Source organism: Methylobacterium sp. 1030, assembly GCF_040544715.1.
GTDB lineage: Bacteria > Pseudomonadota > Alphaproteobacteria > Rhizobiales > Beijerinckiaceae > Methylobacterium.
This window is the reverse complement of sequence record NZ_JBEPKM010000001.1, coordinates 57,672-167,568: the sequence shown is the minus strand read 5'-3', so window position 1 is coordinate 167,568 and position 109,897 is coordinate 57,672. Positions and strand designations below refer to the sequence as shown.

Here is a 109,897-nt window from a genome sequence, read left to right as displayed (position 1 = left end):
CCATGGCCCGGCCAGTAGACCGTCTCGTCGCGCCCGCGCAGCTTGTCGAGGGAGTCCATGTAGGCCCGCATCGCGCCGTCGGGCGGCGCCACGATCGTGGTCGACCACGCCATGACGTGGTCGCCCGAGAACAGCACCCGCGCCTCCGGCAGCGCGAAGGCGAGATGGTTCATCGTGTGCCCGGGGGTCTCGACGGCCACGAGGGTCCAGCCCGGGCCGGACACGGCGTCGCCCTCCACCATGATCCGTTCCGGCGCGTGCGCCCGGTCGGCGCTCGCGTCGAGCATCGGGGTCTCCGCTTCCGACAGGGCCCGCGCGGCCCTGTGCGGCGCGCATCCGACGATCGGCGCGCCGGTGCGCGCGGCGAGCAGCCTTGCTCCGGGCGAGTGATCCCGATGGGTGTGGGTGACCACGATGGCCTCGACCCGCTCGGTGCCGAGATCCCGAAGCAGCGCCTCGACATGGGCCGGATCGTCCGGGCCCGGATCGATCACCGCGACGCGATCCTGGCCCACCACGTAGGTGCAGGTGCCGCTCGCCGTGAACGGGCCTCCGTTCGGCGCGACCCGCCGGCGGATCAGTGGCGCGACCCGGTCCAGCCGGCCGGCCGGAGGCATCGACGGATCGAAGGTCAGGGTGGTCTCGTCGGTGTCCGCCATCGCGATCCCGTGCGATCGATACGGCGGTTCCTTGGACGGTTCGCGGCCGCGTGGCAATCGCCCTCAAGGCCTAGGGGATGCGAGGCCGCGGTGCGAGGCATTCTGGGGTGGCGGCAGGACCTGCCCGCTGTCCTGCCGGTGATCCTGACGCAGGGGTGATGCTGTCCGGCGCCTGTGAGGGACGCGGACGGGGTCGCGTCCGCTCCGGGGTCGCGCGCGTCCCGCGATCAGTCCTGCCGGCGCGGTCCGCGTGCGCGCACGCGGACCGGTACGGGCGCCGGTGCCGGCATGAGACCGAGCGCGGCCGCGCGCAGGGCGTCGCCGGCCCTGTCGACGATCTCGGTCACCCGCGCCGCCATCGCGGCGGCCTTCGATCGAACGGCACTCTTGGCAGATTGCAGCATCGCAAATCCCGGATCGAGCCTTAAGACCTATCTTCGAACGCTAGCGCCCCTGTCTCGTTCCGTCACCCCATGTCGCGGCCGGCGCTCGCGCCCGCGGGGACTCACAGGACTTCGCGATGGGGGGCGGAACCGGAGCGAAACCTTGGCGTTTTCGTGTTCAGAACGACGCGGCCCGCCCGCGTTGGTACTTTCTAAGGATACGAACCATGCTCGGTTGGGCCGTAACTTTTCTCGTCGTCGCTCTCGTGGCCGCTCTGCTTGGGTTCGGCGGCATCGCCGGCACCGCCATGGAGGCGGCCAAGCTGGTCTTCTTCGTAGCGATCGTCCTGTTCGCCATCTCGGCCGTCGTCGGCCTGATGCGGGGCCGTTCGCCGACACTTTGACCGAGGGCCGGAGCGGCCGGCCCCGTTCAGCGGGCCGGCGCACGGACCCACGGAAGAGCCGTCGCCGCAGGGCGGCGGCTTTTTCCATCGCGGCGCTGCCATCGCGCCGTTGCAGGGGTGGATTGTCCCGGTGACGGGACGAGCGGTTTCAGGCCTTGCGGTCGGCGCTGTCGAGCTTGGCGATCAGTTCGGCGAAGCGATCGGGTACGGGCTGCTGCGTGACCGTGTCGTACATCGCGCGCAGCTGCGCGGCGATGCGGTTCCGGGTCTGATCGCTGAGGCCGCCCTTGCTCCTGGAGCGGTCGGACGGGTCGGAAGCGGCCGTACCGCCGGAGCTGTTCTCGGACTCCGACAAGCGATCCGAAGCGGTCTCGACGTGCGGATCGCGCGCGCGAAGACCGGCCTCCTTTCCCTGGTCCACCATCAACACGCCCCTTGTTGCCGAAGTCGGCCCGGCCGCATTGTGCTGCGGCTCGACATACGCCATGGCTGCGCCGGCAACGCCTGCGCGCCGGCATCGGTTCCGCTGGGGGGTGGAACGGAGTGCGGGCCTCCGCGTTGGGCGGTAGGCTGCGCAGGACAGAAAGCCGGCCCCGGCAGGCCCTCGGTGACGGATCGAGGCGCTCGCGGCCGGGCAACACGGCGAGGCACAGGGGATCGAATGTCGACATCGCAACTCGTGGTACAGCACCTGCCGTACCTGCGCCGCTACGCGCGCGCGCTCACGGGTAGCCAAGTGGCGGGTGACGCGTACGTCGCCGCCACCCTGGAGACCCTCGTCAACGAGCCGGACACGCTCGGTCGCAGCACCAACATCAAGGCCGACCTGTTCCGCGTCTTCACGCGGATCTGGAACTCGCTCTCGGTCAACGGCCGCAGCGAGCAGGTCCAGCACGATCTGCCGGCGGAGGTCCGCCTCGGCCAGATCACCCCGCTGCCTCGCCAGGCCTTCCTGCTCTCCTGCCTCGAGGGCTTCTCCGAGGAGGACGCGGCGATCATTCTGGGCGTCGACGTGTCCGAGGTTCGCGACCTCGTGGACGAGGCTGGTCGCGAGCTCGCCGCCGACATGGCGACCGAGATCCTCATCATCGAGGACGAGCCCCTGATCGCGATGGATCTGGAGGCGCTGGTCGAGGGTCTCGGCCACAACGTCATCGGTGTCGCCCGCACCCGCACCGAAGCGATCAAGATCGCCGGCGAGGGCAAGCGCCCCGGCCTGATCCTGGCCGACATCCAGCTCGCCGACGGCTCCTCCGGCCTCGACGCCGTGAACGACCTCCTGAAATCCTTCGAGGTGCCGGTGATCTTCATCACCGCCTATCCCGAGCGCTTCCTCACCGGTGAGCGGCCCGAGCCGGCGTTCCTGATCGCCAAGCCGTTCCAGCCCGCCAACGTCTCGGCGGTGATCAGCCAGGCGCTGTTCTTCCAGCAGACCGCCCGTCGGCGGGAAGCCAAGACGGCCTGAGATCCGGCCTGAGGTCAGGCTTGGCGGTTCGCCCCCGGGAGTGACCCGGGGCGCCCGCGACCGAGAGTGACGACAACGAAAAAGCCCCGGCTCACGCCGGGGCTTTTTCGTTGTCGGTCCGCACGCCCTCGTCGGTCGCCGCGCACAAAAAAACGGGCCGGAGAGAGCTCCAGCCCGTCGCGAAGGTTCCGGCCGATGCACAAGGGGAATGCGGGGAGGACCAGGTGGCCGGGTGCACAGAGAACGGGTGCCGGCGCGGGAGGTTCCAGGAGGGGCGCTTTTTCGTGGGGCGTGCCTTTTGTGCAACGAGCCGGGGCTGTGGATAGCGGGCGTGCGCCGCCGCACCAACAGCCGGGCTGCGTTCGAATACTCAGGCTTCGTAGACGCGAGACAGTCTAGGAACCTGCGATTGCAGGGCGCGTTGTACGAACATCCTGTCAAGCTCTCGCAATGAGGTCGGGGCGATGCTGCGGTCTGGTTTCATCCTGGGCGTGAGTGCTCCTGCGGCTCTTCTCACCGTTCTGGTCCAGCCGGTGGTTCGCGACACGGCGGATCGGTGGACGATGCCGGTCCCGACCGCGCAGACCATTTCGGCGCCGCTGCCCGGGATGCGACCCGTGTCGCTGTCGATCAGCCCGACGCGGGTGGCGGGGGTGCAGCGCCTCGACAGCCGGAACGCCCCGGTGGCCGGTGAGGCGCAGGATCTGGAGATCAAGCCGATCCTGCGGCAGCCGCCGCGGCGCATGCGCGAGGGGTGCGAGGCGGCGCTGAGCTCCCTGGTCGGTCCCGAGGCGCGTCGCATGACCCCTGGCCGCTGCATTTCCTGATCGGCGCCGACAAGGACTGGAAAGCAGAAGGCCCCGCCGTCTCGGCGGGGCCTTCTGCTGTGTGGATCGGCCCTAGATCGCGATCCGCGGCCTAAACTTGAAACGAAAACGGCGCCCGTCCCGAGGGACGCGGCGCCGCTACGCGGTACGGAACGGCAGCGGCCTCACTCGGCCCGGCCGGTCCCCGTGGACTGACCGCCCTTGCGGCCGGCGGACGAGGCGAGCTCACGATCCTGCGAGAAGGAGCGCTTCTCGGCCGGAACGCTGCGGCCGCCCTTGCTGGCGATCTCGCGCTGCCGCTCCAGGTCCATCGAGGCAAAGCCTCGCTTCGAGGTCGAATTTCCGGACGCCATCAGTTCCTCCTCAGGCTTCGCTTCACCCCGCAACAACCTTCAGCAATAACCAAGGTTCCTGTCCCGAGACCTGCTCAAGCTTCCGACAGCTAAGCTTGGCAGCAACCCCGACTTGTGTGCCGCGTTGGTCGACATTCGACCTTGGTTGAAGTCCGCGTCGGGTCCGACAGGCCCGGAGGCCCGGCGACTCGTCCCGGGCGGACGGCGCGGCCTCACGGCACGAGAGAAGGGTTTTCGCGCATGACGAACCGCAACATGGTCAAGGATGCCGCTCCGGGGGCACAGGCCACGCAGCCCAACACGCCGCCGCTGCCGCCGATGCCCGCGCCGGAAGATTCCGCCACCCCGACCACCCGCGAGGAGCCGACGGATTCGCCGCACCTGAATGCCAGTCTCAAGCGCGACGCGCCCCCTCCCGGGGGACAGGGGCTCTCGACGAAGCGCTGAGCCGGGCGAGGGCGTTCTCAGGTCCGGCGCCGGTGCGCGAGGCGCGTCAGGCCCGCGACGAGAAGGGCGATCGCCAGGATCGTGACGATCCCGGCCACCGTCAGGATCCGCTGGATGAGGGGCGTGTAGACGCCGCGCGCGGCATCGTAGCCGTAGCAGAGCAGGGTGAGCCGGTCGGCGATGCTGCCGACCCGGCCCTCGCCGGCTTCCGTCAGGGCGAGGCGCAGGTCGCGCCCGGTCAGCGCCAGGGGCGACAGCGCACGGGCTACCCGGCCGTCGGCGGTGAGGAGAAGCGCCGCCGCGGGATGCGCGAAGCTGTCGGTCCCGGCATCGTAGACAGCTTCATAGCCCAGCGCGCCGGTGAGGCGCGCGAGCGCGGCGTCCGACACGATGAGCGCCCGGGGCCGGACGGATCCCGCCCGATCCCCGAGCGTCTCCGCCAGCATGCGCCGGGCGGCCGCGGCGTCGTCGCGGGGATCGATCCCGACCAGCACGAGGGCGTAGTCGTCGATCGGCAGGCCGGTGGCCGCCAGCGCCTCCACCGACAGGGACAGCATGGGGTCGCAGACATTCCCGCAGGTGTAATCCACCGGCAGCAGAAGGGCCGCGCGGCCGCCCAGGGCCTGCCCGAGGGTGGTCGGCCGGTCGGTGCGCGCGTCGGTGGCGGCGAGGTCGAGCGGGGCCCGGGCACCCGGGGGCGGCGCGACCGCGACGCGGGCGAGGTCGGCCTTGACGAGGCGGGCCGCTGCCGGCTCTGGCGACAGGACGAGGCACAGTGCCAGGAGGGCGCCAAGACCACACCGACAGGTTGCGTAAGGCGCGGGGCTGGACAAGTGCCTGACGAACCGCATGGATAAGCGGGCCCGTCCGGCCCCGCCGTCCTGGGCGTGAGACCCGTCGCGGAGCCCCCGAATGACCCTCGACACCGAGGTTTCCTCCCTGAAGCAGGTGCCGCTGTTCCGCGAGGTGGAACCGGCGCGCCTGAAGCTCCTGGCCTTCACCAGCGAGCGGGTGCATTTCGAGCCGGGGCAACGCTTCTTCGCCCGCGGCGACGTCGCGGATGCGGCCTACGTGATCCTCTCGGGTACGGCGGACGTCAGCATCGACGGTCCCGCCGGCCCGGTGCGGCTGGCGCTCCTCGGCCAGGACGCCCTCGTCGGTGAGATGGGCATCCTGGCCGAGCAGCCCCGCTCCGCCACCGTGACGGCGCAATCCGCGGTGACCGCCCTGCGTATCGACCGCGGGGTGTTCCTGGAACTGCTGGCCCAGTTTCCACAGATCAGCATCGCCCTGATGCGCGTGCTGGCGCTGCGGCTGGAGCAGACCAACCAGGCGCTGGCCGAGAGCCGGGGCTGATCATCCCGCGTAGGTGATGAATTCCAGGAGCGAGCCGTCGGGATCCCGGAAGTAGACGCTGATCCCAGCGCCCGCGGCGCCGTGCCGCTCCACCGGGCCGAGTTCCACCGGGACCCCGGCGGCCTCGAGATGCGCGATGGCGGTCTCGATCGCGCCCGACCAGCGGAAGCACAGGTCGCTGTTGCCCGGCTGGACGGGTTTCGCCGCGACCGGTACCGACTCGACGCCCGGCCCGTGGCAATTGAGCTGGACGCCGCCGAACCGGTAGGCGAAGCCGGGACCGCGCGCGAGGATCTCGGCACCCACCACGTCGCGGTAGAAGGCGTTCGAGCGTGCCCAGTCGCTCACGTGGATCACGCAGTGATCGAGGTGTATCGCCGGGCTGAGCGGGACATCGGGAGTGACCGTCGCCTCGGTGGGAAGAGTTTCGGTCTCGGCCATCGTTCACCTCCGCTCCGGGCGCAGTAGAGCACCGCTGCGATTCAGAATTAGGGCACAACCGTGGCCGTGGGAGCGGCCCGCGCACGGCCGGCTGCGGCGCAAAAGCTACATCGTCACAGGCGCAGAGGCGGTAGGCATGGCGCGACGACCGTATCCCGCACGACAGGACCTATGATCGCCACGCTTCCCTCGGCCTGGAGCCGCCTGCGCCGGATCGTTCTCTCGCGAATCCTCCTCGCCGTCGTGGCGATCGCGCCCCTCGCGGCCTGCCAGACCCGTCCGGTCCAGGTCGCCCAGGATGACGAGGCGGCGTGGTACGTCGGCAGCAAGCCCGACAAGCCCTTCGACATTCCGCTGGTCGACACCCAGCGCCTCGATCCGAAGTACCGCCGCCAGCAGGTGAGCTACAACGGCCCCGAGCAGCCGGGGACGATCGTGGTCGACATCGACAAGCGGCAGCTCGTCCTGGTCCAGGCCGACGGCACGGCGATGCAGTACGGTGTCGGCGTCGGCAAGGCCGGCTTCTCCTGGAAGGGCGAGGCGCGGGTCGGGCGCAAGGGCGTCTGGCCGGACTGGAGCCCGACCGTCACGATGGTCTCGCTGCATCCCGACCTGCCGCGCACCCGCAAGGGCGGCCTCGACAATCCCCTCGGCGCGCGCGCCCTCTACCTCTACCAGGGCAACCGCGACATCCTGTTCCGCATTCACGGCACCAACGAGCCCTGGAGCATCGGCGAGCAGATGTCGTCGGGCTGCGTTCGGATGCTGAACGAGGATATCGCCGACCTGTATGAGCGCGTGCCGGTGGGCACCCGCGTGCTCATCAAGCGCAACGGCAAGTACCGGACCTGAGCGGGCGAGGCGCGGATTCCTGACCGGTCAGCCGGCCGGCGTCCCCGCGGCGGACGCGTCGCGGACCTCGCCGGAGACCCGCTTTGCGAGCCGGTCCAGAGCCGCTCGATCCAGATCACCCCGATCCGGGCCGCCGGGGGCCGCGGCCGGCTCGCCCGGTCGACCGTCCGGCCCCATGCCGTCGCTGGCCAGCACCGCGGCGGTGGTCAGGCCCGGACTGGTCCGGTCCGTCGGCCGCTCCGGGCCGATCGAGAGGCCGGCCCAGACGAGGAGAGCCGCGCACAGGGCCAGGCTGGCCAGCAGGGTCTTGAGAAAGGTCATGTTTCATAACGAGCGGCTCCGGGCCGTCGTTCCGTTGCCAAGCTTCGCTCCGACGGGCGGAACGCTTTGGCAACCACGGCGGTCGAAACTCGGCATCGCGCTCGCGAGGCCGATTCGGTCACCCGGCAAATTCGCCACATTGGCCGGGCACCGTCGCGGCCTCGACGCCCCCGTCACCAGCTGACTCGCCACGCGCGTGGACATTCCCGCTATGATCAGACCGATGCTCGCCCTGCTCCTCCTCTGCGGCCCCGCGGCCGCGGCCGGGACGGTCAGCGGCCCCGCGACCGTGATCGACGGTGACACGATCGAGGTGCAGGGCACGCGTATCAACCTCTACGGTATCGACGCCCCCGAGACCGCGCAGCGCTGCGAGACCGCCAATGGCCAGGAGTATCGCTGCGGCAGCAAGGCCGCGCAGGCCCTGCGCGCGCGGATCGGCGGCGGCGCGGTCACGTGCGAGCGGCGGGAGGGCGGCGTGCCCGGTCGCGTCACCGGGATCTGCCACGTCCACGGTGAGGACCTGTCCGCCTGGATGGTCGGGCAGGGCCTGGCGCTGGCCAACCGTCAAGTGACGGCTCCCTATATCCGCCAGGAGGGCCACGCCTGGGCGACCCGCCGCGGCATCTGGGCCGGCACCTTCGAGAAGCCGGCCGACTGGCGCCAGGACCGGCGCCGAGTCGAGGCCGCGGCCGGCACGAGCGCGGCCGACTAGCCGCTCCGGCGGCTCAGGCCGTCGCGTCCTGTCCCTCGGTGAATTCCCGCCAGAGGAGGACCAGGGCGGCCATCACGGCCGGCCCTAGGAACAGGCCGAGGAGCCCGAAGGTCTCGACGCCGCCGAGGATGCCGAGGAGCACCCACAGGAAGGGCAGCTTGGTCGTGCCGCCGATCAGCGCCGGGCGAATGAAGTGGTCGGCCACGAAAGTCACGACGAGGCCCGCCGCCGCCACCACGAGAGCCGCCGTCACCGACCCGGCCGCCACCAGGAGGAGCGCCGCGATCGCGATGGCCACGGCGGCGCCGAACGGGATCATCGCCGCCACCGCCGTGAAGGCGCCGAGCAGGACCGGGTGGGGCACGCCCGCGAAGTGGTAGACGATCCCGAGCACGAAGCCCTCGCCGAGGCCGACCAGCACCAGCCCGTCGACCGTGCCGTGCACGGAGGCCACCATCTGGCGGGCGACGCGCTCGCCGCGCGGCCCGAACAGCCGGTGGCAGGCGGTGAGCGACTGGTCCCGCACCGTCCGCCAGTCGCGGAACAGGAAGAACAGCGCCACGAGGCTGAAGCCGAACAGGACGATGCGGTGCAGCACCTCGCGGCCGACATTGCGGGAGGCCCCGAGCACCGAGTGGTTCTCGAACCGGCGCAGCAGGTCGGAGCCCGCCTGCGCGTGGCCGAGATTGTCGTTCCACCACGCGGTCGCCTGCGCGGCGCCGTAGGGCAGGTGCTGCAGGAATTCCGGCGCCGGCACCCCGTTCGCCTCGGCGTTCCGAACGAACTCGGCCACGTCGTGGGCCTCGCGGGCGGCCTGGATGCCGAGGATCGCGAGCGGCGCCAGGAAGACCAGCGCCACGGCCGCGGTCATCAGCGTGGGCAGGAGGATGTTGTGCTTGCCCGGCGGGAAACGGTGCTCGAGCCGCTGGTAGACAGGCCAGAGGGCGATCGCCAGGACCACCGCCCAGGCGAGCGCCGGCAGGAACTCGTGCAGGATCCAGAGGCCGAGCGCCGTCAGGGTCAGGACCAGCAGGACCCGGGCCGCTCCCTGGGAGCGCGCGCGCTCCTGCGGCGGCAGGGGCGGCGTCTCGACGCGCGCCGGCGGGGCGGCGGGCTTGGTGATCGGTGGCATCCGTCTGGTCTCCTGAGGACGCGCCTCGTCTCGCCGTCAAGCTAGGGCCGGCGCGGCCGGAGCGTACGCGCGTCCCCGCACCCGGCGGCGCACGCCTGTGGACAGGCGCTGAAACGCCGGGGAAGCGCCGCGGTTGCCGCTTCTGACACCCTCGTGTAGAGGTCGCCGCCATTCGACCGGGCCGCGTTCCAGGCCCCGTCCACGCGTCGGGCGGCCGCCCGGGCGGCGAGGGGGCTCCCGCACGACCGATCCGGAACTCGAACAGCCCGCGAGAAGACATGTCCGACGAGCCCGCCCACGGCAGCGCCACCTTCGAGCGCGTGGCCGACATCATTGCCGAGACCGCCGACATCCCGCGGGACAAGATCACGCCCGAGAGTCACGCCATCGACGACCTCGGCATCGACAGCCTCGCCTTCCTCGACATCGCCTTCGCGGTCGACAAGGCCTTCGGGATCAAGCTGCCACTCGAGCGGTGGACCCAGGAGGTCAACGAGGGCAAGGTCCCGGCCGAGGAGTACTTCGTCCTCAAGAACCTGTGCGCGCGCATCGACGGCCTCGTGGCCGAGAAGGCCGCCAAGGTCTGAACCGAGGCCGATCCGACCCGTCATGCGCCTCGAATACTTCGAGATGATCGACTCCGTGCGGCTCCTCGACAGGGCCGCCGGCCGCATCGAGGCGCTCGCCCGGGTGCCGATGGCGAGCCCGGTCTTCGAGGGCCACTTCCCCGGCCACCCCCTCGTGCCGGGTGTGCTCCTGACCGAGACGATGGCCCAGGCCTCCGGGTACCTCGTGCTCGCCCATCTCGACTTCGCCCGGATGCCGTTCCTCACCGGGGTCGACAAGGCGCGCTTCCGGTCCTTCGTCGGGCCCGGCGCGGACCTCCTCGTCACGGCCACCCTCGAGCACGACGGCTCGGGCTACGCGGTGACCAAGGCGGCGATCAGCCACGACGGCAAGGCGCTGTGCGACGCGGAACTCCGCTTCCGCACCATGCCGTTCCCGGACGGACTCGACGCGCCGATGCGCGAGCGCGCGCGGACCATCGGCCTGTTCCCCGATCCGGCTCCGGCCGAACGCGAGCCCTGAGCCAGCCATGAGCCAGCCATGAGCCGCCCCGTCGTCGTCACCGGCCTCGGCCTCGTCTCCTGCGCGGGCGAGGGCATTGACGCCCACCTGGCCGCCCTCGCCGATGAGGCGGCCCCGCGCACCGACAGCGAGACCTTCGCGCCCTATCCGGTCCATCCGGCCCCGGCGATCGTCTGGGACGGCCAGATCCCCAAGCGCAGCGACCAGCGCCAGATGGAGGCGTGGCAGCGGCTCGGCGTCTACGCCGCCGGCCTCGCCCTCGACGCGGCGTGCGTGAAGGACGACGCCGCCTTCAAGCAGGCGCTCCACCTCGTCGTGGCCGCGGGCGGCGGCGAGCGCGACTACGCGGCGGACGGAGCGATCCTGACCGGCCTGCGCGACGCCGCCGATCCGGGCGCCTACCTGAACGAGCGGCTCCAGAACGATCTCCGCCCGACCCTGTTCCTCGCCCAGCTCTCGAACCTGCTCGCCGGCAACATCGCCATCGTGCACGGGGTGACGGGCGCCTCGCGCACGTTCATGGGCGAGGAATCCGCCGGGGTCGACGCCCTGCGGATCGCCCAGGCACGGGTGGCGTCGGGCCAGATCGACGCGATCCTGGTCGGCGGCTCCTACAGCGCCGAGCGGCCGGACGTTCTGGTGATCCACGAGATGGGCGGCTACCTCGCCCGCGACGCCTACCGCCCGGTCTTCGCGCGGGGCGAGTCCGGTGGCGGGGCGGGCGGGTTCATCCTCGGGAGTTGCGCGGCCTTCCTGATGCTCGAATCCGCCGCCCACGCCGCGGCGCGCGGCGCCCGCGCCCTGGCCCGGCTGGAGCCGGTGGCGAGCGATCGGACCCGGCGCGCGCCGGGCAGTGTCGCCGGCAGCCTCGAGACGCTCTGGCGACAGGCCGGCCTCTCGGCTCCCGACACCGTCCTCTCCGGCGCTACCGGGGTGGCCCCGATCACCGCGGAGGAGCGGGACGCGCTGGCGCGGCTCGCACCGGGCGCGCGCCGGCGCGCCCTCGGGGACGTGATCGGGCACGGACTCGAAGTGGCGGCGCCGTTCGGGGCGGCCCTCGCCGCCGCCCTCGTCGCCGCCGGCGGTGCGCGCGAGGTCGCCGTGACGGCCGTCGGCCACCGGCGCGGCGAAGGGATCCTGCGCCTCGTCCCGGCCTGAGCGAACCCGCGTCACGGGGCCCATGTCGGCCGCGTCCGATCGTCCGGTCGGCAGCACAGCTTTCGCGCGGACGCGCCGTATTGAAATCCCTTATCCCGTTGTTCAAGCGACCGTTCCGGCGCCGCTCAACCGGAATTTCCGGAAAGAGTTTCCCGCATCGCTCCGGCGCTGGCCGAGGGAAATATTTCTCTGCGCTTGCCAAAGAACCGCCGGCGGTCTACTTCTACCCCATCGGCACGTGTCCGGATATCTTGGACCGTTACGCCTTCGCAGGGCGGTTCTGACTTTCCTATCGCTATCGGTCGATGCCGGCGCCCCCTCGTTCGGGCGGGTGCCATCTCTCACTATGCCTGCGAAGATCAAGGACTTCCATGAGCACCGGAACCGTCAAGTGGTTCAACGAGACCAAGGGCTACGGCTTCATCCAGCCGGATGACGGCGGCAAGGACGTGTTCGTCCACATCTCGGCCGTCGAGCGCGCCGGCCTGCGCGGCCTGAACGAGGGCCAGAAGGTCACGTACGAGCTGGAGACCGACCGTCGCAGCGGCAAGCAGTCCGCCGGTCAGCTCCAGACGGCCTGATCGTCGTCCTCAGCGTTTCTCCGGAAGCCGCTCCTCTGGGAGCGGCTTCTTCGTATCTGCCATCGTGTTTCTAACCCCCCCCCTCTGCGGGTGACGGCCTTCGCCGCATCCGATCCAGGAGTGTCTGTGAGCTTTTTGAACAAGCAGGGTGTCGCCGATCGCCTCGAGACTGCCGCCAAGGCGCGCTCCGAGATGCTGGCCCGGTTCCGGGCCCGCCCGTCCGCCGACGACCCGGCCGTCCTCGCCCGCCAATCCGCCCGCCGCGCTGTGGTCGATGCCCGCGAAGTCCGCGCTGCCGAGCGCGCCGCCCAGCGTCAGGCCGAGATCGAGCGCGCCGCCGCCCTCGCCGAGGCGGAACGCCTCGCCGAGATCGAGCGCAAGCACGCCGAGCAGCTGGCCGCCCAGGAGCGCGCCAAGGCCCTGCAGGCCGAGCAGAAGGCCCAGCGCGACGCGCGCTATCTCGCCCGCAAGGCGAAGGCTCAGAAGAAGCGCTGAGGCGCGTTCCGCAGCGATGCCCGTCCAGGAGCTCGGCATGTCCCACAAGTTCAAGGTCGGCGAGCGCGTCTGCCGGTCCCGCCTGGGCATCCCGGGCGAGACGGGCGAGGCCGAGGTGTTCGAGATCCTGCGGCTGATGCCGGCGGATCAGACCGGCGAGCCGAGCTATCGGATCCGGACGAAGACCGGCGAGCGGGCGATCCGCGAGGGTGATCTCGTCGCCGCCCCGCAGGCCTGATCCGGACGCCTCAGAGCGTCCGGAACATCACCAGCGCGTCGACCGGCCCGAGCGTCGGGTGCCGGAAGGCGCCCGGCAGCCGGCCGACCACGTCGAAGCCGAAGCTCTCCCAGAGCCGGACGGCCCGGGCGTTGGTGCTCACCACGAAGTTGAACTGCATCGCCGCGAAGCCCCGCGCCCGCGCCCGATCGAGGGCGTGCGCGCACATGGCCCGCGCGACCCCGCGGCCGAGGGTGGCCGCTCCCGTCATGAAGCCGCAATTGGCGACATGGGCGCCCCCGCCAGCCTGGTTCGCGCGCAGGTAGTACGTGCCGAGCACCGTCCCTGCCTGCTCGGCCACGAAGGTCTCGCGGTCGGGGCCGGTCCAGTACGCGAGGGCCTCGGCCTCGCCGAGGTCGCGGTCCAGCGCGTAGGTCTCACCGGCCCGGATGGTCGGCACGATGATGCCGGTGATGGCCGCGTGGTCGGCCGCCTGCGCGGCCCGGATATGCAGACTCACCCGAATTGCTCCCGCAGGATGCGCTCGTCGAGGCTGTGGCCGGGATCGTGCAGCAGCACGAGCTCGGTGGCGCGGTCGAGGGACGTCTCCACCGTGCAGACCCGGCGGAACTCCGTGTGGTCGGCCACCGCCGCGACCGGGCGGTGCGGGGCGTCGAGGACGTCGATCCGGATCCGGGCGTAGTCCGGCAGAAGTGCGCCGCGCCAGCGCCGGGGGCGGAAGGCCGAGATCGGTGTCAGCGCCAGAAGCTTGGCGTCGAGCGGTAGGATCGGTCCCCCGACCGACAGGTTGTAGGCCGTGGAGCCCGCCGCGGTGGCGACGAGCACGCCGTCGGCGATCAGCAGGTCGAGCCGGACATTGCCGTCGACGGCGATCTTCAGCTTGGCGGTCTGGTGGGTCTGGCGCAGCAGGTAGACCTCGTTGATCGCCCGCGCCCGGTGGGATCGGCCCTCCGTGTCGAGCACGTCCATCACGAGCGGGTGGATGACGCTGCGCTGGGCGTTCTCCAGATGCTCCAGGAGGTCGTCGTCGCGGAACTCGTTCATCAGGAAGCCGACCGTGCCGCGGTTCATCCCGTAGATCGGCTTCGGGTGGTCCATGAAGCGGTGCAGCACCTGGAGCATCAGGCCGTCACCGCCCAGGGCCACGACGACGTCGGCCTCCTCGGGCGGGACGTGGTCGTAGCGCCGCATCAGGGCGGCCGCGGCCTCGCGGGCGTAGCCGGTCGGGCTCGCCACGAAGGCGATCTTCTGGAAACGCGGCATGGATCAGGCGCAGCCGCGCAGGCGCGTCGGGATCGCCTCAGGGTTCACGTCACGGCTCCAGTCTGACGAGCGAACCGCCCGGTTGACGTCCTTGCCCGGCATGCGCCTCACTCCGCGAGCACACGCGCAATTGGAGGCATAGCATGGAGCGTCCGCTCCTCGTCTACACCACCTTTCCCGACCTCGCCTCGGCGCTGAACATCGGCGAGGCGCTGGTCCGCGAGCGACTCATCGCCTGCATCAACGTGCTGCCGGGCATGCAGTCCGTCTACAGCTGGAAGGGTGCGGTGGAGCGCGGTGCCGAGGTCGCAGCCATCCTCAAGAGCCGCGAAGGTCTGGCCGACGCGCTGGCGGTCGCGCTGAAGGCCCGCCACCCCTACGACACGCCGATCATCCTGCATCTGCCGGTCGCCGGGGCGGACGCCGACACGGCCGCCTGGATCCTGGCGGAGACGCAGCCCGGTGAGCCGTTCGAGAACGGGACCCAGGCGGACTGATCCGGCAGACTGCGCCGCGCTGCTTCCCACCCTGACCCTTCCGGCCGGTTCCGGCAGTGTGCCGGACAGGGTCCAGACGGCTGTGGACAAGCGCGCTTTGCCGTCGGTGCGGGCGCCACAATGGCTCGTCAGACACTGGTGCCATTGGCGTAGTCGTGGAGTCGAATTAAAAAGACATAAATATACGAATCTATACGAAAGATATCCGATGTTGAATTATGGAACGAGAATTTATACTGAGCGATTGGAGTAGAAGATTGAATTCATCTGGTGTGCTTGGCTAGAAAACCTCCGTGCGTACACCGCACGCGATGCGACGCGGAGGAAAATCATGGGACGTTTCAGGAATGCAGGACGGTTGGGGTTGGTCCTGCTCGCCGCAGTCGCGGGCGCCGTGCATGCGCAAGCGGCCGGGGCGCCGAAGAGCGAGCCGCTGATGACCGTCGCGCCGGCGCCGTCCGGTCCCGCCGGCCTCGCATCGGCCGATCCGCCCGCCTTGCGGTACGGTGTCCTCTATGCCGACGACAAGGGCCACAGCCATGTCCAGTATTGCGACCTGAAGAACTTCATCTTCAAGAGCTACGCGCCTCCGGCAGCGCCGCAATATGTCGGCTTCCCGCCGGGTGAGGTGACGTCGATCAAGTACGCGGTCCTGCCGGTCGGCTATGTCGGTACGTGGCACACGGCGCCGGGTCTCCAATGGGTGATCACCCTGTCGGGCCGCTGGTCCGTGGAGGCTACGGACGGGTCGGTGCTGGAGCAGGGCCCCGGCGAGGTGGAATTCAACGCCGATATGGGATCGACACCGCAGGGGCCTGAGGGCCATGTCGGACACCTGACCCGGCAGGTCGGCGACGTGCCGAACGTGCAACTCATCGTCTCGCTGAAGCCGCAGGTCGGAAAGGCCCGCTCCACCGATCCGTGCCAGCCGTCCCAGCCGTGAAGCACGGCGCGGGCCGGCGACGCTCGTTCCGCCGGCCCGTGCGGGTCAGCCGCCGCTCACCGGATAGCTGCGGCCCTTCCAGGTCGCTGCGCCGGCCCGTTCACGGCGCAGGAGCACGTTCCACTGAATCGCCAGGGCCACCGCGACCGCCGCGGGATGGAGCGGGATCGTCGCCCACGGGGCCCGGACCGCGACGGTGACGGCCGTTCGGGTCGCCAGGGACAGGCCGAGTGCCAGGGCGGCCGGGGTCAGGGCGGAGGCCGGCAGCAGCCCGAGCAGACCGGCCAGGACGAGGAGCGGCGGCAGAATCTGACCGCAGCCGAGGAGCAAGGTCCAGATCGGAAGGGCGCGGGGCGTGGCCATGCCCTCGTGGGCGTTCTTGGAGAAGCCGGCCCAGGCCTGGGCGAAGCCGTCGTACATCCGGCAGGTGGCCAGCGCGGCGGCGGCCACGAGATCCGTCCGGTAGCCCGCGGCCCGGAACAAGCGGGGCAGGCGGACTCCGTCGTGCAGGGAGGTGCGGATCGCGCCGTGGCCACCGGTGGCCGCGTAGGCCCCCCGATCCATCAGGATCAGTTGACCGCAGGCCGCGCCGAGCGACGGGTCGGACAGGCGGCGCATCAGCGGCACGGGCAGGAAGCCGAGGAGCAGGAAGTCGATCATCGGCACCGTCAGCATCTCGCCGACCGTGTCGGTCCGCTGCCGGGGCACACCGCTGACGAGGGCCGCGCCGGTGCGGCGAGCCTGCGCCGCGAGGGCGGCGGCTGCCCCGGCCTCGAGGCGCACATCGGCGTCGATGAACAGCAGGTGGTCGCCGTGGGCGAGCCCGGCCATGTGGCTGCAGGCGTGGTTCTTGCCCGTCCATCCGTCGGGCAGGGCCGGCACCGGGACGAGACGCAGGCGCGGGTCGCCGACGGCGCGCACGATCTCGGCGGTCGCGTCGGTGGAATGGTCGTCGCCGACGATCACCTCCACCGGGACCGCGGCGCTGGCGAGCGCCGCCCGCACGGTGGCGTCGATGTTGCCGGCCTCATTGCGCGCCGGGATCAGGATCGAGACGAGACCGGCCCCAGTCTCCACCACGGGCCGGCGCAGGACCGCGAGATTCACCGCCGCCAGGATGGCCGGCAGGAGGGCGGTGGCGAGGCAGAGGTACGCCAGGGCCGTGAGGATCGAGTCGGTCATCGTCTGCGCCGGCAGGGGGGCGCGCCACGATAGGGGATCGGGCGGGATCTGGCGCGCGCGGGCGGTCTCATCCGGCGCGATCCTGACCGCCCGCGGCGCGGTGCGCCGGATCGAACCGGCGGCCGGAGAGGCGGGCCGACAGGCGCCGCCACAGGTCGTAGAGGCCGCCGACGCCCTTCCGGCCGGAAAGCAGGGTGCGGAAGCGTCCGGGCTCCCGGCTGATCACGTCGGCGCTCAGGCGGTCGAGGGTTCGGGTCAGTTCGGATTCCAGGCGCGCGAGGCGCTGATCGCGCGGGAGCGCGGCGAGTTCGGATCCGGCGATCCCCGGCCCGAAGGCCGCGAAGGCTCCCGCGCCGCGCTCGTCCCAGAAGGTGTACTCGACGGCGAGCGGGACGAAGAGCGCGTCGGGGGCGATCTCGGCGAGCCGCGCGACGCCGGGACGCAGGGCCAGCGGCCGCGCGCGGGCGTCGGCGAAGCGGCCCTGCGCGGTGATCCAGAGCATGCCGTCGCGGGCTCCGAGGATCGACCGAGCGGCTGCCAGGAACTGCGCCGCCCCGCGCGGGCTGTCGAGGTCGACGCCGAAGGCCCCGATCCGCTCGAAGATGCGGTAGCGCGCCAGCATCGCGGCGTCGAACGGCGCGCGGCTCGCCCGCTCCGGATAGAGCCGGCCGCCCAGCACGATGATCAGCGCGGCGTCCCACCAAGCCGGATGGTTGCAGTAGACCACGATCGCGCCGGGATGGTTCGCGTCAGGTGGCGTGCTCCAGAGGGGCAGCCGCAGGGCGTCGAGGTGGCGGTGCAGGTATCGCTCGAACCACGCCACCATAAAGGCGCGGATCCGGGGCGAGACCGAGGGCAGGGGGGCGCCGTGCGCGCCTCTCGCGCCCCCCGCACCGGGGGGCGGAGATGGCGGCGTCGCGGTCACGCCGAGGCGCGCAGGGCGCCGCGCGCGTCCTGGTCATGCGCGTCGGCGGCGATCCAGCCCGACATCATCACCATCGGCATGCCGGGCCCCGGATGGGCGGCGCCGCCCGCGAGGTAGAGGCCGCGCACCTGCCGCGACCGGTTGCCGGGCTTGAACGCCCCCATCACGCGCCCGTGGGAGGCTAGGCCGTAGATCGCGCCGTTCAGGACCTTGTAGCGCTCGTGGATGTCCTGCGGCGTGAGGTGGCGCTCGACGACGATACGCTCTTCGAGGTCCGGCATGCCGGCGGTGCGCTTGAGCTTGTCGAGGATCGTGCGGCGGTAGTTCTGGAACAGCGGCCCGTCCGGACGCCAGTCGTGGTGCGGCCGCAGATACGGCGTGTGCACGAGGACGTAGAGCGCCTCGCCGCCCTCGGGCGCCACGCTCGGATCGGTGGAGGAGGGAGCTGCCAGATAGGCGGTGGGGTCCGGGGCAGGCTCGCCCTTGTTGTAGATGTAGTCGAACTCCTCCTCCGGGTCGCGGGAGAAGACGAAGTCGTGGTGGTTGAGGTGCTCGTAGCGCTTGTTCAGGCCGAGATAGAGCACCACGCCCGAGCAGGCCGGTTCGGGGTTCTTCTTGGCGTAGGCCTTGGCGGCCTCGCCGCCCACGAGCTCGCGGTAGGTGCGGACCGAGTCCATGTTGGAGATCACGGCGTCGTAGGGCGTGACCCCCGCGGCCGTCCGCACGCCCCGGACCGCGCCGTTGGCGGTCTCGATCCCGGTCACCTCGGTGTCGGTCTTGCACGTGGCGCCGAGTTCCTGGGCAAGCTTCGCCAGCCCCTCGGCGACGGCGCGGGTGCCGCCCATCGGGTACCAGACGCCGTCGGCCGTCTGCATGTGGGCGATGGCGCAGAGCACCGCCGGCGCGCCGTAGGGCGAGGAGCCGACATACTGCACGAAGTGGTCGAGCATCTGCGCGAGCCGCGCGTCCTTGACCTTGCCGCGGATCGTCGAGGCCACCGAGGCGTGCATGCGGAGTGACAGTACGTCGCGCAGCGTGCCCGGGTTCATGTTGGCGCGGATGTTGATCGTGTCGAACAGGTCCTCGACCGGCTTCCAGAAGAAGAATTTCTCGGACACGCCGTGAAGATGCTCGGAGATGGTGATGAACTTCTTGTAGCCCTCGCCGGTGCCGGGGGCGAAGCGCTCCATGTCGCCGGCCATCCGCTCGACGTCCTGCATCAGGTCGATATGCGTGCCGTCGTCGAAGAAGCAGCGCCACTGCGGGTCCAGGCGGCGCAGGTCCATGTAGTCGTGGACCGAGCGGCCGGACTCCGCGAAGATCCGCTCCAGCACCCGGGGCACGGTCAGGATCGTCGGCCCCATGTCGAAGCGGAAGCCGCCCTCGTGGAGCACCGCCGCCTTTCCGCCGAGCCAGCCGTTCTTGTCGTAGACCGTCACGCGGTGGCCCCGCGCGGCGGCGACGCACGCGGCGGCGAGTCCGCCGAGCCCGCTGCCGATGACGGCGACCGTGGAATCCTGGCTCATCCTGCTGGCTGGCTCCCCGGGCCGAGGAAGGCGTGGCCCGCAGAGCGAAGCTAGACCTGGGGCCGGGCGGGTCAACGCGCCACCCGGTCGCGGTCGCCTAGTGGCGGCGCTCGCCTGTGGACAGGCGCGCCAGGAAGTTCCCGATCTCCCGCCGGCGGAGCCCGGCCTCCAGCACTTCGGGCCCGACGCCGTGACGCCAGGCCAGGCGGCGCGCGGTCTCCGGGTCGTGGCCCTGGAGCGTCGCGACTTCGTCGGCATAGGCGGCCACGGCCCGCGAGTTCTCGGCGAGTCCCGCCTCGACAATGGCGGTGTCGCAGAGGCGCAGCATCGCGGCCAGCTCGTCGAGGTCGAGCTCGGGATGATACTGCGTTCCCCAGAACCAGCCGCGATCCCGGCGGATCTCGAGGGCCTGGATGCCGAGAACGCGGTTGCCGGCGAGTACGCGGGCGCCCAGGGGCGGCTCTAGGACGGCGTCGGAGTGGATCGCCGGGGCATCCCAGGTCGCCGGACGGCCGGCCAGCAGAGCGTGAGTCCGGCCCTCCTCGGTCGGGGTGATCGCCCGGGCGAAGCCGTATTCCGGCCCGCGGGGATTCTCGGCGGCGCGCCCGCCCGCCACCGTGGCGGCGACCTGCACTCCCCAGCACGAGCCGAAGACCGCGCGCCCGGCCTCGAAGGCCGCGCGCATCAGGTCGAGCTGCCGGTTCACGGCCGGCGTGCCCTCCGAGACCTTGAGGGTCGAGCCGGTGAAGATCAGGCCATCGAACTCCGCGAGACCCGCCGGCAGGGCCGCGTCGGCGTCGGCGGCGTTGACGTGCCGGCAGACGGAGCCCGGCGCGAGGTCCCGCACCACCGCCGCGTAGGACTCGGCCGAGGTTCGTCCGGTGGCCGCGACGTGGCGGTCGCGGGCAGCGCGATCGTTGCCGTCGGCGATGAGCAGGCGGAGCATGCGGGATACCGGGGAGCGCGGCCGTAGCGGAGGCGCCTCTATGTCGGTGCACACCGCGTCGCAGGAACGGCGCGGATCGTCGCGGGAGGCGGCCGCTGAAATCTGGCCCGACTCCTCCAAACGGGTGATGCGCCCCGCGAGGCCGGGTTTACCCCTGCCGTCTCGGACTCCGAGGAACGATCAGCGCGGAGGACAGGATGCCAGATCTCGCCGAGGTGGAGCTCTACTGCGCGGAAGCCCGGGATATCCTCGCTCACGCGGAGAACATCGTTGCCGACCTGGACCGGAGAGGTGCCTGCGAGGGGCACTGCCTGATGGCGAACCAGGGCCTCGCGGCGCTGCGGAACCTCGACCGCATCATCGAGCGGCACCGCAGGCGGCTGGCGTTCCTGGCCCTGCCCAACGCGGTCGGCCCGTCCCCACCTCCGTCCCCTCCGCGGAAGCGGAACTGGCTGCTCTTCCTCCGGCGGCGCGGCGGGTACGCGGGCCATGGCATCGAGGCGCATTCCTAAGGCTTCCCCGGAGGATCGGGCGAGCCACGCGAGGCGCGCAGATCCCCGCCTGCCGGTGACGCGGCGGTGCGACGGCCTGTCGAGAACCCTGCTGGTCGGGATCGTGCTGCTCGTCCTGGGGTTGGCCATCCCGGCCACCGCCCGGCGAGCACCCCCGCCGTTGCACCAGGCGGCCGAGATCGAGGCCCTGGTCAACAGGGCGGCCGACATGCTGGAGGCCGAGGGCGCGCGAGCGTTCGACGCGTTCCGGCGCAAGGGGAGCACCTGGCGATACGGGGACGTCTACCTGTTCGTCGTCGACCTGCGGGGGATCGTCCTCTTCAACGCCGCCCATCCGAATCGCGAGGGCCACGACCTGCTCCACGAGCGCGACGCCGACGGGAAGCAGTTCCACCACGATTTCATCGACGCCGTCACGCGGTTCGGGGCCGGATGGGTCGACTACATGTTCCCGAAGCCCGGCCAGTCGGCGCCGAGCGTGAAATGGAGCTACGTCTGCGCGACGCGCGTGGCCGGCGTGGAGGCGCTGGTCGGTGCCGGCGTCTACGTGGAGTAGCGCCGTCCGGGTCGGGACGCCGGGACCTAGGCCGTCCGCCGCGCCGCCAACGCGAGGGCGAACGCGAGACCGGCCAGGGTCAGCGCCGCCAGGACGCCCAGGGCCGGGGCCGCGGCGGAGAAGCCCTCGCCCAGGGCGCTCTGGTAGGCCTCGATCGCCCAGGCGTTCGGGGTGAGCCATCCGGCCTGCTGCAGCCAGGGCGGCATCAGGAACCGCGGGACCATCGAGCCTCCGACCGCCGAGAGCAGCAGCACCCCGAAGGTCGAGGCGAGATGCGCCTGCTGGCGCGAGGCCGCGAGCGCGCAGGCCGCGAGCGCCAGACCGGCCGCCATCGCGGAGACCAGCAGGCAGGCGGCCAGGAAGGCCGGCCAGTGCGGACCGATCTCGACGCCGTAGAGAAGCGCAGCGGCCAGGAAGATCAGTCCGGCCTGGACGAGCCCCTGCAGCGTCAGGAAGGCGAACTTTCCGAGCACCACGACGGGCAATCCACCCGGCCCGGCCATCAGCCGCTCGGTGAGGCCCGTCTCGCGCTCCTCGACCAGGGACATGGCGCCCTGCATGGCGGCGAAGAGCAGGAACACCGCGGTGATCGCGCCGGCGTAGTAGCTCACCCGGGCATTGGCGGTCCCGGACGCGGTGCTGCGGCGCTCCACCAGGGAGGCGAAGCTGAACGGTTCCTTCTTGGCACGCTGCTCGGCGAAGGCCTCGTCGAGGAACCGGCGCTCGTCTGGACCGATCTTGCCCGTGCGCTCGACGTCGGCGACGACCCGCGACAGGACCACGTCGGGCAGCGCCTCGTTCAGGACCCGCTGGAGCTGGCCGAGGGCGATCGGTGTCGCCAGCGCCTTGGCGGGGTTCTCGACCAGCACCACCGGCTGGTCCGCGGAACCGGGCGCGGCCTCAGCAGGGGCGGCGATCAGGTCTCCACGCAGGACCAGCGCCACGTCGACCTCGCCGGCCCGCACCGCCTGCGCCACGGCGTCGATGTCGGGCGCGGGCAGCCGCGTCACCCGGAGCGAGGGATCGGCCGCGAGCGCGTCGGCGAGGCGCTGTGTTGCCGCGGTGTGGACGAGGTCGGCCAAGCCGAGATGGATGCGGATCCGGTCGCCGATCGCACCGGAGAAGATCGCCGCGAAGATCGAGAAGATCACGGTCGGCAGCACGAAAGCCATCACCAGCGCGGCCCGGTCGCGCAGGAGGGTCAGGAGCATCACCCGGAAGGCGGCAGCGATCATCCGGCGGCCCCGACCCGGAGCGGGGTGGCTTCGGGATCCGTCAGTTCCCGCGGGCGGAGGGCGTCGAGATAGAGCGTCTCCAGCCGCGGCGCCCGCACCCGGATCTCGGCCACCGGCACGTTCTGGGCGCGCAGGGCGCCGAGCAGCGCCGCGCCGTCGAGGCCGGCCCGTTCGACCGACCGCCAGACGAGGCCGCCAGCCTCGGCGGGCACGAAGCCGGCCCGGCGCAGCACGCCCTCGGCCTGTCCCGTCACCGGGCCGGTGAGGCTCAGCTCCCGCTCGGGCGCGCCCGTGCGCAACTGCGCGAGCAGGTCGGCGAGACGGCCGGCACGCACGACCCGGCCCTGGGCCAGGAACGCGACCCGGGAGGCGAGGCGTTCCGCCTCGGCGAAATCGTGGGTGGCAATCAGGATCGCGGTGCCGGCGGCCTTCAGGCGATCGAGCACCGCGTGGATCGCGGCCCGCGCGGCGAGGTCGACGCCGCTGGTCGGCTCGTCGAGGAGCACCAGCCGGGGCCGGTTCATCAGGCTCGCGGCGATGTTCACCCGGCGCCGGTACCCGCCCGACAGGACGCCGACCGGGCGCCGAGCCACGTCGCCGATGTCGGCCATGGCCAGGGCGGCCTCCACGGCCGCCTTCCGGTCGCGGCGGGAAACCCCCGCCAGCTGCCCGAACACGCCGAGATTCTCCGATACGGTCAGCCGCGGATAGAGGGCGATCTCCTGCGGCACCCATCCGATGGCGCGGCGGGCCTGTCCCGCGCGGTACGGGTCCGCTCCGGCCACGCGCACCGAGCCCGCACTGGGCGCGAGCCGCCCCGCCACGAGGCGCATCAGCGAGGACTTACCGGCCCCGTTCGGTCCAAGCAGCGCCAAGGTGTCGCCAGTGCCGAGGTCGAGATCGACCTGATCCAGCACCCGTCGGCCGCGGAGGTCGAGGCCGACGCCCGCGAGCCGGACGAGGGGGGCGTCCATCGGTTCACCGACCCGGCAGGGCACGGCCGAGGCGCACCCGTACGGCGGCGCCGGGCTCCCGGAGGGCGAAGGCCGCCTCGGCGAAGTCGGGTCGCGCTCGCCGCCCGACGGCCCCCGAGAAGCCGTAGGGCTCGAGCGGCAGGCCGAGGCCGGTGCGGTCGAGGCGCCCGTTGCCGTTGGCGTCCTGGTAGGCTGCCACCGCGTAGGTTCCCGGCGGGACATCCCGGAAGGTGAACCGCGCCCGGTCAGTGGTGGCCGGCGCGTCGTCCCCCCTGAGACACGACGTCTCCGAGAGACCGCCCTGACAGAGCGCGACGCGCACCTGGCCGCCCCCGGGCTCGATGCCGTCGACCTCGACCTGGACGGCGGCGGCCCATGCCGGCACGGCCGCGGCGCAGAACCAGGCCGCCACGGCAACCGTCACGCGTCCTCTCGGCCTCCGGAGAAGGCTCCGGTCGGTCGCCGCGCTCACGAGGCCTCGCTGGAGGTGGCCAGCGGGGCGGTGTCGGGGATGCCGGCCGCGGCGGCGGCGCGGGCACCGGCAAGCTCCTCGATCAGCAGCCGGGCCGATATGCGGGCTCCTTCGTAGATCACCGGCAGGCCCGAGCCCGGATGGGTGCCGCCACCGACGATGTAGAGCCCCGGTCCGAAACGATTGTGCGGCCGGAAATACAGCATCTGCATCAGGTCGTGGGCGAGGTTGAAGGTGGCGCCCTCGTGGACGGCGAAATCCTCCTCCCACTGGGTCGGGTCGATGATCCGCTCGTAGCGGATGCGGGACTCGAGATCGTCGATTCCGAGGAGCTTCAGCCGTTCCAGGACCAGGGCGCGGTAGGTCTCCCGCATCGCCGCCCAGTCGATCCCCGCCTTCAGGTTGGGCACCGGCACCAGCACGTAGAGGGCTGTGTGTCCGGGCGGCGCCATGCCGCCATCCGTGTAGCCCGCGTGCTGCACGTACAGGGACGGCTGCATCGGCAGCGTGCCCTCCGTGATCTCGCGGATGTTCTTCTCGTAGCCGTCGGCCAAGAGGATCGTGTGATGCCCGAGGCTGTCGGGCATTTTCCCCTCGAGGCCGAGATATAGCATGAAGGTCGAGCAGGAGAGCCGAGCCTTCCGGATCTTGGCGTCGCGCCAGCGCGGCCGGTGCCGCTCCGGGACGAGGGCGCGCACGACCTTCGCGAAGTCACCGTTGATCAGCACCGCGTCGGCGTTGAAAGTCTCGCCGTCCGCCACCAATCCAGTGGCGCGCTTGCCGTCGAACAGCACCTCCTCGACGTTGCTGTTGAGCCGGAGGTCCACGCCCATGCGGCCGGCCAAGCCCGCCATCGCCTCGGAGACGGCGCCGCAGCCGCCCACCGGGTGATAGACCCCGTGCTCGTATTCGAGGAACGACAGGATGGTGAACAGGCTCGGGCACCGGAACGGCGACATGCCGAGGTACTTGGTCTGAAACGAGAAGGCGAGGCGCACCCGCGGGTCGGCGAAGTGGCGCTTGAGGTCTCGGTCCACGCTCCGGCCCGGATGCAGGTAGGGCAGGGCGGCCAGCATGGCCGGGCTCGCCATGCTGCGCAGGGTGTGGAAGGCCTGTTCCAGGACCGGCTTGAAGTAGTTCAGCTTGGTCCGGTTCTCGGAGAAGAAGGCCTTGACGTTCTTGGCGTCGTCCGGCGCGAGGCGGGCGACCTCGCGCTCCAGGCGCTCGACGTCGCCGGTCGCGCGGATCGTTCCCGAGATCCCCTCCGCGCCCTCGAACACGAGGTGGTACTGCGGGTCGAGCCGCTCGAGCTTGACGTGGTCTTCCAGCCGTTCGCCGCAGCTCGCGAAAATATCCGCAAGAATCTGTGGATAGAGGAAGAACGTCGGGCCGATATCGAACCGGTAACCGCCGGGAGCCTCGACGGTCTTCGTCCGACCCCCGACCTGCGGGTCCTTCTCGAAGATGGTGACGTGGATCCCGGCCCGCGCGAGCAGTAGGGCGGCGGCCAGTCCGCCCGGTCCGGCCCCGACCACGGCCACCCGGCGTCCGGTCAGCGCCCGCAACCCATCCCCAGACTGAAGCAACGTCCCCGACTCCTCACAGAATCCCGATACCCCGTCCAGCCAAGCTAGCTTCGCATCATCGCGCGGCAATTGCAGCCGTTTGTCGCGCGCACAACGCTGTATACGATCATACGGTGGATACACATCCGCAAGGTTTCTCGACGCGAGCCGCGTCGCGGACCGCCCGTGGCCTCACCGGCGGCCTCGCCAGCGCCGGATCGCGTGTCGGGCCGTCCTCGGTGGAGCGGGCGCGTCAGCGCTGGCCCAGACGCTCGTACCAGGCGTGGGCCTGGGCGGGCGTCCGCTCGAACGTCCGGGTGCCGTGGGGCCTCCGCGTCTGGCGCCATTCCCGCGGCGTCACCCCGAATCGAGCGCGGAAGGCGCGGCTCAGGTGGGCGGGATCCTTGAAGCCGTGCTCGCTCGCCAGGCGCACGAGCGCCCGCGTCTCGAGCGGATCCTCCAGGGCGATCCGGATCGCCTCCAACCGCTTCTCCCAGACGCGGTGCATGACGCCGCCGACGTTCTGGAAGGCGCGGTACAGCACGGTCCGCGAGACGCCCACCCCGTCGGCGAGGCGGTCCGGCGATAGGTCGGGCGAGGCCAGGTGGAGATCCATCAGGCGCTCGACGAGGGCGACGAAGCCGGCATCCAATTCCGGGCCCTGCAGCACGTCCGAGGCCGCGGACGGATCAAACAGGCGGCGGACGAAACCGGTCAACTCACCCGCGATCGCCGGCTCGTCGTCGGCGGTGGCCGTCGGCAGCCGGCGGTACAGGGCGTGCAGCCGGGCGACGAGCAGACGGTTCCGCTCCCTGTCGAGGAAGATCGGGATCCGCTCGACCGCGCAGTCGGCTAGCAGGCGTCGCGGGATGGTCAGCCCGATCGCGCTGGAGCTCACCCCGCGGGCATCGAGTTCCCGGCCCATATTGGCGGCCATAATCCGGTTGCGCTGCTGCACCACCGGGCTGCCCGCGACGTCCCCGGACAGGCCACCCGACACCTAGAGCATGAACGTGAAGTGATCCGGCGTCGCCGCGGCGTGGCGGCGATCGCGGACCATGTGCTGGGCCGAGAAGACCATCCGGCTGGCGAGGATGTCCCCCAGGACCGTGCAGGACGGGTTCCCGCGCGGCACCGGAGCCCCTTTGATCTGCTCGATCCGAACGATGGGTGCCATCAGATCGCGCCAGGCGGCGAAGGCCTGCGCGGGTTCGAGGGGATCGGTGTTGAAGTGAAGCGTCGGGAGACTCGACATGCGATCCGGCGCGGCGTCGTGACGGTCTTGAGATCTCAGCTTGCGCACACCCGCGCGCGGCGTCGAGATGTCCATGTGTTGCAGGCGGACGATTGTGTGCCGGCCCTATTTGGCGGCGTCCGCGCGGAGAATACTGAGTTCAGGAAACGGCCGGCCTGGGCGAAGGGAGCTGTCGTCGCGGCGCGTTCACGTCCTGCCGAGGCGCCCCTGGCCGTGCGCGATGGTGTAGAGGGCGACGCCCGCCGCGGTGGCGACGTTGAGCGAGTCGAAGCCGGCGGCCATCGGGATCCGGATCGGACGCGACCGGGCCAGCGTCGCCGCATCGAGGCCGGGTCCCTCGGTGCCGAGGATCAGGAGCGCGCGCGCCGGGACGTCGAGCGTGTCCAGAGTTTCGGTCGCCCCCGGGCTGAAGGCCAGCGGCTGGAGATCGAGGGTTTCGGCGAGCCGCAGCCAGTCCTGCCCTTCCGGCAGCCGCGCGAAAGGCTGGATCAGGGCGGCCCCTGCGGAGACGCGGATGCTCTTGCGGTAGAGCGGGTCGCAGCTCGCCCGGTCGAGGAGCACGGCGTCGGCCCCGAAGGCCGCCGCGTTGCGGAAGGCGGCGCCGACATTGTCGTGATTGGTCAGGCCCGCGAGGCCGACCACGAGGGCGGGGGCGGGCGGCGGCGGTACGAGGTCGGCCGCGCCGGGCTCCGGCCCGCGCAGGCCGACCGCGAGGACCCCGCGGTGGATCGGGAAGCCCGTCACGGCGCTCATCACCGCCTTCGAGGCGCCGAACACGGGCGGCGGCTCCGCGGCGGCGGCGACGTCGGCGGCGAGTCCGGGCCAGCGCTCAGGCGCGAGGAGGATCGATTCGGCGCGGAAGCGGCTGCGGCGCCCGAGGAGCAGCCGCAGGGTCACCTCGCCCTCGACGATGAAGCGCCCGGCGCGGCCCACGAGGTCGCGCTCGCGCATCCGGGTGTAGGGCTCGAGGCGGGGATCGTCCGGGTCGGCGAGGAGCTCCGGGACCGGAGTCACCTCAGCCCTGGGACCGGTCGGAGCGGTTCGCCAGCGGGTCGGCCTCGGCCTTGGTCGGCACCTTCACCAGGGCCTCGCCGTCGAGGACTGTCTCACCGCCCACCGAGCACTTGCAGGCGAGGCGCGCGCGCCGCCGCTCAGGCATGAGTTCGGCCACCGTCACGGTGACGTCGACGACGTCGCCGATCCGCACCGGGGCGCGGAAGTTCAGGGTCTGGGAGATGTAGACGGCGCCGGGCCCCGGCAGGCGGGTGCCGAGCACCGCCGAGATCAGCCCGGCCGTGTAGAGGCCGTGGGCGATGCGTGTGCCGAACGGCGTGCGCGCGGCGAAGTGCTCGGACAGGTGGATCGGGTTGCGGTCGCCGGTGATCTCGGCGAAGCCCACCACGTCCGAGGAGGCGATGGTCTTCGAGAGGGTCTCCGACAGGCCGACCTCGAGATCCTCGAAATAGAGCACGCGCAGTTCGGGCAGCATGACGCGGCAGACCTCCGGTTCCGGCCGGTCATTCGTCTCGTGCAGCCGGCTCCGGCAACGGCGTCGCACGATCCCGGCGGCGAATCCACCCGGACAAAGGCGTAACGGCGTCGAACTTTCTTGAGCCGCGGACAGGCTTTTCTCAACGGCCGCTCGACAGCGCCGCGCGCGTCGGCGAAGAGGCGTCCCGTGATCGCCGATGATGCGCCCCGGCCCGCGCCGCCCGCCCTCCGCCCGATCGTCGCCCGCGTGGCGGCGCTCAACCTCGGCTATTTCGGCATCGAGATCGCGGTGGCGCTCGCCATCGGCTCGGTGGCGCTGATCGCCGACAGCCTCGATTTCCTCGAGGACGCGGCGATCAACCTGCTGATCTTCGCGGGTCTCGGCTGGAGCGCGCGCAACCGCGCCCGCCTCGGGACCGCCATGGCGGGGATCCTGCTCCTGCCGGCGCTGGCGGGGGCCTGGGCGGCCTACGGCAAGATCGCTGACTTCACCGCCCCCGCGGCACTGCCCCTGACCCTCGCGGGGCTCGGGGCGCTCGCCGTGAACCTCACCTGCGCGCTCATGCTCGCCCGGCACCGCTCCGGCTCGGGCAGCCTGACCCGGGCGGCCTACCTCTCGGCGCGCAACGACGCCGTCGCCAACCTGGCGATCATCGCCGCCGGTCTGGTGACGGCCCTCCACCCGTCCCCCTGGCCCGACCTCGTGGTGGCGGCCGGGATCGTGATCCTCAACGCCGACTCGGCCGCCGACATCCTCAAGGCAGCCGCGGCCGAGCGCAGAGCCGCGCGGTAGCGGTCCCGAGCGGCGACACGGCAGCGACCATCATGCGCATCTTCCCCATCTCGGACCTGCACCTGGAGCGGCGTCCCCTCGACCGGATCGCGCCGCCCGCGGAGCCGTTCGACCTGCTCGCCTGCCCAGGCGACCTCCACGAGGGACATCCCGAGCGGGGGCTCGCGGCGCTGCTGCACCTCGCGCAGGGACGGCCGATCGTGCTGGTGCCGGGCAACCATGAGCGCTACGCGCCGACCGGGGACCGGCGGACCGCGCCGGAGCTGATCGCCGCCCTCGAGGCCGAGGTCGGCCGCCTCAACGGGCTCGGCGCGCGGATCCATCTGCTCCAGCACGCGCGGAGCTGCGTCATCGACGGTGTCCGCTTCGTCGGCACCACCCTGTGGAGCGACTGGACCCTCGCGGGGCGCTGGCTCGCACCGGACGCGCCGAACCGGCCCGACGATCCGGTGGCCTACGCGGCGTCGCGCATGACCGACCCAGTGACGGGCTCGCGGGAGTATCTCGGATCGATCCGCAAGGCCGACGGCAGCCCCTGGCAGCCGGCGGACGCGATGGCGGAACACCGGATCGAGCGGGCGGCCCTGCACGCGGCGCTCCGGACCCCGCACGACGGACCGACCGTGGTGGTGACCCATCACCCGGCGAGCCCGCTCGCGGCCGACCGCTTCCAGGACGCGCCCGGCGTCCCCTGGTGGGTGCCGGCCTTCTACGCCAGCACGGCCCTCGACGACCTCGCGGAGGCCGAGCGGCCGGAGCTGTGGATCTCCGGGCATTTCCACGCCGGCCACGACCTGCGGATCGGCCGTTGCCGCTGGATCTCGAACCCGGTGGAGGGCACGACCTACCGCGGCGACTTCGTCGTCGAAGTCGAGGGGCGGTGATTTAGTCCCCTCGCCAAGAGAACGGTCTGTCGACGCCGTGCGATCGCGCACAGCTTGGCCGTAACGGCGGGATGCTGTCGGAGTGAACGCCCGTCAAACCCTGATCGGCCCCGAATGACGGGGCTCAGGTTCGGGGTTTTCATGGCCGGATTTAGCCTGACGTCACGTTGGGTCGCGGCGGCGGCTCTTGCCGTCTCGGCCCCGATCGCCGCCGCGTCGACGGCCACGACCGCGCGGGCGGCGTCCGCGGCGCAGCCGGGACAGACGGTCGGCCTGCCGGTGGGCGACCAGCTGCCGGTCGGCCTGTATTTCGTGAACCTGTCGAGCTTCGGCGTGCGCGGCACGCTCCCGCGCGACTCGTCGACCAACGTCAACCTGCCGACCTTCGCGTGGGCGACGCCCTGGGATGTTGCCGGTGCGCGCCTGCAGTTCTTCTTCACCCAGCCGGTCGCGGCGGCGAGCAGCCAGGGCGCGCCCTATCAGAGCGGCGTCGGGCAGCAGCTGCTGGCGGCCCAGCTCGCCTGGGACCTCGGCGGCGACGTCGGCTTCAGCTACCTGTTCGGCGGCTACCTGCCGATCCAGACGCGGTTCCTGACGCAGTCGGCCTCGCTGACCCACCGCTTCGCGCTGAGCTACACCGGCCAGGGCTGGAACCTCACGGCGAACCTGCTCTACGGCGTCTTCCTCGACACGCGCTCGCCCAGCGGCACCCTCTACCCGGACTACATGAACCTCGACCTGACCATGACGAAGAAATTCGGCTCCTGGCAGATCGGCGCGGTGGCCTTCGGGTCGACGGACCTTCCTACCGGCGTGGCGAGCTACCGTCCGCAGGGCCAGATCGCGGTGGGCGGTCTCGTCGGCTACAATTTCGGGCCCGTGAACCTGCAGGCCTACCTCACGCACGACGTGGTCGAGCGCAATTACGGCGGCCGCGAGGTCCGCGGCTGGCTGCGCGCGATCGTGCCGCTGTATCAGGACAAGAACGAGGTCGAGCCGGGCCGCACTCTCGTGACGCGGCGGCAGGCCGAGTAGCCGAGCCGGCTGAAACTGTCCGGGCCGGTGTCATCCCTGGCATAGGCCGCGGGGCCGGGCGGGGGGCCGTACGAACGGGGCCTCCGAGATCGTCGCATCTCGGAGGCCCCTTCGTGCGTCCAGGACGGCGCCGCCGATCCGGCGCGGATTCGCGCCCCGACTGACGGGGCGCGGCGGAAGCCTCAGCCGTGCACCAGCACGTTGCGGAACTGCCAGGGATCGCTGGTGTCGATGTCCTCCGGGAACAGGCCCGGGCGGTCGGTGAGCGGCGTCCAGTCCGTGTACACGCCCACGACTGGGCCGAGATACGGGGTCTGGACCTCCAGGCAGCGGCGGAAGTCCATCTCGTCGGCCTCGACGATGCCGGCCTCCGGATTCTCCAGGGCCCAGACCATGCCGGCGAGCACCGCCGAGGTCACCTGCAGGCCGGTGGCGTTCTGGTACGGGGCAACCCGGCGGGTCTCCTCGATGGAGAGCTGCGAGCCGTACCAGTAGGCGTTCTTCGCGTGGCCGTAGACGAGCACGCCGAGCTCGTCGATGCCGTCGACGATCTCGGTCTCGTCGAGGATGTGGTGCTGCTCCTGCACCTGCGCCGCCTTGCCGAACATCTCGTGGAGCGACAGCACGGCGTCGTCGGCCGGGTGGTAGGCGTAGTGGCAGGTCGGCCGGAAGACCGGCTTATCGCCCTCGCGCACCGTGTAGTAGTCGGAGATGGAGATCGCCTCGTTGTGGGTGACGAGGAAGCCGAACTGCGACCCGGCGGTCGGCACCCAGGTGCGCACCCGCGTGTCGGCGCCCGGCTGCAGCAGGTAGATCGCGCAGCGCGACCCCTTCTCCTGCTCGCGGGCGTTGGCGGGCTTCCAGGTCTCGTGCGTCCCCCAGCCCAGCTCGGCCGGCTGGTTGCCCTCGGAGACGAAGCCCTCGACCGACCACGTGTTCACGAAGACGCCCCGCGGCTTCGGATTCTTGGCGCGCTGCGTGTCCCGCTCGGCGATGTGGACGCCCTTCACGCCCAGATCCTTCATCAGGGCGGCCCACTCGGCCTTGGTCTTCGGCTCGGGCCGCTGCAGGCCGGTATCCTGGGCGATGTTCAGGAGCGCCTGCTTGACGAACCACGAGACCATGCCGGGATTGGCGCCGCAGCACGACACGGCCGTGGTGCCACCGGGCTTCTGCGCGCGGGCGTCGAGGATGTTCTCGCGGAGCGCGTAGTTGGTGCGGTCGCCCTGGCTCTTGGTCTTGTCGAAGTAGAAGCCCGGCCAGGGCTCGGCCACGGTGTCGATGTAGAGGGCGCCGAGTTCGCGGCAGAGCTCCATGATGGCGCGCGAGGAGGTGTCGACCGACAGGTTGACGCAGAAGCCCTGGCCGCCGCCCTCGGTGAGGAGCGGGGTGAGCACGTCGCGGTAGTTCTCCGGCGTCAGGGCCACCTTCTCGAAGCGCAGTCCGTGCTTCTCGGCGAGCGGCCGGTGCGTGTCGACCGGGTCGATCACGGTGAAGCGGGCGCGGTCGTACTCGAAATGGCGCTCGATGAGCGGCAGGGTGCCCCGGCCGATCGAGCCGAAGCCGATCATCACGATGGGGCCGGTGATGCGGCCATGGATCGGGTGACGCGTCGGCTGGTCGGTCATGCGGGATATCCTCGTCTGGCGGACGCCGGGCGCGTCCGCTCATCTGGCTCGCGGGCGGGTTATGGCGCGCGTGTGACAGTGCGGCGACAGGCCCGCGCCGCCGGAGCGGTGCCGGAGCGGTCCAGGGTCCGAGTCGCCGGAAACGCGCTCAATGGCGGCTTGCCCGTCGCCGGTCAACCGCGCCCGCGGAACCCTTCGTTAACGTCCCCTTACCCGAAAGTCGCGCGGAGTATGAACTCAGCGCATGCGTCCCCCATCATCTGTCCAGTGGCAAGCTCGGGACGCGGGCCTCATATTGCGATGCAGCAAGGTCGCGCAGAGGGCCGCAGAAACTTGGGGAGCTTGGAAACGCCCGGGACCTCGCACCTGGAGTCCGTCATGCTCGCGCTCATCACCGCCCGGATCCCCGGCCCTGCCGTCGAGACCGCCGATCGCGATCCCGGCTTCCTGACCCTCGTCTTCGCGGTCGCCCGCACGCTGCGCGTCGGCGCGGAGAGTGCCTTCGCCCGCCGCTGCGCGCTCGCGCGCTCGATCGGTGGCCCGAATCCTCTCTGAGACGCGCGCAACCCACCGGCGCCGCCTCCGGCGATTGCGTCGCCCCGGCTTGGGCATTAGGCGGCACTGCCGCCCAATGGCTCTCCGGGGGATCGTGATTCCATGTCGACATTTCGTGCGCTTCTGCGTCTCAGCCTGATCGCGACGTCGCTTGCGGCGGTCCCGAACCTGGCGGCGCGCGCGCAGGATGCCGAACCCGACGCCGCTCCGGCCGCCGAGGCGCCCGCGAAGCCGAAGCCCAAGCCGCGGCCGAAGCCGGCTCCCCACAAGGCGGCCAAGCCTGCCGAGGCGGCGAAGCCCGAGGAGGCCGCCACGCCGGCGGCCGCTGCGGCGCACGCCGTGTGGCCCGCCGGCGCCAGCACCGTCAGCGAGAGCTACGGCGACTGGACGATGACCTGCACGCGCCCGAGCGACAAGGTCACCTGCATCGTGGCCCAGTCCCAGGGCGATTCGCGGACCGGCCGGCGCAAGTTCGGCTTCGAACTGCAGACGCCCGCGAACGGCCGGGCCGAGGGGATCGTGCTGATGCCCTTCGGGCTCGCCATCGAGCCGGGCGTGACCTTCAAGCTCGACGAGCAGACCCTCGGCAAGGGCGCCCCCTACACGACCTGCAGCGCCGAGGGCTGCATCGTGGCGATCAGCTTCCCGACGCTCGCCCTCGACGGCATGCGCACCGCCAAGGCCCTCACCGTGACCGGCGAGAAGGCGGGCGGGACCGAGCCGGCCACCGTCACGGTGCCCCTGACGGGCTTCTCGCAGGCCTTCGATCGCGCCGTCGCCCTCGGCGGCTGAGCCGCGCGGCGGCCCGCGGCCTTTTCCGGTTACGGTTAAGCCAGCGTTAGCCGCGGTCGAGCAGGATCCCGCCGAGAAGTGGCGCCGCGCGCCGCGGTCCCTCGGGTGCCGCGCGCCGGGTTCGGATCGGCGAGGCGATGGGATCGGTGGGCGGGCGACCCCGGAACGGTCGAGGACGCGGCGCGCGGGTGCTGACCGCGGCGCTGGCGCTGCTCGCCCTTCTGGCAGGGATCGCGCCCGCGCTGGCCGCGCGGCTCGTCAGCACCAAGGGCAGCGAGGTCGGCACCGGGGCCGGCGGCTACGGCCGGATCGTGCTCACCTTCGACAAGCCGGTCGCGGTCAAGGCGAAGCTCGCCGGCGGCGTCCTGCTCCTGAGCTACGGCGAGCGGGTGGCGCCCGGGCCCGAGCACCTCACGGACGAGATGCCGGCCTTCATCGCTAGCGTCCGCCGCGATCCCGACGGCACGGGGCTCCGCCTCGCCCTGCAGCGCCCTTACCGGGCCAACGTCCAGTCGGCCGGCGAGCGCGTGTTCGTGGACCTGCTTCCGGAGGGGTGGTCCGGCCTCATGCCGCCGCTGCCGGCCGAGGTGATTGCCGACCTCGCCCGCCGGGCCCGGGCGGCCGAGGAGGCGCTCAGGGCGCGCACGCCGGAGCCGGTGCGCCGGGCGCTGTCGCTCGAGCTCGCGCTGCTTCCGACCCTGACGCGGCTGTCGCTGCGCCTCCCCGCGGAGGCCGTCTCCACGGTGACCGCCGAGGGATCCGTGACGCGCGTGCGGGTGATCGGCGCCTGGACGATCGATCCGAGCGGCACCCGCGGCCGTCCGCGCCCCGGAATCGCCAAGCTGGCGACGGAGACCGACACGAACTCGGCGAGTCTGCTGATCACGCCCGAGGACGGGTTCAGGATCGGCACCGAGCGCGAGGACGGCGCCATGTACGTGGACGTGGTCCGCCCCAAGCCTCCGGAGCCGGCCGCGACCGCCGTCGACGTGCCGGGTCCCGCCGCCGCGAAGCAGGCGCCGCCGCTGCCGGTCGCGCCGCGCCCGGCCCAGGTCAGTGCGCCAGTCACTGCGCCAGTCACGGCGCCCGTCGCTGCGCCAGTCACTGCGCCGGCGGTCGCGCCGCGCCCCCCCGAGCCGCCGCCGACGCGCCGGGCCGGCGGCGGCTTGCTCTTCCCGTTTCAAACCCTCCCGCCGGCGGTCCTGTTCGAGCGCGGCGGGATCGCGACGCTGGTCTTCGAGACCGCCGAGCCGGTGGTCGTCCCGCCGGCGAGCCAGGGCCTCGCGCCGATGGGCGCACCCGCCCGGACGGGGCCGCTCACGGTCGTGCGGTTCCCGGTTCCGCCGGGTCGGCTCGTCGATCTCAACGCCGTCACCACCGGGACCGGCGTGGCCTGGGAACTCTCGGCGGGCAGTGCGCTGAGTCCGAGCGACACGATCGATCCCGTCCGCAAGCCCGATCCGTCCGGCCGCATCGCCGTCACCCTGACGCTGCCGCATCCCGGATCGGCGACGTGGCTCGCCCTCGACGATGAGCGGATCGCGGTGGTCACGTCGGCCGCGCAGCGCCCCGTCGGCAATCCGAAGAACCGTCGCTTCGTCGATTTCGAGATCCTGCCGAGCCGGCACGGCCTCGCGGTGCTCGCCGGCGCCGACGATCTGGCGGTGCGGCCCGAACTCGACGGCGTCTCGATCGGCCGCGAGGGCGGACTCGCCGCGTCCATGGCGGCGCGCAAGCCGGACGTGGCGCTCGTCGACGCGGGGGCCCTCGCGATCGCGAAGGAGCCCTGGGAGCGCGCCAGGATGGGGAATGTCCGCGCGACCCTGCGCGGCCTCTTCGACGCGGCCGTCGCGGCGACGCCGACCGAGCGCGGTCCGGCCCGCTTGGCGCTGGCCCGCGCGGATCTCGCCAACGGCCTCGATTACGAGGGCCTCACCGCACTGGAGATCGCGGCCGCCGACGATCCGCTCCTGGCCATCCAGCGCGACACCGCCGTCCTGCGGGGCATCGCCCTGGTCCGGATCGGCCGGAGCGCGGAGGCGCTGAAGGCCCTCAGCGTCCCGCTCCTGAGCGACGATCGCGAGGCCGCCCTGTGGCGCGCGATGGCCTCGGCCGGGGCGGGCGACTGGAAGACGGCGGAAACGGGCTTCCTCAAGGTGCTGCCGCTGGCCGACGGCTATCCCGCGGACGTCGCGCAGACGATCCGGGCCCGGGCCGCCGAATCGGCGATCGAGAACGGCGATGCCGAGACCGCTGCCGCGCGCGCCGAGGCCGAGCGCGACCTGCCGCCCTGGATCCGCGACCGGCTGGCGATGGTCCGCGCCCGCGTGGCCGAGGCGACCGGCCAGACCGAGGCGGCCCTGGACGCCTACGCGCGCCTCGACAACTCGGCCGTCCGCCCGGTCTCGGTCGAGGCCGCGCTGAGGGGCGCGCTCCTGGCGCAGGCCTCCGGCAAGCTCGCGCCCGACGCCGCCATCGAGCGGCTGGAGCGGCTCGCCCTGACCTGGCACGGGGGCCCGGTCGAGGACGGCATCACCGCCGGTCTCGCCCGCCTCTATCTCGCCGCCGGCCGGTGGCGCGACGCTTTCACGGTGGTGCGCCGGGCCAACGTCTTCGCGCCGAACGCCCCAGCGACCGCGGCGCTGGCGCGGGACGCGCAGACGGCCTTCGAGAACCTCTACCTCACCGACAAGGGCGACAAGCTCTCCGGGATCGAGGCCGTGTCGCTTTTCTTCGATTTCCGTGAGCTGAGCCCGATCGGGCGGCGCGGCGACGAGGTGGTGCGCCGTCTGGCCGACCGCCTCGTGACCCTCGACCTCCTCGATTCGGCCGCCGACCTGCTGCAGTACCAGATCGACAACCGCCTCACCGGCCCGGCGCGATCCGCGGTGGCGGCGCGCCTCGCGACGGTCCGGCTGATGGACGACAAGCCGATGGAGGCCCTGAAGATCCTCGACGCCACCGAGCTGCCCGAGCTTCCGGGCGAACTCAAGCGCGCCCGCGGGCTGGTCCGCGCCAGGGCCCTGTCGGACCTGACCCGCACCGACCTCGCGCTGGAAACGATCGAGGACGAGAGCGGTCCGGATATCGAGCGTCTTCGCGCCGACATTTACTGGGGCGCGCGCCGCTGGCGCGAGGCCGGGGAGGCCCACGAGGCCCTGCTGGGCGATACGTGGCAGTCCGGCCAGCCGCTGGACGATCAGGCGCGCGCCGACATCGTGCGCGCCGCGATCGCCTACGATCTCGCGCACGAGGCCGTGGGCCTGGAGCGGCTGAAGGCGAAATTCTCTGAGGGGATGGCGGCGAGCCCGGACGCCCGCACCTTCGCGCTCCTGACCGGCACCGACCCGACCCGGGCACCGGGCTTCCGGGACATCGCGGCGCGCGCCACGAAGGTCCAGACGCTGTCGGCCTTCCTCGCCGAGTATCGCAAGCGCTATCCGGATGCCGCCGCGCCCGCGCGCGGTCGACCCGAGGCGCCGGGTGCAGGCGGCGAGGCGCCCGCCGCCGGTGCCCAGGGCGGACAGCAGCAGAGCAGCGCCGGGACACCCGGCGCGCCGCCCGGGTGAGCGCGGCGGTCGTCGTCGACCCGGACGCCTTCCTCGAGACCGAGCGCGGCCGCGTCTGGACGCCCGAACGGAACGCCGAGGCGTGGCGGCTGGCCCTCGCGGCGCTGCGCGCGGCGCTCGCCGCGGACTCGGTCGAGCGGCTCGTGGTCGTGTGCGGGCTGCAGGGGGCCGGCAAATCGACCTGGATCGCCCGGCAGCGGCCCCGGCTCGGCCGCGTCTACTTCGACGCCGCCTTGCCCGGCCGGCGGCACCGTGCGCCGATCCTCGCCATCGCGCGAGCCTGCGGCGTTGCCGCGGAGGCGGTTTGGATCCGCGCGCCGCTCGCGGTCGCCCTCGAGGGGAATCGGCGGCGCGCCGCCGACCGACAGGTTCCCGAAGAGAGCATCCGCTCCGTCGACCGTCTGTTCGAGCCGCCGTCGCGCGCGGAGGGCTTCGCGGCGGTCCGGATCGTCGACGCGACGTCCCGCGCCGGCTGACGGCCCGGCACGGCCGCCGTCAGCCGCCGTAGCTCTGGACCAGGGAGCCGGCCACCAGGGTCCAGCCGTCGACCAGCACGAAGAAGATCAGCTTGAACGGCAGCGCGACCGTGGCCGGCGGGACCATCATCATGCCGACCGCCATCAGCACCGAGGCGACCACGAGGTCGATGATCAGGAACGGGATGAACAGAAGGAAGCCGATCTCGAAGGCGCGGCGCAGCTCCGAGATCATGAAGGCCGGCGTGACGATCTCCAGGCCGACATCCTCGGGGCCCTTCGGTGTCGGCACCTTGGCGAGGTCGAGGAACAGCTTCAAGTCCTTCTCGCGGACGTTGCGCAGCATGAAGGTCTTGAACGGCGCCGAGGCGCGCTCGAACGCCTGCGCCTGCGTGATCCGGCCGGCGATCAGCGGCTCGATACCGGCGCTGTAGGCGGCGCGGCCGGTCGGGGCCATCACGAAGGCGGTCAGGAACAGCGCGAGGCTGACGAGCACCGCTGTCGGCGGCGCCGTCTGGGTGCCCAGCGCCGACCGCAGGATCGACAGCACGACGACGATGCGGGTGAAGGCCGTGGCCATCACCAGCACCGAGGGGGCCACCGCCAGGACGGTGATCAGCGCCACGAGCTGGAGGGCGCGCTCGGTGGTGCCGCCGGCACCGAGATCGAGGGTGACGCTCTGCGCGAGGGCCGGACCGGCGGCGAGCACTCCGCCGGCCAGCGCGACCAGTGCGGCGAGCGCGACCGGCGGCAGGCGCAGATTCGGGACCTGGCGCATCGGGCGTGTCGGCACGGGAAGGTCTCGAGTCACGGACGGTCGCAGGTGGGTGTGGCCGGGCGAACGCCGGCGCGGCGGGCCTCGAGATTCTGCCAGACGAGGAGGGCCGGCAGGCCGAGCACCACGTCGGGCACGCGGCGGGCGAGCGACAGGGCGAGGGCGGTCCCCGCGTCGATGCCGAACAGGCCGCAGACCAGCACCAGCCCGCCCTCCTGGACGCCGAGCCCGCTCGGGACCACGAAGGCGGCGGCCTTGATCGCCTGGCTCAGCGCCTCGATCACCAGAATGTCGGCCCAGCCGACATGGTCCACGCCGATGCAGGCGAGGACGACCGCGACCTCGACCGTGCCGAGCAGCCAGGCCAGGGCGTGGAGCGCGAGCGACTGGGCGAGGTGGCCCCGGCGGCCCGGAGCCCAGACCGTGTCCAGGGCGCCCTGGATCCGGCGGTTCGGCTCGGGGCGCGCCTCGGCGTCGCGCACGAAGCGCCGGCCGAGGGCGGCGAGGCGATCCTCGAGCACCCGCACGATGCCGGTCCGCTGGAGGGCGAAGAAGGCCGCCACCGCCAGCCCGGCCACGACGAGCGTCCGCAGCGTCCAGCTGGCCAGGGCGGCCGCTTCGGCGCCCTCGACCCGGCTCAGGAGGCCGGCGCCGAGGCCGGCGAACAGGGCGAGCGTTCCCACCTGAAACAGCATGTCGGCCAGCACGGAGGCGGCCGCCAGGGAGCCGGCGACGCCCCAGAAGGTGAGGAGGCGGGCGCCCAGCACGTCGCCGCCCACCGAGGCCACGGGCAGCAGCACGTTGATGCCTTCGCGGACGAAGCGCAGGATCATGCAGGCCGAAGCCGTCGCGGGCGCCAGCCCGTCGAGAATGCGCGCCCAGGCGAGGCCGCAGAGCAGGATCACCACGATCCGCACCAGCGTGACGCCGGCGAAGCCCGCCACGCCGATCCGTCCGAAGGCCGCGGCCACCGCGGCGAGATCGTTGGTCGCCACGAGCCAGACGGCGAGGCCGAGGCCGATCAGGGTGCCGAACAGCGGCAGGCGACGCAGCACGGCGTGGGCCGCCCGCCGCTTCCGGGAAACAGGGTCGCCGGTCACGGTGTGCGGGCCTCGCGTCGAGAGGCGGGCAAGAGCGCGCTCCAGGTTGTGCCGGTCAGCGGACCGGCGGCGATTCGTCGGGTGGTATCGCCGCTAGAGCGGTATTGGGGCCGAATTCGGGGACCCTGCGACGCGGCAGGACGGGATTGAGCACCGCGGCGAGCGCCTCGGCGGGCCCGGCGGCGGGATCGAGCAGGACGACCCGGCCCTCGGCCAGGCTCGCGCCGGTCGCGACCGCCACGGCGCGCTTCGGACAGGGGCCGAGGCAGCCCGATTCCACGATGCGCAACTTCCGCCGGCGTCCGCCGCCGCCGTCGCGGGCGGCCCGCTTCCCGGCCTTCTTCAGCAGCGCGCAGACGTCCCGCCCGCGCAGGCCCTGCCGCTTCGCGCATTTCGAGCAGACGACGACGATCTCGGAGAGTTTGGTCTTGGCCGTGCGGCCGGTCGGGCAGCCATCAGGGGAGCCATCCGGGGCCGCGGCACGCGGTTCTGTCATCATTCAGAGACTGTAGGACGCGATACCGACCCCGGGCTACGGCGCCCGTCGCCGCGGTGCAGCAGCCGGGCGGCGGGCGGGCTGGGCGCCATAAAAAGGGCCTAAAAGAACGGGATTCCGGTAACCGCGCACGGGCCGCCCCTCGGCCGGCGCCGCGGCAGCGGAACCGGCGCAGACCCAGGAACAAAGAGCGGATGAGCTTCGACGACGTCAAGGACGACACGCGCGAAGGCGAGATCGTGACGTTCGCCGCTCCGACCATGACGGAGCTGCGGCGCAGCGCGGAGACGATCCGGCCGGTGCCGGAGAAGCGGACTGCCCGGGCCCTCGTGGCGACCGTGCGGCAGCGCCTCGACTGGAGCCGTCTGCCGGGCCTGCGTCCCCGCGAGGAGGACACCTCGACCTACGGCGCGCGGATCATCCGCCGCGTCGGCCTGTTCGTGCTCCTGCCGACCCTGGTGGTCGGCCTGTACCTGTTCGCGTTCGCGTCCAATCAGTACGTCGCGGAAGCCCAGTTCGCGGTCCGCGGCAACGTCGAGCCGATGGAGAACATCTCGCTCGGCCAGTACACGAACCTCATCCAGAAGCACAACAGCCAGGACAGCTTCATCGTCCGCGACTACATCAACAGCCAGACGCTCGTCGAGGCGCTGGAGAAGAGTATCGGCATCTCCAAGATGTTCTCGCGGTCCGAGGCGGATTTCTGGGCCCGCTTCGACCCCAGTGATCCGATCGAGGACCTGACCAAATACTGGCGCAAGCACGTCGAGGCGCATATCGACTCGATCTCGGGCGTGATCCGCCTGTCCGTGCGCGCCTTCACGCCGGAGGACGCCCTGACCATCGCCCAGGCGGTGGTGTCGCGCTCCGAGGCGCTGATCAACGACATCTCCAAGCGCGCCCAGGCCGACATGGTCGCCCAGGCCGAGGCCGACGCGAAGGTCGCCCAGGACCGGCTGCGCAAGGCGCACGTGGCGCTGCAGGCATTCCGCAATCAGTGGGGTGTGATCGATCCGATCAAGACCGCCGAGGGCACGCTGACCACGCTGACCCTGCTGCGGAAGGACAAGCTCAAGGCCGAGAACGACCTGCAGGTCCTGCGCGGCTCCAGCCTCGACGAGCGCTCGCGCTCGATCCAGACGCTGGTGGCCAACATCGCGGCCATCGACCAGCAGATGAAGTCGCTTCAGGACGAGCTGACGAGCGCCAACGCCGCCGCCGGCGGCCAGAACATGACCGAGGCGCTGCTCCAGTACGAGGGCCTGCTGGTCGAGCGGACCATCGCCGAGAAGCTGGAGGAATCGGCCCACAGCCTGCTCGACCGGGCGCGCATCTCGGCGAGCAAGCAGCACATCTTCCTGGCCACGTTCGTGCCGCCGGTCCTGCCGACCGACAGCCTCTATCCCGAGCGGGGCCACTCCCTCCTGGTGTCGTTCTTCTGCTTCCTGGTGATCTGGAGCTCGTCCGCGCTGCTGATCGCCGGCATCCGCGACCAGAGGATGTAGCGGCATCCGCGGCTCCCGGGATCTGGATCCCGGGCCGCGCGATCTGTAGAGGGAGGCGGCCCGGCCAACCGGGCGCACCTGGATGAGCGAAGTCTAACGGTCCATGTCGGATTTCTCCGATCTCGTCGCGAAGGCGATCCAGCCGTCGATGACCCGTGAGGAGCGCGAGGCGGTCTACACGGTCGTGCGGCAGGCCGTGCTCCGGCTGCAGGAGCGGGAGGCGTTCCCGCCGGACGACCCGCGGGTCGCCCTCCAGCGCCACCTCGTCGAGGAGACGATCCGCGACGTCGAGGGCGACGTCGCCCGCTACGAATCCCTGCGCAAGCTCGACGCGGCTTTCGCGGCCCAGGCCGAGGCCCACAAGGCGGCCCAGAGCGGGCGGCGCTAGGGCGTCACCGCCGGTCCGCCCCCGTCACGGCACGGGTAAGCCCGGCCCTTCACATCCGTGACGTTCGCCGTCGTCCGGCGCGTCCGCGCCGGGGCCGCTCCGTGGATGCGCGTCAGCCGCAGGCGACGCTCGCCCGGACGCTGCCGGGCTCGGCCACGTCGAGGCCCGCCGACACGTACTCGTTGAGCTTGTTGCGCAGGGTCCGGATCGAGATGCCGAGGATCTTGGCCGCGTGGGTCCGGTTACCGAGGCAGTGGTCCAGCGTGTCGAGGATCAGGTCGCACTCGACCTGCGCCACGGTCCGGCCCACCAGCCCGCGGGTGGCGGCCTCGGCGACCTGGGCGGCGCGCGCGGCCGGCCCCTCGACCGCGAAGGTCTCGCCCTCGGGCGACAGGATCGCCTCCGGGCCGATCGCGTCGCCCGAGGCGAGCAGCACCGCCCGGTGCAGGGTGTTCTCCAACTCGCGCACGTTGCCGCGCCACGGGTTCCGCAGCACGAGCGCCCGGGCCTCCGCGGAGAGCGGGCGGACCGGCATCCCGTTCACCGCGGCGTATTTGCGGGCGAAGTGGGTGGCGAGTTCGAGGATGTCGGCCGGGCGCTCGCGCAGCGGCGGGAGCCGCAGGCCGACGACGTTGAGCCGGTAGAGCAGGTCCTCCCGGAACGTGCCCTTGCGGACCTCCTCGGCGAGGTTGCGGTTCGAGGTGGCGAGCACGCGGATGTCGACCCGTACCGGGGCGGTCCCGCCGACCCGGTCAATGACCCGCTCCTGCAGGGCGCGCAGCAGCTTCGCCTGCAGGCGCACGTCCATCTCGGAGATCTCGTCGAGGAGCAGCGTGCCGCCGTTGGCCTCCTCGAACCGGCCGATGCGCCGGGCGACCGCGCCGGTGAACGCGCCCTTCTCGTGGCCGAACAGCTCGGATTCGAGCAGGGCCTCGGGGATCGCCGCGCAGTTCACCGAGACGAAGGGCTTGCCCGCCCGGTTGGACTTCTGGTGGACGTGCCGGGCCAGCACCTCCTTGCCGGTGCCGCTCTCCCCGGTGATCAGCACCGAGGCCTCGGAGCGGGCGACCTGCTCGGCGAGCTTGACCACCCGCTCCATGGACGGGTCGCGCCAGACGAAGGCGGCGCGGTCGGTGGCGACCGCCTCCAGCACCGCCGCGATCATCTCGGGATCGGGCGGGAGCGGGATGTACTCCTTGGCGCCCGCCCGGATCGCCGCCACGGCGGCCGAGGCGTCCGCCGAGACGCCGCAGGCGACCACCGGCGTGCGGATCCGCTCTCCCTCCAGCGCGGTGACGAGGTCGCGGATCGGCAGACCCACGTCGATCATGATGAGATCGGCGCCCCGCGCGCGCAGGACGGTGAGGCCCTGCGGCACGGCGTCGGCCTGCGTGACGGCGGCGCCGCGCTGCATCGCGATCTTCGAGGCGGTGATCAGCTCGCCGTTGAGCCGCCCGATCATCAGGAGCCGCATGGTTCGTCCCTCTCAAAACCCGCGCGCGGACAGCACACCGGCGTCCGCGGCTGAAAATCACTCACCCTTGACGATCTCGGTCATCGTCACGCCGAGCCGGTCCTCGACGAGGACGACCTCGCCGCGGGCCACCAGCCGGTTGTTGACGAACACGTCGATCGCCTCGCCGACCTTCCGGTCGAGTTCGAGCACCGCGCCGGGCGCGAGCCGGAGCAGGTCGCCGATCGGCATCCGTGCGGAGCCCAGCACCGCCGAGACCATCACGGGCACGTCGAAGAGCTGCTCCAGGTCGGCCGCGGTCTTCGGGGTGGTGGGCGCGTCGCGGATCGAGCCCGCGGCGTAGTCGGTGTCGTGCTCGCCGAGCTGGGGCAGGCTGAAATCGTCGGACATCAGGATCTCCTCACGGGCCCGTCGGCAGGCCGAGGGCGTCGAGCACCGCCGCCTCGATGCGGGCGCGCTCCCGAACGATGCCGCCGTCCGCCCACTCGATGCGGGCGTCGCCCGCCGCCATGTCGGGGTCGCCCAGCACCACGAGCCGGCCCTCGTAGCCGCGCTCGCGCGCGAGGCGCTTCACCAGGGTCTCGGCCTCCTCGACCAAGCCGTCGTGCACCCGCACCACCAAGTGCGGCACGCCGCGCAGGTGCTGGAGCGCCGTCCGGGCCGCCTCGCCGATGCCGGCGAGCGGGGCGGCGTCGAGGGCGTCGCCCGCGACCTTGCGGGCGATCAGCATCGCCACCTCGACCGCCTGCGCCTCGCGCTCGGCGTCACGCGCGTCGGCTTGGGCGATCAGGCCCGCGGCGGCGAGCGCCAGGCGGGTCATGGCGTCGGCGAGCCGGCCCTGGACCTGCGCCTCGGCCTGGACCCGGCCCTCCTGCATGCCGCGAGCATGGGCCTCGGCCTCGGAACGGGCCGCGGTCTCGGCGGCGCGCAGGGCCTCGGCGCTGGGGCGGCCGCTGCGGAAGTCGGTCTCGAACAGGAACGGCTTCGCGCTCCGGGCGGATTGGGCGCTCAATAGACCAGCTCCTCCTCGGCGCTATTCTTGGCGATCATGATCTCGCCCTTCTCGGCGAGGTCCTTGGCGATCTCGGTCATCTTGGCCTGCGCCTCATCCACCTCCTTGAGGCGGACCGGCCCGAGCGAGGCCATCTCGTCCGTGAGGTTCTTGGCCGCGCGGGTCGACATCTGCCTCAGGAAGAAGCCGCGGGTCGGCTCGTTGGCGCCCTTGAGCGCGCGGCACAGGGTCTCGTTGTCGATGCTGCGCAGCAAGGTCTGGACGCTGCCCGGATCGAGTTTCAGCAGGTCCTCGAAGGTGAACATCAGCTCGCGGATCCGCTTGGCCGAGCCGCGGTTCGCCTGGTCGAGGGCGGCGAGGAAGCGGCCCTCCGTCTGCCGGTCGAAGGCGTTGAACACGTCGGCCATCATCTCGTGGGCGTCGCGGCGCTGGGTCTGGGCGATGGTCGACACGAACTCGACCCGCAGCGTCTCCTCGATGTGGCGCAGCGCCTCCTTCTGCACCGTCTCCATGCGCAGCATCCGGTTGAGCACGTCGATGGCGAAGTCCTCCGGCAGGATGGTGAGCACCTTCGCCGCGTAGTCGGCGCGCACCCGCGACAGCACCACCGCCACCGTCTGGGGGTACTCGTTGCGCAGGAACGACGCGAGGATCTCCGGGTCGACCTGGGCGATCGAGGCCCAGACGCGCTTGCCCGACGCGCCCTTGATCTCCGCCATGATCAGCGAGACCTGATCGCTGGGGAAGATCTTGAGGAGCAGCGCCTCGGTCCGCTCGAAGTTCGACGAGATGCCGCCGCTGTTGCCGAGCTTGGTCACGAACTCGATGATGAGCTTCTCGACGGTCTGCGCCTCCAGCGTGCCGAGCTGGACCATGGCGGCGCTGACCTTCTTGATCTCCTCCTCCTCGAGCATCTGCCAGATCGGGGCGCCTTCCTCCTCCCCGAGCATCAGCAGGAGCGCGGCGGCGCGCTGCGGCCCGGGCATCGACGCGAACGAATCGCCGCCCGCCGTCGCCAGCGTGTTCGCCAGACCCAGTGCCGCACCTGCCGCCATCGTGTTGCCCTCGACGCCCTACGCTTCACTCTTCCTGGATCCAGGTGCGCAGCACCTCGACGGTCTCGGACGGGCTCGCCCGGACCATGTCGACCACGCGCTGGACCGTCTCGGCCTGGACCTGGCCGTTGATCTTGGCGAACTCCATCAGCCGCGCGGTCGGGTTGTCGCGGTCGATGACCGTCACGGTCTGGCCCGGACCCGCGACCGCGGCGGCGTCGCCGGGGAGCGCCATTCCGGACGCGGTCAGGACCGGGGCATCCGGGACCGGCGCGAGCACCTGGCGCACCAGGGGGCGGACCACCGTGAGCAGGACGATGAGCGTCAGCAGCGCCAGGACGGCGAGCTCGGCCATGCGCAGCACGTCCTCCTTGGTGGGAGCGAGCAGCGACTGGATCAGCGTGGGCTCGGTGAATTGCGGCACGCTCGGCGCCTCCGCGAAGCGCAGGTTCACCACCTCGATCTGGTCGCCGCGTGCCTTGTCGAAGCCGACGGCGCCGCGCACCAGCGCGGTGATCCTCTCGATCTCGGCGGGCGTGCGCGGGCTGTAAGTCTGCTTGCCGTCGGGGGCGGTGGCGTAGACGCCGTCGAGCACCACGGCGACCGACAGGCGCTTGATCCGGCCGCTCTCGGCGATCTCGGTCTTGGTGACCCGGGAGATCTCGTAGTTGGTGGTTTCCTCGTTCTTGTTGGTCGCGTCCTTGGGCGTCGGCGTCTTGTCGCCGCCATTGGCGCCGGGCAGCTCGTTGCCGACGCTGACCTGTCCCTCGGCATTGCCGGTGACCGCCGATTCGGTGCGGGTCTGGGCGGAGCGCACGACCCGGCTCTCGGGATCGAAGGTCTCGGAGCGGCTCTCGACCCGGTTGAGGTCGAGTTCCGCGTTGACCTGGACGCGCGCCCGGCCCGGGCCGACGATGCCGGCGACGACGTCCTCGATCTGGCCGCGCAGGCGCCGTTCGAGGCCGACCTGCCGGTCCTCGAACCCGCCGGCGACGTCGGCCGCGGCGTCCCGGGCGCCGTCGGCCAGAAGCCGGCCGCGCTCATCGACGATCGAGATCCGTTCGGGCTTGAGGCCCTCCACCGCGGAGGCCACGAGATGGCGGATCGCCCGGACCTGCCCGGAATCGAGATCGCCCATCAGCTTCAGCACGATCGCCGCGCTCGGGCTCTCCCGGTCCCGCTCGAACAGGCGGCGCTCCGGCAGCACGAGGTGGACGCGGGCCGCCTGGACCCGCCCGATCGCCCGGATCGAGCGCGCCAGTTCGCCCTCCAGGGCACGCAGGTGGTTCACGTTCTGAACGAAGTTGGTGGACGAGAACGCGTCGCCCTTGTCGAAGATCTCGTAGCCGACGCCGCCCTGGGTCGGCAGGCCCTTGCCGGCGAGGTCCATGCGCAGCTTGGCGAGGTCCGGGCGGGGGGCCAGGATCGTCTGCCCGGCATCGCCCCGCGTCTCGTAGCGGATGCCGCGGCTGTCCAGCTCCCGGACCACGGAGGCCGAGTCCTGCATCGACAGGTCGGAGAACAGCACGCCCATGTCGGGGCGCGAGACCCGCAGGATGATGAAGGCGAAGAAGCCGATGAGCGTCAGCGTCACCGCCGCCATGGCGGCGATTCGGGCCGGTCCGAACTTCGTGACGAGATCGAGAACCGGCTTCACGGGAGGATTCGCTGCACTCTAACGCTGGCGGACCCCGGCGGCCCGCTCGGCAGAAATTGCCCAGGTCGTGGTTAGCGGGTCGTTAATGCGGGGGTGTCCCGCGGGCTCGGATGCGGGCGCCGGAACGACCGAAGCCGCGCCCGGGGTCCGGACGCGGCTTCGTGAGTCCTCGGATTCGACCGGGCCAGCCCCTCGGCGCCGTCTGAGGTCGTCGCTGCGGGCGGGTGGCCTTCGCGTCGGTCCGGGGCCGCGAAGCGGGTCCCTCGACCAGAGTCGCCGACGCGCCGGGTCCGGCACCCGCGGCCTCGATGAGACCCGGAAGCGCCGGCGGCGTCCCGGGATAGGGGCGCCCGGCACGGGCGCCGCGGATCAGTGACGGTAGTGCTGGATCCGGGTCGTCCGCAGGCCGGCGAGGCCGTGCTGGTCGATGGAGAACTGCCAGCTGAGGAATTCCTCTGTGGTCAGCGTGTAGCGCTTGCACGCCTCCTCCAGGCTGAGGAGACCGCCGCGCACCGCGGCCACGACCTCGGCCTTGCGCCGGATCACCCAGCGACGGGTGCTCGGGGGCGGAAGGTCCGCGATCGTCAGGGGGCTGCCGTCGGGCCCGATCACGTACTTCACTCTCGGGCGGCTCGGTTCGGTCATGATACGCTCTACACTCGACTGACCTGTCGAGCATTGAAGGTACTTGTGCCCGCTTAAGAGATGTTGAAGCGAGTCACTCGGATGTGATTCGTTAAGTGCCACTTGTGGACAACCCGATGGTCTGCACGCTGGACAGCGGCACGCGCTGCGAACCGATCACCAGCACCGGCGACGTTCCGCTGAGATCGACCTCGTCGACCGTGCCCGTGAGGCTCGTATCGACCGAAACGCTCGAGCCGGTGGCATCCGTGGCCGCCACCTTGATCGAGTAGTTCCCGTCGGGCGCGGTCAGGCCGGCCGAGGTCTTGCCGTTCCACGTGTAGGTCTGGCTGCCGGCATTGAGCGCGGTGGTCTGCGTGGCCACGACGTTGCTCTTCGAGTCCAGGACCGTGATCACCGCCTTCGAGGCGGCCCGGGCCGGGTTCAGCGTCCAGGAGGCGGAGCCGCCGGACAGCTGCGAGGCGCTGCCGTCGGCCGACACGGTCTTCCCGATGTAGCTCGTGGCCGAGGCCGAGCTCGCCGATTGCGAGGCGCTCAGGATGCTGTCGAGGCGGTCGTTGGTCTTGAGCTGCTGCTCGACGCCGGCGAACTGCACCAGCTGCTGCGTGAACTGGTTGGTGTCCATCGGGTCGAGGGGGTTCTGGTTCTTGAGCTGCGTGGTCAGCAGCGTCAGGAACTGCGTGAAGTTGCTGGCGATCTCGGTGGCGTTGCCGCTGCTGCTCGTGGACGAGCCCGTCGTGTTCGTCGTGCTCGTCAGGCTCGATATACCGCTCGTCATGCTGATCTCTCCTGTGCCGCGTCCTGGCGCAGGGGCCGGATGCGCGTCGTGTCTGTGTGGGTCCGCGATGCGGGCGCCGCGCGTACCGCCTAGATCCTCATGTCGAGGCCGCCGTAGCCGCGCAGGACGCGGATCGGGGCGACCTCGTGCGGGGCTTCCGCCTGATCGCGCGACCAGCCCGTGCTGCCCCCGCGTGGGGAATCGCCCGGCTGACCGCCGCTGCCGCCGCTCTGGGCGCTTCCGTCGCCCCGCAGCGACAGGTTGATCCCGCCGGCCGAGGGATCGAAGCCGGCCTGGGTCAGCGCCTGCTGCAGCTGGCCGGCGTCGCGCTGGAGCAGCGCGAGGGTCTCGGGCCGGTCGACCACCAAGTGGGTCATGACGCGGCCGTGCGCCTTGTCGATCTCCAGCTTGACGTCGATGCGCCCGAGCTCGGCCGGGTCGAGCCGGATCTGGAACTCGTTGGATCCGCGCAGCGACCTCAGGCCGATGGTCATCGGCACCTGGCCGATCGGGATGGGTGGGTCGGTCTGGAGCGACGCGGTCTGCGTCGGCGCGGCGGTCTCCTGGGCCGCGCGCGTCGTGTCCACGGCCTGGCCGGATGTCGCGGGCGGCGCCGGACCACCCTGCGCCGCCGCGGGCAGCGTCTGAAGCGGACCTGCGCCCTGGCTCGCGTCGGTCAGGGCGGTGAGGAAATCCTGGGCCGCCGCATCGGACGTCGCGGCCGCCGCGCCGCCGGCCGTCAGGCCGTCGACCGGGACGCTGCTCGGTCCGACTTTGCCGGGTTCGTGACCGGCGCCCGCCGATGCCGGAGCGGTCCCGGCGATGCTGGGGACGGCCCCGGCCGCGCGGTCGCCGCCCTGAGCGTTCGTGCCGGAAGGGCCCGCGGCTGCGCCGGTTCCGGAGAGAGCCGCCGAGCCGTCCTGCGCTGGTGCCGTGCCGGTACCCGCATCCGTCTCAGCCTCGGCCTCGGTCTTGACCGTCCCGGTCGCGCCGCCCCCCTCGGACAGCGCGGCGATGAGGGCCAGAAGGGAGGCGGACGGCCCCGAGGCCGCGGGCTGCGCGGGGGCCTCGGCCTTCTGCGGCGGCACCGCCGCGTCGCCCTCGGGGCCTGCGGTGCCGGCCGCCTCGGCGGCCGGATCCTGCCCGGCGGCGACGGCCTCGGAACCCTGCTGCGCGGCGGCTCCCGCCCGGCCGGTCTCGGCGGTGTGCGCCGCGCCCGCCTTCGGAGCCTCGGCGCGCGCGCCCGCGGCGGAGGGCGGTCCCTCGGCCCGCGCGGCCGAGGCCGGCGCATCCGCCGGCTTGGCGAGGCTGACCCTCTTGTCCGCGACCCGGGCCTCGGTCTGAAGCGCCGCATCCCGGGCGCGGTCGCCGGCCACCCGCGCGGCGTCGGCCTGATCGCGCAGGTCGGCCTGACGGGCGCGGGCCGAGGCGGCGACGTCGCGCTGATCGGCGGCGCGGGCCCGCGCCGTCTCGGCGTCGTCGCGGGCCTGGGCCGCGCTCAGGGCGGCGCCGAAGCGGTCCTGCGCGGAATTGCCGGCGCGGGCCGCCACGCCCGCGGCCTCCCAGCCCGAACGCTGCGCCTGCGCGTTCCGCGCGGACGGAATCCACGTGGTGACATCCAAACGATCCGCCGCGCCGCTCGCCATTCCGGACTCCTCTGGGCCGCACAGCAGCAAGGCGCGCGCCACCGTGCCGGCCGGATAAGTCTCTGAAAAATCTCGTTCTCTGCTTGCAGCACGTGGGTCGGACCTGATCGAAGCTGCCGCCCGCCCGGCAGGATCTGCCGAGTGTCCGATCTCGCTGCCCTGGAAAGCCGGGCGAAGTCCCGCTATAGACGGCCCGTGCAGCCAGGGAGCTTCCGGGCCGGCGGCTGCGGACCCTCGCGATGAACGCCCTCGATCTTCCCAAAGCCCCCCACGAGACGCGCGTCGTCGTCGCCATGTCGGGCGGCGTCGATTCCTCCGTGGTCGCGGGCCTGCTGAAGCGGCAGGGCTTCGACGTGGTCGGCGTCACGCTCCAGCTCTACGACCACGGCGCGGCGAGCCACCGCAAGGGCGCGTGCTGCGCCGGCCAGGACATCCACGACGCCCGGGCGGCGGCGGAGCATCTCGGCATCCCGCACTACGTCCTCGATTACGAGGATCGCTTCCGCGACGAAGTCATCGAGAAGTTCGCCGAGAGCTACCTCGCGGGCGAGACGCCGATCCCCTGTGTCGAGTGCAACCGCACGGTGAAGTTCCGCGACCTGCTGGGCCTCGCCCGCGACCTCGACGCCGACGCGCTCGCCACCGGCCACTACGTGGCCAGCCGGGCGCTCCCGGGCGGCGGCCGCGCGCTCCACCGCGCCCTCGATCCCGCCCGTGACCAGAGCTACTTCCTCTACGCGACCACGGCGGAGCAGCTGGACTTCCTGCGCTTCCCCCTGGGCGAGATGGAGAAGACCGAGACCCGCGCGCTCGCGAAGGATCTCGGCCTGTCCCTCGCCGAGAAGCCGGACAGCCAGGACATCTGCTTCGTGCCGCAGGGCCGCTACAGCGACGTGATCGCGCGTCTGCGCCCCGACGCGGCGCGGCCCGGCGAGATCGTCGACCTCGCCGGCCACGTCCTCGGCCGGCACGACGGGATCGTGCATTACACGGTGGGCCAGCGGAAGGGCCTCGGCCTGTCCGGGCCCGAGCCGCTCTACGTCGTGCGGCTGGAGCCGGACTCGGCCCGCGTTGTGGTCGGGCCGCGCACGGCGCTGGCCACGACCCGGATCCGCCTCTCGGACCTCAACTGGCTCGGCGAGGGGCCGGTGGCGGCCGTGCGCGACCTGCCGGTGGCGGTCCGCGTGCGCTCGACCCGTCCGCCGCGCCCGGCGACGCTGACGGTCGGGCCGGACGGCGCGGCCGAGGTCGTGCTCGCCGAGCCCGAGGACGGCGTGTCGCCGGGGCAGGCCTGCGCGATCTACGCGGATGACGGCCCTCGGGCCCGGGTCCTGGGCGGCGGCACCATCCGGCGTGTCGACGCGTTGTCGGCCCGGCCCCGCGAGGCCGCCTGATCTCAACCTCTGGAACCTTCGAACGATGCTGAGCGAGCCGCAGATGGCCGGGCCGAGCACGGCCCTGATGCGCAAGGCCTATGCCCGCTGGGCCCCCGTCTACGACGTGGTCTACGACAAGCTCACCGAGCCCGCGGCCCGCGCCGCCGTCGAGGCGGCGGCCGAGCATGGGCCGCGGATCCTGGAGGCCGGCGTCGGCACCGGGCTGGCGCTGGGCTACTATCCGAAGGCCAGCTTCGTCTGCGGCGTCGACCTCTCCGAGGACATGCTCAAGCGCGCCCGCGCCAAGGTCCGGCGCCGGAACCTGTCCCACGTGAAGGGCCTCCAAGTGATGGACGTCTGCCACTTGGGCTACGCCGACGCGAGCTTCGACGCCGTCGTGGCCCAGTTCCTGATCACCCTGGTGCCCGACCCCGAGGCCGCGATGTCGGAGTTCCTGCGGGTGGTGCGCCCGGGCGGCGGCATCGTCCTCGCCAACCATTTCGGCCAGAGCGACGGCCCTCTGGCCCGGGTCGAGGAAGTCGTGGCGCCGCTCTGCACGAAGATCGGTTGGTCGTCGGACTTCAAGGCGACGCGGATCGAGGCCTGGGCGCGGCGCAACGGCGTCGAGGTCCTGGGATTGAAGCCGACCTTCCCGGGCGGGTTCTTCAAGATCCTGCGGATGCGCAAGCCCGGGTGAGCGAGACCGGCAACGCCCCCGTCGCCGAAGGCCGCGTCGAGAACCGCGAGGGGCGCTGGAAGCGCCTGCGGCGCTGGCTCCCGCTGGCGCTGCTCCTGACGGTGTCGGCGGTGGTCCTGGTCTCGGGAGCCGCGCAACTCCTCAGCCTCGACCGCCTGCTCGCGTCCCGCCTCTGGCTGCGCGGCTTCGTCGAGGCCGGGTATCTCCGCGCGCTGGTCGCGGCCTACTGCCTCTATGTCGGGGCCGTCGTCGTGTCGGTACCGGCCACGCTGATCCTCACGATGGTCTGCGGCTTCCTGTTCGGCATCGTGCCGGGGGCGCTCACCGCGGTCTGTGCGGCCACGACCGGGGCGGCCATCGTTTTCGCGATCGGCCGCGGGCCCGGCGCCGACCTGCTGCGGCGCATGGGCGGCACGCGCCTCGCCGGGCTGGCCGAGGGCTTCCGGCGCGACGCCTTCGGCTACATCGCGGTGCTCCGCCTCCTGCCGCTGTTCCCGTTCTGGGTGACCAACCTCGCGCCCGCCGCCTTCGGGGTGAAGATGCGGGTCTTCGTGCTCGCGACGTTCCTGGGGCTGCTGCCGGGCGCGGTCGTGTACGCCACCACGGGCGCGGGCATCGAGGACGTCGTCGCCGCCCACGAGGCCGCCAGGGCCGCCTGCCTCGCGACGGGGGCGGGCGGCTGCGACCAGGCCCTGACCCTGCGCGCCCTGGTCACGCCCAAGATGGTTGCAGGTCTCGCGATGCTGGCGGTCTTCGCCCTGGTCAGCATGCTGCTGAGCCGCCGCGCCCGACGCGGCTGAGATGCGCCGCCGAGACGCGCGATCCGCCGCCGGCTGTGTTTTTCGGTGTCTGAGGGCGCGTGCAACCGCTTGGAGGGGGATATCGTATAGTGCTCGCCGCCGGGAGCCTGTATTCCCGCCTGCGAATCTGTGGCTTGCGAACATGTATCCCGCGAAGGCCGAACCCGGCTCGAGCTTTCTCAATCCTCTCTCCGCCGATCCTCATCCGCGATGCCGGCGCGGAGCGTGACCGGCGTGTCCCTCGAGTCCCATCAGGCCGCGGCACCGGCGACGCCGGCGCCCGCACCGGCCCGCGACGTCCCCGAGCGGCGCACCGCGCGCCTCGGCCTGTCCGGGCGCCTGTTCCTCGTCACCGTCGCGTTCGTGGTGGTAGCCGAGGTGCTGACCTACGTGCCGGCGGTGGCCAATTACCGGATCGAATGGATGTCCGACCGCCTGGCGGCCGCGCAAGTCGCCGCTCTGGTGCTCGACGGGCGGACCGGCGAGCCGGTCTCCGAGCCGCTCGAGAGCCGGCTCCTGGCCGGCGTGAACGCCCGCGCCATCGCCGTCCGCGGCGGCGGCGCCCAGCGTCTGCTCGCCATCGAGCCCATGCCCGAGCAGGTCGCCGACACCGTCGACCTGCGCGACGTCACCGCCCTGTCGGCGATCCGGGGCGCGTGGCGCACCCTCGTGGCGCCGGTCCACGAGCCGATCCGCGTGGTCGGGGAGGGCGGCATCGGCTTCGACCGGGTCGAGATCCTGCTCGACGAGGCGCCGCTGCGCACCGCCATGATCGACTACGCGCTGCGCCTGCTGGTCTCCTCGCTGATCATCGCGGCGGCCGCCGCCGGTCTCGTCTTCGTGGTGCTGCAGGTGCTGATCGTGCGCCCCGTGCGGCGGCTCGCCACCAGCATCACGGCCTTCGCGGATGATCCGGAGGATGCCGGGCGGATCATCGCGCCGTCCCGCCGCAGCGACGAGATCGGCCAGGCCGAGCGGGCGCTCGGGCGGATGCAGCGCAGCCTCGCCGACCAGCTCCGGCAGAAGCGGCGACTCGCCGAACTGGGCTTGGCGGTCAGCAAGATCAGCCACGAACTGCGCAACCTGCTGACCGGCGCGCAGCTCCTGGGCGACCGCCTGGAGGGGACCGAGGATCCGACCGTGCAGCGCGTGGCCCCCCGCCTCGTCGGGACGCTGGCCCGCGCTATCCGCTTCTGCGAGGCGACCCTCGCCTACGGGCGCGTCTCCGAGCGCGCGCCGCTCCTCACCAGCACGCCGCTGGCACCGGTCTTCGCGGAACTTCCGGATCTCGCCGCGCTGGCGGCGCATCCGGTCAGCGTCCAGGTCGCGGCGGGCGATCTCTCCGTGCAGGCCGATCCGGAGCAGCTCGGGCGGGCGCTGGCCAACCTCGTGCGCAATGCCGTGCAGGCGCTGGACGGGGCGGCCGTGCCGGAGGCCGCCGTGAGCGTGGTCGCTGCCCGCGCGGCACCGGGCCGGGTCACGATCCTGGTCGCCGATAACGGTCCCGGTCTCCCGGCGCGCGCGCGGGAGAACCTGTTCGCGCCGTTCCAGGGATCCATGCGGTCCGGTGGCACGGGCCTCGGGCTGCCGATCGCCGCCGAGCTGATCGGGATCAACGGCGGCACCCTCACCCTCGACGATTGCGAGGCCGAGGGGCTGAGCGGCGCGCGCTTCCGGATCGTGCTGCCGGAAGGCTGACGGGACCGGACCCGCGGGACGTCGCCCCGCTGCCGCTACTCTGCCGCGGCCCGGACGGGCTCCCCGACCCGGATGCCGAGATCGGCCAGCAGCGCCGCGTCGTCGTCCTGCCCGTTATTGGCGGTGGTGAGCAGCCGCTCGCCGTAGAAGATCGAGTTGGCGCCGGCGAGGAAGCACAGCACCTGGGCCTCGCGGGTGAGGCTCTTGCGGCCGGCGCTGAGCCGCACGCGGGAGCGCGGCATCACGATCCGCGCCGTGGCGCACATGCGCACGAGATCGAACGGATCGACCGCCGGCTGGTCCTCCAGCGGGGTGCCGGGCACCGCCACGAGGGCGTTGATCGGCACGCTCTCCGGGTGGGGAGCGTGGTTGGACAGAACCTGAAGCATCGCGGCGCGGTCGGTGACACCTTCGCCCATCCCGACGATACCGCCGCAGCACACGCCGATCCCGGCCTCGCGGACGTTCGCGAGGGTCTGCAGGCGCTCGTCGTAGGTGCGGGTGGAGATGATGTCCTCGTAGAAATCCGGCCCGGTATCGAGGTTGTGGTTGTAGGAGGTCAGCCCGGCCTCGGCGAGGCGTCCGGCCTGCGAGGGCGTGAGCATGCCGAGCGTCACGCAGGCCTCCATGCCGAGGCCGCGCACGCCGCGCACCATGGCGAGCACCGCGTCGAATTCCGGGCCGTCCTTCGGCTGGCGCCACGCGGCGCCCATGCAGAAGCGCTGGGCGCCGGCGGCCTTGGCGGCGGCCGCCTCGGCCAGCACCGTCTCCACGGGCATCAGCCGCTCGCGCGCGACGCCCGCGCCCTTGTGATGGGCCGATTGCGGGCAGTAGGCGCAATCCTCCGGGCAGCCGCCGGTCTTGATCGACAGGAGAGACGCCCGCTGGATGTCGGCGGGGTCGTTGTGCCGGCGGTGCACCTGCGCGGCCCGGAACACGAGGTCCATCAGCGGCAGGTCGTGGATCGCGCGGATCTCCGCCACGCTCCAGTCGTGGCGGATGTCGCCGAGGTCGGGCTGCTGGGAACCGGGGAGGGAAGTCGCGCTCATGCGGTGTTTGAGCCGGATCGGCGGACAGAAATCAAGCGGGCCTCGCGCCCGAACCTCCGACCGAGGGGTCGGTCTGGACGATCATGCCGTACCAGCCCAGCCCGCGATAGGTCTCGTATCCCGGTGTCCGATGGTACGCCGTGACCGTGCCCGACCGCGGATCCCGCACGACTCCGCTCGTCTCGCCGTCCATCCGGCAGGAGACCCGCTCGGTCAGGAGACCGACCTGATCCGAGGCGGCCAGCACCCGGCCGCCGGCATCGACCAGCAGGGCGCGGGTGCGCCCTCGATCTTCCGGCGCGACCCGGATCCCCGAAACGATGGCGTGGGCCTGCGGTGCCCAGTCGAAGTGGATCGCCAGGACGCCGAGCGGTGCGCCGGTCGCCTGACCGCCCGCCCGCACGCTCGCCGCGTAGGTGGCGACCTGCGCGCCGCCCAGCGCATCCTCCTGCCGCACGTCGGCGCAGACGAAGGCGTCGCCGCTCTCCAGGGCGAGCGCCTCCCGGAACCACGCTTCCCCCGCGACGCTCCGGCCCTGCAGTCCCGGGTAGCGATCGGCGCGGCCGGTCGCGAGGATGCGGCCGTCCAGGCCGCAGATCCAGAGATCGAGATAGACCGTGTAGGCCGAGAGGATGATGCCGAGGCGGTCGCCCGCGAAGGCCGCCGCGGCCGGGCCGGGATCGGCCGCGCAGGCGACGACGGCGGCGTCGGTCGCCCACCAGCGCACGTCGCAGGTCCGCTCGTAGAGGTTGCGATCGATCAGCTCGACCGCGTTGAGCGCGAGATCGACCAGGCGTTCTCCCTGGACGCGGCCCGCCATCGTCTCGACGGTGCGCTGCAGCTCGACGATGCGGCCGGACAGGTGAAGCTCCAGCTCGCCGGCGATGACGTCCACGGATTCGCCGAGGGCGCGCACTTCCTGGGCGACGACCGCGAAGCCGCGTCCCTCATCTCCGGCCCGCGCGGCCTCGATGAGCGCGTTGAGGGCGAGGATCTTGGTCTGCGCCGTGATCCGCCGGATCCGGCCGGTCTTCTCCTGCGCCGCCTGCTTGACGGCATCGGCCAGGATCTCGATCGACCTGAGCGTCGGCGGCTCGGACTCCGATCCGGAGGTCCGGCCATTGGGGAAATCAGTTTTCGCACTCATGCCGGGCCCGATCGACGAGGCGGGCATTTTACAGCTATAATATAATACAGTCTTAACCGATCAAGGCCGGCGATATAACTTACAATACTAAAATCAATCCATAATTCAATCGAGAGTATATAGGTCCCGTCGGTCGCGGGTGCCGGGCGCTCGCCATTATCGGTGACGTTGCCCGGGCGCGGGGCCGCCGCCCGGGCTCGGGCGGCGGCCCCGTCTGTCAGTGCGTCGGCTCGCCGGCCGAGACCTTGGCGGTCCAGTCGTCGAAGGCGATGACCTTCTGCCGCTGCTCGCCGAGCCGGTCGATGCGCAGGACCATCTCGTCCCCGGCCTTGAGGTAGCGCGGCGGCTTCATGCCGAGGCCGACGCCAGGCGGCGTGCCGGTGGTGATCACGTCGCCCGGCTCCAGCAGCATGAAGTGCGACGCGTAGGCGACGAGTTGGGGAACGTCGAAGATCATCGTTGCGGTCGAGCCGGTCTGACGGCGCTCGCCGTTCACGTCGAGGCTCATGGCGAGGTTCTTCAGGTCGGGAATCTCGTCGAGGGTCACCAGCCATGGGCCGAGGGGGCCGAAGGTCGGCGCGCTCTTGCCCTTGGTCCAGGTCGGACCGCGGTTCATCTGCCACTCGCGCTCGGAGACGTCGTTGCAGATGCAGGCGCCCGCAACGTAGCTCAGCGCCTCGTTGGCGTGGACGTAGCTGGCGCGCCGCCCGATCACCACGGCGAGCTCCACCTCCCAGTCGGTGCTGTGCGACCCCTTGGGAATGATGACCGTGTCGTTCGGCCCGCACAGGCTGGACGGGGCCTTGTTGAAGATGATCGGCTCCGCGGGGATCGGCGAGCCGGTCTCGGCGGCGTGGTCGGCGAAGTTCAGGCCGATGGCGACGACGTTCCGGGTGCCGCCGACGCAGGGGCCGAGCCGCACGTCCGGGGGCAGCTTCGGCAGGGTCTCGGGATCCAGGGCGCGCAGCCGCACCAGCGAGTCGGGCGCGAGGGCCGGCCCGGCGATGTCGCGCACGATGCCCGACAGGTCGCGCAGCCCCCCGCTGGCATCCACGAGGCCGGGCTTCTCGTCGCCGCTCGGGCCGTGCCGGAAGAGCTTCATGGCCGCACTCCTCATCCTTCCCTGAACCGGTCTGCGCCGGACGCCGGGACCATGGCCGGGCCTCGACCCGGGTGCAAGGCCGGCCGCGTCGGCGTGTCGGTCCGCCGGGTGTCGCCGCAGGGCAACAGGACGGCGGAAAAGTGCAGGGTCGGCGACGTTCGGATATATTGTTCCTGTCGCCATCTCGGTGTGACAGCTCGGATCAAGACTGAAAAATCTCGATCATCACGGGCTTTCGCTCGTGAAGGTGCCGTTTACCGCTCCTTATCTACTACTATTCCTCTCGGTGCCGAAAATGGTCGGGGTCATTGCGGTTCCGCACCCGAAACCGGCACCATGCATGGAAGGTCGCCGCATAACGGGTCTCGAACAATCGACGGCGCCCAGCAGAACGAAGGCTTGGGGGAAGAGATGGGCGGGACGGTTCGCGCTGCGATGCTGGCGGCGACGGCGGTGGTCCTCGGCGCCGGGCAGGTGCAGGCGGGGGCGTTCGGGATCCGGGAGCAGAGCACCGAGGCCCAGGGGCTGGCCTTCGCGGGCGCGGCGTCGGGATCGGGCGGCGTCTCGTCGATGTTCTGGAATCCCGCGACGATCACGATGAACCCGGGCTTCGTCGCGGAGCAGAACTTCACCTATATCGGCCTGTCCTCGGAGATCCGGCCCGCGCCGGGCACCAATCCGGGCTTCGCGCGGCTGGGCGGCTCGGGTGAGCTGGGCCAGGGCGCCGTCGTGCCGGCGGGCGCGACCTCGTACCAGCTGAACGACCGCCTGTGGCTCGGCCTCTCGACCGGCGCCCCCTTCGGCCTCGTCACCAAGCCGCGGGACGTGTGGGCCGGCGAGGTCTACGGACGCTCGTCGCGGATCTTCTCGCTGGCGATCAACCCGGTCATCGGCTTCAAGGTCAACGAGTGGCTCTCGATCGCGGCCGGCCCGAACATCGAGTATTTCCGCCTGACCCTGCGGCAGGCGCTGCCGATCCCCGGCATCCTGCCGACCTCGTATCCGAGCTCCTTCCTCAAGGGTGAGTCCTGGGGCGCGGGCTTCACCGCCGGCGCCACGCTCACGCCCCGCGACGGGACCGTGCTGGGCATCGGCTACCGTTCCTCGGTGCACCACGACATCGACGGCTCGATCGGCGTCCCGCTCGTCGCCCTGGCGCCGCTGGCCGGACAGGTCCGCGCCAAGCTGAACACGCCCGAGAAGCTGAGCGTCGGCCTGACCCAGGCGGTCTCGCCGGTGGCGCGGGTGAATCTCGGCTTCGAGTGGGACAACTGGTCGAGGCTCGGCACCATCGGCATCGTATCGAAGACGATCGGCCTGCCGGTGAACAACCTGCCGCTCAACTACAAAGACGGGTTCACCTACGCGATCGGCGCCGAGTACGACGCGTCGCCGAACCTGACGCTGCGGACCGGCTTCGCCTACGAGACCTCGCCCATCGACTTCCGGAACCGCTCGGTGCGCCTGCCGGACGGCGACCGGTACAACGTCTCGGTCGGCGCCAGCTACCGCTGGAGCCAGCAGCTGACGCTGAACCTCGCCTACTCGCACTTCTTCCTGGACCGCTCGCGGATCCTCGCGGGCATCGGCCGCGACTACAACATCAGCAACATCGCCTTCGCGGGCGTGGTGGATTCCAGCGCCGACATCGTCTCGGTGGGCTTCCGCTACGTCTTCGGCGCGCCGCCGGCCCCGGCCCCGGCGCCGCTCGTGCGGAAGTACTGACGGGCAGCTCCGGTCGTGTCCTTCGCTGCCGCCGTCTTCGCGAGCGGAATGAAGCGATCCAGGGCAGCGCCACGCCGACAGGTGTCGCGCTGCCCCGGGTCACGTCGCTCCACTCGTGATGTCGGGGCGGCTCCGTGACCATCGGGGCCGATCACCCATCGATCCGAGCGCGTCGCGCGCCTCAGGCGCGCATCCGCACGTATGTGCCGGGCGCCGGCCCTAAGGATTGCAGCGCGTCGCCGCCCGGCTGCCGGGCCGGCACCCGCTCCGGGGCCTGCGCCTCAATCCACTGGAACCAGTAGGGCCACCACGAGCCCTTGGTCTCGACCGCGGCCCTGATCCACTCCTCGAGCGTCCCCTTCACGGGGCCGCCGGTCCAGTAGCCGTATTTCGGCTTGGACGGCGGGTTGATCACGCCGGCGATGTGGCCGGAGCCGGCGAGGACGAAATCGACCTTCCCGCCGAAGACCTTCGAACCCTCGAAGACCGACAGCGCCGGCGCGATGTGGTCCTCGCGGGTCGCGAGGTTGAAGATCGGCACCTGGACCTTCCTGAGGTCGAGGCGGACGTTGCCGAGCACCATCCGCCCCTGCGCCAGCGTGTTGTCGAGGTAGCAGTTGCGCAGGTAGAACGAGTGGTTGGCCGCCGGCATCCGGGTGGCATCGGAGTTCCAGTACAGCAGGTCGAAGGCCGAGGGTGCCTTGCCCTTGATGTAGTTGTTCACGACGTAGGGCCAGATCAGGTCGTTCGGCCGGAGCATGTTGAAGGCGTTCGCCATGCGGGCGCCCTCCAGGTAGCCCTGCTCGGCCATGCGCGCCTCGACCTGGCGGATCTGCTCCTCGTCGGCGAAGACCTTCAAGTCGCCCGCGTGGGTGAAGTCGACCTGTGTGGTGAGCAGCGTCGCGCTCTTGATCCGCCGGTTGCCGGTGGCCGCCTGCATGGCGAGCGTCACCGCGAGCAGCGTGCCGCCGACGCAGTAGCCCGCCGCCGTGACCTCGCTCTCACCGGTGGCGACGCCGATCGCGTCGATGGCCGCCTCGATCCCCTCGCGCATGTAGGACTCGAAGTCCTTGTCGGCGTGGCGGGAATCGGGATTGACCCAGGAGATGCAGAAGACCGTCAGGCCCTGGTCGACCATCCACTTCAGGAAGCTCTTCTGCGGATTGAGGTCGAGGATGTAGAACTTGTTGATCCAGGGCGGGACCATCAGGAACGGGCGCCGCAGCACGGTCTCGGTGGTGGGCGCGTACTGGATCAGCTCGATCAGGTCGTTGCGGAACACCACCTCGCCGGGGGTGACCGCCATGTTGCGCCCGACCTCGAACCCGCTCGGGTCGGTCTGGCGCACGCGCAGCTGCCCGCCGCCGGCCGCCAGATCCTCCTCGTACATCTTGAGGCCGCGGACGAGATTGGCGCCGTTCTCCTGCAGGGTGTGGCGGATCAGCTCCGGGTTGGTCGGCAGGAAGTTCGAGGGCGACAGCATGCTGGTCACTTGGCGCAGGTAGAACTGCGCCTTGTGACGCGTGTGCGCGTCGAGCCCCTCGGCCTCGTCGACGAGGCTCTCCGCCCAGCGGGTGGCGAGCAGGTAGGCCTGCTTGAGGAAGTCGAAATACGGGTTGGTCGTCCACTCGGCGTGGGCGAAGCGCGCGTCCCGGGGCTCGGGCAGCGCCACCGGATCGGCGGGCTGGCCCTGCAGGCGCAGGTAGGTCGAGCCCCAGAGCGACAGGAAAGCCTGCGACAGGCGCGCCTGAGCCTCGGCGCTGCGGTTCGGATCGGCGAGCCAGGTCTCGGCCACCTGACCGAGCACCTTGGCCGCCTCGTTCATCTCGCTGCCGGGTGCGGCCGCCTGGCCCTCGGGCCCGAGGAGGCGGGCGACGTTGCGCCCCATCGCCTCGACGAACTGACCGGCATTGCGGGAAATCGCCTCGAAATCCGGCATAGGGGCGACCGTGCCGTCCGGCATCGCGCCGTTCGAGACCGACTTCGGAGGGGCGGTCCGATCCGGCGCCTGCGGGCTCGTCAAACGTGCCTCCCTGTGCTTCATCTGTTGACCCGATGGCGCGGGCCTCGTTTCCGACAAAATAAGGAGCGAGCCAGAGTTTTCGCCAGCCCGGCTCAGGACGTCGCCGAAACATCCGGCCGATCTTTTCATACGCATGTGACGATGGATCGTGCCATTTTGAACCCCGCTATCCGCCCGCATCGCGCCGGTCCGCTGCGCCGCCTGACGCGCGCGGCCGGCCTGGGCGTGCTGGTCGGCGCGCTCGGGGCCTGCTCGGGCGACGTCGTCCGCTCGCTGGCCTCCGATGCAGGCTACGGGCCGCGGGTCGTCGCGGCCCCGGATTTCGTCACGGACACCCGCAGCAAGGCGCAGCCCGACTTCATGCCGGTTGGCGTCGACGCGCCGAAGCGGCCGGTCCGGGCCAAGTCGGTCACGGGCCAGAAGGCCCTGGAGGCGGAGCTGGAGGGTGCCCGCGGCCGCAACGAGGCCCGGGGGCGGGCCGCCGAGAGCGCCGGGCGGGGCGCGGCCGCCACCGTCAAGCCGGCTCCGGCGGCGCAGTAGCCGGCCCTTTTTCAGGGTCGGCGGCGGCCCGCAACTCTGGTAGAGCACGTGGTTCGCCCGACCGGCCCAAACGAGAGACGCCGGATCCGGGACGCGCCGATGGACACGCCCATGACCGACTTCCACCGCATCAAGCGACTGCCGCCCTACGTCTTCGAGCAGGTCAACCGGATCAAGGCTGCCGCCCGCGCGCAGGGCGCCGACATCATCGATCTCGGCATGGGCAACCCCGATCTGGACGCCCCGAAGCACGTCATCGCCAAGCTGTGCGAGACGGCCGGGCGGCCGCGCACGGATCGCTACTCGGCCTCCAAGGGCATCGCGGGCCTGCGCAAGGCCCAGGCGGGCTATTACCAGCGGCGCTTCGGCGTGACCCTGAACCCCGACACCCAGGTGGTGGCGACTCTCGGGTCCAAGGAAGGGTTCGCCAACATGGCCCAGGCGATCACCGCGCCGGGCGACGTCGTGCTGGTGCCGAACCCGAGCTACCCGATCCACGCCTTCGGCTTCCTGATGGCCGGCGGCGTCATCCGCTCCGTGCCGGCCGAGCCGACCCCGGCGATGTTCCCCGCCCTGGAGCGGGCCATGCGCCACTCGATCCCGAAGCCGGTGGCGCTGGTCGTCTGCTACCCGTCGAACCCGACCGCCTACGTGGCGAGCCTCGACTTCTACCGCGACCTCGTGGCCTTCGCGAAGCAGCACGAGCTGATCCTGCTGTCGGACCTCGCCTACGCGGAAGTCTATTTCGACAACAACCCGCCGCCCTCGGTGCTGCAGGTGCCCGGCGCCATTGACTGCACGGTGGAGTTCACCTCGCTGTCGAAGACCTACTCGATGGCCGGCTGGCGGATGGGCTTCGCGGTGGGCAACGAGCGCCTGCTCGCGGCGCTCACCCGGGTGAAATCCTACCTCGATTACGGCGCCTTCACGCCGATCCAGGTCGCCGCGACGGCCGCCCTCAACGGCCCGGACGATTGCATCCACGAGATGCGCAGCATCTACAGGAAGCGTCGCGACGCGCTGGTGGAGTCCTTCGGCAAGGCCGGCTGGACCATCCCGTCGCCCGCCTCGTCGATGTTTGCCTGGGTGCCGATCCCCGAGCGGTACCGGGAACTCGGCAGCCTCGAATTCTCCAAGCTGCTCCTGGAGAAGTCCGACGTGGCGGTCGCGCCCGGCATCGGCTTCGGCGAGTTCGGTGACGAGTACGTCCGCATCGCGCTCGTGGAGAACGAGCAGCGCATCCGGCAGGCGGCGCGCAATATCCGCCGGTTCTTCGACGGCACCGACAAGACGCTGCACAACGTCCTGCCGATGGCCCGGACCGGCTAGACCGGCCCGCGCAAATTGTTGCCGCGGGGCGACAGACGCCGTCAAAGGTGTCGGCGCCCCGCGCCGGCGCTTGTCAGCGCGGGGCGCGATGGCCAGGGTCAGGTGCGGGGGTCTTCCCGCGTCCCGAGTCTCGCATGCGCCGCCTGAACCTCATCGCCGCCCTGCTGCTCGCCGCCGCGGCCTCGGCCTGCGCGCCGAACCCGATCATCGCCCGGGACCCGATCCCTGCGCCAGGGCCGGCGGACGTGTACGCGTGCGACTCGAAGCCGTTGCCGGTCAACGCCTTCACGACCGATTGCCGCCCCGTCCCGGCGAGCCCGCAGGTCGTGCTGCGCGCGCGGGGCTGAACCCGCCCGGAATTTCGGTAACCGGTCGATTCGGACGGGCCGGACAAGCCGCCCGCGATCAGCTAGACTGTAGGCCAGATGCCGGCCCGCCCGGCCCCCTGACGGAGCATCGCGTGAGCACCAAGACCCTGATCGCCGCCGGATTGCTCGCCCTCCTGGCGGGGCAGGGCGCCTCGGCCTCCGACGCCGCCTACCCGCCGGCGCCCTACCAGCCCCGCGCCTTCGTGTTCACCGCCCCGAACGGCCCGACGGTCCTGCAGACCGAGGGCTGCTGCCAGGTGGTGGTGCCGCCGGGCCGGCCCGATCTCGCCCAGCCCGCCGTGCCGGTGGCCGAGGTGATGAACGGCGGCGGCTTCGGCTACACTGGGTTCGACTACTACAACGACCAGATCACCGAGGGGCGGTTCGGCGCGCGCAAGCGGCCGCGGGAGTACGTGATCGCTCCGTCCTACATCGTGCCGCCGCGCTACTGAGCCGCCGGGCGTTCCGGGGCCTCAATCCTTCTGCGGATCGTGGCCCCAGTTCATCAGCGACATCCGCCATGGGGAGTCGGGGTCCTTCCGGGCCTCGCCGCCCTGCTTGAGATGGCGGTGGACGTAGCCCACGACCTTGCGCATGGCGGCGTAGTCGTCGTCCGTCAGGTCGGCCTTCTTGGTGTCCTTGATCGCCAGGATCCGCCGGCCCATCTCGTGCCCGGTCGACTCGCCGCCGTCTTTCTTCTGGCCGACCCCCCGGCTCGCCGCGCTGTCGAGGTGCTTCCTCAGCGCCGCCGGCGTCATGTTGACGGCCTCGTTGAAGTCCTTCCACGTCTCCGCGTGATCGTCCGCCATCCGCCTGCCTCCCGGGCCGTGTCGCTCGTCCCCGACAACGCGCCCGAGGCTCGCCGGCTCGCCGCCATCCCTGCGGTCGGGCGCCGCACGGGCGACGGGCGACGCGGCGGGCGACGTGGCGGGCGACGTGGCGGGGAAGCGTTTACAGGCCGGGTCCCGGGGGGTATCACCCCGACCCGACGAGCTTCCATTCTCTCCCCACACCCCATTCCCGAAAAGCCAGATGCGCGCCGAGATCGAGCAAGCCTCGGATGCCGCCAAGCAGTCTATAGGGCTGCTGAGGAGGCATCTTTGACTGGGATACAGTCGATAAACGCCTCGCGGAGCTGAACGCGGCTTCCGAGGACCCCGACCTCTGGAACGACGCCGAGGCCGCCCAGAAGGTCATGCGCGAGCGGCAGCAGCTCGACGAGGCCGTCACGGCGATCAAGAAGCTGGAGCGCGACCTCGAGGACGGCGCCACGCTGATCGAGCTCGGCGAGATGGAGGGTGACGAATCCTCGATCCGCGAGGGCGAGGCGGCGATCCTAGCCGTCGAGAAGGAGGCCGCGAGCCGGCAGGTCGAGACGCTTCTGTCGGGCGAGGCCGACGGCTTCGACACCTATCTCGAGGTCCATGCCGGGGCCGGCGGCACCGAGAGCCAGGACTGGGCAAACATGCTCCAGCGCATGTATGCCCGCTGGGCCGAGCGCCGGAAGTACAAGGTCGAGGTCGTCGAGATGACCGACGGCGAGGAGGCCGGGATCAAGGGCGCCACGCTCCTGATCAAGGGCCACAACGCCTACGGCTGGCTCAAGACCGAGTCCGGCGTGCACCGTCTGGTCCGGATCTCGCCCTACGATTCCAGCGCCCGGCGGCACACCAGCTTCGCCAGCGTCTGGGTCTATCCGGTGATCGATGACCGGATCGAGATCGAGATCAAGGAATCCGACTGCCGGATCGACACCTACCGGTCGTCCGGCGCCGGCGGCCAGCACGTCAACACCACCGACTCGGCGGTGCGCATCACCCACAACCCCACCGGGATCGTGGTCGCGTGCCAGCAGGAGCGCTCCCAGCACAAGAACCGGGCGACCGCCTGGAACATGCTGCGCGCCCGGCTCTACGAGGCGGAGCTGAAGAAGCGCGAGGAGAAGGCCAACGCCGAGGCCGCCTCCAAGACCGATATCGGCTGGGGCCACCAGATCCGGTCCTACGTGCTGCAGCCGTACCAGCTGGTGAAGGACCTGCGCACCGGCACCCAGTCCACCGATCCGGACGAGGTGCTCGACGGCGACCTCGACCCGTTCATGGAGGCCTCGCTCGCGCAGCGGGTCTACGGCGGCGGCGAGGCGGTCGAGGATATCGACTGAGGCGGCGTGAGCTGCCTCCCCGTCATCACGAGCGCAGCGAAGTGACCCAGGGCGGCGCGCGATCGATCGGCGTGGCGCGACCCTGGATCGCTTCGCTCCGCTCGCAATGACGGCGGTGCTGACAGAGAGCGCCGTTGAGGCCGCCAAAGGATGAGCGCCGGCGGCGCCCATCCTCCCACGCCTCTCAATACCCCAGCGCCGCCCCGTCCTTGCGCGGGTCGGATCCGGCCGCCAGCGTGCCGGCCTTGCGGTCGATCCAGATGACCTGCCCCCCGCCGAGCGGCAGCGGCGCGCGGATCGCCGGGTGGCCGCGCTCGACCAGCCCCGCCATCACGGCGTCGGAGATCCCGCCCTCGACCTCCAGGCTGCCGCCGTAGGCGAAGCTGCGCGGGGCATCGAGGGCCTCCTGCACGTCGAGGCCCCGGTCGAGGAGACCGGAGAGCAGCTCGACATGGCCCATGGCTTGGTAATGGCCGCCCATGACGCCGAACGGCGCGACGGCCTGCCCGTCCTTCATCAGCATGCCGGGGATGATCGTGTGCATCGGCCGCTTGCCCGGCCCGACGCTGTTCGGGTGGCCGCCCTCCGTGCGGAACGACAGGCCGCGATTGTGCAGCAGCACGCCGCTCTCGGGCGCCAGGATGCCGGAGCCGAAGCCCTGGAAGATCGAGTTGATCAGCGACAGCGCGTTGCCGTCCCGGTCGACCACGCAGAGGTAGACCGTGTCCTTGTGGGCGCGGCCCTCGGCCATCTCGCGGGCGATCTCCGGATAGATCTCCGGCGCGCGGGCGCGGCCCATGTCGATCGCCCCGTGGGCGGCGGCCTTCCAGGCGTCGGAGAGCAGGTGCTCGACCGGCACGTTGGCGAGGGCCGCGTCGCCGAACAGCACGTCGCGGTGATGGTAGCCCTGCTTGCAGACCTCGGCGAAGAGGTGGAGCCGGTCGAGGTCGGAGAGCGCGCCGACGTCGTAGTGCGACAGCACGTTCAGCATCATCAGCGCCGTCAGACCCTGGCCGGCGGGCGGGCACTCGTAGACGTCGTAGCCGCGGTAGCGGGTCGAGACCGGTGCGACCACGTCGGGCTGCGCGGCGGCGAAGTCGTCCAGCGTGTGCAGGCCGCCGAGGGCGTTCAGCCGGCTTACCATGTCCTCGGCGACGGGGCCCTCGTAGAAGGCGCGCGCCCCCGCCTCGGCGATCGCCCGGAGCGTCGCCGCGAGCTTCGGCAGGCGGACGACGCTGCCGATCGTCGGCGCCTGCCCGCCGGGCAGGTAGGTCTCGGCGGCGTACGGATCCGTGGCGACGCGCTCGGCGCCGCGCAGCCAGTCCCAGCCGACCCGCTGCTGCACGACGAACCCGTCCTCCGCGTAGCGGATCGCCGGCTGGAGCAGCTCGCCGAGGGACCGGGTGCCGTGCTCGCGCACGAGTAGATCCCAGGCCGCGACCGCGCCGGGCACCGTCACGGCGTGTGGCGAGGTCGGCGTGATGGTGACGCCGTGCTCGGCGTACCAGTCGGGCATGGCGGCGGCGGGCGCCCGGCCCGAACCGTCGAGGGCGATGGGCTTCGTGGCGCCCGCGGGGGCGTAGAGGGCGAAGCAGTCGCCGCCGATGCCGGTCATGAGCGGATCGACTACGCACTGCACGGCGACCGCCGCGATGCCGGCATCGATGGCGTTGCCGCCGGAGCGCAGAACCTCGATGGCGGCGAGCGTCGAGAGCGGGTGCGAGGTCGCGACCGCGGCGTTGGCGGCGTAGACCGGGGAGCGGCCGGGGGCGGAGAAGTCTCTCACGGGATGTCCTGCTCTGCTGGGCGACTTAAAGAATCACCGCTCGATGCATATCGCCACCTCGGGATGAGGCGGTGACGGAGATGACGGCGCGGCCTCGTCCATGACGGATGGCTTCGCCGCCTCGTCTCTGCGAGCGCAGCGAAGCAATCCAGTCGGCGCAACGCTGAGCAACCTCGCGCTGCCCTGGGTCACTTCGCTGCGCTCGTGATGACGGCGGAGGCCGGGCTGACCGGTTGTTCCGATCGAGGATCGCCTGGACGATCACGCGTGCTGCCCTCTCGGCAGCGCCACCCAGTGCCCAGGCGCCACCTCGGTGAGCGGCCCGTCGGGCGGCTGGTCGTGGCCAGTGAGGTCGCGCGCGGCAAGGCGCGCCCGCTCCTCGGCCGGGTGCGGCACCGGCACGGCGGCGAGCAGGCGCCGGGTGTAGGGGTGGCGCGGATCCTCGTAGAGCGCGGCGGCCTCGGCGAGCTCGACGATCCGCCCGCGCCAGAGCACCGCGACCCGGTGGCAGAGGTAGCGCACCATGCGCAGGTCGTGCGAGATGAACAGGTAGGACAGGCCCATCTCGTCCTGCAGGTCCTGCAGCAGGTTCACCACCTGCGCCTGGATCGAGACGTCGAGCGCCGCGATCGGCTCGTCGGCGACGATGAAGCTGGGCTTGAGGGCGATCGCCCGGGCGATGCAGATGCGCTGGCGCTGGCCGCCCGAGAACTGGTGCGGGTAGCGCCCCATGAACCGCGGATCGAGCCCGACCCGCTGGAACAGGGCGGCAACCGCCTCCCGCCGCTCCGGGCCGCGCATGTCCCGCCGATGCAGCTTGAACGCCTCCGCGACGTACTCGCCGGCGCTCATCCGCGGGTTGAGGGCCGCGTAGGGATCCTGGAACACGGTCTGGATTCGCGCGCGCATCTTGCGCATGGCGCCCGCCGAGAGCTTGGCGAGGTCGGTGCCCTCGAAGGCGATCGTGCCCGAGGTCGGCGGGTTGAGCATGGTCACGGCCCGGCCGATTGTGGATTTGCCGGAGCCGGACTCGCCCACGAGGCCCAGGGTCTCGCCGGGGCGGATGTCGAAGCTCACGCCCTCGACGGCGCGGAACACCGCGCCCTTGCCGCCCCACCAGGAGCGGAGGGGATAATGCTTGGACAGGTCGCGCACCGAGACGACCGGCTGCTGCGACGCGTTCATCGCGCGGCCTCCTCACCCAGGAGCTTCGGCAAGTCGTACCAAGCGGCGACGAGGTGGCCCGGAGCGGCGCCGGGCGCCTGCGCCAGGGGCGGCATCTCGGCCCGGCAGCGCGGCGTCGCGAAGGCGTTGCGCGGCGCGAACGGGTCGCCCGGCGGGAGATGGCGCATGTCCGGCGGCGCGCCCTCGATCTGGTGGAGGCGCCGCCGCCCGGCGCGGCCGCCGGAGAGATCCGGCAGGGACCGCAGCAGGCCGAGCGTGTAGGCGTTGCGGGGATCGGCGAAGATGTCGTCGACCGGGCCGCGCTCCAGGATCCGGCCGGCATACATCACCTGCACGGTGTCGCTGATGCCCGCCACCACGCCGAGATCGTGGGTGATCCAGATGATCGCCATGCCGAGCTCACGCTTCAGCTCCTGCACCAGGGCGACGATCTCGGCCTGGACGGTGACGTCGAGCGCCGTGGTCGCCTCGTCGGCGATCAGAAGCTTCGGCCGGCAGCTCAGGCCGATCGCGATCATCACGCGCTGGCGCTGGCCGCCGGAGAACTCGTGCGGGTACTGGTCGAGGCGCGCGGCCGCGTTCGGGATGCGCACGAGGTCGAGCAGCTCCCGGGCCCGGGCGCGGGCCGCGCGGGCGTCGAGGCCGAGATGGATGCGCAGCGGCTCGACGATCTGCGCCGCCACGGTCATGCCGGGGTTGAGCGAGCTCATCGGGTCCTGGAACACGAAGCCGATCGCGCCGCCGCGGATCTTGCGCAGGTCCCGCTCCTTCAGGGCGAGGAGGTCGCGTCCCTCGAACAGCACCTGCCCGCCGGTGATGCGGCCGGGCGGGCGCGGGATCAGGCCCAGCATGGCCAGCACGTGCACGCTCTTGCCGGAGCCGGACTCGCCGACGATCCCCAGCGTCTCGCCCTCGTGCAGCGTGTAGGACACGCCGTTGACCGCGTGGACCGCGCCGCCGTCGGTGTCGAAGGCGACCGCGAGGTCGCGGACGTCGAGGAGGGGCTTCGTCATCGCGGCCGTCATGTGCGCTGCCTCGGATCGAGGGCGTCCCGCAGGCCGTCGCCGAACAGGTTGAAGGCGAGTACCGCGAGGAAGATCGACAGGCCGGGCCAGATCGCCATCCAGGGCGCCTCGTCCATGAAGTTCTTGGCGGTGTTGAGCATCGCCCCCCAGGACGGCTCGGGCGGCTGCTGACCGAGGCCGAGGAACGACAGGCTCGCCTCCGCGATGATCGCGGCCGCGATGGTCAGCGTCGCCTGGACGAGGATCGCCGGGACGATGTTGGGCAGGATGTGGACCCGGGCGATCCGCCAGGGCGGGTTGCCCATGGCGCGCGCGGCCTCGACGAACTCCTCCGCCGCCACGGCGCGCACCTGCGCCCGGGTCAGCCGGATGAAGGTCGAGGTCGCCGAGAGGCCGATCGCGATCATCGCGTTGACGAGGCTCGGGCCCAGGAAGGCGGCGAGCGCGATCGCCAGGATCAGGAACGGTATCGCCAGCAGCGCGTCGGTGAGCCGGGAGATCGCGCCGTCGATCCAGCCACCCGCGTAGCCGGCGAGCAATCCCAGGGGCAGGCCGAGGGACACCGCCAGCGCCACCGAGACGAGGCCGGCGCCGAGCGAGGCCCGGGTGCCGAAGATGATCCGTGAGAGCACGTCGCGCCCGACCTCGTCGCCGCCGAACGGGTGCGCGAGGCTCGGGGGCCCGCGGACGTTGCCCCAGTCGGTGGCTGTCGGGTCGTAGGGAGCGATCCAGGGCGCGAACACCGCCATCAGCACCAGCAGGCCGACGATGACGAGGCCCACGACCGCGCTCCGGCGCGCGCGCAGGCGTCGCCAGAAGGCCGCGAGGGTGCCGGGCTCTTGGAGGATGGCGTGGGCGGGGGCGCCGGACGGGGCGGCCTCCAGGCCGACCGCCTCGGCGCGGGCGATCTCGCTGCCGGTGCTCATGCCCGCCTCAGCTTCGGGTTCACGGCCGCCGCGAGCAGGTCGGCGGCGAGGTTCAGGGCGATGTAGGTGGCGGCCGTGCAGATCACGACGCCCTGCACGGTGGCGAAGTCCCGGTTGAACACCGCATCGACCATCAGCTTGCCGAAGCCCGGCACGGAGAAGACCTGCTCGGTGAGCACCGCCCCCGACAGGAGCTGGCCGAATTCCAGCGCCCCCAGGGTGATGATCGGGATCGCGGCGTTGGGCAGCGCGTGCCGCAGGGTGACCCGCAGCGGCGAGACGCCCTTGGCGCGCGCGGTACGGACGTAGTCGGAGCCGAGCACGCCGAGCATCGCCGCGCGGGTGTGGCGCATCATAACCGCCGCGATGGCGTTGCCGAGCACGAAGGCCGGCATCGCCATGGCGGCGAGGTTCTCTGACAGGCTCTCGAATGGTGAGACATAGCCCGAGGCCGGCAGCCAGCCGAGCTCCACCGAGAACAGCAGGATCAGCAGGATCCCGAGCCAGAAATTCGGCACCGACAGGCCCCAGAGGGCGATCCCGTTGGCGACCGTGTCGGCGGCCTGCCCGCGCTTCACCGCCGACAGCACGCCCATGGGCACGCCGATGGCGAGCGCCACCAGCATGGCGAGGCAGGCGAGTTCGAGCGTCACCGGCAGCTTCTCGACGATCAGTTCGGAGACCGGCTTCTGCAGCCGGATCGACTCGCCGAGATCGCCCCGCAGCACGCCGCTGGCCCAGTAGGCGTAGCGCACCGGCAGCGGCTCATCGAGGTGGTACTTCTCGCGGATGAAGGCGATCACCTGCGGGTCGCGCTCCTCGCCGGTCAGCGCCGTGGCGACGTCGCCCGGCAGCAATTGCTGCAGGGCGAAGATGATCATCGAGGCGAGGATCAGTGTCGGGACCGCCAAGGCGAGGCGTCGGGCGAGAAAGCGCAACATCAGTTGAGCTTCAGGCCGGTGAAACGCACGAGCCCGTCCGGATAGGGCACGAAACCCGTGATCTTCTGGCTGTAGGCCCAGAGCAGCTTGCGGTGCAGGATGTAGATGCCCGGCCGGTCCTTCAGGACCTGATCGGCCAGGGCCTTCCAGGCAGCCTTGCGCTTGGCCGGATCCACCGTCCCGCGCTCCGCCTGGAGGGCCGCGTCGGCTTCCGGGCTGCAGTACTTGGGATAGTTCAGCGCCGCCTTGCAGGCCAGGAAGCTGAACGTGTTGCCGTCCGGGTCCGAGCGGCCGCTCCAAGAATAGAGCTGCGCCTCGTAGTTGCCCTTGTCGGCGGCATCGAGCGCGGTCGTGAAGTCCACGGCCTGGATCTTCACGTCGAAGCCGGCCTCCTTGGTCATCGCCTGGATCACCTGGCCGACCTGCGGCGACTCGCTGTTGGCGTAGACGGTCAGCGTGATCTGCGGGTTCGGCTTCCCGGCCTCGGCCAGCAGCGCCTTGGCCTTGGCGACGTCCCGCTTCGGGATCGGGTACTCGGCGACGTAGTTCGGGTTCTTCGGGTTGACCCACTGGTTCCCGGCCAGGAACTCGCCGTTGTAGACCACCTGATTGATGGCGTTGCGGTCGATGGCCGCCTCGAAAGCGGCGCGCACCTTCGGGTCGGAGACCGGCGAACCGGCCTTGTGGGGGTTGAACAGGATCTCTTGGAAGCCGAGCTCGTAGGTTGAGTCGAGCTTCAGCTTGGCGTCACGCTTCACCTGTGCCACGTCGGTGGGGGCGAGGCGCTCCAAGAGGTCGAGCTGACCCGCGCGGAGGTTGGTGAGCCGCACGGTGGCGTCAGGGATCGGCCGGAACTCGATCCGCTGGATGTGGATCGCGTCCTTGTTCCAGTAGTCGGCGAAACGCTCAACCACGATCCGGTCCTGAGGCACCCGCTCGACGAACTTGTACGGACCGGCGCAGACCGGCGCGGAGGCGAACTTGTCGCCGAGCCGTTCAGCGGCCTTGGGCGAGACCATCATGCCGGCCCGGTCGGTGAACTGCGCGAGCAACGGCGCGAACGGCTGCTTCAGGTTGATGCGGAAAGTCAGGTCGTCGACGACATCCACGGAGTCGATCGGCGCGATCTCCGAGCGGCGCTGCGAGCCCGGCATCTTCATGTGGCGCTCGATCGAGAACTTGGCCGCCGCGGCGTCGAGCCTCTCGCCGTCGTGGAACAGCACGCCCGGGCGCAGGTGCATGGTCAGCGCCTTCTCGTCAGGCGAGAGTTCCCAGGAGGTCGCGAGCTGCGGCACCGGTTTCAGATCGGGCCCGATATCCACGAGCTTGTCGCAGAGCGCGGCGAACACCATCCGGCTCGCGAAGGTCCGGGCGAGCGTCGGGTCGAGGGCGTCCGGATCCTCCATCATGCCGTAGCGCAGGGTCTGCGCGGCGGCGGGCCCGGTGAGGGCGAGCCCGGCGAGGAGACAGGCGGCGTAACGCAACATGAGACCGATCCGGGTGGAGGCGGGAGAAGCGGAGCGGACCGGCCGGTCCGTTCCGGAGGCGGCCGGCAGTGTTGCGCGGCCGTTTGGCATGCACAATCCCAGGCAGCATCCATGCCATACAATCAGGATGCATCTTTTATTCAATCCGCGCCGCGAGCCTCTGAGGCCGCCGTTTCGAGCCGGCCGGCGGCGTTCGATGACGGCGCGACCGCGCCAAGGTCGAGATCGGCCTGCGAACAGCTTCGTGAGCGCCGGATCTGAGGTGCGACTTAGATCGGGATAAGTCCAATTTTACGCATTGCTTGAACAGGCCAGAAGAAACTTCGGCCCCAGAAGGTCGCCGATGTATTCTTTATGATGATGCGGGTGTGATGGTCCGGCGGCACATCGTCATGTTGCCCGCGTTGTGCTGGAACCAGCGGCGTCGCGATTTCTACGCCGTGACCGCCGACGTCTCGACCGAGGGCATCCGGTTCCGCTCCTCGTCGCTCCTGGTGCCGGGTGAGCATCTCACCTGCAGCATCCGCCATATCGGCACGCTCGAGGCCCGCATCGCCCGCGTGGCCGGTCAGGAGTTCGTTGTCTGTGTCCGCGGTGGACGCGCGACTCTCACTGACGTCGCCCGTCAGTTCGTGACGCTGGCAAAGGCCCAGGACCTGCAACCCGAACCGATCCGCGCGCACCGTCGGATCGTGCCGAAGCAGAAGATCGTCCAGATCACCACTTCATCGGGCGAGGCCCTCCAGGGACACGTCCTCAACGTTTCGGCCTCCGGCGTCGCCCTGCTCGTCGACCACGCGCTGGAGATCGGGGCGATGATCCGGGTCGGGCGAAAGACCGCCACCGTGATGCGCCACTTCACCCACGGTGTCGGGGCCGCCTTCTCGGAGCCGTTCGCGCCGTCCGCGGTCCACGAGGCGATGTCGCTCTGAGGGCCGCCCGCGAAACCGGGCGCCGCCGCGGTGCGGCGATCGTCGGCCACCCGCCCCTCGCAGAGGCGGCGGAAGGGCGCTACAACTTCGCGGGTCCAGCGAAGGATCACCGATGAAGCGACCGCTCTCCGCCCGTTCCGCCACATGCCTCGCGCTCCTGCCGGCCGCACTCGCCCTGCTGCCCCAGGTGGCCTTCGCCCATCCGGGGCACGGCACCGCGACGGGCGCGGAGGCCGGGTTCCTCCATCCGCTCCTGGGCGCCGACCATGTTCTCGCGATGGTCGCGGTCGGCCTCCTCGCCAGCCTGCGCGGCGGACGGGCGCTCTGGGCGCTGCCCCTGTCGTTCCTGGCGTTGATGAGCGTGGGGGCGGGGCTGGGCATGGCCGGCGCGGTGCTGCCGCATGTCGAGCTCGGGATCGCGCTGTCCATCGTCGTGTTCGGCCTCGCCGCCATCGTCGGCCTGCGCGCGCCGGTGGCCCTGCTGGCTGCCCTGGTCGGCGTCTTCGCGGTGTTCCACGGCTACGCCCACGGTGCCGAGATGCCCGAGACCGCCTCCGGCCTGTCCTTCGGCCTCGGGTTCCTCGCGGCCACCGCGCTCCTGCACGCCGCGGGGATCGGACTCGGCGCCGCGGCGTCGCGGATCGGAGCGACGCGGGCCGCCCCGGCCCTCGGTGTCGGCCTCGCCGCGGCCGGTCTCGCGCTGCTGGCGCTCCCCGCCTGAGCGCCGTACCCGACCCGCTCCGGAGCCCCGCCCGGGCCGCGGGCGCGGCGCCCCGGCTGAGCATCCGCATCGATCTCGGGCCGGGGCACCGCCTCGGCCCCGGCAAGGTGCGGCTCCTGGAGATGATCGCCGAGCACGGTTCCATCGCGGGCGCCGGCCGCGCGCTGGGCATGTCGTACCGCCGGGCCTGGCTGCTGGTCGAGGCGATGAACAGAGGCTTCGGTCGCCCCGTGGTCGAGGCGCAGACCGGTGGCCGGGCCGGCGGGGGCGCGCGCCTCTCGGCCTTCGGCACCGACGTGGTGCGGCGCTACCGGGCCGTCGAGGCGGCCGCGGAGGCTGCGGCCGCGCCGTTCCTGATCTGCCTGGGACAGGCCGGGGACGCGTAACCGGGCCGGGCACGGGCGCGAACCCGGATGCGATGTCACAGGCCCTCGTGGGCTGACGTCCCATCATCCCGCCCCACGTCCAGCCGGTCGCGACAATCCCGGCACCAGGAAGAGAACCCCCATGGCAAAACTCACGACGCTCGCCCTGATGAGCCTGCTGGCCGTCACCACCGGTGCGCAGGCGGCGCCGAAGGTCGAGCGCCTGCGCGGGACCGTCGAGGCGGTCGCGGGCGGCGGCTTCACGCTGAAGACACGGGACGGCGCGTCGGAGACCGTGGCGCTCGCCCCCGACGCCAAGGTTTCCTGGGTGGTCCCGTCGAGTCTCGACGCGATCAGGGACGGGGTCTTCATCGGCACGGCCACGAAGGGCGAGCCGCCGGTGGCCCTGGAGGTGGTGCTGTTCCCCGAGGCGATGCGCGGCACCGGCGAGGGACACTACGACTGGGACATGATCCCCGACCACACCGCGGGCGGGGCGTCGGTGCGGAGCGCCATGACCAACGGAACCGTGAAGGCGGACGTGCGCTCGACCGCTCCCGACGCGCCCCGCGTGAAGAGCGCGATGACCAACGGGACGGTCAAGGCGAGCCGCGGCGGGGCGGAGCGGACCCTCACGGTCGATTGCGGTCAGGGCCAGTCGCTGCAGATCCTGGTACCGCCACAGGCGCCGGTCGTCAGCTTCGAGCCCGCCAGCGCCGCGGCCGTAGCGCCCGGCGCCAAGGTCTTCGTGATCGCCGCGCGCGGGGACGACGGCCGCATCACGGCGCGGCGCGTCGCCGTCGGAAAGGACGGGCTGACGCCGCCCATGTAAGGCGCCCGTCCGGCGCCGGCGAATCGGCTGGGACGGCGTGAGCCGCCCGGTCCCGGGTCGGGGCCGGGCGAAAGGCTGCCCGTCGGCGCGGCAGCTCAGCCGCTCAGGACAGCATTCGTGCACATTCGGCGGACCGTTGCCGACTAAAGCGCCCCGAGAATGTTGCCAGGCCGCAACATCGCGCTGGAACTGCCAAGGCAGCCGCGAATCCTCGTTGCTCGCGGAAACCCGTTCGCACATGGTGATCGTGCACGGGGGCATCGCCAAGCGAGAGCCCGCAGGAGCCTGCCACCTAAGACGCGGGCCAAACCTACAGAACGTGCGGCTAGACCCGGATAACCGGGCAGGTCCGCATCATTGGGTCTCGAAGCTTTGGAGATGTCTATGAAGCTCTTGAAGAGCTCATTGCTCGGGTCTGCTGCTGCGTTCGCGGCCGTAGGCGCAGCCCACGCCGCCGACCTCCCGGTCAAGAAGGCGGTCCCGATCGAGTACGTCCGCGTCTGCGGCGCCTACGGCGCCGGCTTCTTCTACATCCCCGGCACCGACACTTGCCTGCGTCTCTCCGGCCGCGCCCGGTTCGAGGGCGGCTACATGACCAGCTACTCGCGCCAGGGCACCAACGGCGACACGTCGGGCTACCAGGGCCGGATGCGCATCAACCTCGATGCCCGCACCCAGACCGCCTACGGCACCCTGCGCGCCTTCGTCCGCCTCGATGCCGGATCCCGCACGGGCTACTCCGGCGTCGGCACCTCCGGCACCCAGCAGCGTATCGCTCAGGCCTTCCCGGGCCTCGGCATCGACCAGTTCGGTCGCGCCCAGCAGTTCGTGAACGTCGACAAGGCCTTCATCCAGTTCGCCGGCATGACCGCCGGTCGCGCCTCGTCGTTCTTCGACTTCTACGCCCACGACTTCGAGTTCGCCGGCGCCACGCTCGGCTCCGACGTCGCCTCGACCAACCTGCTCGCCTACACGGCCACGCTCGGCAACGGCCTGTCCGCCACGATTTCGGTCGAAGATCCGGTCTTCCGCCGCAGCCCGATCTTCTCGCAGACCAACAACCCGACCGGCGCCACCGTTAACGCGACGATCCAGAACTTCGCTCAGACGGCCGCGCCCGCCGAGGTGTTCATCGGCTACACCGGCGGCGTGCCGACCCGGTTCAGCTTCGTCGACGCGATCCAGCGCTCGCGCATGCCCGACTTCGTCGGCGCCCTGCGCCTCGACCAGGCCTGGGGTTCGGCTCAGGTCTCGGCCGCCGTGCACGAGCTGAACGTCGGCAACGTGCAGAACGGCGCCGGCACCGGCACCGGTTCGAACATCAGCATCCCGCACACCAGCAACTCGTACGGCTGGGCGGTCCAAGGCGGCCTGAAGATCAACACGCCGTTCATCGCGCCGGGCGACGCCCTCTACCTGCAGGGCGCCTACGGCTCCGGTGCCCAGATGTACACCGGCTACTGCGCCTTCAGCGGCTGCTACTCGCAGAACCCGGCCACCATCCAGGGCCAGAAGTTCGCGCAGTACATGAACGACGCGACGATCAACCCGTTCTCGGGCCGACTCGAGCAGTCGACGAGCTTCACTGCGACGGCCTCGTACCTCCACTACTGGTCGCCGGAGTGGCGCTCGGCCTTCTTCGGGTCGTACGGTGAGATGAGCTACAGCAGCGGTGCCCGTCTGGCCCAGGGCGCGGCCTTCGCGCTCGCCAACCCGGCCGGCGCCAACTCCTTCGGCGTGAACGCCGTCGGCGTGCCGGGCACCCGGTTCTTCCAGCTCAGCGAGGCGCTGCGCGACACCTACCAGTTCGTGGCGGGCGGCAGCATCATCTGGTCGCCGGTGAAGGATCTCGATATCGGTGTCGAGGGCTTCTACACCCAGATCGGCGTCAAGAACGGCCGCGTGATCGACCGCGACAAGACCCCGACGGCCTACGCGAACGTCGCCGGCATCAACAACGGCACCTTCGTGCCGCGGACCACGACGGCGGACAGCGTGTCCACCTTCCGCTTCCGCGTCCAGCGCGACTTCTAAGCCACTCCACCGGCGCCGGGGCCTCGGCCTCCGCGCCGGTCCCCGTGCTTCAGAAACCTCAAGGCTCGGCTTCAGCCGGGCCTTTTTCGTTGTGCCGGGCCGCCCTGGATCCGTAACGCCTCCGGCCGCCAGCGCGCGGTCGGCACGCGACCCGGTGCGTTCCGCGCCGCGATCCCGCCCGCTCCCGGCCGGTCCGTTGACCGACCCATGATAGGGTCCGGCGATGCGCCGCCCCGCGCGCAGGGCGCCGCCGATGCGCGCCATCGTTCGTTCGGACCCGCTTTCCGGGCGCGCGCCGCGTCCATCGAGCCGGGCAAACGCCGCCGCGCCGTGCGACACGTGCCATCCCGCAAATGAGCCGAGCCTCCGGCCGACGCGTCGGACGGGCAGGATTCGCGCGTCGAATCGCTCGCCGGCGACCGCGTGCCGTTCGCGGGGCACCCAGGCGGTTCTGACTGCATCCGCCACGCCTGTCCGGTCAGAGACGGCCCGCACGACAGCTCCGAGTTGACTTCCGGGCCATCGCTTCTCGATTGGTGCTGGTCGTTCGAACGAGCCGATTTTATCAATATTTCATCCGCTCGGCTAACCTGATAATATATAGATATACTGAGTAATTATCTCCGATTTTGCATTATTGGATAACATTTTGTTGCGTACGCGCAACGTTCATCTGCGAGATTGAAGATAAATCCGAATCTTTGTTGCACGCGGTGGTGCCGCTGCACATCGTCGCCGGGCAAATGGGCCTCAAAACCGCCGTGGCGAGCGAAAACATGCCAATGATCTGCGAACAAATCGTGGATTATATTTGGTGTGTCCGGTCTCGCTCATCCGTTTGCGAGAATTGAGCTTGAAATTCCGGAGACATCGATGACATTACTGAGATCATCGCTGCTGGCGACTGCCGCCGCGTTCGCGACAACGGGCGCTGCGCACGCCGCCGACCTGCCGGTCAAGAAGGCTGTCCCGGTCGAGTACGTCCGCGTCTGCGGCGCGTACGGCGCCGGCTTCTTCTACATCCCCGGCACCGACACCTGCCTGCGCATCTCGGGCCGCGCCCGGTACGAGGGCGGGTACATGACGGCGTCGACGCGGCAGGCCGGCACCAACGCCGGCGACAGCGCGGGCTATCAGGCGCGTCTGCGCATCAACCTCGATGCCCGCACGCAGACCGCTTACGGCACCCTGCGCGCCTTCGTCCGCCTCGATGCGGGATCCCGCACCGGCTACGCGCGCTCGGGGACGCAGGCGCGCATCGGGCAGGCCTACGACGCCACCGGCGTCGACCAGGCCGGGCATGCGCAGCAGTTCATGAACGTCGATAAGGCGTTCATCCAGTTCGCCGGCCTGACCGCCGGTCGCGCCTCGTCGTTCTTCGACTTCTACGCCCACGACTTCGAGATCTACGGCGCGACCGCGGGCTCGGACGTCTCCTCCACCAACCTCCTCGCCTACACGGTGACGGCCGGCGCCGGGCTGTCGGCCACGCTGTCGGTCGAGGACCCGGTCTTCCGGCGCAGCCCGATCTACGCGCCGGCCGGCACCGCGTCGCCGGTCAGCCCGGTCTTCGTCGGCTACTTCAGAGGCGCACCGATCGGGGTCAGCGGCGTCGACAGCATCCAGCGCGAGCGGCTGCCCGATGTCGTCGGCGTCCTGCGCGTCGATCAGGGCTGGGGCTCGGCGCAGGTCTCCGCCGCGGTTCACGAGCTGAACGTCGGCAACATCGCGGCGACGCCCGCGGCGGGCGCCAATGTCAGCGTCGCGCACACCAGGAGCGTCGAGGGCTGGGCGGTGCAGGGCGGCCTGAAGATCAACGCCCCCTTCGTCGCGCCGGGGGACGCCCTCTATCTCCAGAGCGCCTACGCCGACGGCGCGCAGATGTATACGGGATACTGCGCCTTCACCGGCTGCTACACGCAGCTCAACAACGGCTTCCAGGGCCAGAAGATCTACCAGAGCTTCTCGGACGCGACGGTCAACCCCTTCACCGGCCAGTTGCAGACATCGCAATCCTTCTCGGCGGTCGCGTCGTTCCTGCATTACTGGACGCCGGAATGGCGCTCGGCGGTCTTCGGCGCCTACGGAGAACAGGACTTCTCCCGCAACGCGCGCCTCGCACAGGGCGCGCTCTACAACGTCCTGAGCTTCAACGGCGCCGCCAATCTCGGCTCCAACGCGGTCGGCGCGCCCGGAACCCGCTTCTACCAGTTGAGCCAAGCGCTGCGCGACACCTATCAGTTCGTCGCGGGCGGCAGCATCATCTGGTCGCCCGTGCGCGACCTCGATATCGGCGTCGAGGCCTTCTACACCCAGATCGGCGTGAAGCACGGTCGCGCGATCGACTCCGACAAGAGTCCCACCGCCTACGCCAACGTCGCCGGCATCAACAGCGGCACGTTCGTCCCGCGCACCGTGACGCAGGACTCGGTCTCGCAGGTCCGCTTCCGCGTCCAGCACGACTTCTGATCGACGATCCCGGCGGCGGGGCCTCAGTCCCGTCGCCTGTCCCCGTCCGATGCCGTCATGGCCCGGTCGGCCGCTTGGCCAATTCTCTGCGCTGTGATCACGACGGAGACGGGATCTTAATCCCGGCCGACGGGACAGGTCGCGTCCTTTGTTCCCTGGATCGCGTTGCCGCCCTTCATCCGCGCTGATACGCCGGATGTCACTTTATCGCCGCCGATCGTGCGCGACCCGATGGATCGCGGCCCGGCGCGCGGTCGCGAGGGCGCGGCGAAGCGGCCCGCGAGCGGTCAGAGATCCGGGGGGACGCCATGACCAGCACCGTTTCACCGATCCCGTCGCCGGCGGAGGGCCGGGCCGAGGACGGGCGCGCGGCCCGGTTCTGGCCGGACGTCTGGTGGCGGCTGATCGACTTCAAGATCGGCATCATACCGCTCCCGATCTTCGTCGTGCTGGCGATCCTCCTCACCGTCCTGGTCCAGGAGGGCGAGATCAAGCCCGACGGGCCGACCATGATCGCCGTGCTGGTGATGGGCGGCTTCACCTGCGCGGAGATCGGCAAGCGGATCCCGATCCTGAAGAACATCGGCGCCGGGGCGATCTTCGCGACCTTCATCCCCTCGGCGCTGGTCTACTACGCCCTGGTGCCGCCGCAGATGGTCAAGGCGATCACCGATTTCACCAAGTTCACCAACTTCCTCTACATCTACATCGCCACGATCATCGTCGGCTCGATCCTCGGGATGGACCGCGAGGTCCTGATCAAGGGCTTCCTCAAGATCTTCGCGCCGCTCGCCCTCGGCTCGGTGGCGGCGGCCCTGGTGGGCACGCTGGTCGGCACGCTCCTCGGCCTCGGCCCCTACAAGACCTTCTTCTTCATCGTCGTGCCGATCATGGCGGGCGGCGTCGGCGAGGGGGCGATCCCGCTCTCCATCGGCTACGCGGCGATCCTGGGGATGCAGCAGGGCGTGGTCTTCGCCCAGGTGCTGCCGCCGGTGATGCTGGGCTCCCTGACCGCGATCATCCTGTCGGGCACGCTCAACTCCGTCGGCAAGCGCTACCCGCACCTCACCGGCGAGGGCCGCCTCCAGCCCGACTCGGACGGCATCAAGTCGAGCGACGCCCAGGCCAAGGCCGAGGCGGCGAAGGGCCAGATCGACCCCGCCACGATCGGTGCGGCCGGGCTCACGGCGATCACCCTCTACCTGCTCGGCGTCATGGCCCACCACCTCGTCGGCCTGCCGGCGCCGGTGGCGATGCTGTTCCTCGCGGTCCTAGCGAAGCTCGCCAGCGCGGTGTCGCCCCATCTCCAGGCCGGCGGCTTCGTGGTCTACAAGTTCGTCCAGGTCTCGATGACCTACCCGCTGCTCTTCGCCATCGGCGTCGCGCTGACGCCCTGGCACGAGTTGATGGCGGCCTTCACTCTGGTGAACCTGATCACGATCGTGTCGACCGTCGTGACGCTGATGACGGTCGGCTTCTTCGTCGGCCGCTGGCTCGGCATGTACCCGATCGAGACCGCCATCGTGAACGCCTGCCACAGCGGCCAGGGCGGCACCGGCGACGTGGCGATCCTCACGGCGGCGAACCGCATGGCCCTGATGCCCTTCGCGCAGATCGCCACCCGCATCGGCGGCGCGCTGACGGTGACCGGCACGATCGTCGCCATGAAGTGGATCGGTGCCTGACGGGCACCCGGAAAGGACGTCGTCATGGCCGGTGATCCCGGGGCCGTCGGGGCAACGCTCAAGTCGCGGATCGGCGCGATCCTCCGCTCGACGAGCGGCAACTTCCTGGAGATGTTCGACTTCTTCCTGTTCGGGTTCTACGCCACCTACATCGCGCGGGCATTCTTCCCCTCGGGCAACGAGACCACCGAGCTGCTCCTGACCTTCGGCACCTTCTGGCTCGGGGCGCTCATGCGGCCGCTCGGAGCGATCGTGCTCGGCGCCTATATCGACCGGATCGGCCGCCGGAAGGGCCTGATCATCACCCTCGCCATCATGGCGAGCGGCACGGTGCTCATCGCCTTCTGCCCGAGCTACGACACGATCGGGGTCGCGGCCCCGCTGATCGTGCTGGCCGGGCGCCTGCTGCAGGGCTTCTCGGCGGGCGTCGAGATCGGCGGCGTCTCGATCTACCTGTTCGAGATCGCCACGCCGGGCCGGCGCGGCTTCTACACGTCGTTCCAGTCGGCGAGCCAGCAGGTGGCGATCATGTTCGCCGCCCTGATCGGCTACGGGCTGAACGCGTTCCTGACCAAGCAGCAGCTCGGCGATTTCGGCTGGCGCATCCCGTTCTTCATCGGCTGCCTGATCGTGCCGTTCATCTTCTTCATCAGGCGGTCACTCCAGGAGACGCAGGAATTCGCCAAGCGGACCCGCCACCCGACCACCCGCGAGATCCTGACCACGGTGGCCGCCAACTGGCGGATCGTGCTGCTCGGCATGATGCTGACCACGATGACGACGGTGACGTTCTACATGATCACCGTCTACACCCCGACCTTCGGCAAGAACGTCCTCAAGCTCACCGAGACCGACAGCCTGATCGTGACGCTGTTCGTGGCGATCACCAACTTCGTCTGGCTGCCCGTGGGCGGAGCCCTGTCGGACGCCATCGGCCGCAAGCCGGTGCTGCTGACGATCTCGACCCTGTCGCTGCTGACGACCTACCCGGCGCTGCACTGGCTCGTGGCCGATCCGACCTTCGGCAAGATGCTCGCTGTCGAGCTGTGGTTCTCGTTCTTCTTCGGCGTCTACAACGGCGCGATGGTGGTCTCGCTCTCGGAGGTCGTGCCGGCCCATGTCCGCGCCAGCGGCTTCTCGCTGGCCTACAGCCTCGCCACCGCGCTGTTCGGCACGGCGACGCCCATGGTCTCGACCTTCCTGATCGAGAAGACCGGCGACCGGGCGGCGCCGAGCTACTGGCTGATGGCGGCAGCCGCCTGCGGCATCGTCGCGACGCTCGCGCTGTTCCGCGTCCGGCCCGGTCTGGAGCGCGTGCCGGCCCACGCCTGAGGGCCGGGGTCGGTCAGCTCTCCTGCCAGATCCGGATCCGCGCCTTGAAGGCGGCGCGGATATGGGCCCGGGCCGCGGCCTCGGCGGCATCCCCGTCGTGGGCCCGGATCGCCGCCACGATCGCGGCGTGCTCGGCGAGCGATTCCGCGGCGCGGTCGGGCGCCGCCAGCGTGGTGGCGCCCGGGAGCAGCACCAGCGACAGGCGCATCGTCTCCAGCGTGCCCTGCAGGAAGCGGTTGCGCGCCGCCCCGTGGATCTGGCGGTGAAACAGCCGGTTGGTCCGTGCCAGCGAGGGCGCGTCGCCGAGCAGCGTCCGGTCCCGGGCGACCATCTCCTCCAGGATCTCGGTCTCGACCGTGCTGGCGTGGATCGCCGCGAGGCGCGCGGCCGTCCCCTCCAGCACCTCGCGCAGGTCGTAGAGCTCGCTCACCTGCCCGTAGTCGAGCTGCGCCACGCTGGCGCCCCGGTGCGGCTCGTGGGCGACGAGTCCCTGCGCCTCCAGCCGGCCGAGCGCCTCGCGGACCGGCGTGCGGCTGATCTGGAACCGCTCGGCAAGCTCCGCCTCGCGCAGGCGGCTGCCGGGGGCGAGCTCGCCCTCCTCGATCGCCCGCAGCAGCCGCTCGTAGGCGCCGGCGCCGCTGGAGCGCTCCGCTTCGCTGGCCTTCATGTCCGGCTCTCCTCGGCTCGGCCATAGCGCGAAACCGTGACGCCTGAAACGCTTGCGAGAAATTGCATGCAGACGTATACAATGCGCTGAGATCAGCCACTGGAGAGGAGGCAGGCATGCAGCGTCCGGACGATGCGCCGTGGGATGTGGTGGTGGTCGGCTCGGGCAACGCCGCCATGAGCGCCGGTCTCGCCGCCCTGGATCGCGGCGCCTCGGTGCTGATGATCGAGAAGGCCGAGCGGGACCTCGCCGGCGGCAACACCGCCTACACGGCCGGGGCCATGCGCTTCGTCTACGCGGGCAACGACGACCTGATCCCGCTGCTGGTCGATCCCGAGGACCCGCGCCTGCCGCGGACCGATTTCGGTGCCTACACGGCACAGAAATTCGAGGCGGACCTGCTCGGCTTCAACGACGGGCGGCCGCTCTCGCGCGAGCAGCGCATCCTGATCGACGAGAGCGGCGCGGCCCTGCGCTGGCTGGCGACGCAGGGGGTGAAGTTCGAGCCGATCTACTCCCGTCAGTCGTTCGAGAAGGACGGGCGCTTCGTGTTCTGGGGCGGCCTGACGCTCGCCACCCACGACGAGGGCTTCGGCCTCGCCCGGGCCGAGCTGGAGGCCTTCACCCGGGCCGGCGGCGAGATCCGCTACGGCTGCCCGGCCCGGGGCCTGATCGTGGAGGACGGGCGCGTCGTCGGCGTGGAGACGCCGCAGGGTCCGGTCCGGGCGACGTCCGTGGTGCTGGCCTGCGGCGGCTTCGAGGCGAACGCCGCCCTCCGGACACGCTTCATCGGCGAGGGCTGGGACAAGGCCCGGGTGCGCGGCACACCCCACAACCAGGGCGACGGGCTGCAGATGGCGCTCGACCTCGGCGCGAAGGCCCACGGCTTCTACGGTGGCTGCCACGCCACGCCGATGGACCTGCACACCCCCGATTACGGCAACCTCGAGCTGCCGCACGGCGAGCGCAAGCACTACCGGAAGATCTGTTACTTCCTGGGCCTCATGCTGAACGCGGACGGCGAGCGGTTCGTCGACGAGGGCAAGAATTTCCGCAACTACACCTACGCCCAGTTCGGCCGCTCGATCATGGAGCAGCCCGGGCACGTGGCGTGGCAGATCTTCGACGCCAAGGTCGATCACCTGCTCTACAGCGAGTACCGGTTCCACGACGCGCACTTCGTCGAGGCCGACACCCTGGACGGGCTCCTCGACAAGCTCGAGGGCATCGACCGCGCGGCGGCGCGGCGGACCATCGCGGCGTTCAACGCCGCCGTGGACGAGAGCGTGCCCTTCGACCCGACCGTGAAGGACGGGCGCGGCACGAAGGGGCTCGCCCTGCCGAAGTCGAACTGGGCGCAGAGGATCGAGACCGGGCCGTTCAAGGCCTACCCGGTCACGGGCGGCATCACCTTCACCTACGGCGGCGTCGAGGTCGGCGACGACGGCGGCGTGAAGCGCGCGGACGGCGGCGCGATTCCCGGCCTCTACGCCTGCGGCGAGATGGTCGGTGGCGTGTTCTTCAACGGCTATCCCGGCGGCTCGGGGCTGACCTCCGGCGTCGTGTTCGGCCGCCGCGCCGGCTACGGCGCCGCCGCGAGGGCGAAGGGCTGAGGTCAGCGGCGGAGCGCGACCGAACTCCTCCGATGCGGGGAGGGAAGCCGCGCGATCGTTCCCCAGCGGCCCATCGTCCCCTGTCCGCCGCCCCGGCGCGGGCGTAGAAGCCCAGCCATGCCCGCCCGACAGGCCGTTTTCACCATCTCCCGCGGCGTCCCGTTCCTGCCGACGCTCGCCGAGGCGCTGCTCTCCGGCCGCCTCGTCGGGCCGGTGGCGGACGATCCGCTGGCGCGCGCCTCCGTCACGATCTACCTGCCGACCCGCCGCGCGGCCCGGGCGCTCGGCGCGATCCTGGCCGAGAGGCTCGGCCGGGACGCGCCCGGCCAGGCGACGCTGCTGCCGCGGATGGTGCCGCTCGGCGAGGCCGACGAGGCCGAGCTCGACCTCGCCGCCGAGCCGCTGCTGGAGGAGAACGCCGATCCCCTGAGCATCCCGATGCCGCCGCTGGAGCGCCGGCTGATCCTGGCCCGCCTCGTCCAGGCCTGGGCCAGGACCGTCGACCGGACGCTGCTGCCGCTGGACGCCGAGGTGCCGTTCCTGGTGCCGTCCTCCCCCGCCGACGCGGTCGGGCTCGCCGGCGATCTCGAGCGCCTGATGGACGCGCTCACCGTCGAGGGCCTGCCCTGGTCGGAGATCGGCGCGGCCGTCGAGGCCGAGTATTCCCGCTACTTCGGCCTGACCCTCGACTTCGTGAAGATCGCCGCCGAGAACTGGCCGAAGCTCCTGGCCGAGCGGGGCCTCGCCGATCCGGTCGCCCGCGCCCGCGGGCTCGTGCTCGCCGAGGAGCGGCGCCTGTCGCGCGGCGCGACGCTGGACCCGGTGATCGTCGCCGGCTCGCTGGGCTCCGTCCCCGCCACGGCCCGGCTCATCGCCGCCGTGGCCAAGCTGCCCCACGGCGCCGTGGTCCTGCCCGGGCTCGATCTCGACCTCGACGCGGCCGGCTGGGACGGCATCGACACCGGCGAGGGTTTTTCCCGCGTGATCGCGCACGGCCATCCGCAGGCGGTGCTGCACCGGTTGCTCGGACCGGAGAACCTCAACCTCGACCGCGCCGAGGTCGTCGCCCTCGGCGAGCCCGACCCCGGCCAGGCGGCGCGAGCCGCGCTCCTGTCGCAGGCCCTGCGGCCGGCCGATACCACCGACGCGTGGGCCGCCCTCGACCCGGCCGAGCGCGACACCGTCGCCCGCCTCGGCCTCGAGGGGCTCGCGCTCGCCGAAGCGGCCGACGAGCGCGAGGAGGCGCTGGTCGCGGCGCTGGCGCTGCGCGAGACCCTGCAGACCCCCGGTGCGACTGCGGCGCTCATCACGCCCGACCGCGGGCTCGCCGGCCGGGTCGCCGTCGAGCTGCTGCGCTGGGGCATCGTGGCCGAGGATTCCGCCGGGCTGTCCCTGGCCGTGAGCCCGGCCGGGCGGCTCGCCCGGCTCGCGGCGGAACTCGCCGCCGACCTCGCCCGCGATCAGGCCGACGCGATCCCGGCCCGGCTGATCGCGCTGCTCTCCCATCCGATGGTCCATCTCGGTCTGCCGCGTCCCGACGTGGTCCGGGGCGCGGCCGCCCTGGAGATCGGATTGCTGCGCGGTCCGGTCCCGGCCCCGGGCTTCGACGGCCTGCGCAAGGCCCTCGCCGCCGAGCGCGCCGGGCCGCCCGAGCACCGGCCCCGGGCCAAACGCCGCCTGAAGGACGTCGACTGGGAGCTGGCCGCGAACCTGCTGGACCGGCTCGATCTGGTGTTCCGGGATTTCCCGGGACCGGACGGGGCGGGGGAATGCGACCTCGTCACCACCGCCGCGGGTCACCGTGAGGCGTGCGACCGGCTGATCGCCGGGCCGGAGGACGGTCCCCCGGTCGAGACGGACGGATCCCTGTCCTGCCTCGACGCCCTGTTCGACGACCTGGAGATGGCGGAGCCCGGCCTGATGCCGGGGCGGTTCGACGACTACGCCACCTTCTTCACGTCGCTCGCCCGGGAGCGCAAAGTCGCCTGCTCGGGCGACGCGCCGCATCCGCGCCTGCGCATCCTCGGGTTGCTGGAGGCGCGCCTCCTGTCGGTGGATCGCGTGGTGCTCGGCGGGCTGGACGAGGGCGTCTGGCCGGTGCGCACGCTGACCGACTCGTTCCTCAACCGGCCGATGCGCGAGCGGGTCGGCCTCAACCCGCCCGAGCGGCGGATCGGGCAGATGGCCCACGACTTCGTGCAGGCGCTCGGCTGCCGCGACGCGGTGATCACCCGCGCGCTGAAGCGGGAGGGCGCCCCGACCGTGCCGTCGCGCCTGATCCAGCGCCTGCGCGCGCTCTCGGGCGACGCCCGCTGGGACGCCGTCCTGCACGCGGGGCGCCGGCTCGCGGGCCTCGCCGCGCGGCTCGACGCGGCGCCGCCGGAGCCGCGGCTGAAGCGCCCCGCGCCGAAGCCGGACCCGGCGCTGTTCCCGCGCTCGCTCAGCGTCACCGAGATCGAGACGCTGGTGCGCGATCCCTACAGCATCTTCGCCCGCCACGTGCTCGGACTGGACCCGCTCGATCCGCTGGCGGCGGCGCCGGGCGTCGCCACCCGCGGCTCCCTGGTGCACGACGTCTTCGCGGAATTCGCCAGTCGCCATCCCAAGGACCTGCCGCCGGACTTCGCGGAGCGGCTGCTGAACTTCGCGGTGAACGCCTTCGGCGACATCGAGGCGGAGTACCCGAACCTCTACGCCGAGTGGTGGCCGCGCTACGAACGCATGGCTTCGGCCTATCTGGACTGGGAGGCGCGGCGCCGGCCCGGCCTGACCCGGGTCTACCCGGAGGTCTCCGGGCGCTGGGCGATCCCGATGGGGCGCGAGACCTTCACGCTGCGCGCCCGGGCCGACCGGATCGAGCTGCGGCCGGACGGCACCGCCTGCATCGTCGATTACAAGACCGGGACGCCGCCCTCGGGCAAGATGATCTTCTCCGGGTTCTCGCCGCAGCTCACCCTGGAGGCGGCGATGCTGATGCACGGCGCCTTCGCGGATCTGCCGGCCGTGACGACGACGCCGGACCTGCTCTACGTCCACGCCTCGGGCGGCCGGAAGCCCTTCGTCCCGATCCCGGTGAAGCCGCCCCGGGGCGAGGAGCGCGGCGTGGAGGCGATCGTGGCCGAGCACGCCGCGCGGCTCCGGGGGCTGGTGGCCCGGTTCATGACCGGCGAGGCGGCCTACACGGCGCGGCCCTACCCGCAATATGCCAGCCGGTACGGCGCCTACGACCACCTCGCCCGGGTGCTCGAGTGGTCGCTCGCCGGGGACGAGGGCGGGGAGTGACCCCGCCCGGGCCCTCATCCTGAGGTGCCGAAGCGCAGCGGAGGTCTCGAGGAAGCCTCCCGATATCGCCGCGGTTCCGGGGGACTTCTTCGAGGCGACTGCGCCGCACTTGAGGATGAGGTGACCCGGTGGGAGGCGCGTCCTCCGCGCCTCAGAAGAACGCCTGCAGCCCCGTCTGGGCCCGGCCCAGGATCAGGGCGTGGACGTCGTGGGTGCCTTCGTAGGTGTTCACCGTCTCGAGGTTCTGGGCGTGGCGCATCACGTGGTACTCGCCCATGATGCCGTTGCCGCCGTGCATGTCGCGGGCGGTGCGGGCGATGTCCAGCGCCTTGCCGCAATTGTTGCGCTTGACCAGCGAGATCATCTCGGGCGCCATCTTGCCCTCGTCCATCAGCCGCCCGACGCGGAGCGAGGCCTGGAGGCCCAGCGCGATCTCGGTCTGCATGTCGGCGAGCTTCTTCTGGACGAGCTGGGTCTGCGCCAGGGGCCGGCCGAACTGCTTGCGCTCCAGCGTGTAGGTGCGGGCGCGGTGCCAGCAATCCTCTGCGGCGCCCATCGCGCCCCACGAGATGCCGTAGCGCGCCCGGTTGAGGCAGCCGAACGGCCCCTTCAGCCCCGAGACGTTCGGCAGCAGCGCGTCCTCGCCGACCTCGACGCCCTCCATGACGATCTCGCCGGTGGTGGAGGCGCGCAGGGATAGCTTGCCCTTCAGCGTCGGGGCGGACAGGCCCTTCATGCCCTTCTCGAGGACGAAGCCGCGGATCGCGCCCTCGTGGGCCTCGGACTTCGCCCAGACCACGAAGACGTCCGCGAAGGGGGCGTTCGAGATCCACATCTTGGCGCCGGAGATCCGGTAGCCGCCGTCGATCTTCTCGGCCTTGGTCTTCATGCCGGCCGGGTCCGAGCCGGCATCCGGCTCGGTGAGGCCGAAGCAGCCGATCCACTCGCCCGAGGCGAGCTTCGGCAGGAACTTCTGGCGCTGCTCCTCGGAGCCATAGGCGTGGATCGGGTACATCACGAGGGAGGATTGGACGCTCATCATCGAGCGGTAGCCGGAATCCACCGCCTCGACCGCCCGCGCCACGAGCCCGTAGGCCACGTAGGAGGCGCCCGCGCAGCCGTACTCCTCCGGGAGCGTCACGCCGAGCAGGCCGAGCTCGCCCATCTTGCGGAACAGGCCGGGATCGGTCTTCTCGGTGGCGTAAGCCTCCACGATCCCGGGCAGCAGCTGCTCCTGCGCGAAGCTCTGGGCGACGTCGCGGATCGCCCGCTCGTCCTCGGTGAGCTGATCCTCCAGCAGGAAGGGATCGTCCCAGACGAAGCGGGCCGAGGCCGGGGCCGACGGGGAGGCGCTGCCCGGAGGGCGCATCGGAGCGTTCATCGAGATTCCTCGCCTGCAGGGTGGCGCGGGTCTTCGCGGCCCGCGCGCTTGACCCTACCCTAGACCCGCGCGCCGCCCGGTCCAACGCGCGCGGTGACGCCGGGGCGCCGCCGTCACGCCCGGCCGAGGAGCATCAGCCAGAGCAGCGTGGTGAGCGGCGCCAGCAGCGTCGAGACCAAGACCGAGGCCGCGACCATGCCGGTCTCGGTCCGGTAGCGCGCCGCCAGCAGGTAGGCGTTGATCCCCACCGGCATGGCGGCGAACAGGGTCGCGACGCCCGCGTAGGCGGCCGGCATCGCGAAGACGTGGAAGGCCAGGACCCAGACCGCCAGCGGGTGCAGGAGGTTCTTCAGGAGCGCGATCACGAGCGCACCCTTGAGGTCGAACAGCACCCGGTAGCGCTTCAGGCCGGCGCCCAGCGCCACCAGGGCGCAGGTGGAGGCCGTGCCGGCGAAGGCGTCGATCAGCGACTGGGCGATGCCGACCGGCGCGAGGCCGAGGGCCTTCATGGCCATGCCGATCAGCAGCGCCACGAAGATCGGGTTGCGCAGCAGCACCAGGGCGAGCCCGCGGATCCGCGCCAGGACCGGCAGGCCGGAATCGGACTCGATCAGGAAAGTGGCGCTGCCCATCATCAGGGGCAGGTGGACGGCCAGCAGCATGAACAGCGGGAAGGCGCCCTCCTCGCCGTAGGCCTGGAGGATCATCGGGACGCCCACGAACACCGTGTTCGACTGGCTCGCCGCGAAGCCGTGGAGGATCGCACCCCGGCGCTCGATCCCGGCCCGCCGCCGGGCGATCAGCGTGCCGACGGACCACGAGATCGCCGCGCCGCCGAAATACGCGACCCAGTAGGACCACGCGATGGTCCCGCTCATCCCGGGCTTGGTCAGCGTGGCGATGATCAGCGCCGGGACGGCGACGGCGAAGACGTATTCCGACAGCCCGTCGCTGACCTTGTCGGAGAGGAGCCCCGCGAGGGCGGCGGCCCAGCCGATCAGGACGATCCCGAAGATCGGGGCGATGATGGCGAGGGCGTTCACGGGGCCGGCGGGAGCGGGGGCTGGTGCGCGGGGGGAGGACTCGGCCCATAGCACGCCCGCGCGCCGCGTCGCGCCCCGTCGGAAGCTGTGCTGGCATGCCGGACGAGAGGGGGGAGAATCACCGCGCCGCCGAGCGCGCCCGGGTCGCCGCGGCGGTGCGGGCCCTCATCGCGGGCACCCAATAACGCGCCGGCCGCGAGACCGTCGACCTCCCCTCCGTCACCAAGGCCGACAGCGGCGCGTGACGGCGCCCGCGCCGCCTACTTGTTCTCCAGCACCTGGATCGGATCCGTGCGCTGGCTCGCGGGCGGTTCCTTGGTCAGGTTGGCGCCGCCCTCCCGCTGCACCTTGACGTCCTTCGGCGCACCCGGCCCGCCCACCGCGCGGCCGCCCTCGGCGCTCTGGGTCGGCACCGTGCCGGACGCCAGTTCCAGGCAGGTCACCATCTCGACGTAGGAGGGGAAGCCGCCCGCCTTGAATTGGTTCTGGCACTGGCTCTTCGCGGCGGGCGTGTAACTGCTCCAGTGGCGCTCAGCCTCCTTCTTGGCATCGCGCTCGGAGCGGATGCAGCCGTCGTAATTCGCCTTGTCGCTGATGCTCGTGTTGGCGACCTGAGCCGACCGGCAGGTCCGCTCGACGTCGAGATCGGGCACCGCGTCGGCCCGGGCGGAGGCCGGCGCGAGCGCCAGCATGAGCAGCGCGAAGGTGCCGGGGACCAACGTGCGGGAACGGGTCGTCATGTCGTCAGACTCGCGATCTGTGGCGGTTCGCGCCGCCGGAACTGCCGGCACAACGCGCCAGGAGCCGGTTCGGCACCAAGCGCCCGCGACGATCAGCCCGCGTGGGCGCCGCGCAGGGCCTGGTCGAGATCGCCGTACAGGTCGTCCGTGTCCTCGATGCCGGTGGACAGGCGCAGCAGGTCCGGCGGGCAGGGGCTGCCCGGGCCTTCCACCGAGGCGCGGTGCTCGATGAGGCTCTCGACGCCGCCGAGCGAGGTCGCCCGCTTCCAGAGCCGCACCCGCGCCGCCGTGGCGATGGCGCCGGCCTCGCCGCCGGCGACCCGGATCGACAGCATGAAGCCGAACCCGTCCCGCATCTGCCGGCAGGCGACCGCGTGGCCGGGATCGTCCGGAAGGCCCGGGTAGAGGACGCGGGTCACGTGCGGGTGCCCGCTCAGGCGCCCGGCGAGGCGCAGGGCGCCCGCCGCCTGCGCGGCCGCCCGCAGGTGCAGGGTCCGGAGCGAGCGCATCAGCAGGTAGGCCTCGAACGGCCCGAGGATGCCGCCGCTACCGGCGCGGATCCCCCGGATCCGTTCCCAGAACGCGTCGGCCCGCGCGCCCGCCAGCACGCCCGCCACCACGTCGGAATGGCCGTTGAGGATCTTGGTGGCCGAGTGCATCACGATGTCGGCGCCGAGTTCCAGGGGCCGCGTGTGCACCGGCGAGGCGGCCGTGGAATCCACGGCCAGCCGCGCCCCCGCCGCGTGGGCGATCTCGGCCGCCGCGGCGATGTCGGTGACCGTCCAGAGCGGGTTGCCGGGGGTCTCGATCCAGACGAGCTTGGTCCGGCCGGGCTCGATCACGGCGCGCAGGGCGTCCGCATCGTCCGTGTCCACGAAACTCAGTGTGAGGCCGCGCCGGGGCGCCTCCTCGCGCAGCCAGCGCTTCAGCGCCCAGTACATGACCGTGCCGGCGACCACGTGGTCGCCGGGCTCCAGCGCGCCGAACACCGCGGTCGCCGCCGCCATCCCCGAGCCGAACAGCAGCGCGCCGGCGGCGGCGCCCTCCAGCATCGCCAGGACCGACTCCGCCTCGCGCACCGTGGCGTTGTCCGGCCGCGCGTAGCTGTAGCCGGAGCTGTAGCCGTTGTCGGGATCGCGGATGAAGGTGGTGGCGACGTGGAGCGGCATCACCACCGCCCGCGTCTCCGGCTCGATCCGCCCCATGGCCTGGGCGGCGAGGCTCCGGCGCGTGTATTCCGGCTCGGCGTCGCTCCGGGTATCCGACGGACCCTGCGGCGCGTAAGGCTGTGACATCTGGCGATTCTCGGCGGATGGAGACGGGCGCGTGCCACGGCGCGCGGGTGCCGGCAAGCCGCGCCACATGCCGGGCCACATGCCGCGCCACATGCCGCGCCCCGTGGAGACAGACGATCATGACCGCCGCCACACAGGTCCCCGAGGGATCGCCCCTGCCGCGCTGGCTGCGCCTCGCCGCCGCGATCCTGCCCGTCGCGGCCACGGCCGCCGTCGGCTCGGTGTCGACCCAGGCGGAGATCCCGGGCTGGTACGCGAGCCTGAACAAGCCGGCCTTCAACCCGCCGAACTGGGTGTTCCCGGTCGCCTGGACGATCCTCTACACGATGATCGCGGTCTCGCTCTGGCGCCTGCTCGGCGCCATGCCGCGCACGGGACCGAGCCGCCAGGGCTGGTGGCTCGCCCTCGCGGCGTTCGTGGTGCAGATCGCGCTCAACGCCGCCTGGACGCCGGTCTTCTTCACCGCCCACGCGATCGGCGCCGGCCTGATCGTCGTCGCGATGCTGCTGGTGATGGTGCTCTGGACGATCCGGCTGACCTGGCGGTTCGACCGGCTCGCGGCGTGGCTCCTCGTCCCCTACACGGCCTGGGTCGCCTTCGCGACGCTCCTCAACGCCGCGATCCTGCGGATGAACTGATTTCCAATTCCGGTTCGGTTTCCTTCCGTCATCGCGAGCGAAGCGACCCAGTGCAGCGTTACCTCGGTCGGCGTGGCGCAACTGGATTGCTTCGCTGCGCTCGCAAGGACGGTCAGGGCAATCCGGACGCCGTCAGGCGTACGGATCAGTGCAGGTCCTTCGTGAACGCCGCGAAGGCGCGCGGATCTCAGGACACGTGCTCGGGCTTCTCCTCGCCGGCCGGCTTGCCGTCGTCGCGCGCGCGGTGCAGCAGGAAGATCGCGAACACCATCGTGAGGATCAGCCCCGCCAGCACGCCGAGCTCGATCATCGAGGCCTGGAACAGCGCCTGCTTCTCCGGCGACCAGTCCTTGGCGTGCATGATCTCCGACGATTGCAGGGTGATCACCAGAACCCGCCGGATCGAGGCGATCAGCCCGACGATCAGGAACGGCTCGCAGGTCAGCGTCCCCGACCGCATCGAGACCCGGACCGTGTGCAGGATCTCGATCAGCATCAGCAGGAACAGCAGCCGGTCGATCACCTCCAGGATCTGCTGCGCGCCGCCGAGCGCCCGCATCGCCTCCCAGGTCATCCCGGCGGCCTCGATCAGCGCCACGAGGGCGGTGAGCGCCAGCAGGATGCCGAGGGCCGCGTAGATCGCGTGCTCGGTGTGCAGGAAGATCGCGCTGGCGACCTTCGTCAGGCGTCCCTGGTCTTCTGAGTGTTCCGACATCATTCCCCCCTGGAATGCGCCGAGACGATCAGCTTCCGGACCGCGCGTCCAGCCCGGCGACGCTTGTGCTCGATCGATCGGGATCGGGGGTGGCGTTACGTCGCTGCCGGCGGCCGGGGCCGCTCAGTGGAAGAACGGCAGGGCGTGCGGCGCGAGGTAGCCGAAGCCGAGCAGCGCCGCCCCGGCGAGGCCCAGGAAGCCGCCGGCGAAGACCAGCAGGCTGATCCCGGTGATGACCTCGGCCGAGGCCAGCACGATCCCGATCTGGAAGGCCGCCGAGGCCAGCTCGTAGTGGTGGTAGCGCAGCAGCGCGAGGTCGCGCCGGCCCTCCGAGGCGCGGGCCTTCTCGGACAGCTCCTTGCGGCCCTCGCCGGTCGACGGCTCTGAATCCCAGCGTGCCAGCGTCTTCGACCACTCGGCGCGCTTGGCGGCGATGGCCTCCTGGTTCGGTCCCGGGGGCACCAGCGCCAGGGCCTCGTCGGCGGTCTTGAGCACCGTCGCGCGGATCGTGCGGGCCTGGAAATAGGCCCACTGGTTCGCGGCCTCGACGTTGGCGCCGATCGAATCCGTCTGGGACGCCTTGCCCAGTGTCTCGCTGAACGCGAGGAACAGCGCCAGCACCGAGATCAGCAGCGCCACGCGCTTGTTCGACCCCTCGACCGCCCCGTGACCACCCGACATCGTCTCGCTCGTCTCCGTTGATTCGGCGGGGCCGAGTCACAGCCCATCGCGGCGCGCGACGCAATCCGCGACACCGATCCGGCACCCGCTCTCCGCGCCGACCCGCTCTACTCCGCGGCGATCCGCGGCGGCGGCGGGTGCCCGTCATTGGCCGGATGGGCCGGATCGAAGACGGAGGCATCCTCCGGATCGTCGCGCTCGCCGATGAAGCGGCCGAACAGCCGCGTCAGCAGGCGGGACAGGTCGTCCATCAGCACGAAGATTGCCGGCACGAAGACGAGCGACAGCACCGTCGAGACGATCAGGCCGCCGATCACCGCCACCGCCATGGGCGAGCGGAACTCGCCGCCGATTCCGTAGGCCATCGCGGAGGGGACCATGCCGGCCGCCATGGCGATGGTGGTCATCACGATCGGCCGGGCGCGCTTGCGGCCGGCATCGACGATCGCGACGTTCCGGTCGACGCCGGCGCGGATCTGCTCGACGGCGAAATCCACCAGCATGATGGCGTTCTTGGTCACGACGCCCATCAGCATCAGGATGCCGATCACCACCGGCATCGAGATCGGCATGTGGCAGATCAGGAGCGCCAGGATCGCGCCGCCGATGGAGAGCGGCAGCGAGAACAGGATGGTCAGCGGCTGCAGGAAGTTGCCGAACAGCAGGATCAGCACGCCGAAGACCATCATCAGGCCGGCGCCCATGGCCAGCGCGAATCCCTCGAAGACCTCGCCCATCACCTCGGCGTCGCCGGTCTGGCTGATCGTGACGCCGGGCGGCAGGTTCTTGGCGGTCGGCAGGTTCATCACCTGGCCGATCAGCGCGGCGAGCGCGTCGGTGCCCTGCATGTCGCCCTCGAGCGCGACGCGCACGGCGCGGTCGTAGCGGTCGATGCCGGTCGGGCCCTGGCCGAGGCTGATGTCGGCCACGGTCGCGAGCGGCACGGCCGTCCCGCCCTTCACCGGCACCTTCAGGGTCTCGAGGTCGGAGAGCCGGCCGCGCACGCTCTCGGGGAGCTGCACGCGGATCGGGATCTGCCGGTCCGTGGCGTTGAACTTGGCGAGGTTCATGCCGATGTCGCCGATCGTCCCGACCCGCACGGTCTCGGCGATGGTGTCGGTGCTGACGCCGAGATCGGCCGCCACGGCGGGCTTCGGCCGGATCCGGACCTCGGTCCGGTCGAGGGGGGCCGTCGACATGACGTTGACGAGGTGCGGGACCTGCTGGGCCTCGCGCTGGAGCTTGGCCGCCGTCTCGGCCACCACGGCCTTGTCGGGGCCGGCGATGATCAGCGCGAGGTCGCGCTGGCCGCCCTCGCGCAGGGCCCAGAAGCGCAGGTCCGGCTCCTCCCGGAGGATCGCCGCGACCTCGGCGTCGATCTGCTTCTGCGTCTTGTCGCGGCTGTTCTTCGGCGTGAGGTTGATGGTGAGGCTCGCGAGGCGCACCTCCTTCTTGGCCGGCAGCTGGCGGCCGCCGTCCACGAACACGCTCTTCACCTCGGGCAGCGCGCGGATCTTCTCCTCGATGCGGTCGGTGACCCGGACCGTGTCCTGGAGCCGGGCGCCCGGCGGCAGCTCGACCACGAACAGGGTGCGGGCCTGGTCCTCCGCCGGCAGGAAGCCCGCGGGCAGCAGGCCCGTGGAGGCGATGGAGCCGGCGAAGCACGCGAGGCCGAGCACCAGCGTGATGAACTTGTGCCGGACCGACCACGCCACGAGGCGGGTGTAGCCGCGCATGACGACGCCGTCCCGCTCGTGGTCCGGCCCGTGGTCGCGCAGGAAGTAGGCGGCGAGCAGCGGCGTGATCAGGCGCGCCACGAGCAGCGACATGAACACCGCGGCCGCGATGGTCAGGCCGAACTGCTTGAAGTACTGGCCGGCGATGCCGCCCATGAACGACACCGGCGAGAAGATCGCGATGATCGTCGCGGTGATGGCGATGACCGCGAGGCCGATCTCGTCCGCGGCCTCGAGCGACGCGCGGTAGGGCGATTTCCCCATCCGCATGTGCCGGACGATGTTCTCGATCTCCACGATCGCGTCGTCCACCAGGATGCCGGTGACGAGCGTGATCGCCAGCAGGCTGACGGCGTTGAGCGAGAAGCCCAGGGCGCTCATCACCCAGAAGGTCGGCAGCACCGAGAGCGGCAGCGCCACCGCGGCGATCAGGGTCGCGCGCCAGTCGCGCAGGAACAGCAGCACCACCACGACGGCGAGGAGGGCCCCCTCGATCAGGCCCATCATGGCCGAGTGGTAGTTGCCGATCGTGTTGACGACGCTGGTGTCGATCAGGTCGAACCGCACGTTGGGATTGGCCGCGTGCAGCGCCGCGATCTTCTTGGCGACGCCCACCGACACGTCGGCGTCGCTGGCGCCGCTGGCGCGGGAGATCGCGAAGGCGACCACCGGCTCGCCATTGAAGCGCGCGAAGGTGCGGGGCTCCTCGGCGGTGTCCGATAGGGTCGCGAGCTCGTCGAGGCGGACCTTGCGGTTGCCCGGCACCACGATGGAGGTCTTGGCGAGCGTCTCGAGACTCGCCGAGGCGGCCAGCGCTCGGATGGACTGCTCCTGGCCGCCGACCTCGGCCCGGCCGCCGGCCATGTCGGCCGAGGTCAGGCGCAGCTGCCGGTTCACGTCCGCGGCGGTGATGCCCAGCGCCAGCAGGCGGTCGGGCTTCAGGGTGACGCGGATCTCGCGGGCGACGCCGCCGAGGCGCTCGACGCCGCCGACGCCCTTCACGCTCTGCAAGCCCCGGGCGACGACGTCGTCCACGAACCACGACAGGTCCTCGGGCGTCATGGCGGGTGCTGAGGCGCCGTAGACCATGATCGGCAGGCCGGCGATCTCCACGCGCGAGACGATCGGCTCGTCGATCGTCCGCGGCAGGTTCTGGCGGATCTTGGCGATCGCGTCCTTGACGTCGTTGGTCGCCCGATCCTGGTTCACCTCCAGGCGGAACTCGATCGTGGTGGTGGAGGTGCCCTCCGTGATCGTCGAGAGGATGTGCTTGACGCCCTTCACGCCGGCGACCGAATCCTCGACCCACTTGGTGACCTGGGTCTGAAGCTCGGCGGGCGCGGCGCCCGACTGGGTGATCGTCACCGAGACGATCGGGATGTCGATGTTGGGGAACCGGGTGATCGGCAGCGCGCGGAAGCTCACCAGCCCGAGGATCATCAGGACCAGGAACAGGACCACCGAGGGCAGGGGCCTTCGGATCGCCCAGGCGGAGACGTTGAGGCGCATGGCCGGATCCTTCGACTCGTCCTACCGCGGGGCCGCGTCGGCGATCGGCGTGCTGGTGGGCGCCGGCACGGGGCGCACCCGGTCGCCGTCGCGCAGGAAGCTCCCCGCGCGGGCCACGACGCTCTCGCCGGCCGCGACGCCGGAGCGGAGCTCGGTGAAGCCGTCGGCCGAGAGCCCCGCGGCCACGGGCCGCGCCTCGACGCGCCCGTCCTTCACCACGAGGACGCTGGCGCGGCCGTCGGCCGCGTAGAGCAGGCTGGAGACCGGCACGGCGACGCCGGTGCGGCGCGCGATCTCGACGTTGCCGCGCGCGAAGGCGCCGATGCGCAGGGCCGGATCGTCGCCGAGGCGGATGCGCACCTTGCCGAGCCGCGTGGCCCGGTCGACCTCCGGGTAGACCCGGCGAACCTTGCCGGCGAGGCGGCGGCCGTCATCGAGGTCGAGGCTCGCCGGGTTGCCGACGTGGATGCGCGCCAGCGACGTCTCCGGCACCTCGCCTTCCAACTCGATCTCGCCCCGGGCGATCAGCCGGAACAGCGGCTCGCCCACCGCGGTGGCTGTGGCGCCGATCCGGGCGGTGCGGCGATTGACGATGCCGGCCTCCGGCGCCCGGATATCGGTGCGGGCACGCCGCAGGGCGATCTCGGCGCCGGCCGCCCGGGCGGTGGCGAGGTCGGCCTGGGCCGATTGCAGGCCGCCCCTGGCGGCGGCGAGGCGCCCTTCCGCCCCCTGCGCCGCCGAGACGCGCTGTTCCAGCACGGCCGCGGTTGCGTTCCCGGTCTTGGCGAGCGCCTGGGCCCGCTCCAGCGACTGCTTGGCTTCGACGTTGGCCGCCTCCGCCTGGACGATCTGGCTCTGGGCCTGGACGATGGCCGCCTCGGCCCGGGCGATCGCCGCGGCGTTCGAGGCCTCCTGGGTGACGATCATCTCCAGCGACAGCTTGGCGAGAACCTGTCCCTTGGTGACGCGGTCGCCCTCCTCGACGAGGAGATCGGTGATGCGCAGGCCCTCGACCTCCGGGGAGACGAGGATCTCGTCGCGTGGGACCAGCGTGCCGGTAACGACCGCCCGCTCGACGATCTCGCGGTTCTCGGCCGGGACCACGGTGACGGCGGGCGCGATGGCGGCCGCGTCGGGAACGGCGGCGGTCTCGACGGCCCTGGCCGGCGCCCCGGCGAGGATCGCGAGCCCGCACAGGAGAGTGAGGCGGGGCGCGCGCCAACGGACGGAGTTCACGACGGGGGCCTCGCAATCGGCGCTGGACTGGTATTGCCTCTCCCTCGCTGGGCAGGTCGGCGTTTTCATGGCGAGCCACTCCACCGGAGGTCGAGCATAGCGCCATCCGGCGGGGCCGTCGCCGGGCCTCGCGCCGCAGGTGATCGGGGCGGCCGGAGCGCGGCCGTTCACGGCGCTCAACCTGCAACCAGCCACGAATAGCGACGTTAATAGGCCGATGGTCTTCTCGGGACCGGGGAGGGGTCGATGAGCATTTTCCAGATTAGGCAGACGAAGAGCGGCGCGGTGCTCTGGACGGGGGCGGCCGACGACGAGCAGACGGCCCTCGACGCCATGGCGCGCGAGGCGGGCTATCGCGACTTCTCGTCCCTGCCGGACACGATCCGCGCCGACGGGATCGAGGCCGCGAAGCTCGACCTGATCTCCTGAGTCCGGACATGAGTGCGGACTGAGGCACCCGCGCCGGCGCGGCGACCGCCCGCTCCGTCGCGGCCCGGCCGTTCAGAGATCCGCGATCAGGGTCTGGATCGTCGCGGCGCAGGTCCGGACCGCGTCCGGGTCGTGCAGGCCGCCGATCACCGATGGGTCGATGGCGCGGGCCGCCGCGATGAGGCCAGGCCACGCCGCGGCCGAGGGCCAGCCGGGATGAACGATCGCGGCCCCGAGCCGGGCCAGAGCCTCAGCCTTCTCGGTCTGCTCCCCGTAGGCACGCTCCTCCGGGAGGCAGACGAAACGCTTCCGCTGCGCGGCCGCCAGGGCGACCACGCCGTCGCCGCCGCCGCCCACCAGCAAAGCCGCCCGGGCGACCCGCGCCTCGACGTCCGGGACCCAGCCGTGCAGGTGCAGGTTGCCGGGGACGGCGCCCGAGCCTGATACCGGTCCCAACACGTGCCACGGCCGGTCCGGCACCGCCCGCGCGGCCGCGGCGAGATCCCCGAGGTCGCCCCCCGCGCCGCCGCGGCCGAACACGACCACGATCTCGCGTCCCGCCTCGATCGGGGCCTGCGCCGGCGCGCCCAGGAAGCCCGCGTAGAGCGTCTTGGCCCGGACCCAGTCCGGCACGGCCGCGCCGTCGAGCGCCGCGGGGAAGGGGGCCAGCAGCCGCGTCGCGCCGCGGAAGGCCTCCAGATGCGGCCGGTCGGTCCGCGTCCCCGCGAGCCGCACCACCAGGGTCGGCACCGACAGGAGGCGCGCCAGGAGCGCCACCTCCACCGAGACGTCGACGACCAGGAGGGCCGGCTCGGCCCGCTCCGCCCAGGCGGCGATGCGCGCCATCCGCGCGCGGACCCCCGGATGGTTGAGCGGCGCGTAGTGCAGGGCCTCGGGCCGCCCGGTCGCGCCGTCCCGGCCGTCGAAGGCTCCGTCGCCGAGGGGGCGGTCGTCGGGCAGGTCGACGATGTCGAGGCCGGCGGTGTCGAACCCGGCCAGCGTCCCGAGGATCGTGCAGGGCCGGTCCAGGGCGCGGGCGACGGCCCGGGCCCGCTGGAGATGGCCGGCGCCCTGGTGATGGACGTACCAGCCGATGCCCCGGGTCACGCGGCGTCCCTCAGGGACGACGCGAGGGCGTCGAGATCGGCGACCGCCTGGTCGAGGGCGCAGTCCCGCGCCGGCGGGCTGCGCGACTCGAGGATCCGGTCGGCCCGCTCCACGAAGGCGATGTCGTTCGGGCAGGCCCCGACGGCGGCGAGGTCGTCGGCGTCGAGACCGAGCCGTGCGCAGGCCGCGGCGCGGGCCTGCGGGTCGAGGTGGAAGGCCCGGCGCAGGGCCGCGCGGCGCAGGATCAGCGCCTGCCAGTGCGCGGCCTCCGGCAGCAGGTAGGCCTCCCCGTCGAGGACGCGGGTCCGGCGCAGCATCTCGGTGGCCATGCCGCCCGAGACCCGCCCCTGGTGGCGGGACGAGACCAGCACCTGCACGTCCGGGCAGTGGCGCAGGCGCGCGCCGTTGGCGCGCAGCAGCCCGACGAGGGCGTTGTCCTCGCCGCAGGGCAGCGCCGGCAGCCCGCCGACCGCCCGGTACAGGATCGCGGGAACGGCGAGGCTCGCGCCGGTATGGTCGCCGTGACGGGGGGCGGGATCGTAGGGCGGCGGGTCGAGCAGATCCTCCAGGCGTCGGACGCCGGACCAGTAGCGCTCGATGCGCGCGTGCAGGTCCGTCAGGGCGGGGTCCGGCGTGCCGTCGTCGTCGATCACCAGCCGGCCACCGACGATGTCGGCGGCCTCCAGCGCGCGGAGGTTGGCCGCGACCCACTCGGCCGGCAGGCGGGCATCCGCGTCGGTGGTGAGGAGGATGCCGTCCGGCTCCCCGTCCGCCTCCAGCCACTCGGCCCCGGCATCGAGCGCCATGCGCCGCGCCGTGCCGACATGGGCGTCCGCGCCGCCGAGCTCGACCGCGATCAGCCGGAGGGTCAGGGTCGCGAGGATGCCCGAGGCCTCAACGTCCCGCACCGCCTGGACGGTCCCGTCCGTGCAGTTGTTGGCCAGCACCACGACGCGCAGGGGCGCCCGCGCCGAGACGCCGTTCTGCGCGGCCAGGGAGGCGAGCAGGCGCGGCAGGCGCTCGGCCTCGTTCCGGGCGGGGATGCAGACGACGCAGGGCGGTGGGGCCGGATGGTCGGCGTCGGTGGTCATGGCAGGTCTCCCGTGGCACCCTCGTGCGCCGCGGAGGTCGTGGGCGGCCCGTCATGCCGCCGGGCTCCGGGCTCGGGTGCGGATTGCGGCGCGCGGATCCGCGCCGTTCAGCCGCGTCCTCCGGCGACGCGCAGGGCCGGCCGCGCCCGCTCGGCGCAGCGCGCGATCACGGCGTCGTAGGCCTCCAGGTAGCGCCCGGTCATGGCGGCGGCATCGTAGAGCGCCTCGGCGCGGTCGCGACAGGCCCGGCGCGACAGGCCGGCGGCCTCCCGGATCGCCACCGAGAGATCCTGCGGGTCGTCCGGGCGGGCGAGGCGGCCGCAGGACGCGTCCAGGATGTCGGGCATGGCGCCGCGCCGGAAGGCGGCGACCGGCGTGCCGCAGGCCAGGGCCTCCGCCACGACGAGGCCGAAGGGCTCCTCCCAGCGGGGCGAGACGATCGCCACGCGGGCCCGGCCGAGATGATGGGCGAGGTCCCGGTGGGAGAGATGGCCGAGATGCGTCAGGTCCGGCCCGAGACGCGGGGCGATCTCTGCGGCCCAGTAGCCGGGATTGAGCTTGGGACCCGCGAAGGTCAGCGGCAGCCCGGCGGCGCGCGCCGCGTCGATCGCGAGGTGCAGCCCCTTCTCGGGCACGATCCGGCCCGACCAGAAGGCGAAGGGCGTATCGTCGGCAGCGTGTGAGAACGCGAAGGTCGAGAGGTCCACGCCGTTGTCGACCACCTGGGCGCCGGGCACGAGATGCGCCCATTCCTGCGCCAGCGACGGGGACACCGCCAGGAAGGCCATGTCGGGGTCGGCCTGGACGACGCCGCCGACCAGGGAGTCGAAGGGCGGCGTGTGCAGCACGGTGACCCAGGGCAGGCCGAGCCGGGCGCTCTCGCGCAGCGGCAGGGCGTGCAGCGCGTTGTTGTGGACGAGATCGAAGCCTCCGGCCGCGACCATCTCCATCATGCGCCGGTAGGCGTCCTCCTCCTCCCGGTCGATCGCCTCCTCCCGCTCCGGGTCGAGGAGCGCGTCCCCGGTCGGATCGCAGAGCATGACCGGGTCGAGCGCCGGGTCGGACCCGCGGCTCGCGAACAGCGTGACGTCGTGCCCGTGCCGCTTCAGCGCGACGGTCAGGAGATGCGTGTGCATCTCCAGGCCGCCGGCGTAGGGCTGGCCGATCGGGTATTTCAGATGTGCGAGGACAGCGATCTTCACGCGCGCACCGAGTCCGGTTGGGTGGGGATTTCTGCCGCCCGCAGCGGCGCGAAAGGACTTCTTTCCGCAGCGAGGGTGGCGGGGATCATGCCGAATATTTCTTCAACAAGCGTTGCGTTGACGGGGTCCGAGCGACGACGAACGCGACGCTTGCCGGCTTCCTAAGCGCGGCGGCCTGAACCATTGATGATCGACATCCGCGGGTGACCGTTCACGCCGCGGCGCGGCACGCCTCCGGGCTGCCCCGCGGACACGCGGTCGCGGAGCCCCGATCGGCCTGTTAGGCTGCGCGGCCGCGCCGGCCGTGGCGCCGTCAGGGGAGGGGTGTCGATGGGGCTTCCGTTGGGGCTGAGCGTGTTCGCCGTGGGCTTGGCGGTGCTGGCGATCATCACCCTGGCCGCGGGCGTGAAGATCGTGCCCCAGGGCCACGTCTACACGGTGGAGCGCTTCGGCCGCTACGCCCGCAGCCTCGACGCCGGCCTGGGCCTGATCACGCCCTTCGTCGAGCGGATCGGCCGCAAGGTCAACGTGATGGAGCAGGTCATCGACGTGCCGAGCCAGCAGGCCTTCACCCGCGACAATGCCGGCGTCACCATCGACGCGGTGGTGTTCTACCAAGTGCTCGACGCGGCGCGCGCCTCCTACGAGGTCTCGAGCCTCGACCTCGCGGCCACGACCCTGACCATGACCAACATCCGCACCGTGGTCGGCTCGATGGATCTCGACCAGCTCCTCGCCCACCGCGACGAGATCAACGAGCGCCTGCTCCGGGTGATGGACGCGGCGGCCTCGCCCTGGGGCGTCAAGATCAACCGGATCGAGATCAAGGACATCGTGCTCCCGGCCGACCTCGCGGGGGCGATGGCCCGGCAGATGAAGGCCGAGCGCGAGAAGCGCGCCTCGATCTTGGAGGCGGAGGGGCAGCGCGCCGCCGAGATCCTGCGGGCCGAGGGGCGCAAGCAATCGGCGATCCTGGAGGCGGAGGGCCGGCGCGAGGCCGCGTTCCGCGACGCGGAGGCGCGGGAGCGCTCGGCCGAGGCCGAGGCGGCGGCGACCGGGATGGTCAGCCGGGCGATCGCCGAGGGCGACATCGCGGCGGCGAACTTCCTCGTGGCCGAGAAGTACGTCGACGCGGTGCGGGCGATCGCCACCGCGCCGAACCAGCGGGTCGTGGTGGTGCCGATCGAGGCGGCGGCCCTCGCCGGCACGCTCGGCGGCATCGGCGAGCTCACCCGCACGGTCTTCGGCGACGGCGCCGCCGCGCCCCGGCGCACCGGGACCCCGCCGAACGTCGCGGCGCCGCGGGCCTGACGCCGGTGACGCTCGATTCCCTCGCCGGAACCCTCGGGGCCCTCGGGGCGGCCTGGAGCTGGGTCATCGCCGGCCTCGTGCTCGCCGGTGCCGAGATCCTGCTGCCCGGCGTGTTCCTGATCTGGCTCGGCCTCGCCGCCGTCGCGACCGGCCTCGCGGCCGCGGCGCTGCCCATGCCCTGGCAGGGCCAGACCCTGCTGTTCGCCGGTCTCGCCGTCGCCTTGGTGGCGCTCGCGGCCCGCCTCCAGCACCGCGGCAGGCGGGCCGGGCCGGACCTGAACCGCGCCGACCGCGGCCTGATCGGGCGCGAGGGCGTGCTCGACGAGCCGATCGTGCGGGGCGCGGGCCGGATCCGCTTCGACGACACGCTGTGGCGGGTCGAGGGGCCCGACCTGCCCGCCGGTCGCCGGGTGCGCGTCACCGGGATCGGCGGCACGGTCCTGCGGGTGGAGGCGGCCTGAGGACCGCGCCTACCCGAACGCCCCGACCTCGTGCTGGATCATCCCCGAGATCTCCCGCACCTGATCGAACATCCGGCGGATCGGCTGGAACAGGTTGGCGTGCTCCGCCTCGTAGGTGCCGACGTCGCGCGGGCCGGCCGGCTCGCCGAAATTGAGGCCGAGCGTCGGGTCCGGCGTCACCGGGAAGATCGCGTCGAGGAGCTTCAGGCAGCCGTCGATGTCCAGCCGCAGGAAGCGCTCCAGCAGCTGCTCGCGGGAGATGCCCGCCTGCGGCCGGAAGCCCGGGATGTGCACCGCCAGGAACCAGATCCGGTGGATCAGCGCGAGGCGCAGGGCGTGGAGCAGCGTCAGCCGGGCCGACATGGCGGGCAGGTCCGGGGCGGCCGCGCTCAGGGCGAGCCAGTCCCGGGTCAGGCGTCCGAACAGGTTCCGCAGCGCGGGGGCGAGGTCGAGGCGCTCCAGCGCCCCCGAGATCACCACCAGCTCGTCCCGGCGGAAATCCTTCTGGGTGCGCCGCGCCCGCTCCAGCCACACGGCCGGGTCGAGGGTGTCGATGTAGGCCCGTAGCACGTCGAGGTCGCCGACTGAGGCGGCGTGCTGGACCAGCCGGAAGGCCCGGGAGAAGCGCACCGAATCGCGCCGCATCTCGCGGAACAGGTCGGGGCCGCGCTGGGCCGCCCGGCCGATCCCGTGGAGGGAGTTCGCCAGGAAGCCGAGCTGGTGCAGGATCGCGTTGTTGGGGATCGCCCGCATCTGGCGCGGATGGGTGATCCGCGCAGGGCCGCCATTGTCGGTCTGGCGCGCCACCGGGCGCGACCCGGTCCGGTCGATCAGACTCGGGCCGAAGGTGCCGAGGAGCGCCGCGTAGCCCGGGTCGTCGACCAGCGACTCCATGTCCTGGCGGGCTGCGGTGAAGAATTCGAGGGCGAAATCCGGCTCGGCGTAGATCGGGTCGACCTTGCCGTCGGAGGCCCTCGGTCGGTCGTTCAGGGCGTAGTCCGAGAACGAGTCCTCCTCCGTCACGTCGAGCGCGTAGACGTGCTCGGCGATGCGGGCGACGCTGGCGCGCGCCAGCGCCTCGGTGCCGTACAGCAGGTAGCCGTCGGTGCCCTGGAAGCTCGATTCGAGCCGGACGCGGATGCCGGCCTTGCGGGCCCGGTCCCGGGCATCCTCCGGGGCGAGGTAGGCGAGGCGGTCGCGCAGGGAGGTCGGATGCGCGCCGCGCCCGATCGATTCGCCGTGCGTGTCGAAGATCGCGAGCTCGACGTCGGACAGGCCGTTCTGGACCAGCATCTCGGTGATGCGCAGCCGCAGCCGCTCGATCCAGAAGGTCGCCGCGAGCTGGCCGACGTAGCGGCCCGAATCGGAGTAGCCGAACTGCACGGTGAGCCGGCCGATGCGCTTCAGGTACTGCCGCCAGTGCGGGTTGCGCAGGGCGTCGTCGAGCACCCGGATGCCCTGCTCCAGCGCGCTCGCCGTCTCGAACAGCGGCGTGATCTCGAGCTTGTCGGCGATGCCGTAGTGGCGCGCGAGCCAGAGGGCGGCGAGCAGGGTGTAGCCGGTCTCGGTCTCGGCGATGAGGAAGCGCACCGGATGGGTGCCGTCCACGTGCTTGAGGATCTGGGCGATCGTCATCATCAGCCGCGCCGCCGAGGCCCGCTCGGCCGCGAGCGCCCCGAAATCGACCGCCACCGGGCGGACGTCGTTCAGCAGCGTGTGGATCGTCGCGAGGTGCGAGCGGCGGCGGGCCGCGTCGGTGGGCTCGCCCTCCAGGTCGATCACCCGCCGCACCGCGTTGTGGATCTGGCTGGCGTTCAGCCGGAAATGCGGCAGGGCGTTCGACAGGCCGTGCGTCGCGACGCCCGCGCGCAGGACGGCGATCCGGCGCTGGTCGGCCGCGTCGTCGGCGGCCTCCAGGGCCTTGGTCAGCGCGGCGACGAGGGCGCCGGCATCGGTCTGGGCGCGCTCCCGCTCGATGATGAGGGCCAGGGCGAAGCGGTGCACCGCCTCCAGGGACGGCTGGTCGCCGAGGCGCGGCGCCACGGTGAGCTGGCGGTTCACGGCCGCCAGGGCGTTCTCCGCGAGGGCCCGGACCTCGCGGCAGGCGGGGATCTCGGGCAGGTCGCGCATCACCCGGTCGAACTGCATGCGCTTCGAGATCAGCCGGTAGCGCAGGGTGTCCCACCAGCCGATATCGGTGCGCCCGTCGGTGTCGCAGCCGACCCAGCTGGCGATGGCGAAGGGGCGGGGCGTCAGCTCGGTCCAGCGGTCGGGCCAGCGGGCGCGGGCGGCGTCGAGCAGGGCGCCGTTGAAGGCGTCGAGGGCGAGCCGGCCGTTATTGGCCGCCGCGCAGGCCTGCTCGAACTCGACATCCAGGGTGATCGGCGCGTCCGGCCGGGTCGACAGGGCCGCCGCGCGCGCGACCAGCCCTGCGCGGTCCCTGGCGTCGGGCAGGCTCGCGGCCTCGGCGAGGAGGCCCGCGACGGCTCGGGGCATGCCGAAGGTGGGGTGGGCCGTGAACACCACCGCGAAGGCGGTGCGGTGGATCAGGGCCGCGAAGGCCTCGACGCCGTCCGGCCGGTCGGGTGCCGCCGCCACGAGCCGCGCGGGGATCGCCGCCTGCGGATCCTCCGGCCCGGCATCGAGCCCGACATAGGCCCGCAGCCGTTCCGCCCGCGCCGCCAGCGCTGCGGCACGCAGGCGCACGAACAGGCCGTCCAGGTCGCCCGTCGAGATCTCGTTCCGGTCGAAGCGCCGGGTGATCGCCAGGGTCACCGCCAGGACGGGATTGCGGAACGGGTCCTCCCGGGCCTGATCCCGGGCGGCCTCGATCAGTCCGAGGAGGTGCGCCTCCAGTTCCTCGGGCTCGCGGCTCGGCTCGTGCTGCATCGGTCGGTCCCGGCTCCGGTCTGCCCGCATCTACCCGGTCCGCCGGCCCACGCAAGGAGCGTTCCGCACGTGACCCGGGACTGATCGGCTACTGACCGAGGACGTGACCGGGGACGTGACCGGGGACGTGACCGGGGACGTGACGGGGAACACAACCGCGACGCGGCGGGGCGATATCGACGATGGGATGGGGTGGCGGCGGCCTGAACCGCAGGCTAGAGCTGACCTCCTGATGGAGCGCCTGTTCATCATCCTGGCTATTCTGGTCTTCGCTGTCGCCATCGTCGCCGTGGCCGCGATGGCGGCGCGCGGCCGGCGCGAGCCCCTGCGCATGGGTTCCGAACTCGACATCGAGGACGAGGACCTCGTCCTCGGCTCGGTCGGACCGCGCAAGAGCCCGATCGACCGCAGCGCCCAGGTGCTCGACCCGCGCGTGCTCGATCTGGACGCGATCGAACTGGAGCCGATCCGCGCCCTCGACCGGACGCAGCGCGACGCGGCGCTCCGCGGAGATCCGCCGGGAGCCGGGCGATGAAGCGATGCGCGCGCGGGGTGGCCGGGCTGCTGCTCGCCGGTCCTCTCTGCCTGTCGACGATGCAGGCGACCGCCGCGCCT

Annotated in this window: 110 protein-coding genes (2 of these 110 only partly in view); 52 read left to right on the top strand and 58 right to left on the bottom strand. The window is 71.5% G+C overall.

The window, feature by feature from the left end; genetic code table 11:
* Positions 1 to 617, bottom strand: partial view of an MBL fold metallo-hydrolase gene (locus tag ABIC30_RS00770; protein WP_419149862.1) — the 5' portion only. 262 nt of this gene lie to the left of the window's left edge; 617 of the gene's 879 nt are visible here — the first part of the coding sequence; the start codon lies at positions 615 to 617; its stop codon lies beyond the left edge, outside the window.
* Positions 618 to 886: 269 nt separating this feature from the next.
* A complete protein-coding gene (locus ABIC30_RS00765) occupies positions 887 to 1,063 on the bottom strand; it encodes a hypothetical protein (RefSeq protein ID WP_020090884.1) in 177 nt (58 codons plus the stop codon).
* A gap of 206 nt (positions 1,064 to 1,269) precedes the next feature.
* Here ABIC30_RS00765 and ABIC30_RS00760 point away from each other — a divergent pair, with 206 nt between their 5' ends.
* Positions 1,270 to 1,446 (top strand): DUF1328 domain-containing protein, encoded by a 177-nt coding sequence (locus ABIC30_RS00760; RefSeq protein ID WP_007568853.1) that lies wholly within the window; start codon positions 1,270 to 1,272, stop codon positions 1,444 to 1,446.
* 148 nt (positions 1,447 to 1,594) lie between these two features.
* Here ABIC30_RS00760 and ABIC30_RS00755 read toward each other — a convergent pair whose 3' ends face one another.
* On the bottom strand, positions 1,595 to 1,933 hold the full coding sequence (locus ABIC30_RS00755; RefSeq protein WP_234081943.1) for a NepR family anti-sigma factor: 339 nt from the start codon (positions 1,931 to 1,933) through the stop codon (positions 1,595 to 1,597).
* A 174-nt stretch (positions 1,934 to 2,107) separates the two neighbouring features.
* Here ABIC30_RS00755 and ABIC30_RS00750 point away from each other — a divergent pair, with 174 nt between their 5' ends.
* Entirely contained in the window at positions 2,108 to 2,911 is an 804-nt protein-coding gene (locus ABIC30_RS00750; protein WP_012321915.1) for a response regulator, read from the top strand.
* 563 nt (positions 2,912 to 3,474) lie between these two features.
* Positions 3,475 to 3,738, top strand: a complete 264-nt coding sequence (locus ABIC30_RS00745) for a hypothetical protein (RefSeq protein ID WP_020090882.1) — start codon at positions 3,475 to 3,477, stop codon at positions 3,736 to 3,738.
* Positions 3,739 to 3,902: 164 nt separating this feature from the next.
* Here ABIC30_RS00745 and ABIC30_RS00740 read toward each other — a convergent pair whose 3' ends face one another.
* Positions 3,903 to 4,091 (bottom strand): con-10 family general stress protein, encoded by a 189-nt coding sequence (locus ABIC30_RS00740; RefSeq protein WP_010683678.1) that lies wholly within the window; start codon positions 4,089 to 4,091, stop codon positions 3,903 to 3,905.
* Positions 4,092 to 4,331: 240 nt separating this feature from the next.
* Between ABIC30_RS00740 and ABIC30_RS00735 the strand changes: the two genes are divergently transcribed.
* Positions 4,332 to 4,538, top strand: coding sequence for a hypothetical protein (locus ABIC30_RS00735; RefSeq protein WP_020090880.1), 207 nt, complete (start codon positions 4,332 to 4,334; stop codon positions 4,536 to 4,538).
* Between the two features lie 17 nt (positions 4,539 to 4,555).
* Here ABIC30_RS00735 and ABIC30_RS00730 read toward each other — a convergent pair whose 3' ends face one another.
* A complete protein-coding gene (locus ABIC30_RS00730; protein WP_042674045.1) occupies positions 4,556 to 5,371 on the bottom strand; it encodes a thioredoxin domain-containing protein in 816 nt (271 codons plus the stop codon).
* Between the two features lie 79 nt (positions 5,372 to 5,450).
* On the opposite strand from ABIC30_RS00730, the gene ABIC30_RS00725 reads away from it, so the two are divergent.
* Positions 5,451 to 5,894 carry a cyclic nucleotide-binding domain-containing protein gene (locus tag ABIC30_RS00725; RefSeq protein ID WP_020090878.1) on the top strand — a complete coding sequence of 148 codons (444 nt, stop codon included), beginning with the start codon at positions 5,451 to 5,453 and terminating at the stop codon, positions 5,892 to 5,894.
* On the opposite strand, the gene ABIC30_RS00720 is transcribed toward ABIC30_RS00725, so the two are convergent.
* Positions 5,895 to 6,335, bottom strand: coding sequence for a VOC family protein (locus tag ABIC30_RS00720; protein ID WP_042674042.1), 441 nt, complete (start codon positions 6,333 to 6,335; stop codon positions 5,895 to 5,897).
* Positions 6,336 to 6,506: 171 nt separating this feature from the next.
* On the opposite strand from ABIC30_RS00720, the gene ABIC30_RS00715 reads away from it, so the two are divergent.
* Entirely contained in the window at positions 6,507 to 7,187 is a 681-nt protein-coding gene (locus tag ABIC30_RS00715; RefSeq protein ID WP_020090876.1) for a L,D-transpeptidase, read from the top strand.
* Positions 7,188 to 7,214: 27 nt separating this feature from the next.
* Here the strand turns inward: ABIC30_RS00715 and ABIC30_RS00710 are convergent, their stop codons facing one another.
* A complete protein-coding gene (locus ABIC30_RS00710; RefSeq protein WP_020090875.1) occupies positions 7,215 to 7,508 on the bottom strand; it encodes a hypothetical protein in 294 nt (97 codons plus the stop codon).
* A 211-nt stretch (positions 7,509 to 7,719) separates the two neighbouring features.
* Between ABIC30_RS00710 and ABIC30_RS00705 the strand changes: the two genes are divergently transcribed.
* A complete protein-coding gene (locus ABIC30_RS00705; protein WP_026604576.1) occupies positions 7,720 to 8,223 on the top strand; it encodes a thermonuclease family protein in 504 nt (167 codons plus the stop codon).
* A gap of 13 nt (positions 8,224 to 8,236) precedes the next feature.
* Here the strand turns inward: ABIC30_RS00705 and ABIC30_RS00700 are convergent, their stop codons facing one another.
* Positions 8,237 to 9,355, bottom strand: a complete 1,119-nt coding sequence (locus ABIC30_RS00700) for an AI-2E family transporter (RefSeq protein ID WP_020090873.1) — start codon at positions 9,353 to 9,355, stop codon at positions 8,237 to 8,239.
* Positions 9,356 to 9,633: 278 nt separating this feature from the next.
* On the opposite strand from ABIC30_RS00700, the gene ABIC30_RS00695 reads away from it, so the two are divergent.
* From ABIC30_RS00695 to ABIC30_RS00670, 6 genes are all read left to right on the top strand, one after another.
* Positions 9,634 to 9,942 (top strand): acyl carrier protein, encoded by a 309-nt coding sequence (locus tag ABIC30_RS00695; protein ID WP_010683687.1) that lies wholly within the window; start codon positions 9,634 to 9,636, stop codon positions 9,940 to 9,942.
* Between the two features lie 22 nt (positions 9,943 to 9,964).
* Positions 9,965 to 10,444: a 3-hydroxyacyl-ACP dehydratase FabZ family protein gene (locus tag ABIC30_RS00690; protein WP_056527639.1), complete on the top strand. Its 480-nt coding sequence runs from the start codon at positions 9,965 to 9,967 to the stop codon at positions 10,442 to 10,444.
* Positions 10,445 to 10,462: 18 nt separating this feature from the next.
* Positions 10,463 to 11,602 carry a beta-ketoacyl-ACP synthase gene (locus tag ABIC30_RS00685; protein ID WP_354453633.1) on the top strand — a complete coding sequence of 380 codons (1,140 nt, stop codon included), beginning with the start codon at positions 10,463 to 10,465 and terminating at the stop codon, positions 11,600 to 11,602.
* A 371-nt stretch (positions 11,603 to 11,973) separates the two neighbouring features.
* On the top strand, positions 11,974 to 12,183 hold the full coding sequence (locus ABIC30_RS00680) for a cold-shock protein (protein ID WP_020090869.1): 210 nt from the start codon (positions 11,974 to 11,976) through the stop codon (positions 12,181 to 12,183).
* Between the two features lie 126 nt (positions 12,184 to 12,309).
* Positions 12,310 to 12,678 carry a DUF6481 family protein gene (locus tag ABIC30_RS00675; RefSeq protein WP_026604575.1) on the top strand — a complete coding sequence of 123 codons (369 nt, stop codon included), beginning with the start codon at positions 12,310 to 12,312 and terminating at the stop codon, positions 12,676 to 12,678.
* A gap of 37 nt (positions 12,679 to 12,715) precedes the next feature.
* The gene (locus tag ABIC30_RS00670; protein ID WP_026604574.1) at positions 12,716 to 12,916 is read left to right on the top strand and encodes a hypothetical protein; all 201 of its coding nucleotides are present in this window, start codon (positions 12,716 to 12,718) and stop codon (positions 12,914 to 12,916) included.
* Between the two features lie 10 nt (positions 12,917 to 12,926).
* Here ABIC30_RS00670 and ABIC30_RS00665 read toward each other — a convergent pair whose 3' ends face one another.
* Both ABIC30_RS00665 and ABIC30_RS00660 read right to left on the bottom strand, forming a co-directional pair.
* Positions 12,927 to 13,409, bottom strand: coding sequence for a GNAT family N-acetyltransferase (locus ABIC30_RS00665; protein ID WP_419149863.1), 483 nt, complete (start codon positions 13,407 to 13,409; stop codon positions 12,927 to 12,929).
* 2 nt (positions 13,410 to 13,411) lie between these two features.
* Positions 13,412 to 14,179 (bottom strand): NAD kinase, encoded by a 768-nt coding sequence (locus ABIC30_RS00660; RefSeq protein WP_020090865.1) that lies wholly within the window; start codon positions 14,177 to 14,179, stop codon positions 13,412 to 13,414.
* 143 nt (positions 14,180 to 14,322) lie between these two features.
* On the opposite strand from ABIC30_RS00660, the gene cutA reads away from it, so the two are divergent.
* The gene (gene cutA / locus ABIC30_RS00655; protein ID WP_091926487.1) at positions 14,323 to 14,676 is read left to right on the top strand and encodes a divalent-cation tolerance protein CutA; all 354 of its coding nucleotides are present in this window, start codon (positions 14,323 to 14,325) and stop codon (positions 14,674 to 14,676) included.
* A 364-nt stretch (positions 14,677 to 15,040) separates the two neighbouring features.
* Complete coding sequence (locus tag ABIC30_RS00650; protein ID WP_234081948.1) at positions 15,041 to 15,619, top strand: cupin domain-containing protein; 579 nt, start codon at positions 15,041 to 15,043, stop codon at positions 15,617 to 15,619.
* A 45-nt stretch (positions 15,620 to 15,664) separates the two neighbouring features.
* On the opposite strand, the gene ABIC30_RS00645 is transcribed toward ABIC30_RS00650, so the two are convergent.
* From ABIC30_RS00645 to ABIC30_RS00630, 4 genes are all read right to left on the bottom strand, one after another.
* Positions 15,665 to 16,801 (bottom strand): glycosyltransferase family 2 protein, encoded by a 1,137-nt coding sequence (locus ABIC30_RS00645; protein ID WP_234081949.1) that lies wholly within the window; start codon positions 16,799 to 16,801, stop codon positions 15,665 to 15,667.
* Positions 16,802 to 16,868: 67 nt separating this feature from the next.
* Complete coding sequence (locus tag ABIC30_RS00640) at positions 16,869 to 17,627, bottom strand: lysophospholipid acyltransferase family protein (RefSeq protein ID WP_234081950.1); 759 nt, start codon at positions 17,625 to 17,627, stop codon at positions 16,869 to 16,871.
* 95 nt (positions 17,628 to 17,722) lie between these two features.
* Positions 17,723 to 19,252, bottom strand: coding sequence for a phytoene desaturase family protein (locus ABIC30_RS00635; RefSeq protein ID WP_020090860.1), 1,530 nt, complete (start codon positions 19,250 to 19,252; stop codon positions 17,723 to 17,725).
* A gap of 97 nt (positions 19,253 to 19,349) precedes the next feature.
* Complete coding sequence (locus tag ABIC30_RS00630; protein WP_020090859.1) at positions 19,350 to 20,198, bottom strand: type 1 glutamine amidotransferase; 849 nt, start codon at positions 20,196 to 20,198, stop codon at positions 19,350 to 19,352.
* A 197-nt stretch (positions 20,199 to 20,395) separates the two neighbouring features.
* Here ABIC30_RS00630 and ABIC30_RS00625 point away from each other — a divergent pair, with 197 nt between their 5' ends.
* A complete protein-coding gene (locus ABIC30_RS00625; RefSeq protein WP_020090858.1) occupies positions 20,396 to 20,710 on the top strand; it encodes a hypothetical protein in 315 nt (104 codons plus the stop codon).
* 55 nt (positions 20,711 to 20,765) lie between these two features.
* Entirely contained in the window at positions 20,766 to 21,266 is a 501-nt protein-coding gene (locus tag ABIC30_RS00620) for a cache domain-containing protein (protein WP_020090857.1), read from the top strand.
* Between the two features lie 26 nt (positions 21,267 to 21,292).
* Here ABIC30_RS00620 and ABIC30_RS00615 read toward each other — a convergent pair whose 3' ends face one another.
* The 8 genes from ABIC30_RS00615 to croR form a co-directional block, all read right to left on the bottom strand.
* Complete coding sequence (locus tag ABIC30_RS00615; protein WP_042674036.1) at positions 21,293 to 22,501, bottom strand: ABC transporter permease; 1,209 nt, start codon at positions 22,499 to 22,501, stop codon at positions 21,293 to 21,295.
* A complete protein-coding gene (locus tag ABIC30_RS00610; protein ID WP_020090855.1) occupies positions 22,498 to 23,475 on the bottom strand; it encodes an ABC transporter ATP-binding protein in 978 nt (325 codons plus the stop codon). Before ABIC30_RS00610 ends, ABIC30_RS00615 begins: the two co-directional genes overlap by 4 nt.
* 4 nt (positions 23,476 to 23,479) lie before the next feature.
* Positions 23,480 to 23,899, bottom strand: a complete 420-nt coding sequence (locus ABIC30_RS00605) for a DUF2141 domain-containing protein (RefSeq protein ID WP_020090854.1) — start codon at positions 23,897 to 23,899, stop codon at positions 23,480 to 23,482.
* A gap of 44 nt (positions 23,900 to 23,943) precedes the next feature.
* Complete coding sequence (gene crtI, locus ABIC30_RS00600; protein ID WP_026604568.1) at positions 23,944 to 25,533, bottom strand: phytoene desaturase family protein; 1,590 nt, start codon at positions 25,531 to 25,533, stop codon at positions 23,944 to 23,946.
* Positions 25,534 to 25,765: 232 nt separating this feature from the next.
* Entirely contained in the window at positions 25,766 to 26,512 is a 747-nt protein-coding gene (locus tag ABIC30_RS00595; RefSeq protein ID WP_354453626.1) for a helix-turn-helix domain-containing protein, read from the bottom strand.
* Positions 26,513 to 26,767, bottom strand: a complete 255-nt coding sequence (locus ABIC30_RS00590; RefSeq protein WP_354453624.1) for a hypothetical protein — start codon at positions 26,765 to 26,767, stop codon at positions 26,513 to 26,515. It abuts the gene before it with no gap.
* A gap of 186 nt (positions 26,768 to 26,953) precedes the next feature.
* A complete protein-coding gene (locus tag ABIC30_RS00585; protein WP_020090851.1) occupies positions 26,954 to 27,781 on the bottom strand; it encodes a TrmH family RNA methyltransferase in 828 nt (275 codons plus the stop codon).
* Between the two features lies 1 nt (position 27,782).
* The gene (croR, locus tag ABIC30_RS00580) at positions 27,783 to 28,256 is read right to left on the bottom strand and encodes a 3-hydroxybutyryl-CoA dehydratase (protein WP_020090850.1); all 474 of its coding nucleotides are present in this window, start codon (positions 28,254 to 28,256) and stop codon (positions 27,783 to 27,785) included.
* Between the two features lie 189 nt (positions 28,257 to 28,445).
* On the opposite strand from croR, the gene ABIC30_RS00575 reads away from it, so the two are divergent.
* The 3 genes from ABIC30_RS00575 (at position 28,446) to ABIC30_RS00565 (ending at position 30,970) form a co-directional block, all read left to right on the top strand.
* On the top strand, positions 28,446 to 29,051 hold the full coding sequence (locus ABIC30_RS00575) for a cation efflux transmembrane domain-containing protein (protein WP_234081952.1): 606 nt from the start codon (positions 28,446 to 28,448) through the stop codon (positions 29,049 to 29,051).
* A 32-nt stretch (positions 29,052 to 29,083) separates the two neighbouring features.
* Entirely contained in the window at positions 29,084 to 29,935 is an 852-nt protein-coding gene (locus ABIC30_RS00570) for a metallophosphoesterase (RefSeq protein WP_020090848.1), read from the top strand.
* A 141-nt stretch (positions 29,936 to 30,076) separates the two neighbouring features.
* Entirely contained in the window at positions 30,077 to 30,970 is an 894-nt protein-coding gene (locus tag ABIC30_RS00565; protein ID WP_020090847.1) for a transporter, read from the top strand.
* A gap of 182 nt (positions 30,971 to 31,152) precedes the next feature.
* Here the strand turns inward: ABIC30_RS00565 and ABIC30_RS00560 are convergent, their stop codons facing one another.
* Positions 31,153 to 32,598 carry a homospermidine synthase gene (locus ABIC30_RS00560; protein ID WP_020090846.1) on the bottom strand — a complete coding sequence of 482 codons (1,446 nt, stop codon included), beginning with the start codon at positions 32,596 to 32,598 and terminating at the stop codon, positions 31,153 to 31,155.
* Between the two features lie 378 nt (positions 32,599 to 32,976).
* On the opposite strand from ABIC30_RS00560, the gene ABIC30_RS00555 reads away from it, so the two are divergent.
* The 4 genes from ABIC30_RS00555 (at position 32,977) to ABIC30_RS00540 (ending at position 37,990) form a co-directional block, all read left to right on the top strand.
* On the top strand, positions 32,977 to 33,153 hold the full coding sequence (locus ABIC30_RS00555) for a hypothetical protein (protein WP_020090845.1): 177 nt from the start codon (positions 32,977 to 32,979) through the stop codon (positions 33,151 to 33,153).
* Positions 33,154 to 33,255: 102 nt separating this feature from the next.
* Positions 33,256 to 33,945, top strand: coding sequence for an invasion associated locus B family protein (locus ABIC30_RS00550; protein WP_020090844.1), 690 nt, complete (start codon positions 33,256 to 33,258; stop codon positions 33,943 to 33,945).
* A 137-nt stretch (positions 33,946 to 34,082) separates the two neighbouring features.
* Positions 34,083 to 37,514, top strand: a complete 3,432-nt coding sequence (locus ABIC30_RS00545; protein ID WP_026604567.1) for a hypothetical protein — start codon at positions 34,083 to 34,085, stop codon at positions 37,512 to 37,514.
* Positions 37,511 to 37,990, top strand: coding sequence for an AAA family ATPase (locus ABIC30_RS00540; RefSeq protein WP_020090842.1), 480 nt, complete (start codon positions 37,511 to 37,513; stop codon positions 37,988 to 37,990). Before ABIC30_RS00545 ends, ABIC30_RS00540 begins: the two co-directional genes overlap by 4 nt.
* 19 nt (positions 37,991 to 38,009) lie before the next feature.
* On the opposite strand, the gene fliP is transcribed toward ABIC30_RS00540, so the two are convergent.
* From fliP to ABIC30_RS00525, 3 genes are read right to left on the bottom strand one after another with little or no spacing between them, the layout of a single operon-like run.
* Positions 38,010 to 38,768: a flagellar type III secretion system pore protein FliP gene (gene fliP / locus ABIC30_RS00535; protein WP_020090841.1), complete on the bottom strand. Its 759-nt coding sequence runs from the start codon at positions 38,766 to 38,768 to the stop codon at positions 38,010 to 38,012.
* A gap of 29 nt (positions 38,769 to 38,797) precedes the next feature.
* Positions 38,798 to 39,865: a lysylphosphatidylglycerol synthase domain-containing protein gene (locus ABIC30_RS00530; protein WP_026604566.1), complete on the bottom strand. Its 1,068-nt coding sequence runs from the start codon at positions 39,863 to 39,865 to the stop codon at positions 38,798 to 38,800.
* Positions 39,866 to 39,920: 55 nt separating this feature from the next.
* Positions 39,921 to 40,364, bottom strand: a complete 444-nt coding sequence (locus ABIC30_RS00525; RefSeq protein ID WP_026604565.1) for a hypothetical protein — start codon at positions 40,362 to 40,364, stop codon at positions 39,921 to 39,923.
* 191 nt (positions 40,365 to 40,555) lie between these two features.
* Here ABIC30_RS00525 and ABIC30_RS00520 point away from each other — a divergent pair, with 191 nt between their 5' ends.
* Together ABIC30_RS00520 and ABIC30_RS00515 are read left to right on the top strand one after the other, a co-directional pair.
* Entirely contained in the window at positions 40,556 to 41,866 is a 1,311-nt protein-coding gene (locus ABIC30_RS00520) for a KpsE/RkpR family capsule polysaccharide export protein (protein WP_020090838.1), read from the top strand.
* Positions 41,867 to 41,969: 103 nt separating this feature from the next.
* Positions 41,970 to 42,254 carry a hypothetical protein gene (locus ABIC30_RS00515; RefSeq protein WP_020090837.1) on the top strand — a complete coding sequence of 95 codons (285 nt, stop codon included), beginning with the start codon at positions 41,970 to 41,972 and terminating at the stop codon, positions 42,252 to 42,254.
* A 112-nt stretch (positions 42,255 to 42,366) separates the two neighbouring features.
* Here the strand turns inward: ABIC30_RS00515 and flbD are convergent, their stop codons facing one another.
* From flbD to ABIC30_RS00475, 8 genes are all read right to left on the bottom strand, one after another.
* Positions 42,367 to 43,728, bottom strand: a complete 1,362-nt coding sequence (gene flbD / locus ABIC30_RS00510; RefSeq protein ID WP_020090836.1) for a sigma-54-dependent transcriptional regulator FlbD — start codon at positions 43,726 to 43,728, stop codon at positions 42,367 to 42,369.
* A 57-nt stretch (positions 43,729 to 43,785) separates the two neighbouring features.
* The gene (gene fliN / locus ABIC30_RS00505; RefSeq protein ID WP_012321962.1) at positions 43,786 to 44,118 is read right to left on the bottom strand and encodes a flagellar motor switch protein FliN; all 333 of its coding nucleotides are present in this window, start codon (positions 44,116 to 44,118) and stop codon (positions 43,786 to 43,788) included.
* Between the two features lie 10 nt (positions 44,119 to 44,128).
* Positions 44,129 to 44,740 (bottom strand): FliH/SctL family protein, encoded by a 612-nt coding sequence (locus tag ABIC30_RS00500; RefSeq protein WP_020090835.1) that lies wholly within the window; start codon positions 44,738 to 44,740, stop codon positions 44,129 to 44,131.
* The gene (fliG, locus tag ABIC30_RS00495) at positions 44,737 to 45,795 is read right to left on the bottom strand and encodes a flagellar motor switch protein FliG (RefSeq protein WP_020090834.1); all 1,059 of its coding nucleotides are present in this window, start codon (positions 45,793 to 45,795) and stop codon (positions 44,737 to 44,739) included. Before fliG ends, ABIC30_RS00500 begins: the two co-directional genes overlap by 4 nt.
* A 25-nt stretch (positions 45,796 to 45,820) precedes the next feature.
* Positions 45,821 to 47,452, bottom strand: coding sequence for a flagellar basal-body MS-ring/collar protein FliF (gene fliF / locus ABIC30_RS00490; protein ID WP_354453617.1), 1,632 nt, complete (start codon positions 47,450 to 47,452; stop codon positions 45,821 to 45,823).
* Between the two features lie 369 nt (positions 47,453 to 47,821).
* Positions 47,822 to 48,097, bottom strand: coding sequence for a CtrA inhibitor SciP (sciP, locus tag ABIC30_RS00485; RefSeq protein ID WP_007569077.1), 276 nt, complete (start codon positions 48,095 to 48,097; stop codon positions 47,822 to 47,824).
* Positions 48,098 to 48,188: 91 nt separating this feature from the next.
* Positions 48,189 to 48,875 (bottom strand): flagellar hook assembly protein FlgD, encoded by a 687-nt coding sequence (locus tag ABIC30_RS00480; RefSeq protein ID WP_020090831.1) that lies wholly within the window; start codon positions 48,873 to 48,875, stop codon positions 48,189 to 48,191.
* Positions 48,876 to 48,964: 89 nt separating this feature from the next.
* The gene (locus tag ABIC30_RS00475) at positions 48,965 to 50,521 is read right to left on the bottom strand and encodes a flagellar hook-length control protein FliK (RefSeq protein ID WP_354453614.1); all 1,557 of its coding nucleotides are present in this window, start codon (positions 50,519 to 50,521) and stop codon (positions 48,965 to 48,967) included.
* Between the two features lie 239 nt (positions 50,522 to 50,760).
* On the opposite strand from ABIC30_RS00475, the gene mnmA reads away from it, so the two are divergent.
* The 4 genes from mnmA (at position 50,761) to ABIC30_RS00455 (ending at position 55,092) form a co-directional block, all read left to right on the top strand.
* Entirely contained in the window at positions 50,761 to 51,915 is a 1,155-nt protein-coding gene (gene mnmA, locus ABIC30_RS00470) for a tRNA 2-thiouridine(34) synthase MnmA (RefSeq protein ID WP_020090829.1), read from the top strand.
* Positions 51,916 to 51,940: 25 nt separating this feature from the next.
* The gene (locus tag ABIC30_RS00465; RefSeq protein ID WP_020090828.1) at positions 51,941 to 52,594 is read left to right on the top strand and encodes a class I SAM-dependent methyltransferase; all 654 of its coding nucleotides are present in this window, start codon (positions 51,941 to 51,943) and stop codon (positions 52,592 to 52,594) included.
* Complete coding sequence (locus tag ABIC30_RS00460) at positions 52,591 to 53,394, top strand: TVP38/TMEM64 family protein (protein ID WP_020090827.1); 804 nt, start codon at positions 52,591 to 52,593, stop codon at positions 53,392 to 53,394. Before ABIC30_RS00465 ends, ABIC30_RS00460 begins: the two co-directional genes overlap by 4 nt.
* Before the next feature lie 210 nt (positions 53,395 to 53,604).
* Positions 53,605 to 55,092: a sensor histidine kinase gene (locus tag ABIC30_RS00455; protein WP_020090826.1), complete on the top strand. Its 1,488-nt coding sequence runs from the start codon at positions 53,605 to 53,607 to the stop codon at positions 55,090 to 55,092.
* A 35-nt stretch (positions 55,093 to 55,127) separates the two neighbouring features.
* On the opposite strand, the gene bioB is transcribed toward ABIC30_RS00455, so the two are convergent.
* From bioB to ABIC30_RS00440, 3 genes are all read right to left on the bottom strand, one after another.
* On the bottom strand, positions 55,128 to 56,141 hold the full coding sequence (gene bioB, locus ABIC30_RS00450; protein WP_020090825.1) for a biotin synthase BioB: 1,014 nt from the start codon (positions 56,139 to 56,141) through the stop codon (positions 55,128 to 55,130).
* Positions 56,142 to 56,172: 31 nt separating this feature from the next.
* Positions 56,173 to 57,288 (bottom strand): methyl-accepting chemotaxis protein, encoded by a 1,116-nt coding sequence (locus ABIC30_RS00445; RefSeq protein ID WP_106735891.1) that lies wholly within the window; start codon positions 57,286 to 57,288, stop codon positions 56,173 to 56,175.
* Positions 57,289 to 57,505: 217 nt separating this feature from the next.
* Positions 57,506 to 58,390: a fumarylacetoacetate hydrolase family protein gene (locus ABIC30_RS00440; RefSeq protein WP_020090823.1), complete on the bottom strand. Its 885-nt coding sequence runs from the start codon at positions 58,388 to 58,390 to the stop codon at positions 57,506 to 57,508.
* 411 nt (positions 58,391 to 58,801) lie between these two features.
* Here ABIC30_RS00440 and ABIC30_RS00435 point away from each other — a divergent pair, with 411 nt between their 5' ends.
* Positions 58,802 to 60,115 carry an OmpP1/FadL family transporter gene (locus tag ABIC30_RS00435; RefSeq protein WP_026604564.1) on the top strand — a complete coding sequence of 438 codons (1,314 nt, stop codon included), beginning with the start codon at positions 58,802 to 58,804 and terminating at the stop codon, positions 60,113 to 60,115.
* A 181-nt stretch (positions 60,116 to 60,296) separates the two neighbouring features.
* Here the strand turns inward: ABIC30_RS00435 and ABIC30_RS00430 are convergent, their stop codons facing one another.
* Positions 60,297 to 62,078, bottom strand: a complete 1,782-nt coding sequence (locus ABIC30_RS00430; protein ID WP_026604563.1) for a class I poly(R)-hydroxyalkanoic acid synthase — start codon at positions 62,076 to 62,078, stop codon at positions 60,297 to 60,299.
* Between the two features lie 216 nt (positions 62,079 to 62,294).
* Between ABIC30_RS00430 and ABIC30_RS00425 the strand changes: the two genes are divergently transcribed.
* From ABIC30_RS00425 to ABIC30_RS00410, 4 genes are all read left to right on the top strand, one after another.
* Positions 62,295 to 62,678, top strand: a complete 384-nt coding sequence (locus tag ABIC30_RS00425; protein WP_020090820.1) for a hypothetical protein — start codon at positions 62,295 to 62,297, stop codon at positions 62,676 to 62,678.
* 111 nt (positions 62,679 to 62,789) lie between these two features.
* Positions 62,790 to 64,007, top strand: coding sequence for an LL-diaminopimelate aminotransferase (locus ABIC30_RS00420; RefSeq protein ID WP_026604561.1), 1,218 nt, complete (start codon positions 62,790 to 62,792; stop codon positions 64,005 to 64,007).
* Positions 64,008 to 64,141: 134 nt separating this feature from the next.
* A complete protein-coding gene (locus ABIC30_RS00415; RefSeq protein WP_020090818.1) occupies positions 64,142 to 64,354 on the top strand; it encodes a hypothetical protein in 213 nt (70 codons plus the stop codon).
* Positions 64,355 to 64,467: 113 nt separating this feature from the next.
* Entirely contained in the window at positions 64,468 to 64,827 is a 360-nt protein-coding gene (locus ABIC30_RS00410) for a hypothetical protein (RefSeq protein ID WP_020090817.1), read from the top strand.
* 21 nt (positions 64,828 to 64,848) lie between these two features.
* Here ABIC30_RS00410 and ABIC30_RS00405 read toward each other — a convergent pair whose 3' ends face one another.
* Positions 64,849 to 65,184 carry a DUF3140 domain-containing protein gene (locus tag ABIC30_RS00405; protein WP_020090816.1) on the bottom strand — a complete coding sequence of 112 codons (336 nt, stop codon included), beginning with the start codon at positions 65,182 to 65,184 and terminating at the stop codon, positions 64,849 to 64,851.
* Between the two features lie 223 nt (positions 65,185 to 65,407).
* Here ABIC30_RS00405 and prfB point away from each other — a divergent pair.
* A protein-coding gene (gene prfB, locus ABIC30_RS00400; RefSeq protein ID WP_103984661.1) for a peptide chain release factor 2 occupies positions 65,408 to 66,536 on the top strand; the annotation gives its coding sequence in 2 pieces (ribosomal slippage) (positions 65,408 to 65,476 and positions 65,478 to 66,536; 1,128 coding nt in all).
* A gap of 184 nt (positions 66,537 to 66,720) precedes the next feature.
* Here prfB and ggt read toward each other — a convergent pair.
* The 6 genes from ggt to ABIC30_RS00370 all read right to left on the bottom strand — a co-directional run bounded on the left by ggt (position 66,721) and on the right by ABIC30_RS00370 (position 73,886).
* Positions 66,721 to 68,322: a gamma-glutamyltransferase gene (gene ggt, locus ABIC30_RS00395; RefSeq protein WP_020090814.1), complete on the bottom strand. Its 1,602-nt coding sequence runs from the start codon at positions 68,320 to 68,322 to the stop codon at positions 66,721 to 66,723.
* A 261-nt stretch (positions 68,323 to 68,583) separates the two neighbouring features.
* Positions 68,584 to 69,507: an ABC transporter ATP-binding protein gene (locus tag ABIC30_RS00390; protein WP_020090813.1), complete on the bottom strand. Its 924-nt coding sequence runs from the start codon at positions 69,505 to 69,507 to the stop codon at positions 68,584 to 68,586.
* Positions 69,504 to 70,532 (bottom strand): ABC transporter ATP-binding protein, encoded by a 1,029-nt coding sequence (locus ABIC30_RS00385; protein WP_020090812.1) that lies wholly within the window; start codon positions 70,530 to 70,532, stop codon positions 69,504 to 69,506. The genes ABIC30_RS00390 and ABIC30_RS00385 overlap by 4 nt, the downstream gene beginning before the upstream one ends.
* Positions 70,529 to 71,458 carry an ABC transporter permease gene (locus ABIC30_RS00380; protein ID WP_020090811.1) on the bottom strand — a complete coding sequence of 310 codons (930 nt, stop codon included), beginning with the start codon at positions 71,456 to 71,458 and terminating at the stop codon, positions 70,529 to 70,531. The genes ABIC30_RS00385 and ABIC30_RS00380 overlap by 4 nt, the downstream gene beginning before the upstream one ends.
* Positions 71,455 to 72,399, bottom strand: coding sequence for an ABC transporter permease (locus ABIC30_RS00375; protein ID WP_354453606.1), 945 nt, complete (start codon positions 72,397 to 72,399; stop codon positions 71,455 to 71,457). Before ABIC30_RS00375 ends, ABIC30_RS00380 begins: the two co-directional genes overlap by 4 nt.
* On the bottom strand, positions 72,399 to 73,886 hold the full coding sequence (locus ABIC30_RS00370; RefSeq protein ID WP_042671929.1) for an ABC transporter substrate-binding protein: 1,488 nt from the start codon (positions 73,884 to 73,886) through the stop codon (positions 72,399 to 72,401). The genes ABIC30_RS00375 and ABIC30_RS00370 overlap by 1 nt, the downstream gene beginning before the upstream one ends.
* Before the next feature lie 392 nt (positions 73,887 to 74,278).
* Between ABIC30_RS00370 and ABIC30_RS00365 the strand changes: the two genes are divergently transcribed.
* The 8 genes from ABIC30_RS00365 (at position 74,279) to ABIC30_RS00330 (ending at position 84,256) form a co-directional block, all read left to right on the top strand.
* Positions 74,279 to 74,818, top strand: a complete 540-nt coding sequence (locus ABIC30_RS00365) for a PilZ domain-containing protein (protein ID WP_106735895.1) — start codon at positions 74,279 to 74,281, stop codon at positions 74,816 to 74,818.
* Positions 74,819 to 74,930: 112 nt separating this feature from the next.
* Positions 74,931 to 75,539, top strand: coding sequence for a HupE/UreJ family protein (locus ABIC30_RS00360; RefSeq protein ID WP_020090807.1), 609 nt, complete (start codon positions 74,931 to 74,933; stop codon positions 75,537 to 75,539).
* A gap of 62 nt (positions 75,540 to 75,601) precedes the next feature.
* Complete coding sequence (locus ABIC30_RS00355; RefSeq protein WP_026604652.1) at positions 75,602 to 75,925, top strand: winged helix-turn-helix domain-containing protein; 324 nt, start codon at positions 75,602 to 75,604, stop codon at positions 75,923 to 75,925.
* Positions 75,926 to 76,046: 121 nt separating this feature from the next.
* Positions 76,047 to 76,736, top strand: a complete 690-nt coding sequence (locus ABIC30_RS00350; protein ID WP_234081957.1) for a metal ABC transporter permease — start codon at positions 76,047 to 76,049, stop codon at positions 76,734 to 76,736.
* A 384-nt stretch (positions 76,737 to 77,120) separates the two neighbouring features.
* Entirely contained in the window at positions 77,121 to 78,770 is a 1,650-nt protein-coding gene (locus ABIC30_RS00345; protein WP_354453603.1) for a porin, read from the top strand.
* An 873-nt stretch (positions 78,771 to 79,643) separates the two neighbouring features.
* The gene (locus tag ABIC30_RS00340; RefSeq protein ID WP_354453601.1) at positions 79,644 to 81,239 is read left to right on the top strand and encodes a porin; all 1,596 of its coding nucleotides are present in this window, start codon (positions 79,644 to 79,646) and stop codon (positions 81,237 to 81,239) included.
* A gap of 308 nt (positions 81,240 to 81,547) precedes the next feature.
* Entirely contained in the window at positions 81,548 to 82,924 is a 1,377-nt protein-coding gene (locus ABIC30_RS00335; RefSeq protein ID WP_020090802.1) for a 2-hydroxycarboxylate transporter family protein, read from the top strand.
* Between the two features lie 24 nt (positions 82,925 to 82,948).
* Positions 82,949 to 84,256: an MFS transporter gene (locus ABIC30_RS00330; protein WP_020090801.1), complete on the top strand. Its 1,308-nt coding sequence runs from the start codon at positions 82,949 to 82,951 to the stop codon at positions 84,254 to 84,256.
* Between the two features lie 13 nt (positions 84,257 to 84,269).
* On the opposite strand, the gene ABIC30_RS00325 is transcribed toward ABIC30_RS00330, so the two are convergent.
* Positions 84,270 to 84,923 carry a GntR family transcriptional regulator gene (locus ABIC30_RS00325; RefSeq protein WP_020090800.1) on the bottom strand — a complete coding sequence of 218 codons (654 nt, stop codon included), beginning with the start codon at positions 84,921 to 84,923 and terminating at the stop codon, positions 84,270 to 84,272.
* Between the two features lie 116 nt (positions 84,924 to 85,039).
* On the opposite strand from ABIC30_RS00325, the gene tcuA reads away from it, so the two are divergent.
* Both tcuA and addB read left to right on the top strand, forming a co-directional pair.
* Entirely contained in the window at positions 85,040 to 86,536 is a 1,497-nt protein-coding gene (gene tcuA, locus ABIC30_RS00320) for an FAD-dependent tricarballylate dehydrogenase TcuA (protein WP_354453598.1), read from the top strand.
* 117 nt (positions 86,537 to 86,653) lie between these two features.
* Complete coding sequence (gene addB / locus ABIC30_RS00315; RefSeq protein WP_020090798.1) at positions 86,654 to 89,818, top strand: double-strand break repair protein AddB; 3,165 nt, start codon at positions 86,654 to 86,656, stop codon at positions 89,816 to 89,818.
* A 151-nt stretch (positions 89,819 to 89,969) separates the two neighbouring features.
* Here the strand turns inward: addB and ABIC30_RS00310 are convergent, their stop codons facing one another.
* The 4 genes from ABIC30_RS00310 to ABIC30_RS00295 form a co-directional block, all read right to left on the bottom strand.
* Entirely contained in the window at positions 89,970 to 91,199 is a 1,230-nt protein-coding gene (locus ABIC30_RS00310) for an acyl-CoA dehydrogenase (protein ID WP_020090797.1), read from the bottom strand.
* Between the two features lie 113 nt (positions 91,200 to 91,312).
* Positions 91,313 to 92,242 (bottom strand): AEC family transporter, encoded by a 930-nt coding sequence (locus ABIC30_RS00305; RefSeq protein WP_020090796.1) that lies wholly within the window; start codon positions 92,240 to 92,242, stop codon positions 91,313 to 91,315.
* 260 nt (positions 92,243 to 92,502) lie between these two features.
* Entirely contained in the window at positions 92,503 to 92,982 is a 480-nt protein-coding gene (locus tag ABIC30_RS00300; protein WP_020090794.1) for a hypothetical protein, read from the bottom strand.
* Positions 92,983 to 93,074: 92 nt separating this feature from the next.
* Positions 93,075 to 94,277 (bottom strand): trans-sulfuration enzyme family protein, encoded by a 1,203-nt coding sequence (locus ABIC30_RS00295; protein WP_020090793.1) that lies wholly within the window; start codon positions 94,275 to 94,277, stop codon positions 93,075 to 93,077.
* A gap of 119 nt (positions 94,278 to 94,396) precedes the next feature.
* Here ABIC30_RS00295 and ABIC30_RS00290 point away from each other — a divergent pair, with 119 nt between their 5' ends.
* Positions 94,397 to 94,915 (top strand): TspO/MBR family protein, encoded by a 519-nt coding sequence (locus ABIC30_RS00290; RefSeq protein WP_020090792.1) that lies wholly within the window; start codon positions 94,397 to 94,399, stop codon positions 94,913 to 94,915.
* Positions 94,916 to 95,102: 187 nt separating this feature from the next.
* Here the strand turns inward: ABIC30_RS00290 and ABIC30_RS00285 are convergent, their stop codons facing one another.
* The 4 genes from ABIC30_RS00285 to ABIC30_RS00270 form a co-directional block, all read right to left on the bottom strand.
* Complete coding sequence (locus tag ABIC30_RS00285; protein WP_043712027.1) at positions 95,103 to 95,630, bottom strand: phosphate-starvation-inducible PsiE family protein; 528 nt, start codon at positions 95,628 to 95,630, stop codon at positions 95,103 to 95,105.
* Positions 95,631 to 95,753: 123 nt separating this feature from the next.
* Positions 95,754 to 96,311: a DUF4337 domain-containing protein gene (locus ABIC30_RS00280; protein ID WP_020090790.1), complete on the bottom strand. Its 558-nt coding sequence runs from the start codon at positions 96,309 to 96,311 to the stop codon at positions 95,754 to 95,756.
* A 107-nt stretch (positions 96,312 to 96,418) separates the two neighbouring features.
* Positions 96,419 to 99,556, bottom strand: coding sequence for an efflux RND transporter permease subunit (locus ABIC30_RS00275; RefSeq protein WP_020090789.1), 3,138 nt, complete (start codon positions 99,554 to 99,556; stop codon positions 96,419 to 96,421).
* 21 nt (positions 99,557 to 99,577) lie between these two features.
* The gene (locus ABIC30_RS00270) at positions 99,578 to 100,861 is read right to left on the bottom strand and encodes an efflux RND transporter periplasmic adaptor subunit (protein WP_081636434.1); all 1,284 of its coding nucleotides are present in this window, start codon (positions 100,859 to 100,861) and stop codon (positions 99,578 to 99,580) included.
* A gap of 177 nt (positions 100,862 to 101,038) precedes the next feature.
* On the opposite strand from ABIC30_RS00270, the gene ABIC30_RS00265 reads away from it, so the two are divergent.
* On the top strand, positions 101,039 to 101,221 hold the full coding sequence (locus tag ABIC30_RS00265; protein WP_020090787.1) for a hypothetical protein: 183 nt from the start codon (positions 101,039 to 101,041) through the stop codon (positions 101,219 to 101,221).
* A 72-nt stretch (positions 101,222 to 101,293) separates the two neighbouring features.
* On the opposite strand, the gene ABIC30_RS00260 is transcribed toward ABIC30_RS00265, so the two are convergent.
* The 3 genes from ABIC30_RS00260 to ABIC30_RS00250 all read right to left on the bottom strand — a co-directional run bounded on the left by ABIC30_RS00260 (position 101,294) and on the right by ABIC30_RS00250 (position 104,621).
* The gene (locus ABIC30_RS00260; RefSeq protein ID WP_020090786.1) at positions 101,294 to 102,328 is read right to left on the bottom strand and encodes a glycosyl transferase; all 1,035 of its coding nucleotides are present in this window, start codon (positions 102,326 to 102,328) and stop codon (positions 101,294 to 101,296) included.
* Positions 102,325 to 103,419: a glycosyltransferase family 2 protein gene (locus ABIC30_RS00255; protein WP_020090785.1), complete on the bottom strand. Its 1,095-nt coding sequence runs from the start codon at positions 103,417 to 103,419 to the stop codon at positions 102,325 to 102,327. Before ABIC30_RS00255 ends, ABIC30_RS00260 begins: the two co-directional genes overlap by 4 nt.
* A 107-nt stretch (positions 103,420 to 103,526) precedes the next feature.
* Positions 103,527 to 104,621 (bottom strand): glycosyltransferase family 4 protein, encoded by a 1,095-nt coding sequence (locus ABIC30_RS00250; RefSeq protein WP_020090784.1) that lies wholly within the window; start codon positions 104,619 to 104,621, stop codon positions 103,527 to 103,529.
* 330 nt (positions 104,622 to 104,951) lie between these two features.
* Between ABIC30_RS00250 and ABIC30_RS00245 the strand changes: the two genes are divergently transcribed.
* Positions 104,952 to 105,932, top strand: coding sequence for an SPFH domain-containing protein (locus ABIC30_RS00245; RefSeq protein WP_056531508.1), 981 nt, complete (start codon positions 104,952 to 104,954; stop codon positions 105,930 to 105,932).
* Between the two features lie 5 nt (positions 105,933 to 105,937).
* Positions 105,938 to 106,393, top strand: coding sequence for an NfeD family protein (locus ABIC30_RS00240; protein WP_056531510.1), 456 nt, complete (start codon positions 105,938 to 105,940; stop codon positions 106,391 to 106,393).
* A gap of 9 nt (positions 106,394 to 106,402) precedes the next feature.
* Here ABIC30_RS00240 and ABIC30_RS00235 read toward each other — a convergent pair whose 3' ends face one another.
* Complete coding sequence (locus ABIC30_RS00235; protein WP_234081962.1) at positions 106,403 to 109,282, bottom strand: phosphoenolpyruvate carboxylase; 2,880 nt, start codon at positions 109,280 to 109,282, stop codon at positions 106,403 to 106,405.
* 232 nt (positions 109,283 to 109,514) lie between these two features.
* Between ABIC30_RS00235 and ABIC30_RS00230 the strand changes: the two genes are divergently transcribed.
* Positions 109,515 to 109,817, top strand: a complete 303-nt coding sequence (locus tag ABIC30_RS00230) for a hypothetical protein (RefSeq protein WP_056531515.1) — start codon at positions 109,515 to 109,517, stop codon at positions 109,815 to 109,817.
* On the top strand, positions 109,814 to 109,897 hold the 5' portion of the coding sequence (locus ABIC30_RS00225; protein ID WP_234081963.1) for a hypothetical protein. It continues 618 nt past the right edge of the window; the window shows 84 of its 702 coding nt (coding positions 1-84); the start codon lies at positions 109,814 to 109,816; its stop codon lies beyond the right edge, outside the window. Before ABIC30_RS00230 ends, ABIC30_RS00225 begins: the two co-directional genes overlap by 4 nt.

Coding starts and splice junctions, on each gene's coding strand:
- ABIC30_RS00275 (WP_020090789.1), bottom strand. CDS start 99,556: ATGCGCCTCAACGTCTCCGCCTGGGCGATCCGAAGGCCCCTGCCCTCG.
- ABIC30_RS00335 (WP_020090802.1), top strand. CDS start 81,548: ATGACCAGCACCGTTTCACCGATCCCGTCGCCGGCGGAGGGCCGGGCC.
- ABIC30_RS00735 (WP_020090880.1), top strand. CDS start 4,332: ATGACGAACCGCAACATGGTCAAGGATGCCGCTCCGGGGGCACAGGCC.
- ABIC30_RS00550 (WP_020090844.1), top strand. CDS start 33,256: ATGTCGACATTTCGTGCGCTTCTGCGTCTCAGCCTGATCGCGACGTCG.
- ABIC30_RS00615 (WP_042674036.1), bottom strand. CDS start 22,501: ATGATCGCTGCCGCCTTCCGGGTGATGCTCCTGACCCTCCTGCGCGAC.
- ABIC30_RS00350 (WP_234081957.1), top strand. CDS start 76,047: ATGGCAAAACTCACGACGCTCGCCCTGATGAGCCTGCTGGCCGTCACC.
- ABIC30_RS00690 (WP_056527639.1), top strand. CDS start 9,965: ATGCGCCTCGAATACTTCGAGATGATCGACTCCGTGCGGCTCCTCGAC.
- ABIC30_RS00325 (WP_020090800.1), bottom strand. CDS start 84,923: ATGAAGGCCAGCGAAGCGGAGCGCTCCAGCGGCGCCGGCGCCTACGAG.
- ABIC30_RS00680 (WP_020090869.1), top strand. CDS start 11,974: ATGAGCACCGGAACCGTCAAGTGGTTCAACGAGACCAAGGGCTACGGC.
- ABIC30_RS00725 (WP_020090878.1), top strand. CDS start 5,451: ATGACCCTCGACACCGAGGTTTCCTCCCTGAAGCAGGTGCCGCTGTTC.
- ABIC30_RS00570 (WP_020090848.1), top strand. CDS start 29,084: ATGCGCATCTTCCCCATCTCGGACCTGCACCTGGAGCGGCGTCCCCTC.
- ABIC30_RS00420 (WP_026604561.1), top strand. CDS start 62,790: ATGACCGACTTCCACCGCATCAAGCGACTGCCGCCCTACGTCTTCGAG.
- ABIC30_RS00370 (WP_042671929.1), bottom strand. CDS start 73,886: ATGTTGCGTTACGCCGCCTGTCTCCTCGCCGGGCTCGCCCTCACCGGG.
- ABIC30_RS00705 (WP_026604576.1), top strand. CDS start 7,720: ATGATCAGACCGATGCTCGCCCTGCTCCTCCTCTGCGGCCCCGCGGCC.
- ABIC30_RS00465 (WP_020090828.1), top strand. CDS start 51,941: ATGCTGAGCGAGCCGCAGATGGCCGGGCCGAGCACGGCCCTGATGCGC.
- ABIC30_RS00755 (WP_234081943.1), bottom strand. CDS start 1,933: ATGGCGTATGTCGAGCCGCAGCACAATGCGGCCGGGCCGACTTCGGCA.
- ABIC30_RS00280 (WP_020090790.1), bottom strand. CDS start 96,311: ATGTCGGGTGGTCACGGGGCGGTCGAGGGGTCGAACAAGCGCGTGGCG.
- ABIC30_RS00520 (WP_020090838.1), top strand. CDS start 40,556: ATGAGCTTCGACGACGTCAAGGACGACACGCGCGAAGGCGAGATCGTG.
- ABIC30_RS00440 (WP_020090823.1), bottom strand. CDS start 58,390: ATGAAGCTCTTCCGGCACGGCCCGAGCGGCGACGAGAAGCCCGGCCTC.
- ABIC30_RS00310 (WP_020090797.1), bottom strand. CDS start 91,199: ATGAACGCTCCGATGCGCCCTCCGGGCAGCGCCTCCCCGTCGGCCCCG.
- ABIC30_RS00435 (WP_026604564.1), top strand. CDS start 58,802: ATGGGCGGGACGGTTCGCGCTGCGATGCTGGCGGCGACGGCGGTGGTC.
- ABIC30_RS00340 (WP_354453601.1), top strand. CDS start 79,644: ATGACATTACTGAGATCATCGCTGCTGGCGACTGCCGCCGCGTTCGCG.
- ABIC30_RS00660 (WP_020090865.1), bottom strand. CDS start 14,179: ATGCCGCGTTTCCAGAAGATCGCCTTCGTGGCGAGCCCGACCGGCTAC.
- ABIC30_RS00750 (WP_012321915.1), top strand. CDS start 2,108: ATGTCGACATCGCAACTCGTGGTACAGCACCTGCCGTACCTGCGCCGC.
- bioB (WP_020090825.1), bottom strand. CDS start 56,141: ATGAGCGCGACTTCCCTCCCCGGTTCCCAGCAGCCCGACCTCGGCGAC.
- ABIC30_RS00415 (WP_020090818.1), top strand. CDS start 64,142: ATGCGCCGCCTGAACCTCATCGCCGCCCTGCTGCTCGCCGCCGCGGCC.
- ABIC30_RS00330 (WP_020090801.1), top strand. CDS start 82,949: ATGGCCGGTGATCCCGGGGCCGTCGGGGCAACGCTCAAGTCGCGGATC.
- ABIC30_RS00700 (WP_020090873.1), bottom strand. CDS start 9,355: ATGCCACCGATCACCAAGCCCGCCGCCCCGCCGGCGCGCGTCGAGACG.
- ABIC30_RS00385 (WP_020090812.1), bottom strand. CDS start 70,532: ATGACGGCCGCGATGACGAAGCCCCTCCTCGACGTCCGCGACCTCGCG.
- ABIC30_RS00365 (WP_106735895.1), top strand. CDS start 74,279: ATGTTGCCCGCGTTGTGCTGGAACCAGCGGCGTCGCGATTTCTACGCC.
- ABIC30_RS00555 (WP_020090845.1), top strand. CDS start 32,977: ATGCTCGCGCTCATCACCGCCCGGATCCCCGGCCCTGCCGTCGAGACC.
- ABIC30_RS00270 (WP_081636434.1), bottom strand. CDS start 100,861: ATGAAAACGCCGACCTGCCCAGCGAGGGAGAGGCAATACCAGTCCAGC.
- ABIC30_RS00640 (WP_234081950.1), bottom strand. CDS start 17,627: ATGGTGGCGTGGTTCGAGCGATACCTGCACCGCCACCTCGACGCCCTG.
- ABIC30_RS00695 (WP_010683687.1), top strand. CDS start 9,634: ATGTCCGACGAGCCCGCCCACGGCAGCGCCACCTTCGAGCGCGTGGCC.
- flbD (WP_020090836.1), bottom strand. CDS start 43,728: ATGCGGCTCCTGATGATCGGGCGGCTCAACGGCGAGCTGATCACCGCC.
- fliP (WP_020090841.1), bottom strand. CDS start 38,768: ATGCGCCAGGTCCCGAATCTGCGCCTGCCGCCGGTCGCGCTCGCCGCA.
- ABIC30_RS00255 (WP_020090785.1), bottom strand. CDS start 103,419: ATGACCACCGACGCCGACCATCCGGCCCCACCGCCCTGCGTCGTCTGC.
- ABIC30_RS00760 (WP_007568853.1), top strand. CDS start 1,270: ATGCTCGGTTGGGCCGTAACTTTTCTCGTCGTCGCTCTCGTGGCCGCT.
- ABIC30_RS00610 (WP_020090855.1), bottom strand. CDS start 23,475: ATGGACGCCCCCCTCGTCCGGCTCGCGGGCGTCGGCCTCGACCTCCGC.
- ABIC30_RS00560 (WP_020090846.1), bottom strand. CDS start 32,598: ATGACCGACCAGCCGACGCGTCACCCGATCCATGGCCGCATCACCGGC.
- sciP (WP_007569077.1), bottom strand. CDS start 48,097: ATGACCGAACCGAGCCGCCCGAGAGTGAAGTACGTGATCGGGCCCGAC.
- ABIC30_RS00525 (WP_026604565.1), bottom strand. CDS start 40,364: ATGATGACAGAACCGCGTGCCGCGGCCCCGGATGGCTCCCCTGATGGC.
- ABIC30_RS00565 (WP_020090847.1), top strand. CDS start 30,077: ATGGCCGGATTTAGCCTGACGTCACGTTGGGTCGCGGCGGCGGCTCTT.
- ABIC30_RS00360 (WP_020090807.1), top strand. CDS start 74,931: ATGAAGCGACCGCTCTCCGCCCGTTCCGCCACATGCCTCGCGCTCCTG.
- fliG (WP_020090834.1), bottom strand. CDS start 45,795: ATGGCGGCAGGTGCGGCACTGGGTCTGGCGAACACGCTGGCGACGGCG.
- ABIC30_RS00245 (WP_056531508.1), top strand. CDS start 104,952: ATGGGGCTTCCGTTGGGGCTGAGCGTGTTCGCCGTGGGCTTGGCGGTG.
- ABIC30_RS00645 (WP_234081949.1), bottom strand. CDS start 16,801: ATGACCGACTCGATCCTCACGGCCCTGGCGTACCTCTGCCTCGCCACC.
- ABIC30_RS00430 (WP_026604563.1), bottom strand. CDS start 62,078: ATGCCGGACGGCACGGTCGCCCCTATGCCGGATTTCGAGGCGATTTCC.
- ABIC30_RS00265 (WP_020090787.1), top strand. CDS start 101,039: ATGAGCATTTTCCAGATTAGGCAGACGAAGAGCGGCGCGGTGCTCTGG.
- ABIC30_RS00710 (WP_020090875.1), bottom strand. CDS start 7,508: ATGACCTTTCTCAAGACCCTGCTGGCCAGCCTGGCCCTGTGCGCGGCT.
- ABIC30_RS00290 (WP_020090792.1), top strand. CDS start 94,397: ATGACCGCCGCCACACAGGTCCCCGAGGGATCGCCCCTGCCGCGCTGG.
- mnmA (WP_020090829.1), top strand. CDS start 50,761: ATGAACGCCCTCGATCTTCCCAAAGCCCCCCACGAGACGCGCGTCGTC.
- ABIC30_RS00235 (WP_234081962.1), bottom strand. CDS start 109,282: ATGCAGCACGAGCCGAGCCGCGAGCCCGAGGAACTGGAGGCGCACCTC.
- ABIC30_RS00685 (WP_354453633.1), top strand. CDS start 10,463: ATGAGCCGCCCCGTCGTCGTCACCGGCCTCGGCCTCGTCTCCTGCGCG.
- cutA (WP_091926487.1), top strand. CDS start 14,323: ATGGAGCGTCCGCTCCTCGTCTACACCACCTTTCCCGACCTCGCCTCG.
- ABIC30_RS00740 (WP_010683678.1), bottom strand. CDS start 4,091: ATGGCGTCCGGAAATTCGACCTCGAAGCGAGGCTTTGCCTCGATGGAC.
- ABIC30_RS00300 (WP_020090794.1), bottom strand. CDS start 92,982: ATGACGACCCGTTCCCGCACGTTGGTCCCCGGCACCTTCGCGCTGCTC.
- tcuA (WP_354453598.1), top strand. CDS start 85,040: ATGCAGCGTCCGGACGATGCGCCGTGGGATGTGGTGGTGGTCGGCTCG.
- ABIC30_RS00545 (WP_026604567.1), top strand. CDS start 34,083: ATGGGATCGGTGGGCGGGCGACCCCGGAACGGTCGAGGACGCGGCGCG.
- fliN (WP_012321962.1), bottom strand. CDS start 44,118: ATGTCCGACGATTTCAGCCTGCCCCAGCTCGGCGAGCACGACACCGAC.
- ABIC30_RS00475 (WP_354453614.1), bottom strand. CDS start 50,521: ATGGCGAGCGGCGCGGCGGATCGTTTGGATGTCACCACGTGGATTCCG.
- ABIC30_RS00670 (WP_026604574.1), top strand. CDS start 12,716: ATGTCCCACAAGTTCAAGGTCGGCGAGCGCGTCTGCCGGTCCCGCCTG.
- ABIC30_RS00745 (WP_020090882.1), top strand. CDS start 3,475: ATGCCGGTCCCGACCGCGCAGACCATTTCGGCGCCGCTGCCCGGGATG.
- ABIC30_RS00635 (WP_020090860.1), bottom strand. CDS start 19,252: ATGAGCCAGGATTCCACGGTCGCCGTCATCGGCAGCGGGCTCGGCGGA.
- ABIC30_RS00285 (WP_043712027.1), bottom strand. CDS start 95,630: ATGTCGGAACACTCAGAAGACCAGGGACGCCTGACGAAGGTCGCCAGC.
- ABIC30_RS00480 (WP_020090831.1), bottom strand. CDS start 48,875: ATGACGAGCGGTATATCGAGCCTGACGAGCACGACGAACACGACGGGC.
- croR (WP_020090850.1), bottom strand. CDS start 28,256: ATGCTGCCCGAACTGCGCGTGCTCTATTTCGAGGATCTCGAGGTCGGC.
- ABIC30_RS00765 (WP_020090884.1), bottom strand. CDS start 1,063: ATGCTGCAATCTGCCAAGAGTGCCGTTCGATCGAAGGCCGCCGCGATG.
- ABIC30_RS00380 (WP_020090811.1), bottom strand. CDS start 71,458: ATGAGCACCGGCAGCGAGATCGCCCGCGCCGAGGCGGTCGGCCTGGAG.
- ABIC30_RS00515 (WP_020090837.1), top strand. CDS start 41,970: ATGTCGGATTTCTCCGATCTCGTCGCGAAGGCGATCCAGCCGTCGATG.
- ABIC30_RS00455 (WP_020090826.1), top strand. CDS start 53,605: ATGCCGGCGCGGAGCGTGACCGGCGTGTCCCTCGAGTCCCATCAGGCC.
- ABIC30_RS00715 (WP_020090876.1), top strand. CDS start 6,507: ATGATCGCCACGCTTCCCTCGGCCTGGAGCCGCCTGCGCCGGATCGTT.
- ABIC30_RS00630 (WP_020090859.1), bottom strand. CDS start 20,198: ATGCTCCGCCTGCTCATCGCCGACGGCAACGATCGCGCTGCCCGCGAC.
- ABIC30_RS00390 (WP_020090813.1), bottom strand. CDS start 69,507: ATGAACGCGTCGCAGCAGCCGGTCGTCTCGGTGCGCGACCTGTCCAAG.
- ABIC30_RS00230 (WP_056531515.1), top strand. CDS start 109,515: ATGGAGCGCCTGTTCATCATCCTGGCTATTCTGGTCTTCGCTGTCGCC.
- ABIC30_RS00625 (WP_020090858.1), top strand. CDS start 20,396: ATGCCAGATCTCGCCGAGGTGGAGCTCTACTGCGCGGAAGCCCGGGAT.
- ABIC30_RS00295 (WP_020090793.1), bottom strand. CDS start 94,277: ATGTCACAGCCTTACGCGCCGCAGGGTCCGTCGGATACCCGGAGCGAC.
- ABIC30_RS00720 (WP_042674042.1), bottom strand. CDS start 6,335: ATGGCCGAGACCGAAACTCTTCCCACCGAGGCGACGGTCACTCCCGAT.
- ABIC30_RS00445 (WP_106735891.1), bottom strand. CDS start 57,288: ATGAGTGCGAAAACTGATTTCCCCAATGGCCGGACCTCCGGATCGGAG.
- ABIC30_RS00405 (WP_020090816.1), bottom strand. CDS start 65,184: ATGGCGGACGATCACGCGGAGACGTGGAAGGACTTCAACGAGGCCGTC.
- ABIC30_RS00590 (WP_354453624.1), bottom strand. CDS start 26,767: ATGTCGAGTCTCCCGACGCTTCACTTCAACACCGATCCCCTCGAACCC.
- ABIC30_RS00345 (WP_354453603.1), top strand. CDS start 77,121: ATGAAGCTCTTGAAGAGCTCATTGCTCGGGTCTGCTGCTGCGTTCGCG.
- ABIC30_RS00375 (WP_354453606.1), bottom strand. CDS start 72,399: ATGTTGCGCTTTCTCGCCCGACGCCTCGCCTTGGCGGTCCCGACACTG.
- addB (WP_020090798.1), top strand. CDS start 86,654: ATGCCCGCCCGACAGGCCGTTTTCACCATCTCCCGCGGCGTCCCGTTC.